This window comes from Aquicella lusitana (assembly GCF_902459475.1).
Lineage (GTDB): Bacteria > Pseudomonadota > Gammaproteobacteria > DSM-16500 > DSM-16500 > Aquicella > Aquicella lusitana.
The window spans coordinates 517,514-632,856 of record NZ_LR699114.1; the positions used below are offsets into that span (position 1 = coordinate 517,514).

105 protein-coding genes and 3 tRNA genes (2 of these 108 running past the window's edge) are annotated in these 115,343 nt (G+C 42.8%); 54 read left to right on the forward strand and 54 right to left on the reverse strand.

Features of this window, described 5'->3' with window-relative positions; all coding sequences use genetic code 11:
* Positions 1 to 658, forward strand: partial view of a glycosyltransferase family 4 protein gene (locus AQUSIP_RS02400; RefSeq protein WP_267896352.1) — the 3' portion only. Its footprint begins 254 nt before the window's first position; only the last 658 of its 912 coding nucleotides appear in the window; its start codon lies off the left edge, out of view; the stop codon is at positions 656 to 658.
* Positions 659 to 680: 22 nt separating this feature from the next.
* Here AQUSIP_RS02400 and AQUSIP_RS02405 read toward each other — a convergent pair whose 3' ends face one another.
* The 4 genes from AQUSIP_RS02405 to AQUSIP_RS02420 form a co-directional block, all read right to left on the reverse strand.
* Positions 681 to 1,583 (reverse strand): polyprenyl synthetase family protein, encoded by a 903-nt coding sequence (locus tag AQUSIP_RS02405; RefSeq protein WP_170131772.1) that lies wholly within the window; start codon positions 1,581 to 1,583, stop codon positions 681 to 683.
* Positions 1,567 to 1,845 (reverse strand): exodeoxyribonuclease VII small subunit, encoded by a 279-nt coding sequence (locus AQUSIP_RS02410; RefSeq protein WP_114834034.1) that lies wholly within the window; start codon positions 1,843 to 1,845, stop codon positions 1,567 to 1,569. Before AQUSIP_RS02410 ends, AQUSIP_RS02405 begins: the two co-directional genes overlap by 17 nt.
* Before the next feature lie 80 nt (positions 1,846 to 1,925).
* Positions 1,926 to 3,389, reverse strand: coding sequence for an NADP-dependent isocitrate dehydrogenase (locus tag AQUSIP_RS02415; protein ID WP_114834033.1), 1,464 nt, complete (start codon positions 3,387 to 3,389; stop codon positions 1,926 to 1,928).
* Between the two features lie 115 nt (positions 3,390 to 3,504).
* Positions 3,505 to 4,851 (reverse strand): UDP-N-acetylmuramoyl-tripeptide--D-alanyl-D-alanine ligase, encoded by a 1,347-nt coding sequence (locus AQUSIP_RS02420; RefSeq protein WP_170131771.1) that lies wholly within the window; start codon positions 4,849 to 4,851, stop codon positions 3,505 to 3,507.
* Positions 4,852 to 5,002: 151 nt separating this feature from the next.
* Between AQUSIP_RS02420 and AQUSIP_RS02425 the strand changes: the two genes are divergently transcribed.
* Positions 5,003 to 5,923 (forward strand): P1 family peptidase, encoded by a 921-nt coding sequence (locus AQUSIP_RS02425; RefSeq protein WP_114834031.1) that lies wholly within the window; start codon positions 5,003 to 5,005, stop codon positions 5,921 to 5,923.
* Positions 5,920 to 6,840 (forward strand): histone deacetylase family protein, encoded by a 921-nt coding sequence (locus AQUSIP_RS02430; RefSeq protein WP_114834030.1) that lies wholly within the window; start codon positions 5,920 to 5,922, stop codon positions 6,838 to 6,840. Before AQUSIP_RS02425 ends, AQUSIP_RS02430 begins: the two co-directional genes overlap by 4 nt.
* On the opposite strand, the gene AQUSIP_RS02435 is transcribed toward AQUSIP_RS02430, so the two are convergent.
* Together AQUSIP_RS02435 and AQUSIP_RS02440 are read right to left on the reverse strand one after the other, a co-directional pair.
* A complete protein-coding gene (locus AQUSIP_RS02435) occupies positions 6,837 to 7,364 on the reverse strand; it encodes a DUF6622 family protein (protein WP_114834029.1) in 528 nt (175 codons plus the stop codon). The two genes, AQUSIP_RS02430 and AQUSIP_RS02435, sit on opposite strands and share 4 nt — an antisense overlap.
* Before the next feature lie 23 nt (positions 7,365 to 7,387).
* Positions 7,388 to 7,459 (reverse strand) — tRNA-Val (locus tag AQUSIP_RS02440).
* A gap of 294 nt (positions 7,460 to 7,753) precedes the next feature.
* Between AQUSIP_RS02440 and AQUSIP_RS02445 the strand changes: the two genes are divergently transcribed.
* Complete coding sequence (locus tag AQUSIP_RS02445) at positions 7,754 to 8,563, forward strand: multinuclear nonheme iron-dependent oxidase (protein ID WP_114834028.1); 810 nt, start codon at positions 7,754 to 7,756, stop codon at positions 8,561 to 8,563.
* On the forward strand, positions 8,563 to 9,060 hold the full coding sequence (locus AQUSIP_RS02450) for a hypothetical protein (RefSeq protein ID WP_114834027.1): 498 nt from the start codon (positions 8,563 to 8,565) through the stop codon (positions 9,058 to 9,060). Before AQUSIP_RS02445 ends, AQUSIP_RS02450 begins: the two co-directional genes overlap by 1 nt.
* 39 nt (positions 9,061 to 9,099) lie before the next feature.
* Here AQUSIP_RS02450 and AQUSIP_RS02455 read toward each other — a convergent pair whose 3' ends face one another.
* Positions 9,100 to 10,107: an AI-2E family transporter gene (locus AQUSIP_RS02455; RefSeq protein ID WP_114834026.1), complete on the reverse strand. Its 1,008-nt coding sequence runs from the start codon at positions 10,105 to 10,107 to the stop codon at positions 9,100 to 9,102.
* 87 nt (positions 10,108 to 10,194) lie between these two features.
* On the opposite strand from AQUSIP_RS02455, the gene gltX reads away from it, so the two are divergent.
* The 4 genes from gltX to AQUSIP_RS02475 all read left to right on the forward strand — a co-directional run bounded on the left by gltX (position 10,195) and on the right by AQUSIP_RS02475 (position 12,547).
* The gene (gene gltX, locus AQUSIP_RS02460; protein WP_197737814.1) at positions 10,195 to 11,565 is read left to right on the forward strand and encodes a glutamate--tRNA ligase; all 1,371 of its coding nucleotides are present in this window, start codon (positions 10,195 to 10,197) and stop codon (positions 11,563 to 11,565) included.
* A 158-nt stretch (positions 11,566 to 11,723) separates the two neighbouring features.
* Positions 11,724 to 11,796, forward strand: a tRNA-Ala gene (locus tag AQUSIP_RS02465).
* Positions 11,797 to 11,811: 15 nt separating this feature from the next.
* A tRNA-Glu gene (locus AQUSIP_RS02470) sits at positions 11,812 to 11,884 on the forward strand.
* 186 nt (positions 11,885 to 12,070) lie between these two features.
* Complete coding sequence (locus AQUSIP_RS02475; RefSeq protein ID WP_114834024.1) at positions 12,071 to 12,547, forward strand: hypothetical protein; 477 nt, start codon at positions 12,071 to 12,073, stop codon at positions 12,545 to 12,547.
* 35 nt (positions 12,548 to 12,582) lie between these two features.
* Here AQUSIP_RS02475 and AQUSIP_RS02480 read toward each other — a convergent pair whose 3' ends face one another.
* Together AQUSIP_RS02480 and AQUSIP_RS02485 are read right to left on the reverse strand one after the other, a co-directional pair.
* The gene (locus tag AQUSIP_RS02480) at positions 12,583 to 13,356 is read right to left on the reverse strand and encodes an alpha/beta fold hydrolase (protein ID WP_114834091.1); all 774 of its coding nucleotides are present in this window, start codon (positions 13,354 to 13,356) and stop codon (positions 12,583 to 12,585) included.
* Between the two features lie 285 nt (positions 13,357 to 13,641).
* A complete protein-coding gene (locus AQUSIP_RS02485) occupies positions 13,642 to 14,847 on the reverse strand; it encodes a hypothetical protein (protein WP_147277471.1) in 1,206 nt (401 codons plus the stop codon).
* Positions 14,848 to 15,072: 225 nt separating this feature from the next.
* On the opposite strand from AQUSIP_RS02485, the gene AQUSIP_RS02490 reads away from it, so the two are divergent.
* Positions 15,073 to 15,927, forward strand: a complete 855-nt coding sequence (locus AQUSIP_RS02490) for an MBL fold metallo-hydrolase (protein WP_114834022.1) — start codon at positions 15,073 to 15,075, stop codon at positions 15,925 to 15,927.
* 56 nt (positions 15,928 to 15,983) lie between these two features.
* On the opposite strand, the gene AQUSIP_RS02495 is transcribed toward AQUSIP_RS02490, so the two are convergent.
* Positions 15,984 to 17,270 (reverse strand): phospholipase, encoded by a 1,287-nt coding sequence (locus AQUSIP_RS02495; protein ID WP_114834021.1) that lies wholly within the window; start codon positions 17,268 to 17,270, stop codon positions 15,984 to 15,986.
* Between AQUSIP_RS02495 and AQUSIP_RS02500 the strand changes: the two genes are divergently transcribed.
* Positions 17,269 to 17,451 carry a hypothetical protein gene (locus tag AQUSIP_RS02500; protein ID WP_147277470.1) on the forward strand — a complete coding sequence of 61 codons (183 nt, stop codon included), beginning with the start codon at positions 17,269 to 17,271 and terminating at the stop codon, positions 17,449 to 17,451. The two genes, AQUSIP_RS02495 and AQUSIP_RS02500, sit on opposite strands and share 2 nt — an antisense overlap.
* A 116-nt stretch (positions 17,452 to 17,567) precedes the next feature.
* Here AQUSIP_RS02500 and AQUSIP_RS02505 read toward each other — a convergent pair whose 3' ends face one another.
* On the reverse strand, positions 17,568 to 17,780 hold the full coding sequence (locus AQUSIP_RS02505; RefSeq protein ID WP_114834020.1) for a hypothetical protein: 213 nt from the start codon (positions 17,778 to 17,780) through the stop codon (positions 17,568 to 17,570).
* 153 nt (positions 17,781 to 17,933) lie between these two features.
* Between AQUSIP_RS02505 and AQUSIP_RS02510 the strand changes: the two genes are divergently transcribed.
* Entirely contained in the window at positions 17,934 to 18,401 is a 468-nt protein-coding gene (locus AQUSIP_RS02510) for a hypothetical protein (RefSeq protein WP_114834019.1), read from the forward strand.
* A gap of 5 nt (positions 18,402 to 18,406) precedes the next feature.
* Complete coding sequence (locus AQUSIP_RS02515) at positions 18,407 to 19,288, forward strand: alpha/beta hydrolase (RefSeq protein WP_114834018.1); 882 nt, start codon at positions 18,407 to 18,409, stop codon at positions 19,286 to 19,288.
* Here the strand turns inward: AQUSIP_RS02515 and sohB are convergent.
* The 6 genes from sohB to AQUSIP_RS02545 all read right to left on the reverse strand — a co-directional run bounded on the left by sohB (position 19,283) and on the right by AQUSIP_RS02545 (position 25,526).
* On the reverse strand, positions 19,283 to 20,275 hold the full coding sequence (gene sohB, locus AQUSIP_RS02520; protein ID WP_114834017.1) for a protease SohB: 993 nt from the start codon (positions 20,273 to 20,275) through the stop codon (positions 19,283 to 19,285). The two genes, AQUSIP_RS02515 and sohB, sit on opposite strands and share 6 nt — an antisense overlap.
* A gap of 9 nt (positions 20,276 to 20,284) precedes the next feature.
* A complete protein-coding gene (locus tag AQUSIP_RS02525) occupies positions 20,285 to 22,303 on the reverse strand; it encodes a bifunctional DedA family/phosphatase PAP2 family protein (protein WP_114834016.1) in 2,019 nt (672 codons plus the stop codon).
* Entirely contained in the window at positions 22,303 to 23,253 is a 951-nt protein-coding gene (lipA, locus tag AQUSIP_RS02530) for a lipoyl synthase (RefSeq protein WP_114834015.1), read from the reverse strand. Before lipA ends, AQUSIP_RS02525 begins: the two co-directional genes overlap by 1 nt.
* Positions 23,254 to 23,372: 119 nt before the next feature.
* A complete protein-coding gene (lipB, locus tag AQUSIP_RS02535) occupies positions 23,373 to 24,011 on the reverse strand; it encodes a lipoyl(octanoyl) transferase LipB (protein WP_114834014.1) in 639 nt (212 codons plus the stop codon).
* The gene (locus tag AQUSIP_RS02540; RefSeq protein ID WP_170131770.1) at positions 24,008 to 24,283 is read right to left on the reverse strand and encodes an HP0495 family protein; all 276 of its coding nucleotides are present in this window, start codon (positions 24,281 to 24,283) and stop codon (positions 24,008 to 24,010) included. The genes lipB and AQUSIP_RS02540 overlap by 4 nt, the downstream gene beginning before the upstream one ends.
* 10 nt (positions 24,284 to 24,293) lie before the next feature.
* Positions 24,294 to 25,526 (reverse strand): D-alanyl-D-alanine carboxypeptidase family protein, encoded by a 1,233-nt coding sequence (locus tag AQUSIP_RS02545; RefSeq protein ID WP_232058620.1) that lies wholly within the window; start codon positions 25,524 to 25,526, stop codon positions 24,294 to 24,296.
* Positions 25,527 to 25,910: 384 nt separating this feature from the next.
* Between AQUSIP_RS02545 and AQUSIP_RS02550 the strand changes: the two genes are divergently transcribed.
* Positions 25,911 to 26,294, forward strand: coding sequence for a ComEA family DNA-binding protein (locus tag AQUSIP_RS02550; RefSeq protein ID WP_114834012.1), 384 nt, complete (start codon positions 25,911 to 25,913; stop codon positions 26,292 to 26,294).
* Between the two features lie 57 nt (positions 26,295 to 26,351).
* Here AQUSIP_RS02550 and AQUSIP_RS02555 read toward each other — a convergent pair whose 3' ends face one another.
* Positions 26,352 to 27,398 carry a DUF6863 domain-containing protein gene (locus AQUSIP_RS02555; protein ID WP_114834011.1) on the reverse strand — a complete coding sequence of 349 codons (1,047 nt, stop codon included), beginning with the start codon at positions 27,396 to 27,398 and terminating at the stop codon, positions 26,352 to 26,354.
* Positions 27,399 to 27,623: 225 nt separating this feature from the next.
* The gene (locus AQUSIP_RS02560; RefSeq protein WP_114834010.1) at positions 27,624 to 28,802 is read right to left on the reverse strand and encodes a glycosyltransferase family 4 protein; all 1,179 of its coding nucleotides are present in this window, start codon (positions 28,800 to 28,802) and stop codon (positions 27,624 to 27,626) included.
* A 91-nt stretch (positions 28,803 to 28,893) separates the two neighbouring features.
* Between AQUSIP_RS02560 and AQUSIP_RS02565 the strand changes: the two genes are divergently transcribed.
* The 10 genes from AQUSIP_RS02565 to AQUSIP_RS02605 all read left to right on the forward strand — a co-directional run bounded on the left by AQUSIP_RS02565 (position 28,894) and on the right by AQUSIP_RS02605 (position 41,532).
* Positions 28,894 to 29,508: a D-sedoheptulose 7-phosphate isomerase gene (locus AQUSIP_RS02565; protein ID WP_114834009.1), complete on the forward strand. Its 615-nt coding sequence runs from the start codon at positions 28,894 to 28,896 to the stop codon at positions 29,506 to 29,508.
* A gap of 410 nt (positions 29,509 to 29,918) precedes the next feature.
* The gene (gene metH / locus AQUSIP_RS02570) at positions 29,919 to 33,596 is read left to right on the forward strand and encodes a methionine synthase (RefSeq protein ID WP_114834008.1); all 3,678 of its coding nucleotides are present in this window, start codon (positions 29,919 to 29,921) and stop codon (positions 33,594 to 33,596) included.
* A gap of 26 nt (positions 33,597 to 33,622) precedes the next feature.
* Positions 33,623 to 34,516 carry a methylenetetrahydrofolate reductase [NAD(P)H] gene (gene metF, locus AQUSIP_RS02575; RefSeq protein ID WP_114834007.1) on the forward strand — a complete coding sequence of 298 codons (894 nt, stop codon included), beginning with the start codon at positions 33,623 to 33,625 and terminating at the stop codon, positions 34,514 to 34,516.
* 21 nt (positions 34,517 to 34,537) lie between these two features.
* Positions 34,538 to 35,743 (forward strand): L-2-hydroxyglutarate oxidase, encoded by a 1,206-nt coding sequence (gene lhgO, locus AQUSIP_RS02580; protein WP_114834006.1) that lies wholly within the window; start codon positions 34,538 to 34,540, stop codon positions 35,741 to 35,743.
* A 180-nt stretch (positions 35,744 to 35,923) separates the two neighbouring features.
* The gene (locus tag AQUSIP_RS02585) at positions 35,924 to 37,543 is read left to right on the forward strand and encodes a PfkB family carbohydrate kinase (protein WP_170131769.1); all 1,620 of its coding nucleotides are present in this window, start codon (positions 35,924 to 35,926) and stop codon (positions 37,541 to 37,543) included.
* 214 nt (positions 37,544 to 37,757) lie between these two features.
* Complete coding sequence (locus AQUSIP_RS02590) at positions 37,758 to 38,528, forward strand: NAD-dependent epimerase/dehydratase family protein (protein WP_232058622.1); 771 nt, start codon at positions 37,758 to 37,760, stop codon at positions 38,526 to 38,528.
* Complete coding sequence (locus AQUSIP_RS12460; protein ID WP_232058623.1) at positions 38,497 to 38,772, forward strand: hypothetical protein; 276 nt, start codon at positions 38,497 to 38,499, stop codon at positions 38,770 to 38,772. Before AQUSIP_RS02590 ends, AQUSIP_RS12460 begins: the two co-directional genes overlap by 32 nt.
* 51 nt (positions 38,773 to 38,823) lie before the next feature.
* The gene (locus AQUSIP_RS02595; protein ID WP_114834004.1) at positions 38,824 to 39,441 is read left to right on the forward strand and encodes a D-sedoheptulose-7-phosphate isomerase; all 618 of its coding nucleotides are present in this window, start codon (positions 38,824 to 38,826) and stop codon (positions 39,439 to 39,441) included.
* Positions 39,442 to 39,635: 194 nt separating this feature from the next.
* Entirely contained in the window at positions 39,636 to 40,565 is a 930-nt protein-coding gene (locus tag AQUSIP_RS02600) for a glycosyltransferase family 2 protein (RefSeq protein WP_267896350.1), read from the forward strand.
* Positions 40,566 to 40,656: 91 nt separating this feature from the next.
* On the forward strand, positions 40,657 to 41,532 hold the full coding sequence (locus AQUSIP_RS02605; protein ID WP_114834002.1) for a class I SAM-dependent methyltransferase: 876 nt from the start codon (positions 40,657 to 40,659) through the stop codon (positions 41,530 to 41,532).
* A 214-nt stretch (positions 41,533 to 41,746) separates the two neighbouring features.
* Here the strand turns inward: AQUSIP_RS02605 and AQUSIP_RS02610 are convergent, their stop codons facing one another.
* The 4 genes from AQUSIP_RS02610 to AQUSIP_RS02625 all read right to left on the reverse strand — a co-directional run bounded on the left by AQUSIP_RS02610 (position 41,747) and on the right by AQUSIP_RS02625 (position 45,752).
* Entirely contained in the window at positions 41,747 to 43,717 is a 1,971-nt protein-coding gene (locus AQUSIP_RS02610; RefSeq protein WP_114834001.1) for a hypothetical protein, read from the reverse strand.
* Between the two features lie 79 nt (positions 43,718 to 43,796).
* Positions 43,797 to 44,114: a hypothetical protein gene (locus tag AQUSIP_RS02615; protein ID WP_148326082.1), complete on the reverse strand. Its 318-nt coding sequence runs from the start codon at positions 44,112 to 44,114 to the stop codon at positions 43,797 to 43,799.
* The gene (locus tag AQUSIP_RS02620) at positions 44,111 to 44,479 is read right to left on the reverse strand and encodes a hypothetical protein (protein WP_114833999.1); all 369 of its coding nucleotides are present in this window, start codon (positions 44,477 to 44,479) and stop codon (positions 44,111 to 44,113) included. Before AQUSIP_RS02620 ends, AQUSIP_RS02615 begins: the two co-directional genes overlap by 4 nt.
* Positions 44,480 to 44,705: 226 nt before the next feature.
* Positions 44,706 to 45,752: an IS481 family transposase gene (locus AQUSIP_RS02625; RefSeq protein ID WP_114835537.1), complete on the reverse strand. Its 1,047-nt coding sequence runs from the start codon at positions 45,750 to 45,752 to the stop codon at positions 44,706 to 44,708.
* A gap of 100 nt (positions 45,753 to 45,852) precedes the next feature.
* On the opposite strand from AQUSIP_RS02625, the gene AQUSIP_RS02630 reads away from it, so the two are divergent.
* Complete coding sequence (locus AQUSIP_RS02630) at positions 45,853 to 46,710, forward strand: sulfotransferase domain-containing protein (RefSeq protein WP_114835528.1); 858 nt, start codon at positions 45,853 to 45,855, stop codon at positions 46,708 to 46,710.
* Positions 46,711 to 46,759: 49 nt separating this feature from the next.
* On the opposite strand, the gene rffA is transcribed toward AQUSIP_RS02630, so the two are convergent.
* Both rffA and AQUSIP_RS02640 read right to left on the reverse strand, forming a co-directional pair.
* Positions 46,760 to 47,977, reverse strand: coding sequence for a dTDP-4-amino-4,6-dideoxygalactose transaminase (rffA, locus tag AQUSIP_RS02635; protein ID WP_211310104.1), 1,218 nt, complete (start codon positions 47,975 to 47,977; stop codon positions 46,760 to 46,762).
* Between the two features lie 84 nt (positions 47,978 to 48,061).
* Complete coding sequence (locus AQUSIP_RS02640) at positions 48,062 to 48,829, reverse strand: WbqC family protein (protein WP_114835527.1); 768 nt, start codon at positions 48,827 to 48,829, stop codon at positions 48,062 to 48,064.
* Between the two features lie 174 nt (positions 48,830 to 49,003).
* On the opposite strand from AQUSIP_RS02640, the gene istA reads away from it, so the two are divergent.
* Positions 49,004 to 50,521 (forward strand): IS21 family transposase, encoded by a 1,518-nt coding sequence (istA, locus tag AQUSIP_RS02645; RefSeq protein ID WP_170131899.1) that lies wholly within the window; start codon positions 49,004 to 49,006, stop codon positions 50,519 to 50,521.
* 16 nt (positions 50,522 to 50,537) lie between these two features.
* Entirely contained in the window at positions 50,538 to 51,284 is a 747-nt protein-coding gene (gene istB, locus AQUSIP_RS02650; RefSeq protein WP_114835531.1) for an IS21-like element helper ATPase IstB, read from the forward strand.
* A gap of 221 nt (positions 51,285 to 51,505) precedes the next feature.
* Here istB and AQUSIP_RS02655 read toward each other — a convergent pair whose 3' ends face one another.
* The 3 genes from AQUSIP_RS02655 to AQUSIP_RS02665 form a co-directional block, all read right to left on the reverse strand.
* Entirely contained in the window at positions 51,506 to 52,507 is a 1,002-nt protein-coding gene (locus AQUSIP_RS02655; protein ID WP_114833645.1) for a class I SAM-dependent methyltransferase, read from the reverse strand.
* A 134-nt stretch (positions 52,508 to 52,641) separates the two neighbouring features.
* Complete coding sequence (locus AQUSIP_RS02660) at positions 52,642 to 53,304, reverse strand: acetyltransferase (protein WP_114833644.1); 663 nt, start codon at positions 53,302 to 53,304, stop codon at positions 52,642 to 52,644.
* The gene (locus AQUSIP_RS02665; protein ID WP_172621965.1) at positions 53,301 to 53,930 is read right to left on the reverse strand and encodes a class I SAM-dependent methyltransferase; all 630 of its coding nucleotides are present in this window, start codon (positions 53,928 to 53,930) and stop codon (positions 53,301 to 53,303) included. The genes AQUSIP_RS02660 and AQUSIP_RS02665 overlap by 4 nt, the downstream gene beginning before the upstream one ends.
* A 297-nt stretch (positions 53,931 to 54,227) precedes the next feature.
* Between AQUSIP_RS02665 and AQUSIP_RS02670 the strand changes: the two genes are divergently transcribed.
* Genes AQUSIP_RS02670 through AQUSIP_RS02680 form a run of 3 tightly spaced genes read left to right on the forward strand, consistent with a single transcriptional unit; the run spans position 54,228 to position 56,905 of the window.
* Positions 54,228 to 55,127, forward strand: a complete 900-nt coding sequence (locus tag AQUSIP_RS02670) for a glycoside hydrolase family protein (protein ID WP_114833643.1) — start codon at positions 54,228 to 54,230, stop codon at positions 55,125 to 55,127.
* A gap of 28 nt (positions 55,128 to 55,155) precedes the next feature.
* On the forward strand, positions 55,156 to 56,100 hold the full coding sequence (locus tag AQUSIP_RS02675; protein WP_114833642.1) for a glycosyltransferase family 2 protein: 945 nt from the start codon (positions 55,156 to 55,158) through the stop codon (positions 56,098 to 56,100).
* A complete protein-coding gene (locus AQUSIP_RS02680) occupies positions 56,093 to 56,905 on the forward strand; it encodes a phytanoyl-CoA dioxygenase family protein (RefSeq protein ID WP_170131743.1) in 813 nt (270 codons plus the stop codon). Before AQUSIP_RS02675 ends, AQUSIP_RS02680 begins: the two co-directional genes overlap by 8 nt.
* Before the next feature lie 209 nt (positions 56,906 to 57,114).
* Here the strand turns inward: AQUSIP_RS02680 and AQUSIP_RS02685 are convergent, their stop codons facing one another.
* The 3 genes from AQUSIP_RS02685 to AQUSIP_RS02695 all read right to left on the reverse strand — a co-directional run bounded on the left by AQUSIP_RS02685 (position 57,115) and on the right by AQUSIP_RS02695 (position 60,616).
* Entirely contained in the window at positions 57,115 to 58,020 is a 906-nt protein-coding gene (locus AQUSIP_RS02685) for a dTDP-4-dehydrorhamnose reductase family protein (RefSeq protein WP_114833640.1), read from the reverse strand.
* Entirely contained in the window at positions 58,017 to 59,102 is a 1,086-nt protein-coding gene (locus AQUSIP_RS02690) for a Gfo/Idh/MocA family protein (RefSeq protein WP_114833639.1), read from the reverse strand. Before AQUSIP_RS02690 ends, AQUSIP_RS02685 begins: the two co-directional genes overlap by 4 nt.
* 251 nt (positions 59,103 to 59,353) lie before the next feature.
* Complete coding sequence (locus AQUSIP_RS02695) at positions 59,354 to 60,616, reverse strand: class I SAM-dependent methyltransferase (RefSeq protein WP_114833638.1); 1,263 nt, start codon at positions 60,614 to 60,616, stop codon at positions 59,354 to 59,356.
* A gap of 363 nt (positions 60,617 to 60,979) precedes the next feature.
* Between AQUSIP_RS02695 and AQUSIP_RS02700 the strand changes: the two genes are divergently transcribed.
* The 8 genes from AQUSIP_RS02700 (at position 60,980) to AQUSIP_RS02735 (ending at position 68,572) form a co-directional block, all read left to right on the forward strand.
* Positions 60,980 to 62,176 carry a class I SAM-dependent methyltransferase gene (locus AQUSIP_RS02700; protein ID WP_170131742.1) on the forward strand — a complete coding sequence of 399 codons (1,197 nt, stop codon included), beginning with the start codon at positions 60,980 to 60,982 and terminating at the stop codon, positions 62,174 to 62,176.
* Between the two features lie 140 nt (positions 62,177 to 62,316).
* Positions 62,317 to 63,267, forward strand: coding sequence for an NAD-dependent epimerase/dehydratase family protein (locus AQUSIP_RS02705; RefSeq protein WP_114833636.1), 951 nt, complete (start codon positions 62,317 to 62,319; stop codon positions 63,265 to 63,267).
* A gap of 95 nt (positions 63,268 to 63,362) precedes the next feature.
* Complete coding sequence (locus AQUSIP_RS02710; protein ID WP_197737817.1) at positions 63,363 to 64,232, forward strand: transketolase; 870 nt, start codon at positions 63,363 to 63,365, stop codon at positions 64,230 to 64,232.
* Complete coding sequence (locus tag AQUSIP_RS02715; protein WP_114833635.1) at positions 64,229 to 65,149, forward strand: transketolase family protein; 921 nt, start codon at positions 64,229 to 64,231, stop codon at positions 65,147 to 65,149. Before AQUSIP_RS02710 ends, AQUSIP_RS02715 begins: the two co-directional genes overlap by 4 nt.
* Before the next feature lie 29 nt (positions 65,150 to 65,178).
* Entirely contained in the window at positions 65,179 to 65,784 is a 606-nt protein-coding gene (locus AQUSIP_RS02720; protein ID WP_114833634.1) for a haloacid dehalogenase-like hydrolase, read from the forward strand.
* Complete coding sequence (locus tag AQUSIP_RS02725) at positions 65,781 to 66,836, forward strand: phosphotransferase (protein ID WP_114833633.1); 1,056 nt, start codon at positions 65,781 to 65,783, stop codon at positions 66,834 to 66,836. Before AQUSIP_RS02720 ends, AQUSIP_RS02725 begins: the two co-directional genes overlap by 4 nt.
* Positions 66,823 to 67,494 (forward strand): class I SAM-dependent methyltransferase, encoded by a 672-nt coding sequence (locus AQUSIP_RS02730; protein WP_114833632.1) that lies wholly within the window; start codon positions 66,823 to 66,825, stop codon positions 67,492 to 67,494. Before AQUSIP_RS02725 ends, AQUSIP_RS02730 begins: the two co-directional genes overlap by 14 nt.
* 25 nt (positions 67,495 to 67,519) lie before the next feature.
* Entirely contained in the window at positions 67,520 to 68,572 is a 1,053-nt protein-coding gene (locus tag AQUSIP_RS02735) for a zinc-binding dehydrogenase (RefSeq protein ID WP_232058624.1), read from the forward strand.
* A 48-nt stretch (positions 68,573 to 68,620) separates the two neighbouring features.
* Here AQUSIP_RS02735 and AQUSIP_RS02740 read toward each other — a convergent pair whose 3' ends face one another.
* From AQUSIP_RS02740 to AQUSIP_RS02785, 10 genes are all read right to left on the reverse strand, one after another.
* The gene (locus AQUSIP_RS02740) at positions 68,621 to 69,397 is read right to left on the reverse strand and encodes a cephalosporin hydroxylase family protein (protein WP_114833631.1); all 777 of its coding nucleotides are present in this window, start codon (positions 69,395 to 69,397) and stop codon (positions 68,621 to 68,623) included.
* 3 nt (positions 69,398 to 69,400) lie between these two features.
* Positions 69,401 to 70,330, reverse strand: a complete 930-nt coding sequence (locus AQUSIP_RS02745) for an NAD-dependent epimerase/dehydratase family protein (protein ID WP_114833630.1) — start codon at positions 70,328 to 70,330, stop codon at positions 69,401 to 69,403.
* A gap of 10 nt (positions 70,331 to 70,340) precedes the next feature.
* Positions 70,341 to 71,567 carry a class I SAM-dependent methyltransferase gene (locus AQUSIP_RS02750; protein ID WP_114833629.1) on the reverse strand — a complete coding sequence of 409 codons (1,227 nt, stop codon included), beginning with the start codon at positions 71,565 to 71,567 and terminating at the stop codon, positions 70,341 to 70,343.
* Entirely contained in the window at positions 71,557 to 72,126 is a 570-nt protein-coding gene (locus AQUSIP_RS02755; RefSeq protein ID WP_114833628.1) for a dTDP-4-dehydrorhamnose 3,5-epimerase family protein, read from the reverse strand. The genes AQUSIP_RS02750 and AQUSIP_RS02755 overlap by 11 nt, the downstream gene beginning before the upstream one ends.
* On the reverse strand, positions 72,119 to 73,189 hold the full coding sequence (rfbG, locus tag AQUSIP_RS02760; RefSeq protein ID WP_114833627.1) for a CDP-glucose 4,6-dehydratase: 1,071 nt from the start codon (positions 73,187 to 73,189) through the stop codon (positions 72,119 to 72,121). Before rfbG ends, AQUSIP_RS02755 begins: the two co-directional genes overlap by 8 nt.
* On the reverse strand, positions 73,186 to 74,001 hold the full coding sequence (rfbF, locus tag AQUSIP_RS02765; protein ID WP_114833626.1) for a glucose-1-phosphate cytidylyltransferase: 816 nt from the start codon (positions 73,999 to 74,001) through the stop codon (positions 73,186 to 73,188). The genes rfbG and rfbF overlap by 4 nt, the downstream gene beginning before the upstream one ends.
* Before the next feature lie 27 nt (positions 74,002 to 74,028).
* Positions 74,029 to 75,252: a TIGR00180 family glycosyltransferase gene (locus tag AQUSIP_RS02770; protein ID WP_114833625.1), complete on the reverse strand. Its 1,224-nt coding sequence runs from the start codon at positions 75,250 to 75,252 to the stop codon at positions 74,029 to 74,031.
* A 2-nt stretch (positions 75,253 to 75,254) separates the two neighbouring features.
* The gene (locus AQUSIP_RS02775; RefSeq protein ID WP_114833624.1) at positions 75,255 to 76,700 is read right to left on the reverse strand and encodes an ABC transporter ATP-binding protein; all 1,446 of its coding nucleotides are present in this window, start codon (positions 76,698 to 76,700) and stop codon (positions 75,255 to 75,257) included.
* Complete coding sequence (locus tag AQUSIP_RS02780) at positions 76,700 to 77,947, reverse strand: hypothetical protein (protein WP_114833623.1); 1,248 nt, start codon at positions 77,945 to 77,947, stop codon at positions 76,700 to 76,702. Before AQUSIP_RS02780 ends, AQUSIP_RS02775 begins: the two co-directional genes overlap by 1 nt.
* A gap of 359 nt (positions 77,948 to 78,306) precedes the next feature.
* A complete protein-coding gene (locus AQUSIP_RS02785) occupies positions 78,307 to 79,101 on the reverse strand; it encodes a class I SAM-dependent methyltransferase (protein ID WP_114833622.1) in 795 nt (264 codons plus the stop codon).
* A gap of 169 nt (positions 79,102 to 79,270) precedes the next feature.
* Between AQUSIP_RS02785 and AQUSIP_RS02790 the strand changes: the two genes are divergently transcribed.
* From AQUSIP_RS02790 to AQUSIP_RS02810, 5 genes are read left to right on the forward strand one after another with little or no spacing between them, the layout of a single operon-like run.
* Positions 79,271 to 80,254, forward strand: coding sequence for a class I SAM-dependent methyltransferase (locus AQUSIP_RS02790; RefSeq protein WP_170131741.1), 984 nt, complete (start codon positions 79,271 to 79,273; stop codon positions 80,252 to 80,254).
* Positions 80,251 to 80,781, forward strand: coding sequence for a hypothetical protein (locus AQUSIP_RS02795; protein WP_147277458.1), 531 nt, complete (start codon positions 80,251 to 80,253; stop codon positions 80,779 to 80,781). Before AQUSIP_RS02790 ends, AQUSIP_RS02795 begins: the two co-directional genes overlap by 4 nt.
* Positions 80,781 to 81,269 (forward strand): hypothetical protein, encoded by a 489-nt coding sequence (locus AQUSIP_RS02800; protein ID WP_114833619.1) that lies wholly within the window; start codon positions 80,781 to 80,783, stop codon positions 81,267 to 81,269. The genes AQUSIP_RS02795 and AQUSIP_RS02800 overlap by 1 nt, the downstream gene beginning before the upstream one ends.
* 17 nt (positions 81,270 to 81,286) lie before the next feature.
* Positions 81,287 to 82,303 carry a lysylphosphatidylglycerol synthase transmembrane domain-containing protein gene (locus AQUSIP_RS02805; RefSeq protein WP_170131740.1) on the forward strand — a complete coding sequence of 339 codons (1,017 nt, stop codon included), beginning with the start codon at positions 81,287 to 81,289 and terminating at the stop codon, positions 82,301 to 82,303.
* A complete protein-coding gene (locus tag AQUSIP_RS02810; RefSeq protein WP_114833617.1) occupies positions 82,300 to 83,004 on the forward strand; it encodes a glycosyltransferase family 2 protein in 705 nt (234 codons plus the stop codon). The genes AQUSIP_RS02805 and AQUSIP_RS02810 overlap by 4 nt, the downstream gene beginning before the upstream one ends.
* Before the next feature lie 40 nt (positions 83,005 to 83,044).
* On the opposite strand, the gene AQUSIP_RS02815 is transcribed toward AQUSIP_RS02810, so the two are convergent.
* Complete coding sequence (locus AQUSIP_RS02815) at positions 83,045 to 85,372, reverse strand: hypothetical protein (protein WP_114833616.1); 2,328 nt, start codon at positions 85,370 to 85,372, stop codon at positions 83,045 to 83,047.
* Positions 85,373 to 86,020: 648 nt separating this feature from the next.
* Here AQUSIP_RS02815 and AQUSIP_RS02820 point away from each other — a divergent pair.
* From AQUSIP_RS02820 to AQUSIP_RS02830, 3 genes are read left to right on the forward strand one after another with little or no spacing between them, the layout of a single operon-like run.
* The gene (locus tag AQUSIP_RS02820; protein ID WP_114833615.1) at positions 86,021 to 86,287 is read left to right on the forward strand and encodes a glycosyltransferase family 2 protein; all 267 of its coding nucleotides are present in this window, start codon (positions 86,021 to 86,023) and stop codon (positions 86,285 to 86,287) included.
* Positions 86,271 to 86,480: a hypothetical protein gene (locus tag AQUSIP_RS02825; RefSeq protein WP_114833614.1), complete on the forward strand. Its 210-nt coding sequence runs from the start codon at positions 86,271 to 86,273 to the stop codon at positions 86,478 to 86,480. The genes AQUSIP_RS02820 and AQUSIP_RS02825 overlap by 17 nt, the downstream gene beginning before the upstream one ends.
* A 56-nt stretch (positions 86,481 to 86,536) precedes the next feature.
* On the forward strand, positions 86,537 to 89,113 hold the full coding sequence (locus tag AQUSIP_RS02830; RefSeq protein WP_114833613.1) for a hypothetical protein: 2,577 nt from the start codon (positions 86,537 to 86,539) through the stop codon (positions 89,111 to 89,113).
* Positions 89,114 to 89,122: 9 nt separating this feature from the next.
* Here AQUSIP_RS02830 and AQUSIP_RS02835 read toward each other — a convergent pair whose 3' ends face one another.
* The 6 genes from AQUSIP_RS02835 to AQUSIP_RS02860 all read right to left on the reverse strand — a co-directional run bounded on the left by AQUSIP_RS02835 (position 89,123) and on the right by AQUSIP_RS02860 (position 97,380).
* Positions 89,123 to 89,962: a sterol desaturase family protein gene (locus tag AQUSIP_RS02835; protein ID WP_114833612.1), complete on the reverse strand. Its 840-nt coding sequence runs from the start codon at positions 89,960 to 89,962 to the stop codon at positions 89,123 to 89,125.
* Between the two features lie 113 nt (positions 89,963 to 90,075).
* Positions 90,076 to 92,331: a hypothetical protein gene (locus tag AQUSIP_RS02840; RefSeq protein WP_114833611.1), complete on the reverse strand. Its 2,256-nt coding sequence runs from the start codon at positions 92,329 to 92,331 to the stop codon at positions 90,076 to 90,078.
* Between the two features lie 135 nt (positions 92,332 to 92,466).
* Entirely contained in the window at positions 92,467 to 93,957 is a 1,491-nt protein-coding gene (locus AQUSIP_RS02845) for an ABC transporter ATP-binding protein (protein WP_114833610.1), read from the reverse strand.
* Between the two features lie 11 nt (positions 93,958 to 93,968).
* On the reverse strand, positions 93,969 to 94,826 hold the full coding sequence (locus AQUSIP_RS02850; protein ID WP_114833609.1) for an ABC transporter permease: 858 nt from the start codon (positions 94,824 to 94,826) through the stop codon (positions 93,969 to 93,971).
* Entirely contained in the window at positions 94,823 to 96,289 is a 1,467-nt protein-coding gene (locus tag AQUSIP_RS02855) for a hypothetical protein (protein WP_114833608.1), read from the reverse strand. The genes AQUSIP_RS02850 and AQUSIP_RS02855 overlap by 4 nt, the downstream gene beginning before the upstream one ends.
* The gene (locus AQUSIP_RS02860) at positions 96,286 to 97,380 is read right to left on the reverse strand and encodes a putative sugar O-methyltransferase (protein WP_170131739.1); all 1,095 of its coding nucleotides are present in this window, start codon (positions 97,378 to 97,380) and stop codon (positions 96,286 to 96,288) included. Before AQUSIP_RS02860 ends, AQUSIP_RS02855 begins: the two co-directional genes overlap by 4 nt.
* Positions 97,381 to 98,015: 635 nt before the next feature.
* On the opposite strand from AQUSIP_RS02860, the gene AQUSIP_RS02865 reads away from it, so the two are divergent.
* The 3 genes from AQUSIP_RS02865 to AQUSIP_RS02875 all read left to right on the forward strand — a co-directional run bounded on the left by AQUSIP_RS02865 (position 98,016) and on the right by AQUSIP_RS02875 (position 102,740).
* Positions 98,016 to 99,065, forward strand: coding sequence for a sulfotransferase domain-containing protein (locus AQUSIP_RS02865; RefSeq protein WP_114833606.1), 1,050 nt, complete (start codon positions 98,016 to 98,018; stop codon positions 99,063 to 99,065).
* A gap of 97 nt (positions 99,066 to 99,162) precedes the next feature.
* On the forward strand, positions 99,163 to 100,743 hold the full coding sequence (locus tag AQUSIP_RS02870) for an MBOAT family O-acyltransferase (RefSeq protein ID WP_114833605.1): 1,581 nt from the start codon (positions 99,163 to 99,165) through the stop codon (positions 100,741 to 100,743).
* A gap of 23 nt (positions 100,744 to 100,766) precedes the next feature.
* Complete coding sequence (locus AQUSIP_RS02875; RefSeq protein ID WP_114833604.1) at positions 100,767 to 102,740, forward strand: hypothetical protein; 1,974 nt, start codon at positions 100,767 to 100,769, stop codon at positions 102,738 to 102,740.
* A 213-nt stretch (positions 102,741 to 102,953) separates the two neighbouring features.
* Here the strand turns inward: AQUSIP_RS02875 and AQUSIP_RS02880 are convergent, their stop codons facing one another.
* The 6 genes from AQUSIP_RS02880 to AQUSIP_RS02905 form a co-directional block, all read right to left on the reverse strand.
* Complete coding sequence (locus AQUSIP_RS02880; RefSeq protein ID WP_114833603.1) at positions 102,954 to 103,940, reverse strand: GDP-mannose 4,6-dehydratase; 987 nt, start codon at positions 103,938 to 103,940, stop codon at positions 102,954 to 102,956.
* 209 nt (positions 103,941 to 104,149) lie between these two features.
* A complete protein-coding gene (metK, locus tag AQUSIP_RS02885; RefSeq protein ID WP_114833602.1) occupies positions 104,150 to 105,334 on the reverse strand; it encodes a methionine adenosyltransferase in 1,185 nt (394 codons plus the stop codon).
* Positions 105,335 to 105,399: 65 nt separating this feature from the next.
* Positions 105,400 to 106,155: an ABC transporter ATP-binding protein gene (locus AQUSIP_RS02890; protein ID WP_114833648.1), complete on the reverse strand. Its 756-nt coding sequence runs from the start codon at positions 106,153 to 106,155 to the stop codon at positions 105,400 to 105,402.
* A 7-nt stretch (positions 106,156 to 106,162) separates the two neighbouring features.
* Positions 106,163 to 107,053: an ABC transporter permease gene (locus AQUSIP_RS02895; RefSeq protein ID WP_114833601.1), complete on the reverse strand. Its 891-nt coding sequence runs from the start codon at positions 107,051 to 107,053 to the stop codon at positions 106,163 to 106,165.
* 72 nt (positions 107,054 to 107,125) lie between these two features.
* Positions 107,126 to 108,262, reverse strand: coding sequence for a glycosyltransferase family 4 protein (locus tag AQUSIP_RS02900; RefSeq protein ID WP_114833600.1), 1,137 nt, complete (start codon positions 108,260 to 108,262; stop codon positions 107,126 to 107,128).
* Positions 108,259 to 109,713 (reverse strand): mannose-1-phosphate guanylyltransferase/mannose-6-phosphate isomerase, encoded by a 1,455-nt coding sequence (locus tag AQUSIP_RS02905; protein ID WP_114833599.1) that lies wholly within the window; start codon positions 109,711 to 109,713, stop codon positions 108,259 to 108,261. The genes AQUSIP_RS02900 and AQUSIP_RS02905 overlap by 4 nt, the downstream gene beginning before the upstream one ends.
* 96 nt (positions 109,714 to 109,809) lie before the next feature.
* On the opposite strand from AQUSIP_RS02905, the gene AQUSIP_RS02910 reads away from it, so the two are divergent.
* The 5 genes from AQUSIP_RS02910 to AQUSIP_RS02930 all read left to right on the forward strand — a co-directional run.
* On the forward strand, positions 109,810 to 111,219 hold the full coding sequence (locus AQUSIP_RS02910; RefSeq protein ID WP_114833598.1) for an undecaprenyl-phosphate glucose phosphotransferase: 1,410 nt from the start codon (positions 109,810 to 109,812) through the stop codon (positions 111,217 to 111,219).
* On the forward strand, positions 111,209 to 112,195 hold the full coding sequence (gene galE, locus AQUSIP_RS02915; protein WP_114833597.1) for a UDP-glucose 4-epimerase GalE: 987 nt from the start codon (positions 111,209 to 111,211) through the stop codon (positions 112,193 to 112,195). Before AQUSIP_RS02910 ends, galE begins: the two co-directional genes overlap by 11 nt.
* Before the next feature lie 126 nt (positions 112,196 to 112,321).
* A complete protein-coding gene (locus AQUSIP_RS02920) occupies positions 112,322 to 114,205 on the forward strand; it encodes a hypothetical protein (RefSeq protein ID WP_114833596.1) in 1,884 nt (627 codons plus the stop codon).
* A gap of 167 nt (positions 114,206 to 114,372) precedes the next feature.
* Positions 114,373 to 114,810 (forward strand): hypothetical protein, encoded by a 438-nt coding sequence (locus AQUSIP_RS02925; protein ID WP_114833595.1) that lies wholly within the window; start codon positions 114,373 to 114,375, stop codon positions 114,808 to 114,810.
* Positions 114,811 to 114,921: 111 nt separating this feature from the next.
* Positions 114,922 to 115,343: the start of a hypothetical protein gene (locus tag AQUSIP_RS02930; protein WP_114833594.1), read on the forward strand. 967 nt of this gene lie beyond the right edge of the window; 422 of the gene's 1,389 nt are visible here — the first part of the coding sequence; its start codon is at positions 114,922 to 114,924; the stop codon falls past the right edge of the window.

Genomic DNA, 115,343 nt, shown 5'->3' on the forward strand with positions numbered 1-115,343 from the left:
CATTCCGAACGGCATTGAACCTGCCCGCTGGCAGGCGTTTCATGACAAAGGAGATGGATATTATCTTCTGGCGATAGGGCGCCTGGTTCGCGAAAAGGGCTTTGATGTGGTTCTGGAGGCCTATGCTTCGCTGGTTAAATACAAGGGGGTCACGTTGCCTCTTGTGATCGCAGGCAAGGGAGAGATGCAGGCGTCGCTCATGCGACAGGCGGAAGGGCATGGGTTACCGGTTTTCTCGTCACTGCCAGACATAAACACGTCACTGCGTCCTTCCGTCTATTTTCCCGGCTTTTTGTCAGATGAAAAAAAATATAAGTTATATGCTAACGCCCGGCTGGTTTTATTTCCCACGCAGCCCCATCTGGTTGAAGAAGCGTTTGGCCTTATCATCCTGGAAAGCATGGCAGCCGCGAAGCCCCTTATCATGAGCCGATTGGCTGTCACAGCCGATTTTTTGCGTTATGGGATGCAGGTGGAGGTTGTCAATGAACCCGCGAATCCTGCAGGTTGGATTGAAAAAATGAAATATTTACTCGACAACTTATCCCTTTGCCGGCAGTACGGCGAGCACAATTACCGTCTCACCGCTTTGTTTGAGTGGAAGCAGATTGCAAAGCAATACCTGCAAGTTTATCAGCGAGTGATAGCAGTTGCGTGACAGAGCTAGATAAACGTTCTCGTTATTTTTGCCGCTGCAACATATAGCCTGTTAATTCACGCAGTAGTTGCGCATCATCGCCCAGGTAATTAATTGCTTCCAATGCTTCCTGGTATAGCTGTTGCACTTTGTCTTTTGCGTGCTGCATGCCGTGCAATCTGGGGTAGGTGATTTTATTGTTTTTGACATCGATGCCTTGAGGTTTGCCCAGTGACTCGGTGGAAGTAATGATATCAAGAATGTCATCCTGAATCTGAAATGCGAACCCAATGCAGTCGCCAAACTGCTGAAGCGCTTGCTGATTAAACTCATCGTCATCAGCGGAGGCAAGCCGACCCAGTTCAATGCAGGCGGTGAATAGTGCGCCGGTTTTTAATTTATAAATATCATCCAGCAAATCCGCAGAAATGTCTCCATCATTCATCACGGTAATATCAAACGTCTGGCCTGCCGCCATGCCAAAGGGTCCGCACGCTTTACTTAATACTTCCATCATCTGCAGACGTCTGTCCGTTTTGAGTGAGGCAGGGTGGCTGGAAATAATCTGCATGGCGAGTGTGTGCAGCGCATCGCCGGTCAATACAGCGATGCCTTCACCAAACGCTTTATGGCAGGTAGGTTTGCCGCGCCGCAAGTCAGCATTATCCATGCAGGGTAAATCATCGTGAATCAGAGAATACGTGTGAATAATTTCAACGGAGCTTGCCGGAATGTCCAGATTTTCGAGTGGGGCTTTAAAAATCAAGCCAGTTGCATAAATCAAAAGGGGGCGAATGTGTTTGCCGCCGTTGAATAAAGCATATTCCATGGCTGACTTAAGTTCCAGTGAAGGAATATCCTGGAGGTAGAATGAAAAAATATTCTTAAGTCGGCTTGAACAAACCTGAAACAGTTCATCCAGACTGGATTCATTGGTGATGGTCATTCGCTCCGGCATCCTCATCATTATTTTTTTCACCGTATGCAGCGAGCTCATCCTGATTATTATTCTGGATGAGGATTTGAACTTTCTGCTCGGCTTTTTCAAGCACTTTCTGACAATGTTTAATCAACGTGATACCGCGTTCAAAATGATGAAGGGATTGTTCCAGAGTCAGCTCGCCATGCTCCATCTTATCGATGAGCTGGGAAATTTCCGTGAGCGATTCTTCAAGGCTTGGCAAGTTATTAGGTGTTTTGTTTGTCAACGCATGGCCCTCTTTTTTGCTTGGGAAAAAATAACGTATATTTGTGCCAGATGCAAATAGGAAGTTAAGGCTGGCGGGACTTATTGTCCCTGTGCCAGCGTAAATCCTAATTGACCATCAAAGGTATATAAATTTTCAGTTTTAATGACATCAAGCCCCAATTCATTGAATCCAGAAAGTAACTTGAGGATGTCGGTATGATGAATTGTTTTCAATTGTTTGCTGTCTTTCGATGACTGGAAGCGGCAGCAGCAATGGCGCAAATAAGGGAAATCAATGGTGCTGTCTGGCCAGATTTTTAAACCGCGGCTGCTGATGACAATCAGTTCCAATGGGCCACCAAGTTGTTTCAGTTTAGCGGCCAATTGGGCAGCCGGTATTTCAGCTGAGTTATCAATAAAAATATCGACACCTACTAATTCTTTTTTGCTATGTGTCTGATATTGATCACCATAGCATTCAATTTTTGCGTAAGCGCCCGGACGGTAATTGGCAGGCTTAAAATGAGAAGGTGTTTGTCCCAATCGCTCAATAACAGCGGCCGCGAATGCCTGTGTGCCTACTTTTTGCTTGCTGTAAGTGGAAGAATAGATATCCCCCGTATGAACGCCATCTTCCAGCGTTTTGAGCCAGGCATTTTCAACCAGCGTTGCTGTTTCCGGCTGGTTAATATGCACCAGCATTTGCACCGCAGCATTGAGGAGGCCGGAAGGATTCGCAATATTTTTGCCGGCGATATCCGGTGCGGAACCGTGAATCGCTTCGAACATGGCCATGCGGTTGCCAATATTTGCTGAGCCCGCAAGGCCTACTGAGCCTACAATCTGAGCGGCGACGTCCGAAATGATATCGCCATATAAATTCAACGTGACAACCACATCAAAACGCTCAGGCTGGCTAGCAATTAATGCTGTGCCAATATCAATAATCAGATGATCATGTTCAATATCCGGATATTGAGCCGCAATTTCATTGAAAATACGGTGGAACAAGCCATCCGTCATTTTCATGATGTTATCCTTGCTAAGGCAGGTAACTTTTTTGCGGTTAAACTTTTGCGCATACTCAAAAGCATAGCGGATGATTTGTTCGCAGCCCGGCCGGCTGATGATTTTCAGGCACTGATATACTTCATCTGTCTGGCGATGCTCAATGCCCGCATATAAATCTTCTTCGTTCTCGCGGATGATGACGAGATCAATATGAGGAAATTGGGTGGGAACATAAGGCGCGTAGGAAACACAAGGTCGTACATTGGCGAAGAGACCCAGGGTTTTGCGTAATGTCACATTCAGGCTTTTATAACCGCCGCCTTGCGGGGTAGTAATAGGGCCTTTCAGTAATACCTTTGTACGCTTGAGCGATTCCCATGCCTGGTCCGGAATGCCGGAAGTGTAGCCTTGCAGATACACTTTTTCTCCCACTTCAATTACTTCGGGCTTAATCTGGGCGTCTGCTGCTTGCAGAATATCAAGCGTGGCCTGCATGATTTCAGGTCCGATACCATCTCCATAGGCTACTGTAATGGGAGTTTTGATACTCATTTTTTTATACCCCTCTTTATTAATAGTGTTTTATTCTGGACTTTGGCTGATTCTACAGAGTGGCTGTCATCCTGAGCGGGCCGAAGGATGACACACATAAGAGCAGGCTCGTAGGCTACTGCACCAATTCCGCTACCACTTTTTCCATTTGCATGGAGCGTGATCCTTTCACCAGAATGGTTGTCTGATTATATAAAAATGGTTTGAGCGCATTCACCAGCTTTTCTTGTTCGCTAAAATGATAAGCACCTTCACCAAAACCATGTGCTGTATTGGCGCTGAGTTCGCCGTAAGTGAAAAGATAATCGATGCCCGCTGCGCGGATTTTTTCGCCCGCGGTATGGTGCAGTGATTTCGCTTCAATGCCTAATTCTTTCATATCGCCCAGCACCAGAATTTTTTTACCGGTGAAAGAAGAGAGTGTTTCCACCGCGGCCTGCAGGGAAAAGGGATTGGCATTGTAAGTATCATCAATAATCTTGACCCCATTGCTCAATGTGTGTAATTGCAAACGGCCGGGTGCCGGCTGGATGGTTTCCAGTCCTTTTTTAACGGCAACAAGATCAATGCCGATAGCAAGTGCAGCGGCGGTTGCGGCGAGTGCATTAACCACATTGTGCCGTCCGAGGAGCGGCAGCTGAATGTCAATCTGGCCTTTTGGTGTACGCAATGTCAGCTGTTGATCGGATTCGATAAGTGTCGCGCTGACGTCCGCATCCGGATGAAAACCAAAGGTTAAATAAGGACGTTGTCCAATTTGTTCGTGCCATAAGGTAAAAAAAGCATCGTCACGATTAAGAATAGCTGTGCCATTTGGCGGCAGACCGAGAAAGATTTCTGCTTTGGCGCGCGCAACACCTTCTATACTGCCTACCCCTTCAAGATGCGCCGCAGCCGCGTTGGTGATAACAGCAACGCTGGGGCGAGTCATTTTTGTCAGGTATTCAATTTCGCCAAAATGATTCATGCCCATTTCAATGACAGCATAACGATGATTTTTATTCAGCCGGATAAGGGTGAGCGGCAAACCCAGATGATTATTCAATGTGCCTTGCGTTGCGAGCACTTGGGTTGAATCGCCGTCGCAGGCGGCTGTTAAAATCGAGGCCACCATGTTTTTTAGCGTCGTTTTACCGTTGCTTCCCGTGACTGCGATAAAAGGAATGGTGAACTGATTGCGCCAAGCAGTACCCAGTTTACCGAGTGCATCGGTGGTATCTTCCACCTGCAGTTGCGGCAAGGCCGATTCAACGTGGTGGGTGACCAGCGCCGCTGCAGCGCCTTTTTGACTGGCTTCGGCAATATAATCATGTCCATCTACGCGTGATCCCTTGAGCGCGACGAAGAGATTGCCAGGCTGTGTTGTTCGGGTATCAATGCTTATCCCATTAAATTCGATAGCAGCGAAAGGGCACTTCACACCCAGGATGTCAGCCGCCTGTGCCAGTGTCATACGTATCATGTTCAGCATCCATTTACAAAATTGATAGACAAAAAACCTGCAGCAGTCTGCAGGCTCCATACCAATGCGGTCATGAGCACAAACCCTGGCCGCTACTTGGAGCGGAGTGTTTTATTCGGTCGTATGATATCATTTTTAGACAGAATCAGATATGGATTATGGATCAATGCAGGGATTGAAAATAGGCCATGTGAGCAGCCAGGAAAAGGGGACAGGTGTTTCGGTTTTCCTATTTGACCCGGGCTCGGCAGGGGCTTGCTGGGTTTGTGGTTCCGCACCGGCTACGCACGAGTTGGCCGTGCTGGATCCGGAAAATAGCGTTCCTCACCTGGATGGGTTGGTTCTGTCCGGCGGCAGCGCTTATGGGCTGTACGCGGCTAAAGGTGTCATGACTTATTTAACCGAGCAGGGAAGAGGCTGCCCCACGCCACATGGCGTTGTACCCATTGTGCCTGCAGCGGCACTTTATGATCTAGACTATAAAAAAGCCATTGCCCCCACCGAAGAAGAGGCTTATCAAGCCTGTCGCGAGGCATCCGAGGATAATATGGCTTCAGGGCGAATCGGCGCGGGGACAGGCGCGACAATAGGCAAGTTGGTACCCGATGCGAAACACATGAGCGGTGGTTTGGGTCGGGCCGAAATGACGCTGCCCGACGGCGTTCAAGTTGTTGCTTACGCGGCGGTCAACTGCGTCGGTGATGTGCGTGACAAGGCTGGCAGGATTGTCGCGGGCGCACGTTTAACGCAAGATGAATTTGCTGATTGTGAAAAATATTTATTGTCAGGCGAGGGTGAGCGTGATCTTTTTCAACATTCAAATACCACACTGGTTGCTGTATTTACCAATGCGAAATTTGATAAAAGCGAATTAAAACGCATCGCGAAAATGGCGACAGCAGGTATTGCCCGCGCGATTGCTCCAATATTTACGCGTTTTGACGGCGATATTTTGTTTTGTATTTCAGTGGGCGAGCGTATGGCATCAGATCTTACCATTGGCACGCTGGCGGCAGAAATCGTGCGCCTTGCGATTGTGGATGCCGTCAAACATTCGGAGACAGTGACATGACGCTGAACATTATTTCGCATCCGGATTGTATGTTGCATGAAGCCGGTGAACAGCATCCGGAACGCCCTGCGCGAGTCGAAATCATTCAGAAAGCGCTGGCCCGCTATCCTTTTAAAGTGCCAGCCACTTTTCTTGAAGCGCCGCTTGCCACGCGGGAACAATTGTTGGGAGCGCATGAAAAAACATACGTAGACTGGATTTTTTCAATCGCGCCCAAAGAAGGCTATATCGCTATTGATGCCGATACGTGGATGAATCCTTATACTTTGAATGCAGCTTTGCGGGCCGCTGGTAGTGTTGTTTTTGCTGTTGATCGTGTGATGCAAAATCAGGCACAAGCTGTGTTTTGTAATGTACGGCCGCCGGGCCATCATGCAGAAAAAGACACTGCTATGGGATTTTGTTTTTTTAATAATGTGGCAGTGGGTGTGATCCATGCGATGAAACATCATCATCTTAAACGCGTAGCGATCATTGACTTTGATGTACACCATGGCAATGGAACGCAGAATATTTTTCAACAAAATGAGCATGTCCTGTATTGCTCCAGCTTCGAGCATCCTTTTTATCCAGGTTATGATGAAGAAATGGATAATCCCCACCTGCTGGCCGTGCCCTTGTCTGCAGGTACGTCAGGCGATGTTTTCAGGGAAAAAGTACAGACGGCGTGGTTTGATAAACTGGCGGCGTTTAAACCGCAGCTCATTTTTTTCTCCGCCGGTTTCGATGCGCATACTAATGATCCTCTGGCAGACTTACATCTTACCGAAGCGGATTATGTATGGCTAACTAAACGTATCGCGGACATGGCAAAAAACCATTGTCAGGGACGCATGATTTCCGTGCTGGAAGGTGGTTATAATCTTGAAGTGCTCGCGCAATGCGTGCCCGCGCATGTGAATGCGATGATTGTCTAGCGTTGAGCTTCTTCTGTAGAAAGGAAAGGGCCTGTCTTCAAGCAGCGCAAGGCATAGGCCACTCTGCCAATAAAAAGTCCGGTAAAAAGCCCATATAAAAGAGCAAACCATACATTAATATGTGGATTGATTATCTGCCCCGGATTGACCGCCGACTCATAGCTATAGTAATACTTTACGGCAAAGACGATCAGGATAATGATTAAAATACTCCAGGTGCCTGGTACATACAGCTTGCTTTGGTTTTTGATGGCTTTGATATTGATGAAACGGAATTGGAGCCATCCTCCTGCTGCGCCAAGTAGGAGAGCACCTGCCCACAAGCCAAAGAGAGAAAGCGATAAGTGCATCTGATAAAGGCTGGCAAAAGAAAGTGGAATAAAAACAGCCGGAAGCAGAAGCAGTTGCCTGAACGGAATAATGCGGGGTTTGCTGGCCAGGATGCCAAAGCGTACTAACAGCACGAACAGGACATAAACCCACCAGGGGGTGCCAGCGATGATTTCCCAAATAGAATTATTCATGCGGTTCTCGTTCTGCTTAGTCCTGGGCGATAGTGGTTTCGAACCACTGACCCCTACCGTGTGAAGGTAGTGCTCTCCCGCTGAGCTAATCGCCCATCTGTTTTGAACCGGCAATTTTAGGAGGGGTTGAGTCAAAGGTCAATGCATATCTCAATTCGTTAAAAACAGTAGAATCCCCCTTCATTAAAAAATACAATGCCTTCGTTTGGAAAAAAGGAGAAGATCATGATAAATGAAAATCAAGAAAGGGTAGGGATTGAAGAAAATACTCCGGCTGAAATAGAGGAAGTGGAACTCAAGGCAGATGTTTACAATAACTGCTGCAAGTTCATGAGCTTATAAAAACAAGATGCAGGAAAGGTTGGCCGAAATTTTCCTGGATACGTCATATGCTGATGGGTGTTAACGGGTTATCGCCTCTGACGCTACCACTGGTTCGTCAGCTTATTGAAGAAGGTCTTGCTGATTTCTGTGAGGTAATGGCCGATAATTTCATCCATCTTCCACCGGAAAAGATCAGAAGCGCACTGCCTGATGTGCCCCTTGCTTTACATATCGTTGCCTCGCGTTTTTTGGAAAAATCATTCGCAGAATTGAAACAGCTGGCGGCTTATTTGCGTCCCTGGATTCATGCCTTGAAGCCGATATATGTTTCGGATCATTTGGTGCGTTTCACCGAGCACGGCAGCTATTTGCCTTTTATTGCCGAATTGGATTATGACCGGGAGGGAGAGCATATAAAAAAACGGGTCAGGGAATGGAAAAACTTGCTCGATGTGTCGTTGCTGTTTGAAAATCATGCTTCGGTCACGCCAAGAGGAAAACAGCAGGCCGTGTTTTTTGAAAGACTGTTACAGGAAACCCATTCAGATTTGTTATTTGATTTTTCCAATGCCTACATTGCTGAATACAATCAGATAGCCCCCGTCACACAGTGGCAACCCCTCATGCGGCACGCTCGGCATTTTCATGTCGCAGGTTTTAAAATTGAACCGGTTTCGAAGCTTGCCATTGACACGCATGATGCGCCGGTCGAAAAAATAGTGCTGGATAGGATGTCAGCTTATTTTCAAGCTGTTCCCTCGCAAGCAATTCGCACGCTCGTGGTAGAGACGGATGCCAATGTACAGCTAGATCACTGGCGTCAGGAATTGCGGCGAATCAGAAAAGTTCTGGGAATAAGTAAAGGAGCTGCCTGATGATGGGACAGGGTCCACATGAAGAGATAATGGCAGGTCTTGCAAAACAGAGCATGCGCCATAAATTGTTTCACTCTACACCTCAATTAGACGCGCTGCTCCAGACGGCGCAAAGCAGCATCCCAGATGCATTTTTGGCTTATGCGGCTAATCAGCGCCTGACGATGAACTGGACAACGCATATCCATTTGTTGAACTGGTTATGTCGTGAGCCAGTTTGGCAGCCACGCATGACGTCCGGCATGATCCGGGAGTTGTTAATGGCTGCCGTCATACGCTGGTCATTGACGGGACTCGATCACGTGACGGTAAAAGGCATCATGGTGGTGTCCCGGCATTTGCCGAGTGAGGCAGTGGGGCTTTGGAAAAGCATGGAAGCGGACAAAGGCAGCAAAGTCGTTTTTTTACGCCTGCCTGAAGCTTGCAACGAAGATAAATATGCCTTGTCTTATACGGACAACTGTTGGAAGGATGTTATCTGGCAACCTTTGCTGTAAGACATCGCTTGTGTCATTACGGGTGAAGATTGGTTTACATCAAAAGTGATATTGGTGCCGTATAAACCGAAATAGCACTTTGATGAGTGCTGCTGCTGGTAGTGCTACTAATACCCCAAAGAAATCAAATAATGTACCGCCTGCCATTACAGAAAAAATAACTGCCACGGGATGTAACCCAATGCGTTCCCCTACCAGATAGGGTGTGAGGAAATAACTTTCTATTGTTTGGCCTACAGCAAAGACGGCGAGCACCCAAAGCACAGCGTGCCAGTCGCCATATTGTACAAGTGCAGCAATTGAAGCGGTGATAACGACAAAAAAGGAACCGAGATAAGGCACAATGCTGAGTAGGCCGCCGACGATACCAATAATCAGGCCTACCTGCAATCCAATCAGCGTCAGTCCAATGCCATAGATGAAGCATAAAGACAGCATAACAAGCAATTGTCCGCGGAAGAATGCGCCTAATACCTCATCGCATTCCGCTGCTAGCGTGACAATAGTGGGCCTGATTTGTTTGGGTAAGGTTTCTTTTATGTTTTGCCGCACCAGGTCCCAGTCGCGTAACAGATAAAAAGTGACGATAGGCGTGAGCACAATATTGACTGCCCACTCAACCAGCGTGAAACCGGATTTGATTACTGTGTCAAAGATCCAGCCTGCTTTGGGCAGGGAAGAAGACAGGGTGGCTTTAAAGCTGCCAGTATAGACAAGCTGCCTTGCGATGGGCATGAGTGTCGTTTCAACCCAGTTCATGATTTGGGGCAGGGCAGCAATAAATTCATTAATTTGCTGTTGAATCAGGGGCGTGAGCATTAAAATCATCAGCAAAATGGCCAGAATCAGCAAGCCAAAAATAATGACAACGCTGGCTAGATGCGGTACACCATACTTTTCCAGTCGTTTCACTAACGGATCGGTTAAATAGGCTAATAATGCGCCAAGTAAAAAGGGCGAGAGAATGGGCGCAAGCAGGTAGACGACAAGAATAAGAAGTGCGGTAATGAAAATGTAAAATGCCTGGTTGGAAATAATACGATGCATATTCGATTTTCCATGACTAATGTATTTGACGACAGGCCCCAGTAAAAAACTATAATACCACCCATTAAAAATGAAGGCATTGCAATTATGGTTCGTACACGATTCGCACCCAGCCCAACCGGCTATCTGCACATTGGCGGCGCGCGCACCGCTTTATATTGTTGGTTATACGCTCGCAAGACGCAAGGCACATTTATTTTGCGCATCGAAGATACGGATCTTGAAAGGTCCACGCCTGAATCTGTGCAAGCCATTCTGGACGGCATGGCCTGGCTTAATCTGGATTATGACGAAGGTCCGTTTTATCAGACACACCGTTTTGACCGCTATCATGAGGTCATTCAGCAACTCCTTGTGGAAGACAAAGCTTATCGCTGTTATTGCTCTAAAGAGCGGCTGGAAAAGCTGCGTGAAGAACAGATGGCCAGAAAGGAAAAGCCACGTTACGACGGTCATTGCCGGAATAGAACGGAAGAAGCGGAAGGCAGTTTTTGCGTGCGGTTTAAAAATCCGCTGGAGGGGGTGGTTGAGTTTGATGACCTGATCCGCGGTAAACTGGTCTTTGCCAATACTGAGCTGGATGACCTCATTATTGCACGCAGCGATGGTTCGCCTACCTATAATTTTACTGTCGTGGTCGATGACTGGGACATGAAGATTACGCATGTGATTCGCGGTGATGACCATATCAATAACACCCCAAGACAGATCAATATCTTGCGCGCACTGGGCGCCACGTTGCCTTTGTATGCGCATGTGCCCATGATCTTAGGCAGTGATGGCAAACGTCTGTCCAAGCGCCACGGTGCGGTGAGTGTATTGCAATATCGTGAAGAGGGATTTTTACCAGAAGCGCTGCTGAATTATCTTGCGCGCCTTGGTTGGTCACACGGCGACCAGGAAATTTTTTCCATTGAGGAATTAATTAAACTTTTTGATATTAAAGATATCAACAGGGCGCCTGCTGCATTTAATCAGGAAAAACTGCTCTGGCTGAATCAGCATTATATTAAAACCAGCGATCCTGCGCATGTGGCGAAAGAATTCGCCTGGCACATGCAAAAGCTGGGAATTGATACCAGCAATGGTCCCGCCTTGGTGGATGTGATCCGGGCGCAGTGCGAGCGCACTAAGACCTTGCGTGAGATGGCTGAGCGCAGCCGTTATTTTTATGAAGACGTTCTGATTGCAGATGACATGAAAACACATTTTCCCGCCGATATCCTGCCTGCCTTGCAAACGGTACGCGATCAGCTATCTGCATTGCCTGAATGGACAAAGGAAGAAATTCACGGTGTGCTTACTCGCACCGCCGAAGCCAATAGTCTTAAACTGGGCAAACTTGCGCCCTCTGTTCGTGTCGCCATGACTGGCGGCACAGTTTCACCGCCCATTGATACCACCATCCTGCTTATTGGCAGAGAGAGGGCAATAGCAAGGTTGGATCAAGTTCTTTAACGAGCAGAAGGCGCCTGATTGGGATCATTATTGAGGAGGTGGTGATACCTAAGAAGGCGTTTAATTGATGTTATCAAAAAAGATATCACTTTTTCTTACACTTGCGATTGACAAACAGGCCAGACCTTCCTAGAATCGCCACTCTCTCAGAAGTTAACGGGGCTATAGCTCAGCTGGGAGAGCGCTTGCATGGCATGCAAGAGGTCGCCGGTTCGATCCCGGCTAGCTCCATTGTGACGTCCATACGTCCCCATCGTCTAGAGGCCTAGGACATCGCCCTTTCACGGCGGTAACCGGGGTTCGAATCCCCGTGGGGACGCTAGGTTTTATCAAGCTAAGAATCGGGTCTCTCCCCCTCTTTATAACTCATTCAACTACTTATTCCATTTCTAATCACATTAAAACAATCATGTCATCTTGAAAAAATTGTGTTCAATTTATTTAAGGATCTCTTAAACTGGGAAGTGGTATTATTGTATAAATTTTATTCATACAAAAAGCCACCATGAAAAATTATTATCATGCTACTGCAAAATTGAATTTGAGAAGTATCCGTAAGTTTGGGTTGTTAACTTCCCAGCGACAGAAGAATCGTTATGGTTTGGATTACGCGTTGGATTATGAAGAAACCTATGGCTCTGTTGAGGAAGGGGAACGATACAAGAAGCCATTATCCATTCATATCACCGATAGCCTTAAAATGGCAAAAGAGTATCAGCAAATGATTTCTGAGTTTTATGGCGTGGAAGCTGTCATTTTGAGAATACGCTTAAAATCTGACTCGGCTATTGAAATTTTTCAGGACCCGGAAGAACCTCGGCATTCTTATTATTGCGAAGAAGTTATTCCTCCAACAAATATTTCACTATACTTGCCGGATCATGAAGCCAGTTTATTTTCTACTAAGAAGCGGCATGCACACGATGTAGATAAAACAAGCCAGGATAAATCGTCTTTGGATTTTTCAATTAATCTTTCGTAATAAGACATGCGGCACATGACACCTTGAATGGTTTTTCATTTAAACATGGCTGTTACCGCCTTATTCCATTGCTCTGGCTGCTCTAGACTAGACAGGTGTCCCGCTGGAGACAGCGTGACTAATTGACTGTTCTTTGCCAGTTTGTGCATCGTCTCGCTTTGTTGCGGCGATATCAGTGTGTCTTGGTCACCCGTGATAATCAGTATGGGTAATACGGTGTTTGCAATCACATCGGATGTATCATCACGTAACGCCATTCCGCGCAATGCCGAAGCGACCGCTTCAGGCTTTTGGGTTTCTAAAATTTGTTGTAAAAATAACTTCGCTTTTTCTGGCGCAGCTGGAGAGAGCGCTTTAGGCATAAATCCGCTGATGAGACTGCCCGTACCGTGTTCAAGCACATCGAGCGCGGTTGTTTCGCGTTTCGCCTTTGTCTCCATGCTATCCGGAATGGATTGTGTATCGGATAATACCAATCCCTTCACGCTGCCAGGATATTTTTTAAGAAAGGCAAGCGCAACATAGCCGCCCATAGATTCGCCGCCAATAATAGCCTGCTGAATATGCAGCTGATCAAGCACCTGTTTCACTTCATCGGCATATTCTGTCATGGTTACCGCTTGTCCATCTGTGGCAGAGGATTGTCCAAATCCCAACAAGTCAATGGTAATAAGTCGAAAGTGCTTTTTAAGTTCTTTCTGCTGGGGCTTCCATAAGCGCTGATCTGTTGGAAAAGCATGAATGAGTACAAGGGGGCTACCTTTGCCCGTGTCGCGATAGAAAATCACTTTATTGTTGGCGGTATTCATTGGGGCAGCGTATGCTGAAGTTATGAAACCGGGAAAATAAAAAAATGCCGACAACAGGAGCGCTATTTTTGTAAGGGAAAAGGCGTTAATCATTTTGTTTCTCCTTGGTGTAAGCGACAAATAACATACAATTACTTTAATTGATAATTAATTATTTCTATCGCACAAATAAATAAAATTGATTGGTTGATTAATGACGATTAAGTTTGATGGTGCTCGACCATTAAAGGAATGGTGATGATTGAAAGGGCTGTTGGCATTTCACCCGATTCTGACAGATCTGCCCTATTGAAATCGGGATCGGTTTTTGACGATATCATACAGCTTCTGTATGATTTCTTCGTCAGTTTCCTCTTCAGCTTTTTTAGCCTGTTGTGTTTTTTCCTCTATTTCTTTTTCAGGATGGTGCTCAAACATCGTACCAATAAATGATCGGCGTCTACGATGGCATTTTGGATTTTTATCTTGAGGATTTTTATAAGCTTCCTGAATGGAGGTGGTATGAATCGCTTTGGATTCGGCATCGAGAAGAGTTGCGTCCGGATGTTCCATTAATTTGTTCCATACTTTTTCATTTTGCACTTTTAATTCAGTTAAATCGCTAATGATAGTTTTCTGTAAGGTTTCATCAAGCGTGCAATTGGGGTTGATGACAATGTCGCCCAGAATAAATTTTGGAGATTCAAGTAGAAGATTGTGCGTGGGTTCGCGAGATACTTTAATGGCTGCAACAATTCTGCTATTTTCAACTTTATCCGTGATCGCTTCATAACCATGTAACCGATTTTGAATATAATTATATTTCATTTCATTTGATCGCAGCATAGCGGGTAAAAAAGTTTTAGCATGCTTGTGCACATCATAGATTGATTCGGGTACGACTACATATACCCAGGATTCTGGATATTTTTCAATATCATTGGGAAATCCAGCGGCTGTGCGAAATTTTTTACTGCAGCAAATAAAATTTTCTTCACTGCTTACAACAGGGGAATCTAATACTTCACCGCCACTTGCTCTGGGAATAAAACCGGGGCTATGTATTTTATTTTGATTAATGCCAAAAACATCCTCGGGTTCTCTTGTGTCGCCTCGGTATAAGACTTTATTTTCCTTATTCGGCTGCATATTTTCTTGAAAATGCGCCATGTCTTTTGTTAAGGATGCAGGGGGATGGTATGGCAGTGTCATATCCAGCATTTTGGAAAGTGTGATAACCAACTTATCTTCAGGGGATTGCCCTTTAAATATATTGTGGCCTTTTTCAAGCGCTTCTTCTATTGCCATAAATACAAATTGATACAAGTAGATCATTTCTTTCTGATCGGTGTTATCAGGATTGCCATCATACAGCACATAATCATCAGGCTCTTCGATGATATCAACGAACTCATTTGCTGCTAAATAAATTTCGCTTGATTTTTCTGTCGACGACGCCTGTTCGTAATCACGTAATATTTTTTTTAGTTCACCAAGAGTAAATTTGGGCATAAAAATCATCCATTTTTTCTCTTTACCTTTTATATTATAGCCAATCTTCCTGAATCGCGCGGGAGGGTTGCTTGATTAATAATCATTATTTGACGGATGTTTTAACCTATATTCCCTTAACCGCATGTTAAGTTTGATTTTTTTTCAAGAATGCTGAAAAGGCTGTATTGAGTTAACTTTTTTATTAGCATAGAGTATTCACTATTTAAAAACCGGAAGCTCATCATGCATCAGTTGATTTCACTCAAAGGCAACTCACAAAAGCTGGATGGTGGCGCAATGTTTGGCCATGTACCCAAGGCGCTTTGGAGCCAATGGATAACGCCCGATGATAAAAACCGAATTTCTCTCGCTTGTCGTGCACTGCTGATTCGGGAGCCTCATAAAAATGTCCTGCTTGAAGCCGGGGTCGGTGCTTTTTTTGAGCCTGCGCTGCGGGAGCGTTACGGTGTCGAAGAGCCACATCATGTGCTGCTTGATTCGCTGCAACAAGCAGGGCTTTCGCATACGGATATTGATATCGTGGTACTTTCTCATCTCCATTTTGACCATGCAGGGGGTCTGCTCTCCGCGTGGCAGGAAGGGAAAGCGCCTTCGCTTTTGTTTCCCAATGCCCGTTATCTGGTGAGTAAAGCTGGCTGGGAACGCGCCTGTCATCCTCATATGCGTGACCGTGCTTCTTTTGTTCCAGCTTTAAATGTGCTTTTAAATGCATCGCAGCGATTGGTCATCGTAGATGATGAGAAATGTGATTTGCTGGGCGATGATTATCGTTTTTCTTTTACAAATGGCCATACGCCTGGATTGATGCACACCATCGTGAATGTACCGGACGAAGACCCGGTTATCTTTGCTTCGGATTTAATTCCCGGGTCGTTCTGGGTACATCTGCCTGTCGCTATGGGCTACGACCGATCGGCGGAATTACTCATCGATGAAAAAAAAGCGATGCTGGAATTTGCTGTCAGGCAGCAAGCCCGGCTTTTTTATACGCATGACCCGGCGATAGCGCTGTCATCAATTAAGGAAGAGAAAGGCAAGTATCTGCCGGTAAATGGCGTGGCGCATCTGCCTGCATAACTTGTGAAAAGGAATGTGCTCACCCTGCCAAACCTGCAAGGTGAGCACGTCAATTACTATTTTGCTTTAGCTTTTTTCACATAATTGACGATGTCTTTGTCCGTCAACAATCCAGCCTGCAGTGCTTCCTCTCCATATCCTGCCTGAACGAGCGCCGCTTGTGCACGGGTGGGCAGGCCACGGTCTTGACTGAGGAGGGCGAGCGTGCTCCAGCCCCACCAGTTGTCTGTCCAATGCCGGTCATAGAGATTCGAAACATCCTCTCTACGCATCAGCTTTTGGGTTTTGCTGTTCCAATAAAAGAGGGGAGAAAGATCCTGATTGCTGGCGTTGCCGGTTTCGTCCGCCTCAGGAATCAGGTCGAAGAGATGTTCATCATTTTGAGCTTCACCCTGTTGGTAAGCGATAAAAACCTGATCGGCTGACAATTGCACGGTTTCCTGAATGTGTGCGCGGTGCATCTTATTTTTCTGATTAAAATAAGACCCGTCTCCGTAAGCAATCCAGTGATCACCACGGCGATTGTGTACGTGAAGGCTATTGATATTTTCCTCATTGTGCATGTAATTGGATAGCAGCGAACCTACGGTCGCGGGTGTTACCTTATCTGCCAGTTCTTTTCGCGGTGTTCGCATATGTCCGGCGGAAAAGCGGTCAGAAAGAAAATGCGTGGCAAAAGCATTCATGGCGTAAGCCAGTTCCAGTTTTGCAGGATCCTGGGTTTGACGTGCTAGGATTGCTTGCTCAAGTGCCAGCTGATGACCCGTTTGATAGGCGATCCATGCGTAATCGCCAAAATGATCATAATTGCTGCTTGCAAGATTAAGATAGCGTCCCGGCTGTGTCCACCAGGTAGAAGGGGAGCATCCTCCGCCAGTGATACAGTTATATTGGCGGTTGTTGTCCTTCCCCATTTTTTGATAAACGTCTTCCGGATTTTCTCCGCGACTGACGGCGTCTTCTACGGCTTTTTTCTCATTGTGGATCACAGCGAGTATCTGCTTTGCTTCGGAAACAGCGGAGGGGGATTGAGCAAAAGAATGAAAGGCTGTCAGAAAACGGGATCGGCGCTCTGCTTCGTTTTTCCCAAAGGCGATGGGCTTGTCCACAATTTCATAGAAGTCACCCATCGCAACGAGGTCGCCGTAACTGACATCCAGTCCGTTGGGAAGATGAAAGATATGGCCAACTTGACCCGAATCATTAGCCGAAAGACGAATCTGCACGTTGTCACCCAGCGTGACGTGTTCGGATGGTGCAAACGTTTCCTGGTCTTTTGCGAAAGCACTTGAGGCGCAGGATAACAGGAAAAAAAATAAAAGGGATTGTCGTAACCGTGACATGAGAACGTTTCCTTATACTGAATTTGGCAAGGGACAGATTCTAGCAAATAATATTCGCAACTTCACGAACAAGAAGACGTGGCGCAATTGTTATGCCATTACGTCCCAGCGCGCTCGTTCCGCGACGGATGTACTGAATGGCTGTATGGAAGTAATGCATTATTTGTCGGACAATGGGTAATTTAAAAAATCGCCTGTTTTTTGCAAGGGTTTTTTATTGCGCATATAAAAAAACAATCGTAAAAAACGATTGTTTTTAAATTTCATCCCTGAATTTTTTTTATTGTTATTAGCGTATTAACGCATTTTCCTTTTAGAACTACTACGACCAGTGGTCGTTTTTGATTTGGAGCGGATGCCCAATTCGCGCATTTTTTTAAGCGTTGCGCCTTCCGATCGGCCAAGTTGAGAAGCGATTGATCGAGGCGGCAAATTTTTCTGGGTTAATGATTTGATTTTTTGGGATTCTGTTCTTGTCCATGGTTTACCACTATTGATGGAACGTCGCATGATGCACCCCTCCTTCTGTAATCTTTGTGTTTTTAATCTAACATTAATGCTAAATGAAATGTATTGGGACGTACCCTAATTCCAAGCGATGGCGCGTACAGATTGAGCCAGATAATGCTAAGATAAAGTAAGTCGTGCGCTGCGGAGCGAGCCATGAAAAAAACTTACCTTATTGTATTTTTTGTGTTATTTCCGCTGGCCTGTTTCGCGGAGAAAAAAACAGTTATCTGTGACCCACCGCAAGGAACCCGTGTTGATTATTTTTCATTTAACAACATTAACCTGCAAAATAATACTTTCCTGATGGGAAAAGACCGCGTATCTGGCATGCGTCCGCAAATCCACTTGTATGATGATAATAAACAAGTTTCATTTGTCATTGGCGATGCAGAAGCGTCTTCGCAGTCTAAATCCGGCAATATGCAGGTGCTTTTGTACAACGAAGACCAAATCAGTTTCGCAGGCGTCATTAATCACGCGCCCATTCTTGCCACTTATTATCCGAAGATGGCGGTTTTAATTTATAGCCAGCAATCCATCTGGCCGGGCCCGGATTACCAGGGCGCGCGTGCCGTCATTTTTTATTCGAAGTGTGCACTCGAAAAAAATAGTTCGAATTGAATCGAATGAAAACGCATCTCAAAAATACGTTTTATATTGTTCTTCTGCTTCTATTTTTTTTCATGCTGGTTTCACTGTGGGGATTTTTTTCAGCCATTTATCCCGTCAAATTAATATCTGCTTATACGCCCAAGCATTTTGGCGTGGCTTATGAGGAAGTATCTTTCCGCACAGAGGATAATGTGCTTTTGCGTGGCTGGTTCATTTCAAGCCCGCATCCACAGGCCAAGACAATTATTTTGCTCCATGGTTACGGCGCTGACAAAGGGAATATCCTGCCCAGCCGGCTTTTTCTTTATCCCGAATACAATCTACTGTTTTTTGATTTTCGCTATTTTGGCGAGAGTAAGGGCGATTACAGCACGGCGGGTTTAGACGAAGTAAAGGATTTGCGGGCGGCCATTCAGTATTTGCATTCACGGGGCATACACGAAGTCGGCGTGTGGGGCATTTCAATGGGCGGTGCAGTTGCCTTGATGGCCGCCGTGCAAATGCAAGAAATAAAAGCGGTAATTGCAGAATCCAGTTATGCAAGACTTGATCTGGTTGCCAATCAGTATTATCAAATTCCTCTGTTACGCTATCCAATCGGCATGCTGATGCGCTTCTGGGCTTACGTCATTTTAGGCCAGGACGCCAAATCCGTTTCACCGATGGATGACGCAGCTCAGCTGACGATTCCCGTCTTATTGATTCATTCAAGAAACGATTATTTGATCCCGTTCAAGCATGCGGAATTGTTACAGGAGGCGCTGAAAAATAATCCGCATGCGGAATTTTTGCATTTTGAAACGTCTCCGCATGGCGGCAGGGAAGAGGGATACGAAACCCGGATAAAACAGTTTTTAAAAAAGTCCTTGGGGCAGACCGGACCTAAAGCATTATAGTCCAAGCCATTTTCCCAGCGCCATACGCGACGTTGCAGTCAGCTTGCTAAAGAGCGATTTTCGGGTTTCATAGCTTATTTCATAAAGGTTAGCTTCTTTGCTGCGCTCCAGCAGATAATCATCACTGGTTTGGATTTCATCAACCAATTTAAGTCCCAACGCCTGTTGACCCAGCCAATGCTCGCCTGTCGCGACTTTTTGTATGTCAATCTGCTGACGGTAATCCATGATTAAATTTTTAAAAAGTTGATGGATATCTTCAATTTCGTGCTGTAATTTTTCCCGCCCTGACTCGGTATTTTCACCAAAAACACTGATCGTGCGTTTATATTCGCCCGCCGTGATTTGTTCAAAATCAATGTGTTTTTCCTTAAGTGCACGATGGAAGTTGGGCAGTTGCACAATAACGCCAATCGAGCCGATGATTGCAAAAGGCGCAGCCAGAATTTTGTTGGCCACACAGGCCATCATATAACCGCCGCTCGCTGCGACTTTATCAATGGCAATGGTAAGCGGAATCTGTTTTGCACGCAAACGCATCAATTGTGCTGCAGCAAGGCCATATCCATGCACAATACCACCCATGCTTTCAAGGCGCAGCAGGACTTCATCTCCCGGTTCGGCGACATTGAGTATGGCCGTGACTTCTTCGCGCAGAGCGGCAACAGCGGTGGCTTTAATGTCGCCCTGGAAATCCAGCACATACACTTTCTTGGGCTTTTCTGCCTTTTTTTGTTTGATTTTTTCTTCAATTTTTCGCTGTTTCAAGAATCGCTTAAATAATTTTTTAGGCAAGGTCTCCTGCAGAACAGTTTCCATGGTTTCAGCGTATTTTTGATTGAGATTTTTAACAGACAACTTGCCTTTGAGCTTGCCTCTGCTTTTGGCGATTAACCCAAAAAAAGTAACCAGTAACAGCAGAATGAATAAAAAAACGATAAATATTTTTGCCGTAAACAAGCCTAATTGCATCAGCGCATCAAACATACGATTGTCCTATTTTTCCCGGATTAGTAATATCTTTTGATCAATGGTTTTTGTCATGGTCATCTGCAGAGGTAAAACAATCACTTTGGCTTCCCAGTGCTGCCAGGCGGCCTGGTTTGGAAAGATGACTGCGGGTGTGATTTCAATACCACGGTGTTTGCGGTACAACCAGCTATAAGAGCGAGGTACGATACCCACGGTTCCCACCCATAGCGGGCGTTTGGTTTCCCTGATGGTGCGGTTGGATGCCCACAGGCGCAAGACAAGCAGTTTTTTCTTGCCATTTGCGCGACGTGACAGGATGAGCGCAGGTTTTTTATCCAAATATTGCGGGGACACAAGCGGCAGAAATTCACTGCTCTTGATATCGGTAATGCGATGCAATGTGCTTATCCAGTCACGCGCAGGTGGTATCTCCCAGCCTTCTTTCAGCAGGGTACTTCGAATGGTCTTAAGATCGCCTGCCCACTGAATATTGATCGTTTCGGAGGGAATGCCGAAAAGACTGACACGAAATTCGGGGATGGATTCATCTTTTTTCCACCACTCACTCAAAGTGATTTCAGCTGTCGGCCAATTGATCTGTGCGTAATTAATGCGCAGCTGATTGATATGGTAGTGATAATAAAAAGCATAACAAATCATCAGCGAGGAGATACAAACGAGCGAAATGCCCGGCAAGCTGATGGGTTTTTCCCGCTGGCGATGAAAAGAAAGAATGACCAGCATCAATAGCGCCGCGCTCAACAACCATGCGGCAAGTACATCCGTAAACCAGTGAGCACCCAGATAAACCCGGGAGAGGCCTACTGCAAATGTCACGAGCGCAGCTGGCATATAAATCATCCAGCGATGTTTTTGCGGCATGGGTGAAGCGATGATAAAGGCAATGCCCATGTACACGGTGGTCGCGAGCGTTGTATGACCGCTTGGCATGGAAAAACTTTCTGGGCTGAAAAAGATGCCCCAGGGACGGGGAATTTGAGCGATATGCTTTACTACCCAAACAGATCCCGCTGCCAGCACGCCCAGGGCAAGCGCATGAAAGGCAGCGCGCATGCGTTTGGTCACGAGCAGCCAGATAAAGAGGACCAGCACAACGGGCAGAATAATCTGCTTTTGGCCAAGCAGGGTAATATCAATCATGACATTGTCCATGCCAGGGGTGCGTATGCCGCGGAACAGGTGAAACAAAGCATTATTCACAAAAATATGCTCAGGCCCGATCCACTTTGTGTAAAAGACCAGACACAGAAACAGCGTGCTGGTCAGTAAAAAATAAAAAGCCAGTGTTAACTGACCATGATGCTCGCGGGGATCATAGTGTTTTAATACTACCGTAGCGATGTGAAAGTAGCGTGACTTTTTAAGGGTATTCCAGATACCGACAAGCATTTGTTCAGTCTGCTTGCTAATCAACTGGAGGATTTTAAAAATAAGCCAAAGGCAGAGCATGATAAAAAGCGTAATTAGCATCAGAACTAGGATGGCATGCATGGCGATATCGGGAGGTAGCTCCAGGGAAGCTGCGCCCAGTAATATGCCGGGGAGCATATAAGCGGGTGCCCAGCCTATTGCTGAAGTGACGTTAGCAATGGTGAATTGCAGGGGCTTCATGCCAAGCATGCCTGCCACCAGTGGTACCAGTGCGCGTACCGGGCCTACAAAACGGCCGATAAAAACACTCATGACACCATATTTGTGGACGAATACTTCTCCTTTCAGGAGAACGCCCGGATTGTCCTTGAAGGGCCACATGCGGCGAAGCCGGTCTTTAAAATAATGTCCCATCCAGTAACTGACGCCATCTCCCGCTACTGCGCCCAGGATGGCCCAGAGGATAGTTTCCCATAGGGGAATGATACCCGCGCCAGCCAGTGTGCCAATGGCTGTCATGGTGATGGAACCGGGAACAATGGTGCCGATGATAGCGATCGATTCAGCGGCCGAGATGATAAATGTGGCTATGCCTGCCCATTGCGGATTTGCATTTAGCCATTGTAATAGAGGACTCACAATGTCCGACATCAAGTTACCTCTTCGCCAGCAGCCTGTTTATCAGCATGATAGGAAGACCTGACGAGGGGGCCGCTTGCGACATTCTTAAAGCCAAGCTCCCTGGCAAGATCACCCAACTGTTTAAATTCCTCAGGGTTTACAAAACGCGCAACCGGCAAGTGATAACGGCTCGGTTGCAGATATTGTCCTAAGGTTACCATGTCTACATCATGAGCACGAAGATCTTTCAGCGTCTCAACAATTTCATCGTTGGTTTCACCTAATCCCAGCATGATGCCAGATTTGGTGGGAACCTCGGGATAACGTTTCTTGAATTCCTGCAATAAGCGCAAAGAGTGAGCATAATCAGAGCCTGGACGGGCTTGCTTGTAAAGACGTGGCACGGTTTCAATATTGTGATTAAAAACATCCGGCAACGCTTTGCCGGTTTCATCGAGTGCAATTTCCATGCGGCCACGATAATCAGGCACCAGAATCTCGATTTGGATGCGCGGGCTTTTTTCACGTATTGCGGTGATGCAGGCGGTGAAGTGGCTTGCTCCGCCGTCACGCAAATCATCGCGATCTACAGAAGTAATGACGACGTATCGTAAGCCCATTTGTGCAATGGTATGGGCAAGATGCAGCGGTTCATTTGGGTCAAGCGGATCGGGACGACCATGTGCCACGTCGCAAAAACTGCAGCGCCGTGTGCATTTGTCTCCCATGATCATGAAGGTGGCGGTGCCGTGAGTAAAGCATTCTGGCAGATTGGGGCAGGATGCTTCTTCACAAACCGTCACCAGATTATTCTCGCGCAGCAGCTTTTTGAGATTGCTCACCGCAGGGGAAGCGGGAATACGCACGCGGATCCAGTCGGGTTTGCGCAGCGGATTAACGGTGGGTTCAATTTTGACTGGAATGCGGGATAACTTCTCAGCGCCGCGTTGTTTTGTATGTGTATTAGTTGGTTTTTCCATCTGCCCGTTCCGAATGTTGATTTGCCAGTTGTTATTTAATCTGAATTGCCTCACGGTTCCATTTCTGTAGAATCAGCATCATCTGCCAAAAATGGTCAAAGTCCAGTTATCATGAGACATCAATCCGCATAATGCGCGGTAGTATACCTTAAATTTTTCATTAAATAATTTACTAAATGATGGCCGGTTTCTAAAGTCCCTTTTACCTCTATAAACTCGCATAATTGCGTCATTTTAAGTTGGGAAAAGCCGCAAGGATGAATGCGATTAAAAGGCCCCAGATCCATGGCTATATTAAAGGCGATACCATGATAGGAGCAGCCTTTGCGGATGCGTAGACCGATTGAGCATATTTTGTTCTGCTTCACATAGACGCCGGGCGCTTCGCGTTTGGCCTCAGCTATAATCCCGTATTCAGCTAGCAGGTCAATGACAGACTGTTCAAGACATGTCACTAGTTCGCGTATGTTTAGCTTTTTGCGTTTGAGATCGATCAGCGTATAGACCATCAGCTGTCCGGGTCCATGATAAGTGACCTGCCCCCCGCGGTCTGTCTGGATAACAGGAATGGTTCCGGGGTCAAGTACATGCTCCTGCTTTCCATTTTGTCCTTGGGTGAAAACCGGATGATGTTCGAGCAGCCAGATTTCATCCCGGGTTGCTTCATTCCGTTGCTGAGTGAATTGTTGCATGGCTTGCCAGGTGGCTAAATAATCCTGCTGCCCCAGCCAGCGTATGGTAAGCATATCGGCTGTCATAAGGCCATGATGACCTGTTTTGCCGCGGAAAGATCCTGATAAATCCGGTCGAGCTGTTCCTTGGAATTCACATGCACGGTGATGGTCAAGGCGCAATACTTGCCGTGTTCGCTTTGACGGGATTGGATGGCCCGATCCGACAGATTAGGTGCATGCTGATGGATGATGGTGAGCACTGTCGCTTCAAACTCATCCGAAGCGATGCCAAATACTTTTATAGTGAAATCGCAAGGAAACTTGAGCAGCGATTCCTTCTGTTCTTTCTTAGCCATGCTACTGTTTCTAGCCTGTATTGACCTTTTCATCGGTGCGTGTGAAGTATTTGTGAATGGTATATTTCACTGAATCAGTCAGCCGTCGCAGTAAGCCACCTTGCGGGTTGCTGTCCAGCGCAACCAATGGTTTGGAAGCGACAACCTGGTTATTCAACATGATATTAACCGTTCCATATGCATGGCCTTTGACGATCGGCGCCTTGATGGGGTTGTTGAGCGCAAGTGTGGCTTGCAGCCGTTTGTACTGACCGGTTGGGACAGTTACATACAGGTCTTCTGTCAGACCAAGCGGAGTTTCGGTTTTCTCTCCCTTCCAAACGCGGGCCTTAACAAGCGGCGTGCTCGCATTATAAAGCTTATGGGTTTCGAAGAACCGGAAACCATAAGTCATGAGGCGGATGGAATCTTCGGTACGGGCCTGATCGTTCGGGGCACCCATGACAACGCTGATCAAACGCATGCCGTCCTTTTTGGCGGAAGCGACAAGGCAATAACCCGCTTCGCTGGTATGGCCTGTTTTGAGGCCATCGGCATATTGATAGCGCCACAGCAGGCGATTGCGGTTAGGCTGGCGTATGCCGTTATAAGTAAACCATTTTTCAGAATAAAAACCATAATCTTCAGGAAAATTCTTGATATAAGCCTGTGTCAAAATAGCAAGATCATGGGGCGTAGAATAATGATCCTGATTGGGGAGGCCTGTGCTATCAGTGAAGTGGCTATTATTCATACCCAGCAGTTTTGCCTGCTGATTCATCATATTGGTGAAAGTTTCCTCAGTACCGGCAATGTGCTCGGCCAGGGCAACGGTAGCATCGTTGCCGGAAGCAACAATGATACCTTGTATCAGGTCTTTAAGCGGGACTTCGTCGCCCACTTTGACAAACATGCGCGATCCTTCCGTTTTCCAGGCTTTGGTGCTGATCCTGACTTTGTCTTCCATGTGGATCTGGCCATTTTTCAGGGCGCTTGAAATGATATAGAGCGACATCAGTTTGGTGAGGCTCGCAGGCGGCATACGTGTGTCCGCTTCTTTTTGTGCGAGGATCTTACCGCTGTTTGCGTCAATCAGGATATAGCCTGTGGCATCAATCTTGGGGGTGCCCGGCGTAAAGGTGGGCTGTTGTGGCTGCGTAGGAATAGGAATAACAGGGTTGGCGAAGGCTGGAACACAAGCGATTATTGCTATCAACAACGCGATAAGCGACTGTTTCATTTTCATAACCCAATTTGGACTCATGGAGGTTTATTCCTGTTTTTAAACTGACATTAGTGAAAAATGCCGCTGGGGCACGGTCTATTGAATGATGAGCAAAGTTTAACAAAAATATTTATCAACCGGCTATAGTTTGCTATAGATTTTTTTATTGCAAGAAAGTAACATTTTACCTCGACGGACTCGTTATCAATAATATTTGCCGCCGGTGCATACTGTCATACAGCATGCCTGACAGCGAATAGAAATGGTCACCCGTGAAATAGTCCCTGTCCTTGGGATTATAAAAATCAAGTCGAAACTCAATGCTTTTGTATCGCACGACGGTGTAGTGTGACGCATCCGCATGAGATTGAGACATATAAATTTGTTACCGGAAAAAAGTAATTTAATAATAAGGAGAAAACCATGTCGTTTTATCGTACCCTCGTTGCTGCTGTTGCTGCGATTGCACTGAGCACACCTGTATTTGCTGATGATGCTGCCAATGCGGCGCAGACCCCAGCAGATAACAACCAGGCTGTTCAACTGGCTGAAGGCTCTCAGCAAATGGATTCAACTGAAGGACAAAGCACCTCAACAGAACAAACCAAGGTGAATCTGAACAATGCCACAGTTAAAGAACTGATGAAGGTCAAAGGTATCAATGCTGCTAAAGCAAGAGCCATTGTGGCATATCGCAAGAAGAACGGCGGATTCAAATCTGTTGATGATTTAGCGAAAGTCAAAGGTTTCAAAAAAATGAAGCCCGAAACCATGAAAGAAATCCAGGATCAAGTTACTGTTGAGTAAGTCTTTTTAACGGTGTGAGTTGTTGGGAAAAAAGGGTGCCGATCAGGCACCCTTTTTTTATTTTTTTCCCTGCTTGGCGTGCTTAATTTCATCATCCTGATTTTCGTTCATTTCTCTATAGCGTTTTTTATCATTGTTTTTTGTGGGAAATAATTTCAGAGAGGAATAGCTTTTAAACGGTGTTTTATTCTGTTTCTCGGTTTTGTGGTGGTCAGATAACACTGCTTGTTCACGCGGGCTCGGTTTTTCCCAGGCATAATAAGCATAGGGACCCCTGTCCTGCTCAGGATGATATGCGCTATATACGCCTGCGCAAGCAGCCCAATGAATTCGCCTGCCAGGGAAGCGATAAAGGATTTCACTTAAATAAATGGAATCCGTCTCATGAAGGATGGCGCCTGTCTTGGTTTCAATAATGCGCGCTTTCATCCCAGGTTTGGAAAAAAGATGGAAATTGGGTAAAGGCTCTGCAGAGAAAATAGTATAAGTTCTGGGAGCAATCTCATTGTTAAAAGGGTAGATTTGCCCGGAAATTTGATCTTTAATACAGACTGAATGGGGCTCGAATTGCTCATTTTCAATATCGATGCCGATACTGCTTGCTATATCTGCGCCTAACCCAGTGTAAAGTGTAAACGAAGACAGGGCCGAAGGTAAAAAAGTATAGCCTTTTTCTAATTCCCAAGCGCCATGGCCGGAACACACCAGGTCCGGCAAAGTATAGCCTTCTTCAATGTCCATCAAGAGAGGTGACAGAAGCGCGCTCATTTCGAGTTCACCGCGCAACGTGTGCAGCTTATCTTTGAAAGGCAACAGGCTACGATCCTGAGAAGCAATAGCTGCGTTCAGAATGCGATAAGTCTGTCTGATCTGCCACGCCAGAAGGGTTTCCTCCTCATCGGATATGCGGCTGGGGTTAAATAAGATATTGGCTAAACTCATTATATAATGTTCGGTAAAACTGTCTTGAATGACCATTACTTCATTTAGCCTGTGAGAAAAGCGCTTGTTTTTTTTCTTTCTTTCTATAAATTGCTCCATGCGGAAAGAGATATCTGGCGCAAAAATTTCAAGTGCTTTTGCAGGTGCTTCATTAATTTTCATAAGTGAGTCTCTTTTAAGCTATTGTATTTTTGTACGTGTTTTTAACTCACAATGTATTAACCTGGGCTTTGGCCATTTTACAAAATGCTTGATAATGCTGTCATCCTGAGAGCGTTTTTTGCTCGAAGGATCTCCCGATGTTCAAAAGGAGATCCTTCGCTACGCTCAGGATGACAGCATTGTGAACGCTTTTCGAAAATGGCCAACGTCCAGTTAACGGCATTGTTAACAAATATTTTGATATACCATTAAAAGTTGATGCAGTATCGCTTCATTGTCGAATTCGCTCTGCAGTTTCTCATGCCCCTGTTTGCCCAGCTGTTTTGCAAGTTCACTGTTCTGAGCCAACATCAGGATTTTTTCAGCCAAATCGCCTTTTTTAACAGGATTGAAGAGCAAACCTGTCCGATTGTTATCTACTAACCAAGGAACCGTGCCCCGGTTAACGCCAATGACAGCCCTGCCATGGCTCATACTCTCAGTGATGACAAGACCAAATGATTCCAGACCCACGCTGGGAAAAATGACAGCGGTACAGGTTTTATAATAGGTACTGAGATCGGCTTGCCAGCCTAGAAAAGTCACCTGACGCTCGATGCCAAGCGCGTGTAATTTTTTCCGCATCCTGTTTTCATCGGGCCCCGTACCTGCAATCATGAGTTGCAGTTGCGGATGGTGTTGACAGGCGCGCGCGAATTCTTCGAGCAGCAGCGTGATGCCTTTATGCGCTCCCAAATTGCCGGCGAAGAGGAAAAGATGTGGATTGACCTTCTCAAAAGAGAGCGGTTTTTTTTCCGGCATAAAAGGCGGTATATAAATTGAGTCTTGAAATTGATTTCTTTTCAGATAGTCAACGAGCAACGGCGACGGGGCAATAAACTGTTTTACGATTTTTTTCAGCCGATGCCTGAAGAGATAGAGTGTTAACGTCAGTATGAGATAGGTCAGGCGGCGATATTTAACTCGATGTTGCCAGAAGCACTTTAAACTGAAACCGCTGGGGCAGGGAGTAAGATCCCGGTGGATATTCTGTCCCGTGGGGCAGAGAAGGCTGTAGTCATGCACCGTGTGGATCACGGGATAGGGCTTAATTGCCCTGAGCAGGGACACTGAATAATGTTTAATATTATGAATATGAATGACATCGGGGCGGATTTTTTTTATTTTATGGCGTAATCTGAGGTAGATCAGCGGATGGAAAAGAAGGCGCCAGAGGAGCTTTGACAGGTTTGAACCGGACGCTTTGAGTACAAAAAAGTCTTCCCCTTCCTCTGCGGCGGGGCCAAAACCCAGGGAGTAGACTTCCATCGACGGTACCTTTTTGAGTCTTTTTTTTAGGTCAAAAAAGTAATTTTCTGCACCGCCTGAAGGCGAGTGGGTATGAGTGATTAACAGTATGCGCATGAGAAAAGATAAATTGTTATTATATTGACATTATTTTGCATTAATATACAGTAATTGACCAACCAGAGCTAGTTTATTGTTGAGGTAAGTTATGCATCACCTGATTCAGGATGAGATCCAGAAGTTGTCCTCGATTTTAATAAAGATCCAGCAGGACGCTGTTTTACTTAAGAAAATAGAAACCATTGCTGACGTTTGCATAGAGGCTTTCCAGCGGGGAAAAAAAGTTCTCTTTGCGGGTAACGGCGGCAGCGCGGCGGATGCGCAACACTTGGCGGCGGAATTAGTTGTGCGTTTGCGCTATCATCGCCCCGGTCTTGCGGCCATTGCCTTGACGACCGATACGTCTGCGCTCACTGCCATTAGCAATGACTATGCTTTTGAAAATGTTTTCTCTCGTCAGGTGGAATCCTTGGGACAGGCTGGGGATATATTGGTTGGCATCTCAACCTCAGGCAAATCACCAAATATTTTGCGCGCACTGGAGATCGCGCGCACCCGTGAAATGATCACGATTGGATTCACCGGCAAACAGGCGCCCATGATGGATGAGTGCTGCGATCATGTATTAAATGTGCCATCCGATGAAACCCCAAAAATTCAGGAATGCCATATCATGGTTGGCCATATTGTCTGCGCTATCATTGAAGACAAGCTGTTTGGCGCCCAATACGATCCCTTGCAGCAGACGGCAAAAGTTAGCTAGCTAGTTCAACGTTGTATGATAGCGGGGTTTCGAGTCTGCCGTCATTCTGAGCGAAGCGCACTACTGTCCAGTGAGTTTCCGCCCGCCGTCGTCCCGCTGCTTGTCAGCGGGATCCAGACGCCGCGAAGCTGCATTCATAAAGCCCTTTTAATGTTTGATGGATCCCGCGAACAAGTCGCTGGACGACGAGAACAGAAGTTTACCTGACAGTAATAGAGCGTAGCGAAGGATGACAGTTTTGTGAACGCTTCCAAGCAGTGGTGTCTGATTAATTTGTATAATTCGATGGGCCAGCATTTTAAGAAAGTATTTTTTCAATATACAAAAATATATTACAATCGGGTTCTTTGCCAAAACAGAACTTGATGTCTAAAAGGCTTTAGAAAGCCATAAAGGAATGGTTGTGAAACATGGGTTGTGAAGAAGGGATAAAGTATTTAACGCAAGCACTTCAGCAGCGTATTCTCCTACTAGATGGCGGCATGGGAACGATGATTCAATCGTACCAGCTGGGAGAAGCAGACTACCGCGGTGATCGTTTTCGGGATTTTCCGCATGCGCTGAAGGGAAATAACGACCTCCTCAGTATCACTCAGCCGGATATAATTCGTGAAGTGCATCTCGCCTATCTGCAGGCCGGTGCTGATTTTATTGAAACCAACAGTTTTAACTCAACGGCTATTTCACTCGCTGATTATCACATGAGTGATCTTGCGTATGAGTTTAATCTGGCCGCAGCGCGTCTTGCGCGTGAAGCTGTAGATGAAATGACTCGCCGCACGCCTGATCGTCCGCGTTTTGCTGTGGGTATTTTAGGGCCCACGAACCGCACGGCTTCCCTATCGCCGGATGTCAATGACCCTGGTTTTCGCAATATTAACTTCGATGAACTCGTTAACTCGTACATGGAAGCGGCGAAAGGACTGGTGGATGGCGGCGTTGACCTGCTCATGATAGAAACAATTTTCGACACGCTAAATTGCAAAGCCGCTATTTTTGCGATTGAAAAGTTTTTTATCGAAAACAAAATCCGTCTGCCCCTGATGATTTCCGGCACCATTACTGATGCAAGTGGCAGAACACTATCCGGTCAAACCACGCAGGCTTTCTGGCATTCCGTGCGCCATGCAAAACCCTTTTCAATAGGCTTGAATTGCGCATTAGGCCCAGCAGCACTGCGTCCCTATGTGCAGGAATTATCTAAAATAGCGGACACCTATGTGAGTGTGCATCCCAATGCAGGCTTACCTAATGCTTTTGGTGAGTATGATGAAACGCCCGAGCAGATGGCAGAAGTGATTCATGAGTTTGCAAAAGAAGGTTTCATCAATATTGTTGGTGGTTGTTGCGGAACAACGCCCGCACATATTAAAGCAATTGCAGAAGCAGTCCAAAAAACCACTCCCCGCAAAATCCCCGTGATATCGCCAGCCTGCCGGTTAAGCGGTCTGGAACCGCTTGTAATTGACGATGATTCTCTCTTTGTAAACGTGGGAGAGCGCACTAACGTCACCGGTTCCCTGCGCTTTGCTGAATTGATTCGCAATGAAGATTATACAACCGCGCTTGAAGTGGCCCGTGATCAAGTGCTGAATGGCGCGCAAATCATTGATATCAACATGGACGAAGGCATGCTGGATGCGCAGGCGGCGATGGTCAGGTTTTTAAACCTCATTGCGTCCGAACCGGATATCGCCCGTGTGCCGATCATGATTGATTCATCCAAATGGGCAGTCATTGAAGCAGGACTGAAATGCATACAGGGAAAAGGCATTGTTAATTCAATCAGCATGAAAGATGGCGAGGCAGCTTTTATCGAGAAAGCAAAATTGGCGCGTCAATATGGCGCGGCAGTTGTCGTCATGGCCTTTGATGAAAATGGTCAGGCTGATACGGAAGACCGTAAATTTGAAATCTGCAAGCGCTCCTACGAACTATTAGTGAACCAGGCAGGTTTTCCCCCGGAAGATATCATTTTTGATCCGAATATTTTTGCAATTGCAACCGGTATTGAAGAACATAACGGCTATGGACTGGATTTTATTAACGCCACACGCCGCATCAAGCAGCACCTTCCGCATGCACTGGTGAGCGGCGGCGTCAGTAATGTTTCGTTTTCTTTTCGCGGTAACAATCCTATTCGGGAAGCCATTCATGCAGTTTTTCTTTATCACGCCATTCGGGCGGGCATGGACATGGGGATTGTAAATGCGGGTAATCTCGCCATCTATGCCGATATTCCAAAAGATTTATTAGTCCTCATCGAAGATGTGATATTGAATCGCAATCCCAACGCGACAGAACGATTACTTGAGGTAGCAAATACCGTCAAAGGCCAGGCCAAATCCAAAATCGAAGATTTAAGCTGGCGTGAGAAAAGTGTCTCCGAGCGTCTATCGCATGCCCTAGTCAATGGTCTTAACCAGTTTATTATCGAAGATACGGAAGAAGCCCGCGTTGAATTGGGTCATCCGCTCAGAGTGATTGAAGGGCCGCTCATGGACGGCATGAACATTGTCGGCGATTTATTCGGCGCTGGCAAAATGTTCCTGCCGCAAGTAGTCAAAAGTGCGCGCGTGATGAAGCAGGCAGTTGCGTATCTGGAGCCTTTTCTTGAAGCAGACAAGGCAACGGCGCAGTCCAAAGGCAAAATTCTGCTCGCGACAGTAAAAGGCGACGTCCATGACATTGGCAAAAATATCGTCGGCGTTGTGCTACGCTGCAATAGCTATGAAATTATTGACTTGGGCGTGATGGTTTCTTGCGAAAAAATTCTGGAGACGGCACGCAAAGAGAATGTAGATATTATTGGTTTAAGCGGTTTAATTACGCCTTCATTAGAAGAAATGATTCATGTGGCAAAGGAAATGGAGCGCCTGCAATTTTCGCTTCCCCTGCTCATTGGCGGAGCAACGACGTCCCGCGCTCATACGGCTTTGAAAATCGAACCTAATTACACGGGGGCGACCATTCATGTTGTAGATGCCTCCCGTGCAGTGGGGGTGGCGAGCCAGTTATTGAGTAAAACAGCGATGGATGAATTCGTAGATAAGACTCGAAAAGAATATGCATCGCTGCGCGATTTGCATAAAAATAAAAAATCCGAAAGCGAATTGATTACGCTGAATGAGGCGCGCAACAACCGATTCAAAATTGACTGGGAAAGTACGCCCATTGTGAAACCTGCATTTTTAGGCGTCCAATCTTTTACGGATTATCCCCTGGAAAAACTGGTCGACACGATTGATTGGACGCCGTTCTTTCAGACCTGGGAGTTGAGCGGGCGCTATCCCAAAATTCTCGACGATGAAGTGGTGGGCGAAAGCGCACGAAGCCTGTTTGCTGATGCGCAAAAAATGCTGAAAAGAATTATTCAGGAGAAATGGCTGCAGGCCAACGCAGTCATTGGTTTCTTTCCTGCCAACAGCGTAGGCGATGACATTGAAATTTATACGGATGAAACTCGCCAGCAAGTTCTCATGACTTTTCGCATGCTAAGGCAGCAAAACCGTAAATCCAACGGAAAGGCAAATATGTGCCTCGCCGATTTTGTCGCGCCCAAAGCTTCCGGACTTGCGGATTATATAGGTGCGTTTGCAGTGACAGCAGGGATCGGCATTGAAAATCAACTGGCTGTCTTTGAAAAAAATAATGACGATTATAATGCTATTTTATTGAAAGCGCTGGCAGACCGCCTGGCAGAGAGTTTTGCAGAACATATGCATGCACGCGTACGCAAGGAATTCTGGCGTTATGCGGCGGAAGAAAATTTAACAAACGAGGAATTAATCGCGGAAAAGTATCTTGGCATACGGCCTGCGCCAGGCTATCCCGCTTGTCCGGATCACACTGAAAAGCCAGCTTTGTTCGAGCTGCTAAACGCAGTTGAACTTGCCCAGATTTACCTGACTGAAAATTTTGCCATGCTGCCGGCTTCCTCTGTCAGCGGCTTTTATTTTTCGCATCCTTCGTCGCAGTACTTCGGCATTGGCAAGATTGCAGAGGATCAAGTAACCGACTATGCAACGCGGAAAGACATGGATATTGCGTTGATAAAACGCTGGTTATCAACCCATTTAACAAGTTGAATCATCACATGGAAGAGAGTCAGACAATGAATGTTATTTCCTCACAAAATATCAGTTTTGAATTTTTTCCTCCCAAAACAGACGAAGGTGAAAGCCAGTTGCAGGATACGGCAATAAGGCTTGCAGAATATCATCCGCATTTTTTTTCCATGACATTTGGCGCCGGGGGTTCGACGCGGGCCGGCACGATTGAAATGGTGAAAATGCTGCAGGGAAAAACATCCGTGCCTGTCGCGCCACATCTTGCCTGTATTGGATCAAGCCGTGAGGAGATGGTCGGTGTTATCAGGCAGTATCAGGATTTGAAAGTGAGACGTATTGTGGCGCTGCGCGGGGATTTGCCTTCTGGAATGGTGCAGCCGGGCGAGTTCAGATATGCGAGTGAATTGGTTGCGTTGATTCGTGAAACAGCCGGAGATTTTTTTCATATTGAAGTAGCAGCTTATCCGGAAATTCATCCGCAGGCGAAGAGCGTTGAGGATGACATTCTCAATCTGAAGCGAAAATATGAAGCGGGAGCGAGCAGTGCCATCACCCAATATTTCTTCAATCCCGATGCGTATTTTTATTATCTGGACGAATGCGCAAAACACAGTATTTATATGCCTATTGTGCCGGGAATCATGCCCATTACGCAATTCAGCCGGTTAGTGCGGTTTTCTGAAATGTGCGGCGCTGAAATTCCCTGCTGGATCCGTAAACGGCTTGAATCTTATGGCGATGATATGGAATCCATCAAGGCGTTTGGCTTTGAAGTTGTTTTTCATCTTTGCCAAACATTGATTGCAGGTGGGGCGCCGGGATTGCATTTTTATACACTGAATAAATCAGAAGCGACGCTGAAGATTTTGGAAAATCTCAATATCAGTATTCACCGTCCTAATTTGCCGCGTTATGTAGCTTCGCAAAAAATTGGATAGTGAGTGAATAAGGAATCTATCGTGCACGAATCGGAGTTTCTGATTGTAGGCGCAGGCATCGTTGGCTTGGCGCTTGCCAGGGAGTTAATCGAGCAAGGCGCAGAGCGCATTATTATTCTCGAAAAGGAATCTGGCCTTGGTTTTCATGCTTCCGGACGTAACAGCGGCGTGCTCCATGCTGGCATTTATTATCCCCCGAACACATTGAAGGCCCAGCTTTGCCTGAAAGGCAATCTGCTGTTGCAGGATTATTGCCAGCAAAAAGGGTTGCCGTTGGTAAAGGCGGGAAAGGTGATCGTTGCGCGTGATGAATCTGAATTACCAACGTTGTTACAGCTCCATGACCGTGCCAAGGAAAATGGTGCCTGGGTAGAAATGGTGGATGAAAAACAACTGGCATCCATTGAACCGAATGCCAAAACAGTCAAACAGGCGCTTTATTCACACTATACGGCGCTCATTGATAACAAAGCCATTCTTAATTCCCTGCAGCAAGATTTAATGCAGTCCCGCCGTGTAAAGTTTTTATTCAGCGCTGCGTTTAAATCCCTTAAGGATGAATTTACCGCGACAACAACAAAAGGAAATATTCGTTTTAAACAATTTATCAATACGGCCGGCGCACATGCAGACAGAGTTGCGCATCATTTTGGTGTAGGGAAGGATTATTATTTTATTCCCTTCAAGGGAATTTATCATAAGCTAAAGCCGGAAAAAGCGCATCTGGTCAATGGTAATATCTATCCTGTGCCCCATCTCGGGAATCCGTTTTTAGGTGTGCATTTTACAAAGAATATTAATGGGGACGTGTATGTAGGGCCGACTGCCATCCCCGCTTTTGGACGTGAAAATTATGGAATTTTACAGGGCATTGATCGTGAAATGCTGAAAATTGTATTGAATGAAATCATGCTCTATTGCGTCAATCCAGAGTTTAGGAAAGTTGCACTGGAAGAGCCTAAAAAATATTTGCCTGCCTACTTTTACCGCGATGCTAAAAAATTGGTAAAAGAATTAGAGCCGGGATGGCTCGCGCGAGCGCCTAAAGTAGGGATACGACCGCAATTAATCAGTCTGCGCGACAAGAAACTGCTAATGGATTTTCTGGTGGTGAAAGAGCGGCATTCACTGCATATATTAAATGCCATATCGCCTGCTTTTACCAGCTCGATGGCTTTTGCCAAATATATTGTGCGGGAATATTTCAAGGGGTTTAATGCGAACTAAAAATTTGATTTTCTCTTTATTCACGGTGCATAATCTCTGCGTTTAGCTGAGTCATTCGTACCTTGTAATTAAGGAATGAAGTGTTGAAGAGAGGAAATACAGTCTATTGCTAGACTGGCTGAATAGAACAATGGATAACCTTATTATGGGCAAGCACAATTATTATCAGGGAATATGATTATGAAAAATATTACTGCCGTAAATGAGAGAGAAACGGAAGCATCTGATTTTGTAACGCCACTCGCTATATTGCCTAACGATGCTAACCTTGAGAATCTTAGGGTCGCTAAAAAAATTGTTCCGCTTGAAAAAATCGGCCATGAACTTTCTGCTCTCAGACTTAATAAAAAAGTAGTTCAGTGTCATGGTGTGTTTGATTTGCTGCATATTGGCCACATAAAACATTTGCATCAAGCCAAAAATTTTGGCGATATTCTAGTGGTTACCATTACCGCAGACAAATTCGTCAATAAAGGTCCCGGCAGGCCTTATTTTTCCGAATATTTACGTGCTGAAGCATTAGCTTCATTAAGTTGCGTAGATTATGTCGTTATCAATCACCATCCAACAGCTATAGAAGCCATTAAGGTTATTCGGCCGGACCTTTATGTGAAAGGTATCGAATATCAAGAAGTTGAAAAAGACATTACGGGTAAAATTTCTGAAGAGGAAGAAGCGGTTAAATCCATTGGCGGGCAGCTGAATTTTACCAAGGATATCGTATTTAGTTCTTCGGCTTTATTAAACCGATTTTTCTCTCCGTTTTCACAGGAAGTTATTGCTTATCTGGATCAGTTTAAAGGCAAATATCATGTCAATGATATTTTAAAATATTTTGAAGGCGCTAAAAATTTAAAAGTGTTACTCATTGGCGAGGCTATTGTTGATATCTATCATTATGGCGAGGCCATTGGAAAGTCCGGCAAAGAACCCATTTTAGTCACCAAATATCATCGAGAAGAAATTTATATAGGCGGCGTGCTGGCTATTGCCAATCACCTTAGCAGTTTCTGTTCAGAAGTCACGTGCGTGACCATGTTGGGCGAAAAGGGTGAATACGAGTCATTTATCAGAGAAAATCTCAAAGAGAATGTCAATATCGTCTTTCATTACAAAAAAGAATCGCCCACGATTGTTAAGCGGCGCTATATTGAAGAATATTCTTCACAAAAGCTGTTTGAAATTTACGAAATAGATGATTGCTATTTTAATGATGAACAAAAACAATTTTTTACAGACAGCATCGAAGACCAACTGGCTAAACATGATGTAGTGATTGTAGCCGACTATGGCCATGGTTTGCTGGATAGTGGCTCCATTGCAAAAATTGAAGAAAAAGCCAAATTCTTAGCGGTCAATACCCAGGCTAATGCAAGCAATCATGGATTTAATTGTATTTCCAAATACAACAAGGCTGATTATGTCTGCATTGCCAATCGTGAGCTTCAGCTTAATTTCCGTCAGAAACATATTTCCAGCATCGACCAGATCAAGCAGTTAATGAGCGAACATGACTACAAGAATGTAGTCGTCACAAGTGGAGTCAGTGGATCGTTTTCCTGCAAACAGGGCGAAGATATTTATATCACACCCGCTTTTGCTACCTCCATCAAAGATCGTGTGGGCGCTGGAGATGCCGTATTGGCTGTAACAAGCCTGTTTGTAGCCCAACAAGCACCAGCAGATATGGTAGGTTTCATAGGCAATGTAGTTGGATCAGAAGCTGTCAATATCATGGGAAATAAAAGCTTTATTGAAAAGGTCCCCTTAATGAAGCATATCGTACATTTGATGAAATAATGGGCGTTAGATGGTTTAGCCAAAAGTAGCAGGCTGCCATGATCTTTGATACAGTGGGATGCAATGGCGTGGATAAAAAAAACTTGTCCGCCCGTTTACAACACTGGATTGTTCAAGCAAAATCGCTTTTTGTGACGAGAGCCACCTTGGTTTTCGGATTTGGAGCAAGGTGTTTTGGTATTAGCTGAATTTATTAAGGAAGAATAAACGAATTATGAGTCAGCGATCAGTGGACGTTGTCACAGGAGGAGCCGGTTTTATAGGCAGCCATTTGGTAGACAGTTTATTGATGGAAGGACGACGTGTCAGGGTAATTGATAACCTTATTTCTGGCCTTCCCCGAAATCTCGAGCATCATCGTGACGATCCCAACTTGGAACTGGTTATTGGCGACGTTGCCGATTTGGATTTGATGAAGAATGCCTGCCAGAACGCCGAACGGATTTTCCATCTGGCTGCACGAGCAGATATTGTACCTTCTATCCAAAATCCATTGGAATATTACCGTTCCAATGTGGATGGAACATTTTCTGCTCTGGAAGCTGCTCGCTTGTACGGAGTAAAACGTTTTGTCTATGTTGCTTGTTCTAGCTGCTATGGGTTTCCGGAAATTCTTCCTACGCCTGAAACAGCAAAAATTTCGCCGCTTTATCCCTGTGCATTAACCAAACACCTTGGCGAAGAACTGGCCTTGCACTGGCATAAAGTTTATAAACTTCCGGTTGTTTCGCTTCGGTTTTTTAATGTGTATGGGCCACGGGCTTCTACTTTGGGAAGTTATAGTGCCGTATTTGGTGTTTTTCTGGCGCAGCTATTGGCGGATACCCCCTTGACCATCATGGGTGACGGAAGTCAGTCACGTGATTTTACTTATGTAAGCGATGCAGTAGATGCCATTTTACGAGCGGCTGATAGTCACATTGTCGGAGAAGTTTTTAACGTTGGGAGTGGTCATGATCCTTGTTTCGGTGAATCGGTTGGTTGAGTTACTTGGAGCCAAAAAAACAGTTCATATCCCCAAACGCCCCGGCGAACCCGATATCACCATGGCAGATGTGAGCAAGATTCGGTCCGCATTAGATTGGCGCGCAAAAGTCTCGATTGAAGATGGTGTAAAAATCATGCTTAATAACATTGATTACTGGCAAGAAGCGCCTGTCTGGACACCTGAATCAATAGCCGATGCGGCTAGTGTCTGGTTTAAATGTCTGGCTTACGAAAGTGCCTAGTATTGTAATCTTTAATGAAGAAAGCTCTAACAAAGCTATAAAAGGAGTTGTATGCTTGATTGGATAAAAAATCATTTCAACACACTGCATAACCTGCAATTAAACACTATTATTACCGATCAAGAGGGTAAGCAGCTCTCGCTTGACGAAGGATTTAGACGATATATCCGGAGCGTAAAAGCGGTGCGCCAGCTGAATAGTAAATTAATTTTTATCGGTAATGGCGGAAGTGCCGGTATTGCTAGCCATCTAGCTATTGATTATTCAAAAAATGGCCGGATGCCTGCCATGGCCTTTTCAGATGCTTCTGCGATTACTTGCTTGAGCAACGATTATGGTTATGAGCATGTATTTGCAAAGCAAATTGAGTTTCATGGCCGCCAGGGGGATATTGTCATTGCAATTAGCAGTTCGGGCAAATCTATTAATATACTGAATGCTGTTGCAGCCGCCAGATCGTTAGGATGTCAAGTCATCACCTTTTCTGGTTTTACTGCAAATAATCCATTAAGCCACTTAGGTGATCTGAATTTTTATGTTGACTCCAACGAATATGGTTTTGTTGAGGTTGCGCATATTGGTTTGGGTCATGCGATGCTGGATTATATTATCGAGGAGCAGTCTTCAGGCATGGAAACTCGGAATACGCTTTTAGCCGCAGTAGAATAGCATTCTGCTGTGCGTGATTCGTATAAGCTATTATAATTTTGGAAAGCGGAATAGGTGAGCAAGGGTGTCCATTAGTGACATCTTGTTTTTTGAGTGCTTAGGCTGGGCATCTATCCTGAGATTTTTTAAATCAGAGAATTGATTAGTTGATGAACGCAGATAACACATACAAAGGGAAAGCTGATAATCCCAGAATGACCGCCATTATGCCGAATTATAATTCGGCCGAATTTTTTCCCAAGTCTATTCAGGCTCTACTTGATCAAACAGAAGCTTTCGATGAGATAATTATTGTTGATGATGGTTCAACGGATAACAGCGTAGCATTGCTCGAGGCCATTATCAAAGAGCATCCTCAGATTCGCTTGATAAGGCATGAAAAAAACCAAGGTGTCAATGCGGCTGTCAATACCGGCTTGAAGCATGCAACAGGTGAATTTATTATCTTTTGCGCAGCCGATGACTGGTTCAGTCCTCATATTGTTGCCTTGGCAAAGCAGGCCGCAAGCAAATTTCCTACTGTGGGCTTGATTTGTGGTGATGCGATCGTACAGCGCTTTGATCTTAAACAGCCCTTTTATCGTATGCTTCCCTATCCACCAGATACTTTTCTTACACCGGATGAGTTTAAAGCAATAACGCGAAAAAGCTATGTGGGATTTAATAGCGCAGGCGGTATGTTTATGAACCGGCAAGCTCTTTTAAATGCCGGTATTTTTTATTCTGAAACACGCTGGCATGCTGATTGGCTAATGTATTTTGTTGTTGCATTAAGGCAGGGCATCTACTACTTCAACGAAGTGTTTATTCATATTAATGTACGCAAGCTAAGTTATTCAGAGGGAAAGGGGAATACAAAGATACAGAATCAAGTCATGCTGGATACAGTTCATCTTATTGCTGAGAAATACCCTGATCTGTGGGATGATTTCAAGAAAGCGGCGCTGGTACCGCACCATGCCATAAGATACATCGCATTATTTCTAATGGATCCGCTAGCTCGGCGGTTTATTACTAAACGCTTTGTATGGAAGATGATGATAAATAATCATATGATTTACCGTATAGGAAGGTTATTTCCATACCGGTTTATTTTGCGTGCCAGAAGGCTTTTAAGGGCATGAGTTTCGGGGTGTTAAAGAGCCCGTTAATGCTGTTTTCTCAGAGCGAGTTATCAAATCGTTTACTTATTACCTAATAGGCGAAAAGCAAGTAATGAAATTATGCCTAGCTTGTGAAAGGGAATTTAACCAAGAAAGTTGGGTGTGTCCGTTTTGTAGCTGGATGCCATCTTTAATTGAAGGTTTTCCAGCTTTCTCGCCTGAGTTAGCCAATGAAAATGATGGCTTTTCTCATGATGCGCACCATTTTTTAGATAAGATGCAGGAGAATTCATTTTGGTTTCGAGTACGTAATCGGATCATCCAGGATGCGATTAGAAAATATTTTCCTCTGCAAAAAAATGTACTGGAGATTGGGTGCGGTAGTGGGTATGTTTTAGGTGGGATTCGCGAAGTTTTACCGAGTGCAAAAATAACAGCTACCGAGATATATTCACATTGTTTGCATTATGCTACCAAAAGAGTTAGACCACCAGCAGAATTTTTGCAAGTCGATGCCCGTAAACTTCCTTTTAAAAATGAATTCGATCTCGTGGGTGCTTTTGATGTACTTGAGCACATTGAGGAGCATGAGGTTGTAATAAACAATATACATCAATCTTTGAAGCCGAGTGGTGGGTTAATACTGACGGTTCCTCAGCATCCTTGGTTATGGAGCAAAGTAGATGATATTTCCTATCATAAGCGCCGTTATACCCGTAACCAACTGGCATCAATATTGCGTCAACATGGATTTAACATTAAGATGAATACCTCGTTTGTATTTTTTTTACTACCGTTAATGCTGGCGCAGCGTTTGATCAGAAATAAAAACGTATCTCAAGAAACATCACGCATACTTTCGCTCCCAAAAATATTAGATAAAGCTTTTGAAAGCATACTGGAATTAGAACGCAAAGCAATTCATCGTCGCGTTAATTTCCCGATAGGGGGCAGTCGGTTCGTGGTCGCTATGAAACCGCCCGAATAATTTTTTTTAAGTCATTCCTATCTTCTAATCGGCAATTAGCATGTTGCATTAAGCCGTAACGGTAAATGATGTTTACATCAATGCTGTTATTGAAAATTATTAATGTTTCAGCCACATTAGCTCGTTGCACACTAAATGTTTCAGGTTTTTTGTTATTGAATATGAAATGCAAGCAATGGCTATAGAGAATTGGCAATAAAATAGAAGATACGCCCTAGGCATTTGCAATTAGACGAACGCCATTTCTAATTTGATATAATTTGGCATTTTGCAACTTGGCAATTTTATGTGGTATATGCGATGTTACATAGGCAACACTATTAAAATCAATTCGTTGTCGATCGATTTGATCCAGAAATATATTAAGATTTTTTAATATCCTAAATTTTTTCGGTGAATAATTTGCAATATTAGTATGCAATATTTCATAAAGATAAAATGATCCATGTTCGCTATTTATCGCTTCAGTTACAACAAGTCTAGTGTTGGGAAATTTGATTTCTTCATTTGTTATTATGTGGTGCACACCTAGTGCTTGTAGTAATGGTATATTGATTTTAGTAAAAAGAAAGATGTTCCTTATATTATGGTCAATAGGTCTGGATAGCGTATTCTGTATTAAAGAAAAAAGTGCTGGGGATATGATGGGGCTATATTTGTTTATAGTGGGAATGTTGAAGAACCAAAGCCCAACCATGCGATATGGGTAACCAACCTTTGACACCAATATTTGCGAATCAAAACCCATTTGTCTATACCAATCAGAGGGTTGTTGCGGCTTAACTTTAGGATAAAAACTCTCTGTATAACCTTTGAAAAGTCCGCTTTGATCTATTGCTGAATTTTTTATGAGATGTTGAATAATTGGCGGTGGATTTGTTTGAGGGTAAGAAAAAATTTCTTTCGGTTCATTGCTAGCACAAGCAATGTTGATTATTACTATTGTGGCAGTAAATATAAAAACAAAGTATGGTGTTTTATTAGGGCGTGTCAGGCTTCGGTTATTTTTTTGATGGAACTGATGGGGTTGTTGATGTGTAAAAAATTTTAAAGCTGACTGGATGACCCATTTCAATAAGTTAAGACTATATTGCAACAGCATGACAGCGAAAGCCATGTAGAGTGGCCAGAGCATATATTCAAAATATAGCGGATTGGGTCCGTGATACCAGCCAGGAAAAATGACAACGCTTGAACCAAAAAAAATAAAAATCAATACATAACTAAAGATAAGAATCGTAAATTTCTTTAACTCTCCATGACCAAAAAACAAAGTTGCTGCCATGCCGGCTAATCCTAATCCTGCAATGTATATGCCAGCTGGATAAAATGTATTTAATAATATGGAAATATCTGATAGCGTGAAATGAGTCGCTAATTTTTCAGGGAAGAAAAATGGAACAGAATATAAGAGTAGGCCAAATAAAAATTGGAAATAGTTTAAAAAAAACAGTGCGGCAATGGTAACTATTGAAAAAGTGATTTTAGAGAAAAATTCGAATTTGGATTTGGCAGTCAAAATGAATGCGCAACAAAAGAATGAAAAAAATGGAACCACAATGAAAAAACCAACAGCGTTAACCAATAGAAGGTAAAGTGTTATAGCAAAAGCAGCACAACTTAATAAAATTGTAGGAACCAGTCTCGTACAGCCGATATAAAAAAAACAATAAACGAGTAAACAGCAAAAAAAAAGAAAATTGATTAAATAGGGCGATATTGGTGTTATCTGATAGAAAGGTTGCCAACCATTATGGGTTGGCAATAAAGGAAGCACAAAAAGTGTTATTAGCCAACTAGTTGATAGCGAAATATTTTTTGAAAATTGAAAAACACGGCAAAGTAAGAAAGCTGCAAAAAAATATTGCAAGGAAAGTGCAGTATACGTAACTATTGAATAAGGCAATCCGGGTTGCAGAAACAGATCAAACCATGATGAGGGAATTAAATTGATTAATAAAGGGAAAGACATATCACCTAATCCTTCGAGGATATTCATCCCGTAGGTGAAATAATTCATTCCTTGGTGTTGCTGTATGGTGAGATAGCGCATAAAAGAACCGTCTAGCCAGCTAAACATTCGATCTGCATGTAACGGTAAAACCATCACGCAGAGGACAATCAGGGCGAAAAAATGGAGTAATAATAACAAAAAAGAATCCCAGTTTTTACTTGTAAGTCTCACAATGATCTCCGTATCCCAGTAAGTTGGCTTAAAATACCTAATCGCCACAAGATAAATAAACCAACTTCGTTATTTATGACTACAAATTAAACAAAATACATCCCAGAACCACAACAAGACAGGCTAATAATGTTTGCTGAGAGATTTTTTCTTTCAGGAGGATGTTAGCAAATAAAATAGTGGTAGGATAACTAAAGCTTATGATGATTGAAAAATATTTTAATGGTAAGGATCTCATCAGCAGCATCGATAACAAGATAACAATGATAAATGTGCTATAGCCTAGCAAGACATATTTATTTAATAAAAGCCGTTTATTAAGCTGCGCTCCTTTTTTTAGAAGTACTTGTCCAATCGCAGTTAATAGCACGATGAAAATGCTTAAATAGATAGTCATCGTTTTACTGTGCTCCTGATAAAGAGGGCTAATCCTGCCAAGATAATTAAAGAACCGAGAGCATTGAAAAGCGTGATTTGCTCATCAAAAAGGAAGTAACCTGCGAGTAATAGCAACGAAGGGATGATGGCATTTGGTAAATAACTTGAAGCTAAGTTATTCACTTTTAGAATATGCTGCCAGATAAAAGCCCTTAAAAAGGAGGCGCTAAAAGCTAGTAGGGTAATGTAGTTAATTAATTTAATCGTTGAATGTTGTGCATATACCCAAGAGAATTTCATTAAGCAAAAAGTGGTTATTTGTAAAGCAATATTTAAGCAGATTAATAAAAGAATATGAAATTTAAATTGCAGATTCGCTTGCATTTTAAGTCCCTTAAACCGGTCTTGCATGAGATTGCAATATGGCATTAGTTGTGGCAGTATACGGCATAAATTTACATAACTATTTATTTTTTATCTAGTAATATTTATAAAAAGCGCGCTTGTTTAGGAAGCATTTGCAAATGGAAAATAATAAACGGGATATTATTATTTGTAAAAGTTCCGACTTGATCTGACAGTTACCCGTTTTTCAGTTACGGTTTTACTGTCAGTTCAAGTTGAGATTATCAACTTTTTCCTTCCAGATTCTTTTACCATCAATCAATGTCGCCATCGGAGTTCGGCCACAACACATTTTACCCTGATGTGTGCGTTCATTGTTGTAATAACCGAGCCAATCATCCAGATCTTTTTGCAACTCGTCAATAGTTGTGTAAACTTTCTTTCGGAAAGCAACCTGATAAAACTCATTCAGAATCGTCCTATGAAAGCGTTCACAGATGCCATTGGTCTGGGGTGATTGAGCTTTCGTTTTGGTGTGCTCAATATCATTGAGCGCCAAATACAACTCGTAATCGTGTTGCTCTACCTTGCCGCAAAACTCAGTGCCACGATCCGTTAATACGCGCAGCAAGCCCAAGCCTTGTTCTTCAAAGAATGGCAACACACGATCATTTAACAGGTCAGCAGATGTAATCGGTGTTTTTGTGGTATATAGCTTGCAATGAGCCACTTTGGAGTAGGTATCAACAAATGTTTGCTGATAAATGCGCCCAACACCCTTGAGATTGCCAACATAAAAGGTATCTTGTGAACCAAGATAGCCAGGATGTGCTGTTTCAATTTCACCGCAGGCCATATCATCGTCTTTTTTGCGTTCTAGCGCGGCCAGTTGTGCTTCAGTTAGAATTAAGTTCTCCTCGGCAGATTTCTTTTCCAGTGCGGTTAGACGCTGTTTAAATGATGCCAAATCATGCCTTAGCCAGATGCAACGAACACCGCTAGGAGAAACAAAAACACCTCTTTTCCTAAGCTCATTACTGACTCTTAATTGACCATGCGCGGGGTACTCAATGGCATAGTCCAATACAGCATTCTCTGTAGCTTCATCGGTGCGGTTCTTGATGTTTGGCTGCCGTCTGCTCTTGTCGAACAAGGTCTCAATGCCTCCTTGCTCAACTGCTGATTTATAACGATAAAACGTATCTCTGGAGAAGCCCATTACCTTGCAGGCTCTTGATACATTCCCTAGCTCTTCTGCCAAATTTAACAGACCGACCTTGTTTTTAATGATTTTTTGCGTACACTCGTACATAAGGTTACCTCTTTAATGTTTTGATTTTTACTCGACATAACTATCAAAACGGGTAACCTTACTTTTTTCAAGTAGCAAGTGTCAGATTAGATCGGAACTAATGCATATTATTGCTGCAGGGATGCCAAGGGCTGGATCGAGTTGGCTTTATCGGAATCTATCTTTACATCCTCACGCTGGTGTTTCAAAACTAAAAGAAATAAATTTTTTTAGCATCAATCATGATAGAGGCTATGGTTGGTTTGATTCATTATATAACGATAAATCTTGTTTTGCTCGATTTGATGTGAGCCCATTTTATTTTTTAGATCCTGCCTTCCATCATCATGTTAAAAATTCAAACCTTAATACTAAGATTGTCATTATATTGCGCGAGCCAAATTATTGGATAAGATCTTTATATTATCAAATTAAGAGTTTTACATTTAACATGCCGCCATTCTCTGATTTTATTAAGGAACATGTGATTAAATTTGACAATCGTTCTCTGGTTGTTCGGCTGTGTGAATTTGATTTTTTAGGTAGAGTGAATGAGCTGGCTTCTGCCTTCAAAGGCAATTTATTATTGGTAAATTTTGATTTGATAAAAAATAACCCTGTCAGATTGCTGAATGAGATCGAGAAATTTACCAATTTACCTCCATTTTTCAATCAAGCAAATGTTATTAGATCGCAAGTTAATGCTTCACAGTCTGGCTTTAGTTGGCTTTATTACATTAGCACCAACCGTTTTTTGCGATCTCTCTCTAGCCAGTTACCTTTGTCTGGATTGATTAAATTTATACAGCGTAAATTGTACAAAGAGGGTCAAGCTGATTTAATAGGTATTTCTGCAGATAAAAATATTTTAGATAGAAATAAATATGAAATTCTAGAAAATGAACAAGACATTGATAAGAAATTTCCGCCAGTATTTAAAGAAGCCTTTTTTAAAGAAAGTGATATCATCTACTTATAGTGGATTCAGCCTGTGTTAGGAAGTTGAAGAGAAAGGCAAAGCGTTTTCATTAACCAACTTTTTTATCGTGGATAGTAATCGTAGAACTCATATATTTTTTTTGTGCAATACTTAAAAGAAAACTATTGGTTAAGCTGATGACGCGCTCTTGTTGCATCGGAGTCATATCAGGGAAGAGCGGGAGGCGTATTAGACAGTGCCCAGCTTTTTCAGTATGAGGCAATGGAAATGGCGTACGGCCAAAGCGTTTTCCTGCTGGACTATCATGTAGCGGTACATAATGAAACGCAGCGCTTATGCCATTCGCTTTTAAATAGCCAAGCAATTCAGTCCGGGTTTCACCATCATTCAAAATAAGATAAAAAATATGGCCATTATGTTTGCAATTAGCAGGAATATACGGCCGTCCACACACATTAAGCGCTTCTGCTTCAGCAAAACTCTCGTAATAATGATTCCAAAGATGGAGCCTAGCATTGTTAATCTGCTCTACCCGCTCTAATTGACCTAACAAAAATGCAGCCGCAATCTCACTGGCTAGAAACGATGATCCTATGTCAACCCAAGTGTATTTATCCACTTCACCGCGTATAAATTTGCTACGGTTGGTCCCTTTTTCCCATAATATTTCGGCTCGTTCAATAAAATCTTCATCGTTTATCAACAAAGCGCCACCTTCGCCGCAAGAAATATTTTTGGAGTCATGGAAGCTAAACGCTCCAAGTTCGCCGAATGCTCCCAAGGCTTTACCGTTTCTCGTTGCTCCAATGGCTTGAGCTGCATCTTCGATAATTGCAAGCGAATTTTGTTTAGCTAGATCACCTAATGCTTCCATATCACATCCTACGCCTGCATAGTGTACTGGCAAGATAGCCCGCGTACGAGGAGTAATAAGTTCCCGGACAGAGTTGGGATCGAGGCATTGCGTGAGTGGGTCAATGTCTGCAAAAACAGGAACAGCTCCTTGTAGTGCCACTGCATTTGCTGTTGAGGAAAATGTAAAAGAAGGAAGAATAACTTCGTCGTCTTTTTGTATATTCATTAATAACATTGCAAGCTCTAATGCACCTGTACATGAGTGAGTAAGAAGGATTTTACTTACACCGGTTATATTTCTTAGTGCTGCAACTGAACGAACCGTAAAAGGGCCAGCTCCATGCCGATGCCGACTGTTCATTGCTTCAAGCACGTAATTAACTTCAACCAAGTCTCGTGAAGGAAGGCTGAAGGGAACCAAAAATTCGTTATAAACCTCTTTTTTATCCACGTTGAACTTCCTCTTTATTCAGCGCCTCTTTCATATCCATTTAATATCATTGTCATGATCGATAATTTCACGCTAAAACGCTATTTATCCAGCTCTAATGAAATTTTCTCCCACAGCATTCTTGTTTATTGCGCCTTTAGGCGAGCTTTTTAAATACAAATGTGCCTCTGATCCCATATTCAGGATTAAATCAAGAATGGATACCCCATGCTCAAACTTGCCAAATAGCTGAGAATAAGGAAGGTAGCCTGAATAATCTGCATAAGAGATCTCAATACCCGCCGCTTCGAATAGGTTCGCTTGAATATAAGCTTGAGCCGATGGGCCAGAAAGATAATGTGTTGCCTTCGTTTTCTGGCATAAATCAATTAAACGTTCAGTTTTCTTCAATCTCTCATCTATTAAATAATCAGACGACCAGCTAATCCTGGTATTAATATTTAAAAACGCGCAAATACCCTGTAAAAATTTAAAATTCACCCGGCTTAAATAATCCTCATTGACACAATTCAAATATAATTCTTCAAAATACCCACTATGTTGCTTAAAATAGCTCGCCTTTGAATAATTGTGCGTTATTGTTTTCCAATGCCTTTTTGTCCACGTTTTGTCTGAAATTTTGGTTTCATTAATCTTTTGAGAGTATTTTCCCTTAACCTCAACTGGTATGGTTAGCCACTGCAGTCCGTTTACCGTTTTTATAATATTGCGATTGCGCCAGTCGCGTTTTGTATATTGCATGTCATCATAGAGAATGAATTCATCTACCATGTTAATGAGATCAAAATATCCTTTCCAAGGAATGTGTATTCCGACCTTATTAGACCACCTATTCCGGTAACATTGGGCCATCCATTCTGATTTTTCTGGGCCACTGGTTCTGGCCGTATTGGATCATCTGTTACGGGACATTGGGCCAGTGATTACGGCGTCATTGGGCTACTTACCAGCTCACGATAGTTTATTTTTTATACAATATCCTCTTGTTTTCAAAGCGAGGGGGTAGTAATCGTGAGATATATAAGTATGCGTAAAATCAGTGAAGTTTTAAGGCAATACCATGAGTTAAAATGCAGCCATCGAGTTATTGCAAGAAGTTTAAATATTGGAAAGACAACCGTTACAAGATACTTAGAACGGGCGAAAGCAGCAGGAATTAATTGGCCTTTGCCGCAATCGATGACAGAAGAAGATTTATACAATCGTCTTTTTCCATCTGCTGTAAAGGTCTCAAGACAGAAGGCATTTCCTGATTGGGAACGGGTCTATAAAGAGCTACGCAAAAAGGGCGTGACCTTACAACTACTCTGGCGAGAATATCGCGATGTTCAGCCGGAGGGCCTGGGTTATTCCCAATTTTGTACCCACTATCGAGCTTATCTCAAGGCGACATCACCCATCATGCGGCAAGTACACAAAGGTGGTGAAAAAACATTTGTAGACTATGCGGGCATGACAGTACCTTGGATTGATCCAGGGACAGGCGAAATTCATGAAGCACAAATTTTTGTAGGCTGTTTAGGCGCATCACAATTTACTTTTGCTGAAGCAACTGCCACGCAGCAAATACCTGATTGGATTCAATCACACGTCAGAATGTGGGAATATTTTGGCGGGGTCAGTGAAATCGTTGTACCAGACAATTTAAAAGCGGGTGTAAAAAAATCTCACCGCTATGATCCCGACATCAATGCAAACTATCAGCATGTGGGCGAGCATTATGGTTTTGCCATTGTTCCTGCGCGTGTTTATGAAGCAAAAGACAAAGCAAAAGTTGAAAATGCGGTTGGTATAGTTGAAAGACAAATTCTTGCGCCAATGCGGCATATCACTTTTACGAGTATTGCTGAAATTAACGCAGCCATCAAACCTCGTCTTGCTGTCCTTAACAATCAATCCTTTCAAAAAATGAAAACATCAAGACGGGCATTATTTGAAGAAATAGATAAATCAGCGCTAAAGCCACTGCCACCCGAAAAATACCAATACGCCGAATGGCAACACGCAAAAGTTCATATCGATTATCATTTTGTATTTGACGATCATTATTACAGCGTGCCGTATAAATATATTCATCATGAAGTTGAGATCCGTGCTACAGCTAACACGGTGGAGTGTTTTTATGAGAGAAAACGTATTGCTTCACATCCACGCAGTTATCATCGGTATAAACACAGCACCATCAAGGAACACATGCCGCCTGCACATCGTGCACATGCGGAATGGTCGCCAGACCGCATGAAGCGATGGGCAAATAAAATTGGCCCGCATACGATGAAGTTTATTGATCGCTTAATCGCCTCGCGCGCGTTTCCAGAACAAGCTTATCGCGCTTGCCTTGGTGTGCTTCGCCTAGGCTCAAGATATGGCGAAAACCGTCTTGAAAAAGCCTGCGCTATCGCCAATGAATCTGGTGCAACACGTTACAGCCAAGTCGAAGCAATATTAAAAAACAAACTTGATACTGTTCCCAATTCTCATTCGACGAATACGCCTGTTATTTCGTCGCATGGAAATATCCGTGGTTCTGACTATTACAAATAAAACTGGAGATAAAAAGATGTTAACTCAACCAACGTTAGAAAAACTAAGAGCGCTAAAATTATCTGGAATGGCAGAAGCTTTTTGTGAACAATTACAAAAACCCATGCCTGATCTGGATTTTGAAGCTCGCTTAGGGTTGTTGATCGATCGTGAATGGTATTTGAGAGAAAACCGCCGCTTAAACAGACGGCTTGCACAAGCAAAACTTAAAGCTCAGGCTTGCATCGAGGACATTGATTTTAAACATACCCGCAATTTAAACAAAACTGTCGTACAAGAACTTGCCCGAGGGCAATGGATTCAACAACACTTGAACTTACTGATTACTGGGCCAACGGGTTGCGGCAAAACTTATATTGCCTGCGCGCTTGCACATAAGACTTGCTTGATTGGCATGTCTGCGCGTTATTATCGACTCCCACGTCTTTGGCATGAATTAAAAATCGCAAAAGCAAATGGTAGCTATGCTAATTGGCTCGCACAACTAGCAAAAATTGATGTTCTTATCTTAGATGATTGGGGATTAGCAACTCCTGACGATGACCAACGCCGCGATCTGTTAGAAATACTTGATGATCGCTACCAACGAAAATCAACTATCATCACCAGTCAGTTACCAATCACACATTGGCATGAACATTTGAATGATGCCACTCTTGCAGACGCTATCCTTGATAGATTAATTCACAACTCAATCAGATTGGAATTAGATGGCGATTCACTTAGAAAAAAACAAAAATCTTTACAGACCGATGAAGTTTAACAGATAATGCCGTCGTGACTGGTAAAGTTGTCCCAATAAACCGGAATCATTGTCCCCTTACGGACTGGAATTAATGGTCCTTTCGATCGGAATACACACAAGGAATGTAGCAGGATTGAACAATAGCTATTTTTTTCTTCATCTATGTCTTCCCTGTTCCCAGATACATCGATCAGTGTAAAATCGCTTATATTGCAAATTGCCACTTTATCCCTGCATCTCTATAGCGATAACATTTTTTTGATAGATTCTTCAAGTAAAGCGTGAATGGAAGTATTTCTATTTTTAGCCTCCTGGATGAGTGCTTGTTTAGTCTCTAATGTAAGCCCCTCCACCTGCCCAAAGTACCTTGTTCGAGCAGTTCCCCCTCTTAAACCCTTGTGCAAAATGTCGATATTCATTGCTGGCAGCCCATCAGAAGGAGAAAATTGAATAATATAGAAGCAATTTCCCAAGATGTAGCTTAGTTCAATTTTCGATGCGTTGTAGGGCAGTAATTCCATTGGGGGTTGGGAAGCCCAGAGTTTATTATTTGAAATAGCTATTTCAGCATACTGAGTATCTCTTAAATGAGATGCAATCCCTTCGTCGCCGAATAGTATTGTGCCATTCACTTTGCAGACACGTTCCATTTCAGCAATAGCCTTTTTTATATTTCCAAAAAGATTAATTCCTCCAAAATGAAATACAGCATCAAAATACCTTGACTTATATGGAAGCGCAGTAGCTGTTGATACAGAAAATCTTACATTGGATTGTTTAAATTTATTGCTGGCAGATAATACCATGGACTTACTTAAATCCTGAGCATGGATTTCACCGCTATTACCCACCATGTCATAAATGATCCCAATATCATCTCCAAAGCCACAACCCGTGATTAAAACTTTTTGACCTGCCGACAACCGAAGTTTTTTAATTAGGTTTTGTCTAAATGACATCTCATCTTCGTTAAAAGTCGCGAACAACCAATCTAGAAAATTTCTATATACTTCAGCAGACGCCGGTGCATCATATATTTTGCTATTTGCTTTATCAAATTCGGTGAAATTTTTGGTATTAACGAAGTCAATAACTCTATAATCAGGATCTATAAATTTATAGAGCTCTCCTGCTTTATTTAAGAAGCCAACCTTGGGCTTTAATTCAAGGGAGGTAAGTTGATCAGGACAACAAAATGCGCGGTATAAATTTGAATCATCCTGCAAGGGCTTCCCTTTCATATGCGTGTTACCTGTTATGATCAGTCGTATGATCTCTTGGAGCTTGGGCGGTGATTTTAAGGCATGTTAATTGAGGCCGTCAAGTCAACTAATAAAAAATATAGCCATAAGTTTGTCTTATTAGGTTAAATGTACTACAAAAGCCCCCTGGCTTGTCTATTTCTAGTTTTGCTCGGTTGAGGAATACAAACACTGTTAGCGGGTATGGTTTTGTTAACCCATGCAGCGGCACCTACTATACTCGATGCACCAATAGTAATTCCATCACGAATAGTTGAGTTCACTCCCAAAAAGCATTTTTCTTCTATATGTACATTTCCACAAATAACTACATGGGATGAGATGAAACAGTGGTCATCAATAATTGAGTGGTGTCCAACGTGATTTCCGCTCCAAAGGGTTACATTATTCCCTATTTTGGTGAAAGGCTGGATGGTATTGTCTTCAAGAATAAAGCAATTTTCACCAATATTGGAAGGATCAATTAAAACTGTTGCACGCGAGCTTATATAACGGCTAAGTGTATAGCCTCTTTGCTTGGCTTCATTTACTTTTTTCATGCGTGTCAAGTTTAAGCTTGAATATGCGAGAGCAACAAAGCAGTCAAACTCGCTCGGGGGATAAACATCGACGACATCTTCAAATGCAATAACAGGCAATTCTAATAAAGAAGTGTCTTTAATGTATTCTTTGTCTATAGTAAAAGCGGCAACTTTCTTATCAGAATCATTTGTAAAATAATAGTGAGCCAGTTCTGCAATTTGACCGGCGCCAAATATAATGATGGGTTTACTCATGATTTTTTTCTCACAATAATGGTGAATTCATAAAGATTATAATCATGTAATAGCGCTACATTTTTTGAAAATTTTTTTTTGCAGTAGTCAAAAGTCTCGAGCGGGTCTGCATAATAAAGATTATCCTTCATGTGCTCTTTATCGGAGTATATAGTTAGGCAATTAAAAGAAAAAGCTTGTATTGTGTTCGAGTTTAACGCGTTGAGGGTATTATAGTAGTATTCTTCCCAAGCAATTTTGCTATGGTCTAGCATCACATTAAAGATGCCGCTGGCAATACTAAAGTCTACTTTGTCGGGTATGCCTGATGCACATATGAAGAGCGCATTCCGAGTTAAGGAATGCTTTGTTTTTGCAGCCTCGATCATTTCATGGGAAATATCTACTCCGATGTAGCTAAAATCCTTGTAATTTTTGCTAAGATATTCAAAGTAGGCCCCATAGCCGCACCCAAGGTCAAGAATGGAAAAGTTATTTTTTTGCGTAATAGCTTTAGAAAGTTGTTGGAACCGTAAAAGTTGAGATGCTTCGGAGGACCAATCTACGCCTAAATTAGTAGTGCCAAATGTTTTAAGTTTATGAGCATAATATTTAGCCACATCGGATTTGATTGAATTAAATGTCATAGCTTGACTTCTCTAAAGCTTTTTAAAAATAAATAAGCATATTTACTAACGTTTAATAGAAAGTCAAGGAGGTGAAAGCTATTATCATAGCCAATATTGTAGTAAATAGGTTACTGAATTAAAAATGAATTGATTGCGTTGAAGCAAGCGCTATTCAGGGGTATGATGCGGGGCTTACTCATACTTTTCGTAAACAGTAAAATGGCAAGTCAGGCGTAAAAAATACTCAACCTGGCTTATTCTGCCTAGATATTTTAACGTCAGATTTAGTTATTACCGATTGAATTATTAACTATTATGAAGTTGGAAAAAATTGCCCATATTGAACTTCCGCATAACCGCCCGAAATGGATGAAGTCCCACTTGGCGAATCCTGTTGTACAAGTTCTCGATTCGTCCCACGTTAGGGTGTACTGCAATATTAGAAATCAGCTTAATCAAACGCATATAACTTATATAGATGTGGATTTTAGCCAAAATTACAAAGTAACGTATTTCCATGAAGAACCTCTGTTATCTTTAGGTCCCGTAGGTGCTTTCGATGATAATGGCCAGTCTTTAGGATGTATTATTTCTCACGAGAGTAGAGATTATCTCTATTTTTTAGGCTGGAACTTAGCTGATAATGTACCGTTTAGAAATAGCATTGGATTGGCCTCTAGTCCTAGAGGAAGGAATCGATTTGAGAAAATCAGCTTAGGACCTATTATGGATAGGCATATTTTCGATCCATTTTGCCTATCTTATCCCTTTGTGCTTTGGCATAATGGAATTTATAAAATGTGGTATGGAAGCCATAAAATTTCTGGCGCTCAAGTCAGCGATGTCCGCCACTGCATAAAATATGCAGAGTCAGAAGATTTAATTTACTGGGATCGCAAAAATATCATTTGCTTAGATGTGACCAGTGTAGATATCGCCTTTACCCGTCCATTTGTGATGTTTGAAGATGGTATATTCAAAATGTGGTACTCATATTTGAGGCAGAATTATCGCATTGGGTATGCCGAATCTAAAGATGGCTTGAACTGGATGCGCATGGATGAAAGGGTGGGCATCGATGTTTCTATTGATGGGTGGGATTCTGATATGATTGAATATCCTTATGTTTTTGATTATCAAAGTGACAGATACCTTGCTTATTGCGGAAATCAGTTCGGCAAGACAGGTTTTGGTTTGGCAAAATTTGTGAAATAACCCTTTATATGGATATGAGGCGTGGAAAATGGAACTATCTATTGTAACCACTTTGTATAATTCATCCGAATATATCCAAGAATTTTATAAAAGAATCGTCACTTGTGCTGAAAAAATTTCAAACAACTACGAAATAGTTTTTGTCAATGATGCCTCTCCAGATGACTCGCTGAGAAAAGTTCTAGAGCTTTATGCTTCAAATAACAATATTCAGGTTGTTGATTTGGCTATAAACGCTGGTCATCATCAAGCTTTAATGTCAGGTCTTCAATATGCGAAAGGGGATTTAATTTTTCTGATTGATGTAGATTTAGAAGAGCCACCGGAGCTGCTTGCAACATTTTGGTCTGAATATCATGCAAGTAAGGGTATTGACATGATATATGGGGTACAAGACCAGAGAAAGGGGGGGTGGTTTGAGAAAATTTCAGGGAAACTGTTTTATAAGGCTTTTAATTTTTTAAGTAAAGTTAAAATACCAGAAAATTTTTTAACTGTAAGACTAATGAGTCGTCGATATGTTAATCAGCTATTGCGTTTTAAAGAAAGTGATTTAATGTTTTCTTTGGCAGTAGAGTTGACTGGCTTTGATAGAAGGGCCATTCCTGTATGTAAGGGAAGCAGAGAGACAACCTCCTATAATTTTCTTAAAAAAACATATATCGCATTAAATGCAATCGTATCAGCAACCACCAAACCATTATGGATGGCATTTTTCCTTGGCTTGACTGTGGCTACGCTTTCATGCATCTATATCATCAAGATTATTATATTTGCGTTGATGTACTCTTCGATACCTAAAGGCTGGCCAGCGCTTATTGTTTCAGTATGGTTTTTCAGTGGCCTTATTATTATGTTTTTGGGACTCATAGGGCTTTATTTGGCTAAAATGTTTAACGAGGTTAAGAGAAGACCTGTTTCTATTCTTAGACAACACTATGTCTCGGAAAAAGGGAATACGAACTGTGACTAATTTGTCTTATGGGTTAACTGAAGCTTCCGAGTGCTCATCTGATCTGGATATCTATTTAGAAGAAATAAGTTTGCAAGGATATACCGTCATAAAATCCGTGTTTAGCATTCAAAAATTGCCAGTGATACGAGAAAAAATCTATACAATTTACCGGCAGCAAGAATTAAAGATTGGTAGAGAAGCCTTGATGAAAATTGGGGATGAGAATATCTGTCGTTGCCCTATGGCCTATGATCGTGATTTTGTTGAATATGCCACCAACAATATATTCATGACAATTTCTGAATATTTTTTAGGAAATTATTTTATTCTCAGTGTTCAGAATGCCAATATAAGCAAACCCAATCTAAAACATGTCCAAGCAGCATGGCATAGGGACTTGCCTTACCAAAATTTCACAACATCCAAGCCGCTAGCTATAAATTTCCTTGTAGCCATCGATGATTTTACTGTTGATAATGGAGGGGTGGTTGTTCTTCCATTTAGCCATAAAATGGAAGCCATGCCATCAAAAGAGTACATCGAGAGACATGCTAAAATAATCACGGCTAAGGCAGGAGATGTTATTTCTTTTGATTCTATGTTGATCCATAGAGCAGGCGTTAACCGATCTGCCAGTGACCGGTGCTCATTTAATCATATGTATACTCGCCCCTTCATTAAACAACAGTATGACTATGCCAGGTTGATGAAAGAGATGGGAACTTTAGATCAAAGTGCTTATCAACTTTCTGGCGCTTCTTCACGCACAGCGCATGATGATGTTGATTGGCGGGAAGTTCGAAAAGAAAAGATGGGGTTGTGAATAAAATCCTTGGGTCAATCGCTGATTATCGATCCATGTTTGCCGCAGTATTTTTTAGGTAACGCAACTTGCGAGATAAAAACGCCTGTTGCCGCATGCTTCCTGATTGTACTTAAAGCTGGATTGAATTAAACCCAATAGCAGTTCATCTTCAATCTCGCGGGCTTACAGGCGATTTTGTCATACATACATCTGTACATTTGCAATGATTATCTGGCTTCGGCGAAGCATGCGACAGGTTCCTGGCTCCAATTTAATGCGGTGCATTTTATTGCATCATCCATAGACATGAGTGATGGCTGCAATTTTTGAAGCGATGGAGAGCATATAAGACTTGTGTTCAATGGACGATGCTCCATTCCGGGAATAGAGTGCAAAGGTATGCTCTCCAAAAGCGAAGGCGAAACCTTTAATGCATCCGCAAGCTTCATGGCAATTTGATGCCTCGAATAGGAATTTGAGTTACAAAGATTAACGAGGCCCCTGATACCCTGTTCCTGAATATAAAGTGTCATGGATACGACATCATCAACATGAGTAGGACTAAAGAATTGATCTGTTGCAACTTTTTGTTTTTGGCCTTTTAGTAGATCAGCAGCAAGCGCATCAATCAATGTACCATCTTTCCATGTTGTCCCATATATTTTACTTAGACGCAGGATTGTGTAGTTATCTGTAATATTCGCAATTTCCCGTTCTACCTCAGCTTTTTGTTTTCCATACTCAGTGATGGGATTGGTTTGCGCCTTATCGGAATAACTCCCCGTTTCGCCATTAAAAACATAATCGGAAGAGAAAAACAAAACATGGATAGACCGCCTCGCTAATTGTTTTACCAATTTTAAGGTGCCCAGCACATTCAATTCATAAGATTCTTTGGGGTGAGATTCACACCAGCCAACATTTGGTTTGGCAGAGGCGATGAGGACAGCTTGGTGTCCTGTTTCTTCTAATTTTAAACTATCACTGTCGGGATTGCGCAAGTCAAAAGGAGTTAGACCTTGTTTTACCTGTGAAAATCCCGTCCCAATACAATCTGGAAAAGTTTCGCGGTATTTGCGCCATAAATGATTGCCAATATAACCGCTTGCCCCAATGACTGCTGTTTTAATCATATCGCCACCTCCATTAGTTTATTTAGACTTCCAATTCGCTGCATTTCTGCTTCCCAAATAGCTTCTGTTAAAAGTACTTCCTTAAAGCCTTCCTCCGCTGAGTTGCGCATGGGTTTTTGTTCCAGAATATCGGTTACAAAGGCTTCAGCCTGACGGCGAAATGCCCAGCTCCAATTAATGTAGGGACGGATTTGCTCCTGAATTTTTCCTGCACGGTAAATTTCAACGGAAGCAGGAACGTTTCTCAGTAAAGCAGGCGGCAAAAAGAGTGTAATCTCACCATCGGTAAAAGTAATCCTCACTTCCTCGCTCCAGCCTCTGTGCGACATTTTTCCGGTTTGCAGCGTTGCGAGAAAGTTTTTGAATCCTAGCACAACCAGCTGACCTGTATGGTTTGTCAGATTTACAAATTCGATGGAGGGGGTATGGTCAAACAGATATCTGAGCAGGTTGGTAACATGACTGTAAGTGTTTAAATAAGCGCCGAAACGTTGATGATATTCTTCGGGTAACCATTTGGGTGCAATACTCCACCCAACAGAAGGATATTCTGCTGACTCTTGGGTAACAACATGGCCATAGGGATTGCAATAGGAATTGCCCATGTAGCATGTGGCATGGACTGAAAGAATATCGCCCAGGCTGCCTGTCTGTAACGCTTCGTCAAGCGCATTTTTGGCTGCTTCGACGCCTTCGTCAAAGCGTTTCATATAACCGACAGCATATTTGACATTGTTTGCATTAGCTGCATCTAGTAAGCGTTTTCCTTGCTCTGAGCATCCCACCATGGGTTTTTCTGATAACACATGTTTCCTTGCGTTCAAGCAGTCTAATACAGTCGGCCCGGTAAATGGGCGGGGTGTCACCACCACAACCGCATCTATTTCGTCATCCTGAAGAAGATCCAGATGAGAAGCGTATGTTTTTGGAATGCCAAAACGTGCGGCTACTTTATTTCGCAGCTCCGGTTTGAATTCGGCGAGTGCCTGGACTTTACAGTCAGGAATTTCTATAAAATTCATAAGATGTGCAAGCTGACCAATAAATCCAGCTCCAATCATTCCAATATTCAGTTTGCTCATAAGTCTGCTCCTTATTTCTTTCCTAGTGTTATCGGCATGGTTGAGAATGGTTCTTTGGATGTCATCCCCTGCCACAGGAATATGTTCAGTATTACGAGATTTAGGGATGTTGTTTCAGCGCATCTGTTTTTTTTATTTGTAAAACAAATGGGCATTCGAGGCATTAAGACTTTTTACCTTAATTGCGTACCGCGCAAGAAGCGCGGTACGATGGTAGAGTCAATTCAAGCAGCAAAATCCCTTTTTGCTGCTTAAGTTAAAGGATGGTCTTTATCAATCACGCGAACATCCGGTGTGCATATAACAAACTTTCCACCCGCATTTAAATATTCCTGGCTCTTCTCGATAATTGCACGCGCATGAATCCATGCAAGAATGATAACGATGTCAGGTTTTTTGTTCATTAATTCGGAAGTGGGTAGAACAGGCACCCCGTTTCCAGGCGAGAATCGGTTAACTTTTTGAGGATGGTCATCAAAAATAAACTGAATGGCTTTATCAAACTCAAACTGGGCCATCAGGGTTGGACCGCTTCTTGCTGCGCCATAACCTGCTACTGTCAATCCGAGTTGTTCCCAATTTTTAACAAGTTCGCGAGCGATTCGCCTGTTTTGCTCAATTCGTTCATTGAATTGTTCCATCACTGCTAGCTGATCAAGTTTACGTTCTTCTTCCAATTTAACTAGCTCTGTCACCGAGGAGGAAATCTTGCGAGGACCGCCTTTAGGCTGTGCAATGCCGATAATGGATCCTTTCTGAATTGAAACTCTTTCTACATCGATGAGCTCAAGTTGATGCGCTTCGAGAAAACGTATCATGGGTTTTAATGAGTGATGTGACATATGTTCATGGAAAATTGTGCCGATCAATACCTTATCTACAATATCCATCAAATACTGAACTTCAAAAACAAATATTCCGTCATCGGAAAGAAGTGATCGTATTGCATCCGTCATATCACCTAAATTGTCCGCATGCGCATATACGTTAAAAGCGGTGACGACTGATGCGGTGCCATGCTTTTCTCGGATATTTTTGGCCACTTCCTTCGTGATAATTGAAGGAGTTGTTTCAATGCCTGATGCAGTCGCTTTTGCTGCGATTTCTTTGGCAGGATCTATGCCATGTACTCTGTAGCCAGCGTTTTTGAAAAAGCGAAGCAGTGTGCCATCGTTGCTGCCTACATCAATCACCAGGCTGCCTGCGGTGGGTGCGTACATTGAAATGATTTTTTCAGATACTTCCTGGAAATGATTGACTATCCCTTGAGTTTGGCCCGAGTGATAGGTATAGTCTGACCATAAATCTTTGGAATTAATGACATCCAGCAGTTGCACATGACTGCAATCGCGGCACATGTAAAGATCAATAGGATATTTTGGGGCTTGTCGCGCTTCCTCAGGTGACAGGGTGTACTTTTCAGCAAGTGGAACCGGGTTAAGATTAACAACCAGCTTCACAGCCTCACTATTACACAATCTACACGTATCTCTGCGCGCTACTGCAACACTCATGTAATACTCCTTGTGTTATTCGAAAAGAAAATGATAATAGGGTTGATGCTGAGGTTGTGTCAATTAATATAAGATAAAATTGCCCTTTCCTTTGTCTGAGATGGCACTGTACCACCTTCCCAAACTTTTCTTGCCGCCAAGCGCTTCCGGTAAGCCTGCGAGTGGAGAGAGACATACAATGCATGGCTTTTGAACAACGTGACATTCTCGCCGGTTTTAGCCGCGATTCGATAGATTAAAATGCATCTTTAAAGTGAAAACCAGCGGAGCATTATCCTCGTCTTAGATTAGATTGCAATGCAGATACACTATGATACGATATGCAAAATCAAATTGTTTAAATTAAACAGGGTTGTGCTATTAATGGATTCAAATTTAATAAACTCGGATGTCACTTGTCATATTTGTTATGCGAAACAACTTAATCTGCTTCCCAGTTATCCAAGTTTACCACGCGTTGCTTCTGATTGTGTTCCCTGGCGTTCGGGTGGCAAATTAGCTGTATGCCCAGCTTGCTCATGCGTACAAAATCCCGTTGATAAACATTGGCACACTGAAACTGCCGAAATTTACAGTCGATATAAAATTTATCGTCAAAGCGCGGGAAGCGAGCAAGGCGTTTTATGTGAAAACAAACAACTTATGCCCAGATCGGCGAAAATTTTTAAACAGGCAGCTCCTTTTTTTGACCTCAAAAAGACAGGGCGCTTGCTGGATATTGGATGTGCGAACGGCGAATTGCTGCGTTGCTTTGCGGCACTTGCGCCGCACTGGAAAATGGTAGGATTCGAAATAGATGATAAGTGTCGCCAGGAAGTAGAAAGTATTCCGGGCGTTGAAGCGTTTGCTTCCGGCTCACTTGATAAATTAGATAAGCCTTTCGATCTCATTACCTTGATGCATGTGTTGGAACATTTGCCTGATCCAAAACAATGGTTGAAGGATTTGCATCGATTGCTTAATCCGGATGGATTGGTTCTTATCCAAGTACCTGATCCGAAAAAAAATCCTTACAATCTGCTCGTGGCAGACCATTGCTCACATTTTATTATGTCTGATCTTGTCAGTATTGCGCAGCAAGCAGGTTATGAGGTTGTGGCGCAGTCCGAAAGTTGGGTGTTGCGTGAGTTTACACTTTTAATTAGACCGCTTCCGTCACGTGGTACTGAGAGCAGTTCATCTGAAAACCAAGCCGGTGCTTTAAAGCAACTAGCTGACGACAAAGTGGCTACCTATCCAGCCAATGCCGTTCAGTGGCTCCATGATATCGTGCGTTTGGTTAAATCATTTCCCAACGACAAACCACGAGGCATTTGGGGAACGGCTATTGCGGCTACCTGGCTTTACTCCCTAATGGATCACGAGGTCGATTTTTTTGTTGACGAGGATGCTAGTCGAATAGGTCAACAGCATCTGGGCAAACCCATTTATCACCCGGACACGGCGCCCAAAAATAGTAATGTTTTCATCGCGTTAACACCTGAAATTGCGGCAAATATTGTTAGCCGCTGGTCGCATTTGAATGTAACGCTGCACTCGCCCCCGAACCTGATTTATTAGGGGATCATGGAATTAATTTCGCTGTATTTTTTCGCTGTGGATGGAATAAAATGCGAGGTTGTTGGTAGATTTGTATCACCTGAATAGATCGAATCTGTAGGAAAAGCAAAAGTAAAACCCAAGAGAAAAGGAAACCAACTATGAAAGTGTTAGTAACTGGCGGCTGCGGGTATAAGGGACACGTTCTCATTCCAAAATTGCTGGATAGGGGACATGAAGTAATAGCGTTTGATACACAATGGTTTGGTAACTATCTTCAGTCTCATCCCAAACTGTCTATTGTAAAAGGCGATGTGTGCAAGGCTGATGACGTTCCGCTGGATGGCGTAGACTGTATTATTCACCTTTCCTCGATTGCAAACGATCCCTGTGGTGATTTGAATCCCAAATTGACATGGGAAGTGAGTGCGCTTGCTACCATGCAACTAGCTGATAAGGCAAAGAAACTGGGTATCAAACGATTCATTTACGCTTCTTCCGGCAGTGTCTATGGCGTGAAAGAAGAACCTCAGGTGACGGAAGACCTGGAATTAAACCCTATTTCCGAATACAACAAGACTAAAATGGTCGCGGAGCGCGTACTATTAAGTTACAAAGATGACATGGTTGTGCAAATTGTTCGCCCCGCGACGGTTTGTGGCTATTCTCCCCGTATGCGTTTGGATGTCTCTGTAAACATGTTAACCATGCAAGCCCTCTCAAAAGGCAAAATTACGGTATTCGGTGGGAAACAAGTGAGACCCAATATTCATATTGATGATATTACTGATCTTTATCTATTTTTGATGGATCACCCCGAGATAACGGGTGTCTATAACGCTGGATTTGAAAACATTTCTATCCTCGATATTGCTAATATGGTTACTAAATATATCCCGGTTCCTGTTGAAGTAACCGAGTCAAATGATCCGCGCTCCTACCGTGTCAATTCCGATAAATTATTGGCAACCGGGTTTAAGCCAAAGAAAAAAGTGGAAGATGCGATTCGGGAAATTATTGAAGCCTTCAAAAAAGGGACAATTAAAGACGAAGACCGTTTTTATAATTTGAAATGGATGCAGCAAACCGTATTCCAAGGATCACCCGCTTAGACTCTGCGGATATGGATATTTCTTGTGATTATCTGTATGTCATTTCCAAACCTTTAGGTGTGCCGCTACTTTGTATTTGAACGCAGGGGCTGAATATGAATCGTCCTAATTACGCGCTAGTTGAAACAAACAATCAAGCCATGCTTGAAGATCTCAAAAAACGGGCAAAGCTATTGCGTTGGCGGATTATTGAAACCTCGCATAAAGCGGGCGTTCCTCATCTTGGCTCCTGTCTTTCCTGTATTGATATTCTAACGGCGCTTTATTTTTCCGAACTGAGAATCGATCCTAAAAATCCACTCTGGCCAGGGCGCGATCGTTTTATCCTTAGTAAAGGCCATGGCGCCCCCGCATTGTTTCAAGTTTTGGCGATGCGTGGCTATTATCCTGAAAGTATGCTTGAAAATTATGGCGAGGATGGCGGTCTATTCGCAGAGCATCCGCCCGCACCACGTGAATTACCGGGGATTGAGGCGGCAACTGGTTCCCTAGGCCACGGGTTACCGATTGGTCTCGGAATGGCTTTAGCAGCACGTATGCACAAGCAGGATTATCGTGTTTATGCATTGTTAGGTGATGGGGAATGCAACGAAGGTACGGTATGGGAAGCGGCCATGCTTGCAGCAGCGCAGAAATTAAATAATATCTGCGTCATTATTGATTTTAATAAATGGCAGGCAACAGATAGAAGCCAGGAAGTGATGGCGCTAGATCCCTTGGCAGATAAATGGCGAGCTTTTGGCTGGAATGCCTTCGAGATGGATGGTCATGATATGGAAAATATTTTAGATACCTTAAAGCATTTCCCTTCTGAAAATAGACCGACTGCTATCATTGCCCATACAGTGAAAGGAAGTGGAATATCTTTTATGGAAGACAACAATAATTGGCATTATCGCATTCCTTCTCCTGAAGACCTTATAAAAGCCAAAGCCGAGTTAAAGTTGGAGGTGGAACCGGTATGAGAAATGCATTTGCTGATGAAATTACCCAACTCGCACGGTTAGATAAGCGAGTTGTGTTATTGTCCGGAGACATCGGAAATAAACTCTTTGACGATTTTAAACAAGTTGATCCTCAGCGTTTTTATAACTGCGGTATAGCGGAAGCTAATATGATGGGTGTGGCCGCAGGGATGGCGCTATCCGGTTTTCGTCCCATTATTTATACTATCACGCCTTTTACAACAACCCGATGTTTTGAGCAAATTCGAGTCGATGTTTGTTATCATGAAGCGCCAGTTATCATTGTAGGTACCGGTTCAGGTTTATCTTATACAGAACTCGGCCCTACCCATCACTCCCTCGAAGACATGGCTATTTTAAGAACCTTGCCAGGCATGTGTGTGATGGCGCCAGGTGATGCGACGGAGTTACGGTTGGCGCTCAGGGCAGCTTTACAACAGAACCACCCTGTCTATATTCGTATCGGCAAAAAAGGCGAGCCTGATATACATGCGCATAGGACGCAGTTGAATATCGGCAAAGTGTTTATAGTGCGTGAAGGTACCGAAATTGGAATATTAAGTGCGGGAACGATAATTACTGAAGTCATCAAGGCAGCTGATTTATTAAAAGAAAAGGGTATTTCAGCTGAAGTAGTAAGTTCCCACACGATTAAACCGCTGGATGATGCGTATTTGAAATCAGCCGCTAAACGCTTTAAATTGCTGGTTACCGTAGAAGAGCATGGCTTGATTGGCGGATTGGGCGGTGCTGTTGCAGAATGGAGCGCAAGGGAAAACACAAAGGTGCCGCATCTTAGCATTGGTACGCCGGATGAATTTATGCACGAAACCGGCAGTCAGGCATATGCACGCAAAAAATATGGTTTAGTCGCCGATGCTATCGCTGAACGTGTGATTTCGTATTTAAACAATTAGCCAAACGCCACCCTAAACAGGCAACTATTATGCGGATTGGGTTTGATTTTGATAATACCATCGTCAGTTACGACGCGCTCTTCCATAAAGTAGCTATGGAGCAGGGCGCGATTGATCAAACCATTCCAGTTAACAAGCTTGCTGTGCGAGACCATTTGCGCGCTACTGACCGTGAACCCATTTGGACCGAAATGCAGGGCTATGTGTATGGTGCCCGCATGGATGAAGCACAAAGCTATCCTGACGCATTAAAAGTGATGCGGCGCCTGAAACAGGTGGGGCATACCCTGGTTATTGTGAGTCATAAAACAAAATATCCCTATCTGGGCAAGCAGTATGACTTACATGAAGCCGCCCGCAGTTGGATTGAAAAGCACCTTCGTGATGAAGCAGGCAGGTTAATTCCAGCTGATCATGTTTTCTTTGAAATTACTAAAGAGGATAAATTGTCTCGTATAGACCAATTGGATTGTGATGTATTCATAGATGATTTACCAGAAATTCTGTTAGCTTCGCTTTTTCCTGGAAAAACCAGGCGTTACTTATTTGATCCCGAGCAGTATCATATGAATGCGCATTTGCCTGATATTAAAGTTGTTTCATCCTGGCCTGTATTTGAAAGTTATTTGTTATGAGTCAATCAGACGATTATTTACCACAAATTAAATCATTGCTGCAAAAAGCCCGGCTTTCGACTGATATTTTGCAATTTAAAAATTGTGCGCACGGCGGAAATAACCGTACTTACAGGCTAGAGACTGCGGATGGTGTGTTTGCTGTTAAAAAATATTTTCGCGGGCCAAACGATAAGCGAGACCGTTTGACATCAGAATTCTCATTTTTGGAATATGCAAAAAGAGCCGCGCCTGATTTTGTTCCATTTGCCTATGCAAGCGATGCTGAATACGGATTGGCGCTTTATGAATTTATTGAGGGATCCTCTCTGAAGCCGGGAGAGATTACAGAACATGAATTATCCCAAGCGATCGCGTTTTTTTGCTTACTTAATGACCCGAAGATGAAAGCATCTGCTCTGCATTTACCGCTTGCCTCCGAAGCGGGTTTCAGCATCCAGGATCATTTATATTCCGTTAATACCCGGATTCGCGAGCTCCAACAGGCTGTTTCAAGTGATAATGAAATAAATAGTCAGGATGCACGGGAATTGATTGAGACGTTAAGCGAGCGTTGGTGCTTGTTGGTGAATGAATGTAAAAAAATAGCAACCATGCAGCAGATTGACATTGATGCTAAACTTGATGTGTCTCAGCGGTGTATTTCACCTTCGGATTTTGGGTTTCATAACGCCCTGCGGGCAGGTGCGAATAATAATATTCGCTTCATCGATTTTGAGTATGCAGGCTGGGATGATCCCGGTCGCATGGTCAATGATTTTTTTTCGCAATTGGCTGTGCCCATTCCTCCTGTTTACTATGAAAGATTTGTACAGGAAGTGATGACGCCCTTCCCGCAAGCAGACCAGTTAGTTCAGCGTGCCCGGTTATTAAAAGCGGTTTATCGCATTAAATGGTGCTGTATTGCTTTAAATATCTTTATTCCTGTCCATATGGCAAGACGGCAGTTTGCTAATCCCAATCTTAACGTGGTTGATTTACGAAAAACACAGCTTGCAAAAGCTGAATTACTTTTAAAAACCGTGGAGGTTTCTAACTATGCCTCATATTGATTTCATGTCCGTTCTACATAAAAGCACGCAGCGCGATTATTTGGCTCGCGTGAATGACGCAGATTATCCTAAAGCAAAGGCTTCGGAATTAGCCAAAAAATGGGATTTTGATTATTGGGATGGCGACAGACGTATTTGTTACGGCGGTTATCGTTATATGGAAGGCCGTTGGGAAAAAGTAGCACGAGCGTTAGCGGAACATTATAACATCAAGCCGGGTGATAAAATTCTGGATGTAGGGTGTGGCAAGGGATTTCTTTTATATGACTTTACTAAAGTTGTTCCTGGGGTAGAAGTCTATGGCCTTGATATCTCCGGTTACGCAATTGCCAATTCAAAAGAAGAAATACGCGATCGCTTACAAGTCGGTAGTGCGACTTCTTTGCCATTTGCAGATAATTATTTTGATCTTGTTATTTCAATCAACACATTGCATAACTTGCATAATTACGAACTGGAACTCGCCCTGCGTGAAATCGAGCGAGTGGGAAAAGAAAACAAATATATTTGCGTAGAATCTTATCGCAACGAAGCGGAAAAGGCTAATTTACTCTATTGGCAAGTCACCTGCGAATCCTTTTGTACACCTAGGGAATGGCAATGGTGGTTCGAATTGACTGGATATACAGGTGATTATTCTTTTATTTATTTCGAATAATAAACGAGTTTAAAAGGGAACAACCATGCAATCGTTACCCAAAAAAATGAAAGCCGCGATATTAACGGAGCTCAAAAAGCCCCTCACGGTTGCCGAAATTGAATTACCGGAAACACTTGCTGTTGGCCAGGTTCTGGTGAAAATTCATTTTAGCGGTATCTGTGGGTCGCAATTAGGCGAAATTGACGGTGCCAAAGGGGAAGATAAATATTTGCCGCATTTGCTGGGCCATGAAGCATCAGGTACGGTCTTAGCTGTTGGGCCGGGTGTGCGTCATGTCAAGCCGGGGAATAAAGTAGTTTTGCATTGGCGAAAGGGCGTCGGAATTGATGCAGAAACCCCGACGTATTACTGGGATGGGCGCAAGGTGAATGCCGGATGGGTGACGACATTGAGCGAATATGCCATTGTTTCAGAAAATCGTGTAACGGCCATTCCTGATGAGAGTGATCTGGAAGTTGCGGCGCTCTTTGGTTGTGCGGTAACGACAGGCTTCGGCATTATTGAAAACAATGCTAAAGTCCGGATTGGCGAATCCGTTGTTGTTTTTGGCGCAGGCGGAATTGGACTTAACATTATTCAGGCTGCGGCCTTAGTGTCAGCGTATCCCATCATCGCAGTTGATTTATATGAGAGTAAATTGAAATTAGCGAAAGAAATGGGCGCGACACATGTGATAAATAGCCGGGATAAAGATCCACGTACTGAGATTCTTTCAATTTTAAGCGCCAGGAAGTTAGATGTTTTTATTGATAACACAGGATTACCTAATGTTATTGAACTGGGGTACAGCTTAACTCATGCACAGGGTAAAGTTATTCTGGTAGGGGTGCCACGTAATGGCAGTAACATCAACATTTATTCCCTGCCATTACACTTTGGAAAACAAATCACTGGATCACATGGGGGTGAAGCTATTCCTCAGCACGATATCTCACGTTATCACCATTTATATCAGGCAGGAAGAATCAAATTACGTGAACTGATTACAGATTATTTTTCACTCGACGATATTAATGATGCAATTCAAAACATGCGTAATGGTGAAGTACATGGCAGGTGTTTAGTAAAAATGTAATTCGTCTGTTGAAGGGGTGGGCGTGTTTGGCCCACCTTGCTCCATTTATTATCCTGTTACCGGAACACGCTTTAACCAGGCACTGGGCCAGTGGGTAATGTTTTTATTTAATGCGCTTTCATTAAACGGCCAGGAAGGCTGTTCGAGGATAAACTCCGGATGTTTGGCTGCAAACTCACGGGCAGCGGCTGCCGGGTTGTCCGAATCCCAGTTTGCCGCGCCACGAGGAACATCATTCAGAAATTCCATACTGCCGTCAGTGGCAACAATGTACGAACCCGATGTCACAAAAGGCGAATAAGCTTCAAGTTCAGCAGCCACATGGCTCTTAGTATGGTTTGAGTCTAAAATGACTAAAACAGTTTGCCCTGGCACCACCTGGTTTGCTACTTCAGCGACTATTTGTGGGTCAACCGAATTGCCCTCAATCAGGGTAATGTACGAGCTTAATTCATGGGCTTCTATTGCCTGACGGTTATGCTTGCGAATTTCAATATCAACCCCTATAACGCGTCCTTTCCCCATGGCTTTGCACAAGCTTGCGTAGAGAATTAAGGAACCGCCATGTGCTACGCCAGTTTCAATAATCAGATCTGGTTTAATGCGATAAATTACTTCCTGAATTCGCATCACATCTTCTGGTAGTTGAATAAGCGGACGGCCCATCCATGAAAAAGTGTAAGGATATTTTTCATTCCATCCCACTTTAAGCCAAAGATGAGATAAAGCTTCAAATGCTTCCCGAGAATATAAAGGATATTCACGCTGCTGGCCTTTTTCATTGATGCAAATAGTGGCATCAATCGTATTGATTTCCATTTTCATTTCTTACTCTCCGCGTATTAAATTCATCATTTCCAGATTGCGCCACCAGCTTATAGTACTTGATAAGCCTTCATCAAGTGGCAGTGTTGGCGTCCAGCCAACTTCATTTTTTAATTTATCAATATTGGCCAAAATCTTAGCCGGTGAGTGAGGTGGTTCAGGGATGCTGCCAAATTTAACCAATGTTTCGCCATCCAGCTTTTGTGCAATTCTTGTCACTATCTCTCGAATTTTTACGGGTGAACCAGAGCCAATATTGATTGCTCCTGTCACCTCCGAATCCAACACTGCTGCAAGCGCATGTCCCATGTCACTGACATGCAGAAAATCACGGATTTGATTGCCATGGGTACAGTTAGCGTGATTCCCTTGTAAAAGATTTGCGATAACATAAGGAATAAGTCGGTTTTTAGCTTCGCCGGGGCCATAGGGAAAAAAGATTCTTGCCCATGCCAGGTTACGGGACTTCGATTGGGCAAGTGCATTTAAACATTCATAAGCAGATTTTTTAACTTTTCCATACAGGCTTGACGGGTTTTCAGCGGTTTTTCCTTCAACACACACACCTTCATTCCAGTCATATTCAGCGCATGTTCCCAAACCCAATATTCGTTGGCCCCCTTCAGTGTAAAAGGCTTCAGCCAAGGAAATTGAGGCTTTGAGCCAGTAAACATTCTCGACTGCATCCCAGAATTTGCCATTTTCAGTGTACCAGGCAGTGTGTAACAGGTGAGTCGGGCGAATCTGTTTCATTAAAGCTAGATGCTTGTTGCAGTCAAGCAAATCGATAGAATGGACCGTGATCTTTTCTTGTGAGGAAGCGTGTGATTGTAATGTAGTAACATGCACATCGTAACCACGCTCGATTAAAGGTGCGAGTGTATGCTGGCCTATAAAGCCGAAGCCTCCTGTGACGAGCACTCTTTTTAGCATGATAGCCCCATTAAAAAATCGCCAGAGAAGGAATAGCGGTTACAAATTTTGCACCCCAATCCCGAACATAGGCAAGCTGTGCGGCAATTTCATCACGCAGATTCCAGGGCAATATGACAATCCAATGGGGCTTATCCAGTGACAGCTGGTTTTCTGCAACGATAGGGATGCGGCTGCCAGGTAAATATTTATGCTGTTTGGCAGGATTGCGGTCAACGACATATGCCAGCAAGTCTGGCCGCACGCCTGAAAAATTTAACAGTGTGTTGCCTTTTGCTGCCGCGCCATAACCAACGACTTTTTCCTGTTTGGATTGCGCTTCAAGCAGGAATTTTAAAAATTGCTGCTTGATATCAGTGATGCGATTTTGAAATCCGGCATAAAAAGATAAGTTTGCCATGCCAGCGTTGCTTTCAAGATTGAGCAATTCTGCGACACGTTGGCTGATCGGTTGTTTACCCGTGTCTATCCGCTGCGCAAAAACCCGCAGGCTGCCGCCATGGGTAGGTAGTTCTTCAACATCGAACACGCTCAAGCCATTCTTTTCAAAAATACGTTTTACTGCAGAAAGCGAAAGATAGGAAAAATGCTCGTGATAAATCGTGTCAAATTGTGATTCAGTCATCAGCCGGTATAAATGGGGGAATTCAAACGTAGCGACTCCCTCGGGATTCAGCAGGAGGGAAAATCCTGAAACGAAGTCATTAATATTGGGAACGTGCGCCAGGACATTATTGGCAATGAGCAAGTCAGCCCCATAATTATTTTTTACCAATTTTTTGGCAAAGTCGACTCCGAAGAATTCCATAAAAACGGTTAAATTTTTATTAATTGCGACAGTTGCGGTGCTTTCGGTCGGTTCAACGCCATAGCAGGGAATGCCTTTTTCCTGAAAGAATTGCAGGAGATAGCCATCGTTGGAAGCAATTTCTCCGACCATGCTATTCGGTCCTAATTTAAAGCGCTCAATCATAGCCAGTGCATATTTTTTGCTGTGTTCCAGCCAAGTGGAGGAATAAGAGCTGAAATAAGCGTATTCCGAAGAAAATAATTCTTCCCGGCCCGTGTAGTCCTCTGTTTGAGCTAGCCAGCAATTTGAACAGATCGAAACTTTCAAGGGATACCATTTCTCAGGTGCGCTCAGGCTCTGGCGAGTCAGATAGGCGTTCGAGGGGGGGGCACTGCCCAGATTGGCCAGGGGAATTTCTAGTTCAGCAAAACAATGTCTACATTTCATTCATGAGTCCCTTGAATTCGGCTGTTAAGAGGGGATGGTTCCTGTCGCGATCAGACATCTGCGTGATAGCTAATGGCCAGCTAATTTTAAGCATGGGATCCATGGGAGACAAGCCGCCTTCGGATGGCTGATGATATGGTGCCGTGTGAAAATAAAGGAGTTCGCAATCACCACTTAAAGTTTGAAATCCGTGGGCAAATCCTTTTGGGATGAGGAGGCTGTTACAAAGCTCGGGGGAGAGTATCTCGCCATGCCATTGCAGAAAGGTGGGCGAATTTTCACGCAAATCAACAGCAACATCAAATACACGCCCGCGCAAACAAGTCACTATTTTAGTTTCTGCGTAGGGAGCGCGCTGGAAATGCATACCCCTCACGGATCCGCAGGCTTGCGTGAGAGTTAAGTTTATTTGAGCAATGGATTCAGATAAACCGAATCCGGATAATATTTCCTGGCAGTACATACGCTGTAAAAAACCACGACTATCCCCAATGGGATTCCGCTTAATGAGCGCCAATCCTGGGAGAGGTAAATCCTGTAAACTGATTCGATTATCCATTCGCAGCTTCTTGATAGCGTTTGATTTGTGATTGGCTAAATTGCAACATATCATTGCCTTCCAGCCAATGACGATACCATTCTACTGTTTCAGTGATCGTTTTTTGCAATTGCCAACGAGGCGTCCATTTCAGGTATTCTTTTGCTTTGGTGGAATCTAACAGCAAAAGCGAGGCTTCGTGTCTTTCATGCGCTTGTGCTGGCATATGATAGGGTACATTAAGTAAATGACAAACCCGGTTTGCTATTTCGCCTACCGGCCGCATGTCTTCAACGCGAGGCCCAAAATTCCAGGCTTCAGCAAAGCGCGAGCCGTTTTCACCGAGAAGATGCTCAGCGAGCAAGATATACCCATGAATGGATTCCAGCACATGCTGCCAGGGCCGCACTGCCTGGGGATAACGGAGTGTAACGGAGCCGGATGAAGAAAATGCTCTGACACAATCAGGGATTAGGCGGTTATCAGCCCAATCGCCTCCGCCTATGACATTTCCGGCTCGTGCTGTAGCCAAATGCATATTGCGGCTGGAAGAAAAAAAACTGGCACGATAGGCGGCGCTGACTAATTCGGCGCAGGCTTTGCTGTTACTGTAGGGATCGATACCGCCCAGTCTGTCAGGTTCGCGATAGGGGTAAATCCATTCCCTGTTCTCATAACATTTATCGGTAGTCACAATAACAGCAGCACGCACGGCATCGCAGCATCGTATGGCTTCGAGCACATTTGCTGTTCCCATTACATTAACGGCATACGTTTCGATGGGGGCATCATAGGAATATTGCACTAGGGATTGAGCGGCGAGATGAAACACGACCTCAGGTTTGACCGTGTTTATTAATTTTTTTAATTCAGTGAGATTGCAAATATCCAGATATGTATCCGATGCCAGCAGAGTGGGAATACGGGCAGTATTGTAAAGGTTAGGTTGTGTTGCAGGTGGAAGCGCCACACCATGAACTTCTGCTCCGAGGTCTGCCAGCCATAAGCTTAGCCAGCTGCCTTTAAATCCTGTATGGCCGGTCAATAAAATCCGTTTGTTTTTCCAAAGCATATCATCTTTCATCCGGAGATCGCCTTCAGTTTTTTCACCTGATCCTGATTGTTCGATAAAACCCAGGGGGCTTTTCCGCGCGACCAGAGATCTTCCAGATAATTTTTATCACGCAAGGTATCCATTGCGTGCCAAAAACCATTATGCCGGTAAGCCATCAATTGCCCCGATGTGGCAAGGGAAGTCAAGGGTTCTGCTTCCCAGACGCTTTGGTCATCAGCGATGTAGTTAATTACTTTGGGTGACAGGACAAAAAAACCGCCATTGATCCAACCGCCTTCGCCTTTGGGTTTTTCTACAAATCCATTCACAATGTCATTATCGCCCAGATCCAATGCGCCATAACGTCCTGGTGGTTGTATGGTTGTGACGGTAGCGAGTTTACCATGAGCACGATGGAAATCGATTTGCTCCTGGATATTGATGTCACCCAAGCCATCGCCATAGGTAAAACAAAACATTTCTTCATCTGCAATATAGGATGCAACCCGCTTTAAGCGGCCGCCGGTGAGGGTATGTTCACCCGTATCCAGCAAAGTCACACGCCAAGGTTCAGCATAGTGCTGATGCACTTCCATTCTGTTATCACGCATATGAAAGGTAACATCGGACATATGAAGAAAATAATTGGCAAAATATTCTTTAATTACATAGCCGCGATAACCGCAACAGATAATAAAATCATTGATGCCGTAAGCTGAATAAATCTTCATGATATGCCATAGAATAGGCCGCCCACCGATCTCTATCATTGGTTTGGGCTTGAGTGAGGTTTCTTCACTGATACGGGTTCCTAAACCACCTGCCAATATAACCGCCTTCATGCAGAATGATCTCCTTCTAATTTTCTCTCATTGAGGTTGACCCAAATATAAACAAAGTTCCTGATAAGCATGGCCAAAGCTGTCGACACCGGCTAACCATTTTAATTCCCTGGCCAGCGCACATTTCCAATTCGCCTTGGTGTATCGTTGAATCTTTTTATTCAACTTTCTCATATCCCATAAGGAATAATAAGACAATAATATTTTAGGCATCCATTTAATGATGTTTTCAATCGACGCTTCCAGCCAGACTCTGCGTGTGCTTTTCAAATGATTACAAACGTTTTCTGAAAACAGATTTGATTTTTGATAAACATCTGCTGGCCATTTATTCTGAAGTACAGAATGGAAATATTCAGGCGGGCATCCCACTCCAAAATACATAGCATGCGCAATGTCCATGATTTGGAAAAAGGTTTCCTTGGAATATTTTTGCTCAGCCACATGATTTTGATAAAAATTCCATAGTTCTTCACGATAAAGAAGATAATGTTCCATAAATTCTTTAGGATTTTCAGCAAACCAATAGTAGGTTTGCCATTTATCCCGGTTCATATCGGCGGGATCGCAGTGCTGCCGGGCTGCATAAAATATAGGTAAACGATGGCTTTTTCCGATCAGTAAGGCAGAGGTTGCCTGGAAAAGCTCCTGGTAATGAAGACTCGGGTTCTTGCTCACGCCGGAAAAAATATCTAAAGCATTTTTTGTCCGGAAAACACCATAGAATAATGATTCATATTTTTGATAGAGCTTAAAAACGCGTGCTCCAGGATCTTCGGCGCCAATCCCTTTGGTGGCATATTCAATCCTCAGATGGACGTTATTTTGAACTTGATTAAAATTCAGATAAATTCCATCCACACAAACGTAATCCGGATTGCTTTGAAGGGTTGTCAAGGCTTGCAGCAAGCCATCTATAAATACTAAATCATCATCTGCGCAAAAAGCGCAATACGGCGTTTCAACCAGCTTCAGGCCTTCGAAAAGTTTTGCGGCAACGGGTATGGTTGAGGGAAAATTAACATAGCGAGCTTTGTCGCCTAGTGCGGCAACGGCTTGTTCATTCGATGTTTTTGATTGTGTATCGCTTGAATCGAGAATAAGGAAACGGATGGGCGTTTGCTTTGATGCGTAATAGTTCAGTAAACGAGTAAGATAGTGAGGTCTATTATAGGTTGGAATAATCAGGGTAACGTTCTGTAGGTTATTCCATTGTTTTTCTTTTTTATTTACCTGTTTTTTGTTAGGCATTTTTATTCACCATTCGCAACGCTTTGACATTTAAGTTTAATTGAATGCATCGGGATACCTACCAGTCCATGTCTTGCACCGGATGTCACCGAATGAATGGCTAAAGCATTCGGAACAGTATGCAATATTTCAGCTTCGCCTTCCTGGTTAACAAGGGCTGCTAAAATCCTGAAGACATAGTTGCCGGGTGGAAGCAGTGGTAACTGAAAAATGAACTTGACTGAAAATGTGTCTCCCTGATCAACCTCAAAAGGTTGATTACGTGTAATCAGATAAGAATTATCTGAAAAGAGGATCTGGCCGAGCCGATCCAATACCTGGAAGCTAACAACAGGCGAGTTGAGTCTGGATTCAGCCTTCACCTGAACAGTTAGTTTTACTGTCTCACCGCCTATCATTTGAGAAAAGGGTTCTTCTTTTTCATTGGTGAGGGTAACGCTCAAGATGGTTGCTCCCCCTTTATCTTGACTGGCAATGGCGTCAAAAACAGGGATCTTGAGAGTGCTATCCGATATGAGACGGGTTGGATTCGCTGATCTGGCATCCTTGAGATGCTGCGTTTGAGATTGGCTTAATGCCGGTTGCCCAAGGACAATCACGGGCTTTTCATTTTCATTCGAGCCTGCTTGCAAAGATTCATTTTCATTTGAAGAGACGTTTTTTGTGTGGCTAGTATGATCTTTATCCAGATACGCTTTTGCCACTTTGAGTGCTGGGCCAACCGCTTTAATAGTACCTTGCTCAAGCCATACGGCGTTTTGACAAAGGGACAAGACGTCATTTATAGAATGCGAAACGAATAGAAATGTTCCTTTTTTAAGAAAAGCACGGATGAAATTCATACACTTCTGGATGAAAAAAACATCGCCAACGGCTAAAGCTTCATCTGTGATAATAATATCTGCATCCACATGTGCCATGATTGCAAAGCCAAGTCTTGAGATCATGCCGCTGGAATAGGTTTTAACGGGTTGATTAATAAATTCCCCCAGTTCAGCGAATTCAACGATAGACTGATAGCGCTCGTGGATTTTTTTTCTTGTTAAACCTAATAAGGTGGCTTTAATGTAAATATTTTCCTTGCCGGTAAACTCGCCGTTGAAGCCGCTGCCATAATCGAGGATAGCGACTTTGCCATCAATCTCTACATGTCCCGTGGAAGGACGTAAATTACCAGAGATAATTTTAAGCAAAGTGGATTTACCGCTTCCATTTACGCCAACAAAACCCCAGCTTTCTCCTTTGCGAATATCAAGCGAAATGTTGTTTAATGCGTAAAAGTCGCGGTAATTTGGTGATTCCTGTTTTTCATTCCATTCAGATTTGGAAGGCAAAAGAGTTGTTAATAATCCCCTTACGGTAGTAACAAGCCGATCTCGTGGGGAATTCCAGAGCCGGTAGATTTTGGAAACACCATTGACGCGAACAGCAAAATCATCCGAGACCATTAAAAACCCCAATTGCCTATTCTAGCCAAACTTCTAGGTATCATTCTGGTTAACCGCTTAAGGATAGAGGAATGATCCGCGCTGATTTGGCGGGTTTGCATTGTTTCAAGGTAAAAATTCGCAAGCCGGTGGGCATTATTTAAAATGGACAAAGTGGATTTTGCCGCTGCAACTTTTGTTTTTATCGGTGTGGTTTTCAATACATTTTGCAATTCTGCTTTAAATCCGGATTTTTCGACGCCTTTTAAATCGATAGCAACGCCATATCTTTTTAAAAGCCAATAATCAAAAACAACTTCTTCGTTAATTAATACGGGCAAATGTGCATCCAGATAATCGGCAATCCTGCCAGAATAACAGGATTTGACGTATTCCGGCTTAAAATGACTATATCTTTGTCCAAATCCTTCATATCCTCCGGAGATAATTCCAAAATCATATTGAGGAAGTTCATGAATCAGCTGTTCCGCCGGCAAACTGTCATGAATGTGTAAATAGGGGTTATTGCGCTCAAGCTCTAAAAACTGTGCATAATCCCGTTCAAAATTGACGTTTGGATCGAGATGATGATCTTTTCGATAAGACCATGGCGGATAAATATGAAAGTGAATATGCTGGTTTAAGATGAGTTTAACGAGTTCTAAATAGCAGCAATCATACATACCATATGTTTCCAGGCTGATTGTTCCTACAGAAACAATATGGATCTCGTCGCTGGACGTTTTAGGAGTTAAGACCGGACGGTCATTCCAGCAATATTCAGGGAAGAAAATGATTTGGGGTGGAATCTTGAGATGGTCCAATCGTTCTGCGCATTTGACTTGTAAATCTCGCGCGCAGAACCCATCCGCCAATGCTAAAGCCTCTTTGGTAGTGCTATAGCGTTCTGGACAATAATCCATTAACGAGGGGGAAAAGACGTCATTGAGATCAATGACAACGGGTGCAACTTTGTCATGGCAAAATAGCAGAACATAATCGTCAATTGCACCTGAAAATACATGAACAAGCCGCGGAGCCAGCATTTTGGCGTATTTATGGGCTTTTTTGGCAGATTTAACTTCCAAAAAAAAGTCAAAATGGCCATCGGGTTTAAATGGGGTTGAATTATAATAGAGTAAGCCTACCACCCAGCCAAGTGATTTTAAAGCATGAGCCATTTTAATTTCTCTTTGCCGTAGTTGAGAAGTGACAAAGAGTATTGATTTATTAGTTCGCAATTGTTTAGCGGCAGCAAAAAAATCCATTTTATTTCCTGACATAAATGATCATTGTGACATCCAATTCAAACTAACCCCTTTAATTGCACATTCCCTGGAGTATAAAGGATTCATCTCTTAAAATAACGAGACAGCAAGTTGATAACAGTAATGCTTATGTATTACCCCTTGTAAAAATTTGTGTAATAAAATTGCGCTTATAATAAAGTTAACGCTTTGTTTGTGTCAATTAGAATAAGTAGTTTGCCGTATTAAATTAACTAGGTTTACTGCCTGTTTTTTTCTTTACATTTGCAAATTAATTAATGGAGGTTGGACGAACTCTAGATGGTATTCATTTGTCACTTCATGGCGTTTCGATAAAATTATGGTCATTTTAAAGTGAGTTAAAAAACCGGGCGATCGCCTTGCCAGGAAGCTTTAGCCAAAACCGTCCATCCGAAACGAGTATTCAATAAATTAAATTTGAATAACCAATCAAAACAATTCATGACGAATGAGACAAAACTACTGTTGCCTTGTTCTTGTTGTTTTGCATCGTTAAGGATGGACTCGCCTCTTAAAATAAAAGCTAATCGATATAAATTATGAAAAGGAAAGCCAGCACATGCAGTTTTTTCAACTTTATAACCCGCTTGTGTCAACTCATTTTCCAACATCTTGGCAGTGTAGTGTTTTCTATGGCCTACTTGATGGTCAAAGCTAGACATGGGTCCACCTGGTACACTAACCACAAGCGTGGCATTGTTTTGTAAAAATTTACCGGCATTATTTAAAAAGATGACTGGTTCATCCAGGTGTTCAAGTACTTCAGAACAGATAGCGTGCGTAGCCCATTCCCGATGGGGAGCGGGAGGCTCGTATTGCTGAGTGCACAAATCAGCTTGAAAAAAAATCCCTTGAGGCAGGCTTTGTTTAGCAATTTCTAATCCAACAAAGCTATTGTCTGTTCCCTTGAGCTGGATATTGCTATAGCAGTTTGAAAAATACTTTAACAACCTTCCTGTTCCGCAGCCGATATCTATTAGTTTGGCAGGAGACGAGGTTTGATGATTGAGGCCAATTAATCGCTCAAGGCATTTCCAGCGATATCTGACTGCTGGCGTATTGAAATAGATATCTTTGGACAATTCTTGCCAATGACTATCCCAATTATCAGCTTTTGGAGAATTTTCCAGCATATATCGCTCATCCTTAAGTTTAAAACCAAAAATTATAGAAGAATCAGGATGCAATGTATATTTGTTTTGGTTTATTTCAGGTACGAGGATGTTTTGTGGAGGGATACTGGTGAAGAGTCAATTTGTCTGATAATATTTCCACGCAATAAGGACAATGGCAGGCGATAATATGGAAATTGCAGATAATTTGGATATAAGACCAGCCGATTTAACTTTGGTATTTTCTTACCTTAAGCGGCAAGCATGCCCTGGCTGTTTTGCAGCTTCTAGAGAGGGCACTTTAGAAGTGCAATCTGCTCCCGCCGCGGAGGAACTTCCCATCAACCAGCATGGAAAATTCCTTTCTGGTTATACAAACCAACGGGTTTTCTTTTCTTACTTTCGTTGTTCTGCGTGTGAATTACTTTATTGCCCAATTTATTTTACCCAAGAACAGCTGGATAGTTTATACAAAAGCCAGTTAGAAAATATGGCAGAAGTTCCATTACCTGCTCGAGAGCGCACTCAAAAAGCCTATTATCAACTGCTTGAAAAATATCATACGCCCACAGGAGGATATCTTGAAATCGGTGCCGATATTGGCCTTTTTGCCAAATTTGTTTCGATAAGCCCGAAGGTAGATAAATTATTTTTATATGAGCCTAATTGTGAAGTACATGAAATCCTGGCGCATCAGATAGGAAACAAGCCTCACAAAATAATAACTAAAAATTACAGTGCTGCAGATATTGAGCCAGAAACGATCAGCACAGCTGTCATTATTCACGCGCTGGATCACATTTTGGAGCCTCGGCAATTAATGCGGGATATTTACCTTAACTTAAAGCCGGGCGGCGTTGTATTTATCGTCACGCATGACGAATCATCCTTATTGGCACGCCTTTTAGGGAAAAAATGGCCACCATTTACTTTGCAGCATCCCCAACTCTTTAAACCCACGACCATTCAAGCTTTATTAAAAGCCGAAGGATTTGATATTTTAGCTAGTGAAAAAACAGCAAATTATTTTCCACTGACGCATTTTATTAAAGGTGGATTGACTGCAATAGGATTAGATAAAATTCCTGTACCGGCCTTGCCCAAGTTCATTCTCCCTATAAAGCTAGGTAATATAGCTACTATTGCACAAAAGCCGTTGGACGCAATGTCATGATAAATGGAATAGATTTTTCAATGGATTATTCTATTCAAATTACCCTTGTAGCTTGTCTTTTTTTTCCTTTCTTATTAATGATTCTGGCAAGAATACCAAAATTTACTGGAAGAAACGCCGCGCAATTTTTTCTGAGTTTTATTATGACAACATTAGGTTGGATAATCGCATTAGGGTTGCTCATTACGAAAAATAGCAGTGGATTTGGTTGGGCAAGCTTTTTTTTATACGGCGCGTTAATGCTCATATACCTTGAAATTTGGGGGCTGCTATCCCGTGGTTATACTATAGGATTATTACTGACTTTCTATAAGGCAAAAAAATCACTTACCGCGGAAGAATTAGCTAATTTATATCGGGGTGGTCATGGCCTGGATTGGTTGATAAAGCATCGGCTTGCGGGATTAATATCCACAAAATTGATTAAATTACATGACAATAAAGTGACCCTTACCATCAGAGGAAGGATAGTTGCGTTTTTATATAAGTTATCTGTGTTATTTTTAGGTTTGAGGTATTCAGGATAATGGAATTAAATTTAAGTTTAAGCTTAATATGCTTCGGAATTTATTTAATTCTTACACCGCTATTACTTCGTCTAACGAGAAATATTTCACCTTCTATGCTAGTTTGCGGTCATGCCTTGTTGATCTATATTTTCGCGTTGGGCTTGATAGCCATCAAGGGATTATCTATCAATTTTTTTTCCTTTTCTTCCTTTTATTGGTTTTTAACGCTAAGTTTCTTGATGATTTTTGGAGCAATATATAAGTCAATTTCGTTGCGTATGATGTTACATCTGCTTAAAAAACCAGATTACACGGATGAATATAATGAAATTTTAAAGAATTACATAAGAAACCAAAGCTATCAAAACCGTATTGATATCTTAATTGAGAAAGAGTGGATTGAGAAATATGATGATGTTTCTTTTAAATTGACTAAAAATGGCCAGAGATTTGCGCGAAAATTATTAATGATGCAACAACTATTTTACATCAAGGAAAGTGGCTAATCATTAGGAGAAGCAGTTTGAAAATACTAAAATTGCTCATCTGTTTTACTGTCAGTGGCGTTTGCCTACTTCTCATTTTTAGGAAAGTTGACGTAAATGAAGTGTCGCATTTGTTGTCAAATATAAGTTATATATGGTTATTGATAGGTACCATTATTGGTGTATTGAAAATGTGGATGACTGGATTCCGTTGGCGTTATTTGGTTCCACTTCGCAACAGATTGACTGCTATGCATAGCTTTTATTTTTATTCTATTGGCACCATGATTAATATGGTATTACCCTTCAGAATTGGCGATATTTTAAGGGCTAGGCTAATAGCGGAAACTTTAAAAATTCCTAACACAAATGTGCTAGGAACGATTGCCCGAGAACACATTATGGATTTGGTGTTACTCTGTAGTTTATTGTTAGGTTGCTTAACCATCTATTCTTATCGTTTACCTAGTCAGGTCATCTCTACCGTAAATACTTTTCTCACTATTGTCGCTGTTGTATTCGGGGCCGCTTTTTTGCTTAAAAAAAATAATTTTCTAATGGCGAAGTTAAAAAAGTTAAATAGTTTAACGCTGCCTAAGCCACTATTATTTTTTTCCGGAATGCTCACCAATTTTTATTCTGGTTTTTTTCAGCTAGGCGATTTAAAAAATATTACCAAAATGTTCGGCATGTCCGTTTGTATTTGGATTGCGCAAGGATTTTGGATATACACATTGCTTTGTTCATTGGGAATCGCTGGAAGCTACCAATTAGGAGTCGAAGCAACTGTTGCTCTGATGATCATGATGGGGATTGCTGTGATGATTCCAGCTTCGCCAGGGTACATAGGCACTTTTCATTTAATGGTTATTTTAGGTTTGACCCAAATGGGTGTGCCAAAATCCGTATCACTATCGTATGCCATCCTTGCCCATGCTCACGCAGTAGGTGTGGCTGTCTTAATGGGAATATATAGTCTTTGGAAAGGAAATATTAAATTATCATTTTATTTTAATTTAACGGATAAATCTGCGGCAATACAAGAGGTCCTATGACAGATATCAGTTTTATCGTAACTTGCTACAATGAAGAAAAGCATGTTATTGGAGCGATTGAAACAGTTCATAAAGTGGCGACTTTTTTAGGGTTAACACATGAAATTCTTGTTTTTGACGATGCTTCAAAGGATGGCACGTCAGCCGTGGTGAAAGCATATATGCAACAATTTCCTCATGTCCCTGTCCAACTATACCAGAATAAAACAAATAAAGGCGTTGCTTATAATTTTGTTGAGGGTGCTTTTCAAGGTAAAGGCAAATATTGTCGTCTTATATGCGGTGATAATATTGAATCGATTGAGACGCATACAACGATTCTTAAAGCCATAGGTCAAGCGGATATGGTAATACCTTTTTACAGGGTAATAGAAGGACGTACTTTATTGAGGCATCTGATTTCTAAAGGTTTTACTCGGGTAGTTAATTTAATTAGCGGTTTTTCAATTAAATATTATAATGGATGCCCAGTTTTTAAACGCACTGATATTATGCGTTGGCATGTTGAGGCGACCGGGCTTGGTTATCAGGCCGAATTGATTATTCGGTTGTTGAGACAGGGCAAAAGTTATATTGAAGTGGCTGTAGACGGTTTTGATCGTGAAGGATCTGTTTCATTTCGCTTAAGAAATGTTTTATCGGTTTGCCATTCAATAGTTAAAATTTCTCTATCAAGGCTTCGGGTGGCTGTATTGAAATAAACAGTATTGGTTTAAAAATTTGATGCGTCCTATTTTTTAATTACAAACCTATATTGTTCATATCTATGACATCTTGTTGGCGACACTTGCTGTGTCTCCAACGAAATGACCACTCCAAATTGATATCGAGGTTGCCTTTAAAAATAAGCAAAGTGTGAATTAAATTTGCACGCATTATTTTACTATTTTCACTGGAGGGTCCTTTGAGCTTGTAGCAATGTGAAAACTGAATTGGGAGTAAAAGAGTAGAAGTTGCTTTGCTTTTGGCCGTTATATGGATACTTCCTTTTTTAAAGATCATTTTAACTTCACGAGCAGGTATGAAATCAATTTTATCAGGCAACTCAACGTAGGCTGTGGTTTCAAGAAGTTCCGGATCAGCTTTTATTTTTTGATAAAATTCTTCCACATTATGTAAGGGCAAGAGCCGAGTTGGTGAATAATTACCTAGATTAGGTTTGGATAATTCATACAAATAAAGCGTTGCATGTTTACCTGCTTTAAGTTTGTGGCGCAACCTTACGTTTGTATTGGAAACCGGCGCGTCGATGATGATGAAGCGTACTCCCATAGCACGTAAGATATTTATATTTGCTGCGTGTGGAAAGGCGAAGTGCGTTTCGGCAGCATCTCCTGGATTGCTAAGAAATTTTATTATGTAAAATGTTAAGGGACGAGACAGTCCTTGTCCATATTCTGAAAGAGTAGGAATATTCCAAGTCCAAAGGTCTAACAGATCATGACTACTGCCAGTTTCTTTAGCGGCTGCTGTAAGAAATTCCTCAAATTGTCCTGCTTCAACAGCAGTAGTTTTTCTTACCCCTGCTACTTGCCTTAGGCTTCCATTTTTATTTCCATATAGGGTAGCAACTATACCCTTAAAGGACTTACCAGGGTGCAAAGCGGCCTCTTGTTGTAATATGTTAATAATGGGCGTTAATTTATGGCGATTCTCAAGCATAATAGAAGTTTGGGGAATTTTTGCCTCAGTTTTAATTGCTTTTATGGTTTCTCCAGGGTTGGTGTAAAGCACAATCCCAACGAAAGTAATTATGCCAAGGGTGAATAGAAAATAGATTGATAATAAAATTGAGCTGAAAGGGCGTTTTAATCGATAGGTGATTATATTAATTGGCAGAAACAAAATATATAAACTATAGAGTGCGAATAGCGAATACATCATTAAAAAATAACAGACGGGCGCAACAAGAGAAGAAAGAATGCTAAGGCTCATTAGCACAAACATGACCAACAGAGCTGTCCAACAAGCCGCGATGAGAATTCCTACGCGAGCAACTGATAAAGGCATTGTCAGCCACGCGGTGATACCGCCAGCGATTATTGCAATGTTTAACCAAAGAGCACTGACTGAAATTGGCCAGTTGGGGAAGGGCGGACAGTATACTCCCCAAATACAAAGCGTGTTCCACACACCAGCAATATTTTCTTTGTTAAGTGCATTGAAAAAATTATGAAAGTTTATGGATAAAATAGGTTGGTGTACCAAAAATCGCGCTGAATAAGCCTTTGCGCTGGCATAAAATTCCGGTAACCCTAATATAAGCAAGGTACCAATAACTACCAATCCACCGAAACATCGCCAAAGAAATTGTTCTCTTGTTTGCGAAGAGATAACTATGCAACTCAACAAAAGCACTGTTCCTATCATCACACCAGCATTATAAAAAGGCGCAACTACCAAAATCATAGTAATGAGTAATGTCAAAAGCCCTACTAGAAGGAGATTTTTCCAAAACCTTTTTAACTTAGGTAGATTAGATTTGTTTCCGATGTTTAAGCATGTTATTAGGCAGGTATTAGACAATGCTAACGTGTGGCCAAACATAGGCGCTACAGTGAACCATCCCGCAAGGCCAAAATAAAAGTTAAAAGGTGGAAATAGGAGAAGACACGCCCAAATTGAAGCTGCAAAGGAGTGTAGAGGTTTGAAATGAAGCGTAAGCCCCAGTGCAAAAGTTGATAGGATTACCTCTAAAGCGTAAATTGTATAAGATGCAAGTATTTTTATACTCTGAGGCATTCCTGAGAAAAAAACCCACTGTCCCGGATCAAAATACGGATTAATCGTGACTAGCATACTAGTCATCCCTTGTAGGGGATTCATTGAAGTCAAATCGTAAAGGCCAGACCATTCAGCAGTTTTAAGGCTAATCCACAAATTATATTCGCCATCACGATACATATATAAAAGCTGAGGGAAGCGCATCCAACCTGGGATTAGAACTACTAATATAATAATAAATGCAAGCCCAAGTAAAAAAGTGTTTAAAAAAAACCTCCAAGTTATGCCTTCGCTAGATAGGATACGCTTTTTTGCGATTGGCAAATTTATTTTATCTAAATTCATCCATGAAGTCCGTAGTCTGTTGAGTGCAGTGATCAGCTTTATACCATTTTTTTTAGACCCAAAAAAGGCATAAATTTTTATCAAGCTTGTTGAAAGGATTTAAAATTGCTCTAAGATAATTTTAAGAAAAGAGATTCCCATCTGTTTACGCTATCAAGACTGATTTCAGTATCATCCGAGGTTGTGTATGTGAATAGAGATTATTGATATCGATTGTCAATTATTTTTTCAAATATAATATTTTGGTGAATTTTATATCAGCCAGCTTAACTTTAAATGCAAATCCCAAAATCAGAGGAACTTCAAGTTACTAGATATTTATTTAATCTGGCCTAAGTTGGGATTTTTATGCCGTGTTTGATGCTGGTGAATAGCTAGTTAGTCTGATAATATTTCTTCGAAATCAGTGTAATGGCATAAAGGTACATACAGATCTAGCGAATGATTTTTGCTTTTTTTTAGGCGCGATTGCTAATTTTTTTATTCCGCTTTTTTAATTAGGAGATAAAGGCTATTTCAAAATAGTTGAGTACAACAGTCTGCATTAGATAGCGCTAGGATAAACATATTGGCTTGTTAAGAGGGATTGTAGAAAGATTATCAACCGGATAATTTAATGGATAAATCTACAGCGATACAAGAGGTTCTATGACAGATATCAGTTTTATCGCAACTTGCTACAATGAAGAAAAGCATGTCATTGGTGAGATTAAAACGCTTCAAAAAGTAGCGACTATTTTAGAGTTAACACATGAAATTCTTGTTTTTAACGACGCTTCAATGGATGGCACGTCATCCGTAGTTAAAGCATCTATGCAACAATTTTCTCATATTCCTGCCCATGTTTACCAGAATAAAGCAAACAAAGCGTTACCTATAATTTTGTTGAGGACGCTTTATGCGTTGGCATGTTGAAGCGACCGGACTTGATAAGCAGGCCGAGTTGATTATTCGGTTGTTGAGACAGGGCAAAAGTTATATTGAAGTGGCTGTAGACGGTTTTGATCGTGAAGAATCTGTTTTATTTAGCTTAAGAAATGTTTTATCGATTTGCCATTCAATAGTTAAAATTTCGCTATCAAGGCTTCTGGTGGTTGTATTGAAATAAACAGTATAGGATTTAAAAAATTCTATTAGCATAATTAGTCTTATCAGGAAGATATTATGGAGTTAAAAATGATAAAGGTTGTTTCCAAGGGAAATTTGATTATTGCGGCTTCTATATTTTGTTTTTTTCTCATTTTTCTTTTTAGTTGGCTTGTTAATGGAGGTGCATGGGTATGGGGCTTATATTCAGAGGTTGATGGTCAACTTGCCGCATGGCTTTCAAAATTCTTGATTGGGTGGGGAAAGCCCTTTGATATGAGTACCATTAACCCTTTTCAGGGCATGGGATCTATATTTATGCCCATGAACCCATGGTGGAATCCTGGCGCCTTAGTTTTGGGATTTTCCAGCAATACATTAATTAATTTTACTATTTCCTATTCGATTTATTGGGTGGAAATTTTTCTTGCTACCTTTTTTTTGGCAAAGACAATAGGTTTAAATAAAATAGAATCGATTCTTGCCGCAGAGATATATGTTTTATTTTTTTTTCCTCCATTTTCTGCTTATTTTCAAGCCATCCCTTTTTTTTCGCTCGCCCCAATGTATGCGCATTGGATGGCAATTATAAGCGTAATGACAATTGCTTATATCAAATTGGGCGAATATGGAACGTTTTATAATATTTTGCTGGTTTTTTTTCTCGTGGTTGCGAGTTTCTTATTGGCTCTGACAGCGGGGGCTTATTTTATTCCTTATGTTCCTGTATATGCGTTATTGGTTTTTGGATTTTTCCTTTACAAAATCAATCGCCAGCACCTGTTTTGGAAGATAGGAGCAATTTCCTTAGTAGCGTGTCTTTTTTTAATTATGCATGGTTATCATTACTATACAGACACATTTAAATATATCTCCGCTGCTGCTGATATGCCCAATAATAAAATATCATTTTCCATGCCTAAGGCATGGAATAATCACGCACATGTTTTATTTGCCCCGCCAATCTTTTTTATCTATTTTCATGTTGTTGCACTTCTAGGTGGATTGGTTGGGTTATTTTCCCAACATGGTAAATATAGATGGATTGCCGTTAGTTTTCTTTTAATTGCTTTAATCCCGGATGGCGTAGCGTTTGTACTCGAGAATGGTATAGTTTCTGGTGGAAGCATTAGTCAAATCAATAACTATTATTATCTTTGGGCTGCCTATCCTATATACTGTGTTTTTGCAATTATATTCGTATCGTTTTTATGGCGCCAAGTTGTTAGATTGAAATGCGTACTAGTAAGAAATTTTTCAATTAATTTGGCCCAGCCTATTTTCATAAAGAGTTGGAATACTCTTTTTCCTTTTATAATATTATTGATACCACTTATTATACCAGTGTTAGCAATCAAAATTTGGCTTGATACTTTCGCGAATAATTCCGAGTCTCTTAAGGTTCCCAATAAAACACCTATTGTGGACTATCTCGAAAAGCAAACAGCGCTTAAACCAGGCGTGATTTTCAGAGGCACAACGGTTACCTATCTTGCCAGCCAAAATTCTCCATTGAGGCAGCTTTTTGAATCAAGTGATGCAGATCATCACTTTAATCCAAATAAATATATATTAGCACGAGAATTTTTAAATAAGCGATTTGGTAATAGACATATGTTTTCTGATTTGTGGAATTTTAATATTCCTACTCTCGAGGAATATGGGCACTTGATATCCTTACCCATCTATGTTTTTTTTAAAGCTATGTTAGCTGAAAAAGATGATGTTTATAATCGTCATTTTTTAAATGTCTATAAATTGAATTTAAAGGTTCTGAAAGCATTAGGTGTGAGATATATTATCTCTGATAAAGCTTTGCATGGTACCGACCTATCTTTGGTGATGATTCAAAGAATGCAAGGGTCTGCGGCAGCTGCTTACGTAGATTATAATGTCTCCATTTCTGCTAAAAGGGCTTTTGACGAATTACAAAAAAAATACAAGATTAATGATGTCATATCGAGCTCAGTATTCAGAGCAGAATTTAAAAACAAATTGAATAAAATTCACCCTCATATGCAGCAAGAGAATGAAAAAACTGCTACCTATTTAGAATCAGCAATAAATTCTGCATTAGGAGCAAATCAGCAGGCAAATTGGTCATACGCTGATTTGGAAAAAATTAAAAGCTATTTCAATATTGTCATGTTTACGTGGATGGCTAGTCCTCCTTTATATTTATACGAAATTAAAAATGCTAATCTTGGGACTTATAATCCAACCAATATAATTCGAGAAAATTCAGCCAAGGAAATATTTCTCCAGCTGTCAAGGCCAAACTTCTCGTTTGATAAGTCGGTTATTGTTCAAAATGTATTGCCCAAGAATATAGTTAATCAATTGGTTAAAGCAAAAAACTCAGAGATGCGATTTGGACGGAACGTTATACGAGTTAAGGCTGAGAGTGCTGGGTGGTCTTTATTGCTTTTACCTTTACAGTACTCCCATTGTTTCAGCGTTACTGAAGTACAACGTTCGCCCAGCACAGAACCCACCACCCGTTTGATTCGCGCTAATTTGATACATAGTGCCTTATTATTTAAAGGGAAATTGGATGCTAAATTAAATTTTAATTTCGGAATAGGTAGTAATGTTCACTGTAGGCAGCAGGATATCAACGATATGAAGGAGCTTGGAATAATTACAAGTGTTTAGCAATTTCTATTATAGAACTTCCTGAGCACTTCGAAACCAGGTTCGAACGTTTTTTATCCAGATTTGGATGGGTAGTAATGCTGCATGCCTGAGAGTGGATACCCTTTCACCAGCGATGCCTGTTGGTGGAAATTCTCCGCGCTGTGGATGATAGTAAGTCTTGAAAACAATATCCCATAGAGGAAAAAAAGCAGCGAAATTTCTGTCGAAATGCTTATCTAGGCGACTATGATGGATTCTATGTACCTGAGGTCCTCCAAAAAATCGGGTTAAAGGTCCAAGTTCAAAGCGTAGATTGGCATGTATGAAATAACCCCATGAAGTGAAAAGCATGCCAATGACGCCCGCCGGCATGGGATCGAGCTTAAATAACACAGCAAGCGGTATTGCAAGAAAAGGAATGCGAAAAAGCTCTTCTAGCCAATGATGACGACTTGCTGACGATGCATTGACATGCTCGTCTAAATGATGAATTTTATGCTGAGCCCAAAGCATAGGAATAATGTGTTGAAAGCGATGGAACCAGTAATAGAAGAAGTCAGCAATAATTACGCCTAATAACCCCGCTGCTACTTGCAAGCCAATGTTGCTACCGGAGGCAAAGCGCAAATCGATTAGCCCCATGCCCACTAATGCTCCTGCTTTGGTTACAGCGGCTGCACTTACTCCTCCCCAGTAACTGCTTGCAATAAGATAGAGGAGCGTGATGCGTATATTGAGAAAGTAAGCGTTCAACGGCTGTTCCAACTCAGCTGGCATCCAACGTTCCACTACAGCAAAGGCGACCAAATTAGCGATAGTTACTGGTAACCCTAAGCCAGAAATAAAAGTAACGAGCGTTTCCCACATTTTCACTCCCTGAATGTATCATAGATTAAGTCTATAATATTATAGACGAGCTCCCTCATTTTCTACCTGACGAAGATTTTAGCCATCTTTAAATTAAACTTTACATTTGATAATTAGCAGTGTCCGTTTTGATTTCGCTTTGCAACAAGCCATCCACCTATTAACTGAGGGTTGCAGTAGTCATTCTGTAATGTCGCAAGGAGCTTTTGATTAAATGAAGTTTCTGGTAATCGGGGCTGTATAAATGAATCAGCCGGATCATCAAAAAGTAAAAAGTCAATTTTTTTATCTTTGATTTTCTGTATGAGGTTATTGAAGTTGCTGTTTGTTAATGACAGGCCAAAAAGGTTGCCTGTCCAAAAAGGTCCAGGGGTATTAGCAGTTTGATCAGTAAGCACAGGTATTGAAGTTGACCATGCAATTGAACCTTGCGATGCGAGATTCCTCAGGGTTTTGGCACGTTCCTGTAAATGAGAGCAATAATCCGCTGGTAGTACTAGTCCGCCCGCACAACCTGGCTGAAATCCCGAACGCCACTGGTTGCTATATAGCGGATCAATTACAAAGTAGGGTAGATTTTTTGCTGCGATTGGAAGCAATATCAACGATCCAATAACGAATGGTACCATGCTTTGGTAGCCTTTTGTAAACATTGGAATGAGCAAAAGGCTATAAAGAGCAATAAAAGTCCATAAATTCCAATCATCAGGTCGATTTATGTAATAAGGGAACCAGACCAAAAGCATTGTTGCAATCGCACTCGTCATTGCATCGGGTGCAATGGATTTCCGATCAAATATACATTGCATAGATTGCATAAATTTGTAACTGGCGTGTGCCATGATGACGATTACTAGAGAACGCAAAGGTAACGCAAGCCCCCCAAAACCGCCGGTAAATAATAAAAAGAAAGACGCCAATGATTTTATATCGGTTGGAAAAGGCCATGCTTTAAAAAAATAGCGATAACTCAATGCAAGCATGAGGAAAACGGAGAACAAGGCCACCATGCCGCTTATAGCGGAAGTCACCCACGCTCGAAGAGGCTGATGACGTAATTGTACTAGCCATGCCATGCCTAAACCGGCAGTCGCAACTACACCAGTTTCGAAATTGGCAATAAGCGCAAATCCTGAAACTCCACCAGCAATGCCCCCTGCCCAGATTGTTGATGTTCGGTTGATTAGAAGCACAAAGCAAATTGCGACAGGTACCATTAAGAAACGTAATCCTGATTGATTGGGGTACCATACGGCAAAGCCATCAGTACTAAGCCAAGGCACAACGGCAACGGCGAGAAAAGTCATTGCTACAGCACGACTGCTTTGACAACGTATGCGAAGCCACCCAGCCAAAGCAAATGCAACAAGACAGAGTACTTGGCCTGCTTGAGTGATGCGGATTAACATTGCAAATGTTGGAATCTGTATCTCTTTCGCTATAATGCCAATCAAGGAAGACCAGAGCATGCTATAATAGGGCGGACTGTCAATAGAAAATAAATGCCCAGCAGCTAGCTGTCGTCCTCGATACATAACCATATCATAATGCTGGTCAAAGCCTTTCAATGCCGAAGCAACTGGTTCAGGCGTATGAAGCCATCCGGGTAGTAGTGCGCTGATGATTAGGATAGCTATAAAAGCCCACGCAATCCAGCGTAATCTTGCATAATAAGCTGTTAAGGCTACGATAATCGTGATTAACAGAACCATCCATGCTCTAACATCAAGGCTGGAAGTCCATACACTTACCACTGCGGAAATTAAAATCAAGATACCAAACATAGCTGACGAACTTTTTTTAATAACAAAGTGATCACTATTATTTTTGGAGAGTAGTCCGATAATGAAAGACGAACCTATAATAAAGCACAAAAAAACTTCATATGCGGCTCGCTGGGGAAACGAGTCGATGATACCGTATAAATCAACCTGCTCTGGCAAGAATATTTGTAATGTTTGGGGATTATAAGGAATCAGAAAATACGTTCCAGCAAATAAGATGAGGGCTATTCCTACAGATAAACATAATCGCTGATCCAAATGGCAAAAATGATTGCTGGTACTGTTGTTCCATTCAGTAATGCCATTCATAATAAAGGCAAAAAAAGCTTTGAGGGTAAATTTTTTATTTATATGTGTTGATGCTGAGGGGGGTGTTTTTTTATAGACAATGGCTAACCAAAGTGATGCGATTAACAATAGTTGTGTTGCTACAAGAGAAAATCTAATACCAATTGAATTGTTCCAATGAACAAGTAAATAAAAATAAATAAGTATTTGGCTGATCAATAAACAAAAAAGTAATCCGTGTAGAGCAAGATGCTTTGCAAATTTCATGCGGATTATTTCTACTGTATTTTTTATCATATACTTTTTCTCATCGTTAGCAATAAGTTTAAGCTAGCATGGTTTAAGCATGTTATGCCAAACATATAACATGCGCATGTCATATCTCGCTTCGTTTTTGCAAAGCAAACAAAAAAAATTACAATGGCTATTTCGTTAACCAACCGTCGCACTAGAGTGCCACTTGGTCAGCGCTGCCTGATTAAGCGGATTAGATCTAATTTCAGTAGACTGCATAGGTATACCAACAAGTCCTTGCATTGTATAAGCGTTTACAGATCGAAAAACCAGCGCTTTATTTATAGTTTGCAGTAATACGGCATTACCTTCTTCTTCGCCTACAGCTATCGCAACCCGAATGGTATATTCCCCTGTAGGAAGTAAAGGCATTTGATAAGTAAATTCAGCAACAAAAGTAGTTCCTGCTTTTATTGCCACACGTTGATTTTTAGTCACTAAATAGGAATTATCAGCAAAAAGTACTTGTCCAAAACTATCTAGTGCCTGAAAACCTATCATCGGGGATTGCAGCTCACACTTGGCTAGAATCTTAATGTTAAGTGTTACTATTTCTCCACCTCGGGTCGACAAAAGTGCTGTGCCTGCTTTATCACATAAAGTCACCTTTGTTATGCTAGCTTCGCCAGTTCCTATATTGTCTTCTAATTCACAAGGTAAAATTTCAATATCATTAAATAAATTGACATTATTTGTATGATTTAATTGGCCATCTATTAAATATTCAGAAATTTTATAATCCATCAGCTTGCTTAAAGCAGACTGTTCCAGTGCGATTTCTGATTTTATGATCTCAATTACATTAGATTTCTGTTGAAGCTCACTTTCCCCTTTGGATAAATTCTTAACATAATCCAAATGCTGCTGGTCCAGATAATTTTGCGTAACACTTGGGGCCGGTCCTATTGCCTTAATAACCCCATGCTCAAGCCACATGGCATTTTGACACAGCGATAAAACGTCATTGGTGGAATGCGAGACAAATAAAAAAGTGCCTTTTTTAAGAAATGACCGAATAAACTTCATGCACTTTTGAACAAAGAAAACATCTCCAACCGCTAATGCCTCATCTGTGATGATAATATCCGCATCCACATGAGCCATAATGGCAAATCCCAGCCGGGAAACCATGCCGCTAGAATAGGTTTTTACTGGCTGGTTGATGAAATCCCCGATTTCAGCAAATTCGATGATAGAATCAAGGCGTTCTTGAATCTGTTTTTTAGTTAATCCCAGTATGGTTCCTTTAATAAAAACATTTTCCCGCCCGGTAAAGTCGCCATTAAATCCGCTGCCGTAATCGAGAATGGCAACTTTGCCATCCACTTCCACACGGCCGGTAGATAAGCGTAAATTGCCTGAGATGATCTTGAGCAAGGTTGACTTGCCACTGCCATTGACACCGACAAAGCCCCAGCTTTCGCCTTTCTTGATTTCAAATGAAACGTTATTCAGAGCATAAAACTCACGATGACCATGAGAATGCTTTGCGTTTGTTTTTTTAAATCCCGGCCATAACCTGGCCAGGACGCTTTTTATCAAAAAAAACAGCTTATCTTCTGGCGTTCCTCGTAATTGGTATATCTTGGATACATTCTCAACCCGAACAGCCACTTCGTCCTTGCTCATTCAAATTCCTCTCACATTACATCAGCAAAGGCTGTTTTAGAACGCATGAACAAACAATATCCCATCACGGCAAAAATTAAGGAGAATAAAAATACATAAATGATAGAAGATAGACTGGGCCATACGCCGTAAAGCATGCAGGCTCTAACATTTTCAATCATAACAGCGATTGGGTTTACCTCAATGACCCATTTAATCCGCTTGGGCACCATACTGGCGGGATAAAAAATAGGGCACATAAACATGAGAATAATAGTTAGAGGGGATATAAACGCGCTGATGTCCCTGAAAAAGACGGCTAGTGTTGAAAGAATCCAGGAAACACCCAGCGTGGTCAGTAAAATACAGAGTAAATAAAAAATGGTGCAAATTGAACTGGCATGAATGTTTCCCTTGGCAAGCAAAAAAACAATCATGGTGATGCCAACATTAATCACTAAGGTGATAAATGAAGTAAGAACAGTCGTCACCGGCAGCACCTCAAGCGGAAAAGCCAGGGACTTCACATAGGCCATATTGGATAGAATCACCGAGGGGGCAGCGCCAATATTCTGCGCTAAAAAATTGAAAAAACCCAAGCCCACAAATAATGCCAATGCATAATCTAATCGGGACTCTGTCGCGATACTAGAAAATCTGCCGCCGAGAATAACGCCAAATACAAAGTAAAAAATTGACAACATAATGAGCGGCAAGACAACTTGCCAGGCGATACCAAGATAGCTTGCTTGATACGTTGAGCGAAAGTTCTGAATTGTCATGGAAGTAATTAATTCACGGTATCTTGACAGATCGGCCAAGATCGCAACCGGATTGATAAGCCTTGAGCTGAATCGTTCGGGTGTGCTGACGTAAATTACTTTGCTCATTCAAAAGCCTCTTCTGCTTTTTGCATAATTCTTTTTTCCAGTGATAAATATTCAGGCAGTCTATTGCAAAGATCGGAAAAGTTGTTTTTCAATTTAAGCAAGATAGCCTGGGCTGTTTCAGGTTCATTATTTTCAACCGCTTCGCGCGCTTTTTCCAAGTAGGGCAATAAAAGATAAGCCGTTTCTTCGTTGCGATATTTCTCATCCTTATAAAACCGGCTGGTTGTTCTTGATGAATGAAACGGGTTTGTATGCAGCTTCAGCCAATTCTCAATATTAATTTCTTGTGATATCGATGTATTCTCCGCAGAAGGAACGGTTTCTTTTAATTCCAGCCCGGCCTCGAGGAGAGTCATTAATAATTTAGACGTTTCTTTTTCATATACCAGTTTCTGGTTTTCGTTAGCAAAGGGCAATTTTTCTGCACCTTCTGGGATAGCATAAGCATGACAGGATCCAGGGTTCATTTTGGTGATAAAATAGGGGATCGCTGAGAAATTAGCCAGTGCTGCAAAGCCACTCGAGGTGCCAATGAAGAGATCGCTTTTTAGCATCAGCGTCAATTCATGACCTAACCCCATCCCATAGATTCTAAGGCTGGTCACGTTGGGCAAGCGAAGAATTTCAAGGGGTTTTTCCTGTAACCGGCCTAGCACAACAAACTGGACTTCGGGGTGTTTTGTTCCGGCCTCACGCAAGAAATCGTACCATTCAAGAAAGTCAGAATCCCGTGTATAAGTGTGGTCACCACCGTAACCGACATCGAGCCGGCGCAAACGCAAATGAAAGGGAACGATTTTCTTTCCTTTAAATTGCCGGGCAATGACTTCATCAATGTCAGGACCGCATCCCAGTGAGGGTTGTAAAAAAGGAATATAGCCTTTTTGCGCAGCAAACTGATTGATACTTTCGTGAGAGTAAACATATTTGATGAAGTAATCATTCAACCTTTTTTCATCTGAAAGACTATTGCCAACGGTTTTTTGAATTTGCTCAGGAACAACGCGTTGAATAATTTTTTTCATTAACGCATTACGGCGTATTTTCTGCTCAATGATATTGTAAGCTTTTCTTAACAGCCCATCGCTGACTTTATCTTTTAACATGGCTAAATAGTCATTAATGGCCTCTAAATTATGTTCGTCTGCTTTAGCAGCGATTTCTTCCAGTGTTTCAAGCATAGCGTCTCTTTGGCGAAAAATGTAAATATTCCCCAATCTGGGATTGGTACCAAAGGCGCCATAGAGTTCATTAAAGAAAAGTTCAAAATTATCCGGGTTAATCAGACCACGCTGATAAATGCTTGCGGGATGTTCCTTATCGAGGCAAATATAAACGTCAACACTACTTTTGCCCGTTTCTTCGCAACGCATAGCCGTACGCACATTCCATGTTAATACGTCACCTAGCGCATAAGGGAAAAACTCAAAATCGTAGATAGCAATTAGATTATTGGATTTCATGTGAGGTTCACTTGATATAATGTTTCAAAGAATTCATTTTGGACGGCACAGTTACGTGAATAGATTTCTTGCCAATTTTCAAGGCAGGGATAATCGTTTTTGTGTAACACCAAGCCATCGAAAGGATTTTTGGAGAGATCCCATTGTTTCATGTAAAAATAGGAGCCAAGCCGGTTGATTTGCTCAAAATACCATTGAATCTGGTCAAGATTCATTTCGCCAAATGAAGATATATTAATGCACAAGTCAAATTGCTTGTCTGGCAGCAAAGTAAGCTGGTGTGGAAGCAGAAAAACAATGGATGCTCGCTCTATTTCATCCCTTACTTCTTCGTAACTGTCAAAATTCCTGGCTCTGAATATATTACGATCATGAAATACAGATGAGAGATATCGCTGCGCAATATATAAAGCAGGCATAATATCAACTAATACTACTCTGGCTTTGGGGTTAAGCGTCAGAATAACATGCGCGTTCCGCCCGTAGCCGCTCCCGATCTCAAGCACCGTATTAATATTTTTAAACGAAATAGCATTATCTATTGAATAATATTCGATAAGGGAATTAGCTAAATCCTGAGACATGCTTTTTCCATTTGAAAATACCAGAAGGGGATTTCCTTCTCTTGGTTCTTCAAGCCGATCAAGATAACGCTTGGTATCTATTTTCTTTGCATATTCCCATAATAATAAGACGAAATAGTTATAACTGAATTGTTCATTGGCAGGGAAGGTCGGGTCATGCGGTATGGAAAGTGCTGTGTTGCGGCAGGATTCAATAATGTCTTCGGATAATAATGATTCAACAGCCTGAATTTGGGCGTCGCCTTTTTGAACAAGAAAATTAAAATAATTATGACCAATGGTTCGTTTGAAATTATTATATCCATGTTCCAATAATTGGTCGCAATTCTTGGCGGCGAGCAAGACCCAACAATTGGAAGACTTGCTCACGCTATTTTTTTCATTGGCATAGAGGTTAAAGAGCCGAATCAATTCATTGAATCCATTCATTCTTTTTACATCATCCAGCACTTCGGGCCAATTTAATAAGCCGGCAATCTCATCGATTGGGATAAGTATCTGTGCCATTTTTTGTTGATCTGTCACATTTGCGCTATTGTCCCTTAACAAAACAAAGGGCTCTTTGGGTCGGTTTTTTTTGGAGGGAACTTTAAATTTCTCTATTGTTTTCCAAGAAAAAATTGTCTGTGCTAAAGCCACGAATTTGTTTATATGAAGGAAACCATTAAAAAACCGGTAAATCGTCTTTAAACTCATGGTTTGAGATTTGTAATTATTTTCCATTAAATATTCCACCTTCCTATTTTACGCAATCCATAAATAGAACGACATCCTCATAGACATCTACTATAGGTTCGCCAACCTTATCATAAGTTTAAATAAAATACACAAATTTCAGAAAGCTTTTCTAATAGTAAGGCTTCATGAATATGAAGATAAGAATGGAGCTTGCCTAGCTTTCCTAGTACAGTCGTTTAGCTTGCTGCACTGATCCCAATATGGCTGGAACCGATAGCGAATACTGACGAACCTGTTGAATCAGCGTTTTCGATTATATATGATGCTGTCAATACTGGAAAGCCAAAAAATTAAGGCTAAAAAGGCTGTTCGTATTTGACTAAGATTGGCCAGCGCATTAATTTTTGTCTGCTTTCTTATCTTGTGGCTCATCCATTTTCGAGGGAGAGGATTTGTTAATTTCTATGGGGAAAAAATCAATATTTTTTGTTTCACTTCCAAAGAGTGGAACCGTCTATACGTGGAATGCGGTAAGCAGCGTGACAGGTCTTAAGATACCTAATTTTCAGAAACTTAAAGGATGGAAATTTTATAATCAGGGGCGAGATTTCTCCTGCCGGAAATTATATGCCTGTGGTGATTACAACACACAAATGCTGTTACCCGATAAATTAAAGCATTATTCACGAGGATATTTTTTTGGCAGCCACATGCAGGCTTCATACCATAACATGACCGTGCTGGAAGAATCCAGGATTGATCGTATCGTCGTACTCTTGCGTGATCCTCGGGATGCATTTGTCTCATGGGTGCACCATCTACGGAAATTGGGACCCTCAGCGAGAAACTATCATTCAAAAATTTACCATATCCCCCGTGCCTATTATGACTGGTCACTGGAAAAGCAATTCGACTTTCAGATTAGAAGCTTTTTCCCCAATATCGCTAATTGGATAGAAGGCTGGCTGGATTATTATGCTTCGCCTGATCGAAAAATTGATATTTTGTTTGTCTTATATGATGAACTTAAGCGTAATCCGGTTAATTATGTCAAAAAAATTGCCGAATTCAATCAGATTAAAGATGCAGATTATTCCAAAATACCTGTTCCTGAAAACGGAAAACTGCATTTTCGTAAGGGTGAACATGAGCAATGGAAGGTCGAGTTTTCCGAAGAGAATAAACGGCTAGTCGATAACCTTCTGGGGGATAGAATAGCCCAGAGCTTTGAATTGGCAGCCCAGTCGCATCGCGGCTTTCTTAAGGGCAAAGATGAATTTAAAAAAGGGAATATGGTCGCTGCAGCTAAATCCGCGTTAGAGGCGATAAAGCAGTTTCCAAACAGCATGAACTCCTATGAATTATTTTTCCAGGCGGTTAATGCTGCAGGATTAGCCGTTTCGCAGTACCACGATCAAATTAGAATGGAATTAAATGGATTAACAATAGGTGATTATTTCCGCTATCCTAATCAGCTTGTTGCTAGCTGCCAGCAGATAGCGGAGAAACTGTAGCTATCCAAGGGGGCTTTTTCTTAACCCAATCCTTTGATACCATCTGCGGGTTTTTGTGAAGGATTTTTACAAAGATTGATAAGGAAGTTTGCCAGTCATGCTGTTTAATTCCTATGTGTTTATTTTCATCTTTCTGCCTATTGTACTGCTCGGTTTTTTATTGCTCAGAAATAAAACGCCCCTCTTGCCAATAGGATGGGTTGCACTCGCATCACTTTTTTATTACAGCTGGTGGAAGCCGCAATTTCTACTGCTACTGCTAGGTTCCATTACGATTAATCTGATTTTTGGCAAGATTCTGATTGACGGCCGCCTTTCACGGACACTGTCACGGGTGGTACTGACGTTTGGCATCATCTTCAACCTTGGTGTTCTCGCTTATTTTAAATATGCTGGTTTCCTGGTTGCTAACGTCAATGAAATCTTTGGCACCGGTTTATCTATGCCGAACATCCTCTTGCCCATTGGTATTTCCTTTATCACATTCCAGAAGATTGCTTTCCTGGTAGATGCGCATCGCGGGCTGGCACGTAATTTTACCATTCTCAACTACATTTTCTTCGTAACTTTCTTTCCGCAGCTAATTGCTGGTCCTATTGTCCATCACTCGGAGATTATGCCTCAGTTAGAAGCTGCACTACGAAGAGATTTCAAGGCCGACTTTGCGGTCGGTATTAGTATTTTCATTGTCGGTTTGTTTAAGAAAGTTGTAATTGCAGACAGTCTGGCTATTTACGCCGATGCAGGTTATGCGATGGTGAAGGCAGGGCATCCCATTGACACTGCCTCAGCCTGGATCACCGTTATCGCCTATGCGCTTCAACTTTATTATGATTTTTCCGCTTATTCGGACATGGCGGTAGGGCTTGGACGGATATTCGGCTTTCGCTTGCCGCTCAATTTCTATTCCCCTTACAAGGCAAGTTCTATCATTGATTTCTGGCGCCGCTGGCATATTACCCTGTCGCGATTCTTGCGTGATTATCTCTATATTCCGCTAGGCGGCAATCGGCATAGCACCCTTCGCCGGTATTTTAATCTCGCTATCGTCATGCTGCTCGGCGGACTTTGGCATGGAGCAAATTGGACGTTTGCCGTATGGGGCGGCGTGCATGGATTATTACTGGGGCTGAATCATGCCTGGCGGCAGTTGCCTTTTACGCGGCATCGTTTCTATCATTCAGCGCCTGTGCGCATGATCGCAATCGTATTTACCTTTCTTCTGGTGACACTGGCCTGGATTCCTTTTCGTGCTGAGACGATTGGCGAGGCGCGCATCATGCTTGCCCATTTATTCCCTTTTAATGGCGGGCCTTTGGGTCTGGAATCCTTCACCCATTTCTGGAAAGCACAATTTACGCATCGGGGTTCCTTTGAAAATTGGTTCAAACCGCATGAATTATGGCCTGCTGTGCTTTCTCCTGATTATCTTTCAACAGTGGCACGACCGGTTGGCATCCTGTTAGCAGTTAACCTGCTTGTCATCTTCCTGATGCCAAATACTTCTCAAATCTTCGGGAATTTCAGGCCTGTACTCGGCACAGAAGCACATCGCCATACGTTACGCGGTGCGCTGCAGCGCCTGGATGCGCGGGCGGCTTTCGTGCTTGCGTTTCTATTTGTACTTTCCGTATTGGGGCTGTCGCATATCAGCCCATTTCTCTACTTCCAATTTTAAAGGATAATTTGAAAGGAATTCCAGTGGCAACCAATGAATTAGAAATCAACAAAACGGATGAAGCCGTAACTATTTTTGATTCCAGCAAAGAAAACGATGCGGTTATCTCGGATCGTTATTTGAGTAAGCTTTTTTGGTACATTGCACTTTGGTTTCTCCTTCTTCTCGCTTTTGTCTGGATAATCGATCCTTATGGTGTTTCACCCTTTCAAATCCACCTACCGGGAATTAATACAAATAAACCCTTGCGTCTGGATATTGATCGGTTGATCAAACCCTATGAAGTCTGGCGTTATCAACCCAAGACCGTGTTTCTTGGGACATCTCGAATACAGCAATCTATTGATCCTTCCCTGTTCGACGGGACTGACTTTGCACCTGCTTATAATGCCGCGATACCAGCCAGCACCCTTGCCGAAAATGCTGCTCATATCGAACAATATTTGAAACTGGACCCCAATATAAAAGATATTTTTATTGAACTGTTCCTCTATAATTTTACGACCAAACAATCTGAACCCGCTCCAAAAACCTGGAAAGAATTCTTCAGCAACTATCTCTCGTTGCAGCTTAGTACTGATGCGATCATCGATTCAATCAAAACCATTTCATCTAGTCATGGTGATGGTCCAACGCCCGCTCATATAGCCAAACTTGGGTACAGAGTGCCAAGCAGCGATTATGATCCAGCGTCTACATTTAGTGATACGCTGTACACCCGCACGGTGCTTGGGTGGGATCGCGCTGCCAAACTACATTTGGAACCTAGCGCAATGGAAGCTTTAGATCGGATAGTGGCGCTTGCCCGTCGTCATGGTGTGAAACTACATATGCTACTGACACCCAATTATCCCTGGGACGATTACAGGCTGATGTCGCTCGGCTACTGGCCGCTCCTGGAAGAGTGGATGCGCAAGATGGCTTCTTATTCGGATGTTGTCAGTTTTTCGCAATATAATAAATTCCTTGAAGAGCCTCCTACGCAGACGCCAAAAATGAAATGGTGGAATGACCCAACCCATTTCAGTTTGAATATGGGCAAAGCTATGATGAATACGTATTTAGGGCACCCCGATAAGGATACGCCAGCGAACCTCATGCGACCATTAAATCCGGATACGGTCGAATCCGTGATTGCAGAGCGTCGGGCAGGGGCCTTGCGGTGGGCAGCAGCTCATCCTGATTTTGTAATGGATTTTGAAGAAGCCAAAACAATCAGTGATACCGTGAGCGGTACACTCAATGCTTCGGATATGACATTGACGGTGAATGGGCGCAAGCACCCTATTGTGCTGGGTGTGGGCTCGGTATCGATTGCGGACAAGCAGGGCGGCTTTTTGAGTGCTAGTGGCTGGGCAGCGGATGAAACGGCAAGGCGGCGTGTCAGCCAGCTCGTTGCTACAATCGGCTCTTCCGTTATCGCGCAAGGATTCCCCACGGTGAAACGGCCTGATATTAATCTCGCGCTGGGTAAGAACACTGTCTCCAGCGGCTTTAACATACAAATACCACTTGAAAGTGGGAAGGAATCGGAACCCATTCGTGTTTTCGCCTTGATGCAGGATGGACGTGCAGTGCAGCTTACTTCCGAGATTTCGTTAATCGATGGAGCGCCTCTTAGATCACTTGGTAGGGTGAAAGCGGATAAACTGGTCATCAATAACCGAGCCTATCCTATCGCCAAGGGGACGGCCGGATTAATCGAGGGTATTATACCAACGCCTTATGGTTACAGTGTAAATGGCTGGGCAGCAGACGTTAAAGCACATAGGCCGGTTGTTGCAATTATAGCAGCGATTGGTTCCGAAATTGTGGCTAAAAGCCTGCCATCTATTACTCGCGATGACATTACTGCTGTTCCCAAAACGATTCCATCCGGGTTTCTCATCAATGTACCCCTCCGTGCTGATCAGGTTAATAACCACGAGCAGATGCGATTGTACGCTTTAATGGCGGATGGTGTGGTTTCACCGTTAGTGCCGAATACGAAAGGATGAGGTTCTGCTCAAGGATTAATATAAAAACCATTATCCTTCCCCTGCGCTGCTCGCGAAGAGCTTGCTATTTCAATAATTTTTTATGCTTTTGAGGTTATTACTTTTTGCCGTTATGGATCGGAAAAGATCCCGCTGCTTTCTGCGGGAAGATGATTGAATGGCTGAGGCAGGTTGACAAAACAGTGTGATGAACCTGCCTCTTCATTTTTAGAATTAAGGCTTATGAGAATAGTCAAATGGCTGAGCTTTTAACTCATCAAAATGGTTACGAGCCCAAGCAATACAATCATCCAGTCCCTGATCCAGGGAAATGTGGTCTTCCCAGTTGAGTTCTTTACGAAGTTTGGCGCTTTCGAGGTGATAAGCCGCATCCTTTCCTAATCGTTCGCCCACTACTTCCACATGGTCATTAAAATCAACGTTCAGTTTGTTGCAAATACGCTCAACAAGATCCCGAATAGAAATCACTTCATTGGTAGAAATATGATAAGTGTCACCATTATTGCCATTTAGCATAATCTGCCATGTAGCTTCCGATACATCTTTCATGTGAATAAATGAGCGTGTAGAGACGCCTCCACCATGCAACTGAAGTTTGCGGCCTAGCATAATGAATAAAATAGTGCGGGGAATAATGCGATAAAGCTGCTGGCCGGGGCCATAGACATTTGCTGCTCGGGTTGTCACAACCGGAAATTGGTAGGCATTATAAAAGGTACGTAAACTCATGTCAGCAGCCGCACGGGAAACGGCGTAAGGGGTACTGGGGTTAAAGGGATAATTCTCATTCACAAAACCCGAGCAACTACCATACACTTCCGGAGTTGAAACATGAACATACCGCTTAAGAAAATCACACTTGCGTAATTCATCATGTAATTTTACGGTTGAGACGGCATTTGTCATAAACCAGTCGCTAGGATATTTCCAGCTCTCCGCCACCATGCTCTGCGCGGCAAAGTTAACAATGTAATCGGGCTTGACTTGATGTATCAAATCCATTATTTCAGGCAAGTGGTGATTGAGATCGAGTTTATGAAAACTAAAGTTTTGATGATCACGCCATTTGTAGGGCAGCAATGCGTTGGCTGGCTCGGATGAGCGACTGGTACCAATAATTTTGACATTTTTATCGAGCGCATAATCAATAAAGCTTGCGCCCGAAAATGAATTGCTGCCAATAACCATAAGTTTATGCATAAGACATGGCCTCTTCTTTTTTTACTACGATTAAATGTGTTTGATTAGCGTAGAGCGATAGCATAGATACAATAAAGTGGGGGCTCAGCGTTGTCATTGCAAATTTCCTTCACTTCATATTCGCAAGGCGGGGATGACACAACAATCTGTTTAACCTATCCCTGCACGCCTTTAAAAAACGGAGAGTGCAGGGATGATGGAAGTGATTCCTAGTTATTCGCCACTTCACGCAGATTACTATGTGCATCACTGCGCAATAAATCTGCTTTGTCTGTTTTTTCCCAGCTCACATTCAAGTCTTCACGACCAAAATGCCCATACGCTGCAGTTTGACGATACATCGGTTTCAATAAATCCAGCATTTTGATGATGCCGTAAGGCCGTAAATCAAAATGTTCACGGATTAATTGAATGATTTTCTCATCAGCAATCTTGCCTGTGCCGAAGGTTTCAACATGAATTGAAATGGGTTCGGCAACGCCGATTGCATAAGAAAGTTGAATTTCACAACGGTCCGCAATGCCAGCTGCAACGATATTTTTGGCTACATAACGGCAAGCATAGGCTGCGGAACGATCTACTTTGGAAGGATCTTTGCCTGAGAAACAACCGCCGCCATGACGTGCCATACCGCCATAGGTATCAACAATAATTTTGCGGCCTGTCAATCCACAGTCACCTAACGGACCGCCAATGACAAAACGCCCAGTCGGATTGACGTAGTACTGCGTATCTTTTTTCAGCAAATTTTCCGGTAAAACAGGCTTGATAATTTTTTCAATGACTGCTTCGACCAGATCATGATGAGAAATGTCCGGTGCATGCTGAGTGGAAAGCACAACTGTTTTCACGCCGACGGGTTTGCCGTTCACATAATGAAAAGTTACCTGACTTTTTGCGTCAGGACGCATCCATGGCAATGTGCCATCTTTGCGTAATTGAGCTTGTCGCTGCATCAGTCGATGTGCATAGTAAATGGGGGCGGGCATTAATGTGTCTGTTTCGTTTGTCGCATAACCAAACATGATGCCTTGATCCCCTGCGCCTTGTTCTTCAGGCGCAACCCGATCGACCCCTTGTGCAATATCAGCGGATTGCTTGCCGATAGCAGATAAAACGGCACAGGATTCCCAGTCAAAACCCATATCAGAGCTATTGTAGCCAATATCCTTGACTACGCTGCGCGTCAGATTTTCTACGTCAACCCATGCGGAGGTGGTGATTTCACCGCCTACCATGACCATGCCGGTCTTGGCATAAACTTCGCAAGCAACACGGGCACGCGGATCTTGCGTTAGCAAGGCGTCCAGCACAGCATCGGAAATTTGATCGCAGATTTTATCGGGATGGCCTTCAGATACCGATTCTGAGGTGAAGAGGAATTCTTTTTGCATGATAAGCTCCTTATTTATTTTATCCTTTGTAGTGCACAGCGCTAACGAACGTATTCCCTCACTTTTTATTTTCCTTTTTGGTGATATAACGCTAATGCCTCATTAACATCACCAAAGTATTTTATACGTCCACCTTCTAATAACAAGGCTTTATTGCAAAATTCTTTAATAAGCACATCAGAATGCGTGGCCAGGACAACAATGCTGGATTGCTCGAGTAAGGAGACCATTTTTTGCCGGGCTCGTTTCATGAAATCGGCGTCACCCGCGCCAAACACTTCATCTATTAGCAGTATATCGGGCTTGATGCTAGTTGAAATAGCAAAGGCAAGCCGCACAAACATACCACTTGAGTAAGTTCGAATCGGCATGGAGAGATAATCTCCCAAACCGCTGAAATCAGCTATTTCTGTCACTCTCCCTCTGATTTGCTCAGGCGTTAAACCCAATATTGTGCCGCGGATACTGATATTTTCTTTTCCGGTAAACTCGCTTTCAATCCCATAGCTAATATTAAACAGAGGAGAAATTTTGCCTTCTATTTTAAGATTTCCTTCGGAGGGTTCATAAATTTTTGCGAGCAGGCGCAGCAAGGTGCTTTTGCCCGAACCGTTATGTCCGATGAGCCCAATCCGGTCGCCATCTTTTAACGAAAATGAAATACTTTTTAGGGCGTTGACTACAACATGGCTTCTTTCATTTGCGTCTTCAACGACAGAGCCGCCGGTTGCCAAACGCAAAAATTGTTTTTTAAACGAACGCGCATTGACGTTATAGACAGGAAATTCGACGGAAACATTTTTTAAGTCAATTTTTGCCATGGCAGTTTTATAACCAGTAAACAATGCGGGAACGGTAGGGAACAAACATCCATAAACAAATCAATATCCCGATCACGGTAACGAGAAATACGCTGCCCAGGTTAAAAAGAGCCGGCGCTTTTCCCAACAGAGGGGCGCGTACAAGTTCGATGAATGAATAAAAAGGGTTGATTTTGACGAAGATACGTTTGGATTCAGGCAAAATATTCATGTCCCACATCACGGGAGTGAGAAAAAATATTACTTGCACCAGGCTCTTGATGATTTGTGCCATGTCACGATACCGCGCGCAAACCAGCGCAAGAATGATCCCATAGATAATGGCATTAATATAAGTGAGAGCTAAACCCGGTACCAATAACAGCGTGTAAAAATTAACTTTTACGCTATCGTAAAAAATAATAAAAATGGGAATGATGACAAGAATATTATGAAAGAAAATAATAATATTCCGAGTCGCAATGCGATGAATGTATAAACTGTATGGGAGTTTAATCTGTTTGATAATGGCTTCGGAAAGAGTGAAGCCGTCCGTCATTTCAAGAATGATGGTAGAAATGAGCGACCAGGCTAACATGCTCGCTACCAGGAACGGAAAATATTTACTGAGTTCAGTATGGAAGAGGTGAGCGTACAGGAAGCCCATGGAATAAACGGTGATAGCCATACTGAGGGTGATCCAGAAGGGCCCCAGAATCGAACGGCGATAACGCAGTTTGATATCCTGGTAGGCAAGCATCAGCCAGATTCGCCACTTTTTACATCCATCCACTACATCTTCCCAGGCCAAACGGCGTTGGCTTATTTGAGGGAAAATAACATCATCCTGTTCAGTAATTTTTCCGACAGGAAGGGAGTGATCAATTGATGTGGCTGCTAATTCTGCTTCGTTAGACATTATTTTAAAGTAGTTTTTATTTAATAAAATAAGGAGCAGAAGAATAGCATGCGGAAGCTATTGAAACAACTCTCAGCCGCCCTTTTTGATTTGAGATTGATCCCATTTTTTTTGAACAAGCTCTTGAATTTTATAACGAAATTGTTCAGGAGAAAATTGACGGGCATTTTCAACGCAGTTCTCGATGTTAAACTGTAATCGGTTGTTTTCAAAAACACTAACAGCCTCGCAGACCGCACGAACCGTTTGCTCCGAAAAGAAAACCCCCGTAGGCTTTTCCTGCGCAATGCCGCGCACAGTTTCAAGTGCCCCGCCTTTGCCCAAGGCAATGACAGGTGTGCCGCAGGCTTGCGCCTCAAGCGGCACAATGCCGAAGTCTTCCTCCGCCGCAAAAACAAAAGCCTTGGCGCGCTGCATATGATCAATGAGCACTTCATTGGGCTGGTAACCGAGCAGTTCCACATTGCTGCCGGTTTTGGCCTTGATCTTGGCGAAATCGGGGCCGTCGCCAATCACTACCAGCTTTTTATCCGGCATGGCGCTAAAGCTTTCCACGATCAAATCAATCTTTTTATAAGGCACAAGACGGGAAGCCGTCAGATAAAAATCTTCTTTTTGATGGCCGGGCATAAAGCGTGCAATGTCCACAGGCGGATGAATGACAGTGGCATCCCGGCGGTAAGTTTTACGAATGCGATTGGCGATAAAATGGGAGTTGGCGATAAAATAATCGACGCCATTTGCGCTACGCAAGTCCCATAACCGAAGCTTATGCAGAAAATAGCGAGCCAGCAGCCCCTGGGGCTTTTTATCCAGCCCGGTTTCCCGAAGGTACTGATGCTGCAAATCCCACGCATAGCGCATCGGTGAATGGACATAGCTGATATGTAGCTGGTCAGGCCCGGTAATAACGCCTTTGGCGACGGCATGCGAACTCGAAATAATGAGTTCATAACTGGAAAGATCCAGCTGCTCGATAGCAAGCGGCATGAGCGGCAAATAACTGCGATATTTTTTCCTGGCAAAAGGCAGCTTTTGTATAAAGGTCGTCTTGGCTGTTTTATGACGCAAAAAATCCCGCTGGTGAGGCTCAAGAAAATCGACCACGGCAAAGAGGTCGGCATCGGGAAAACACTGAAACAGTTCGCCCAGTACTTTTTCGGCCCCGCCAAGGGTCACTAACCAATCGCAGACAATGGCTGTTTTCATGTGACACGTCCGTAAGTATCTTCAAATCGCACAATATCATCCTCACCCAGATATTGTCCCGTCTGAACTTCAATGATGACCAGATCCGTTTTGCCAGGATTGGAGAGGCGGTGCGGCGTACCCACTGGTACAAAAGTGGATTCGTTGGTATTGAGCAGAATGGTCTGTTCACCGTTTAATACTTGTGCGGTTCCTTCTACTACCACCCAGTGTTCACTCCGGTGATGGTGCATTTGTAATGAAAGCGAAGCTTCAGGTTTGACAACGATGCGCTTGATTTTAAAGCCGTGGCCTTCTTCCAGCACCGTATACGACCCCCAGGGGCGAATCACGGTGCGATGCATCAGATAACTTTGATGGGACTTCTCTTTTAAGGTTTGCACCACCTGTTTCACATCCTGCGTGCGGTCACGATGCGTAATCAGCAGGGCATCGGGTGTGTCGATGATAGCGAGATTCTGGACGCCGATGGAGGCCACCATTCTGCTTTCGCTATGGATAAAATTATTCTGCGAATCAATCAGAATGGCATCACCTAGCACCGTATTGCCGTTCGAATCAGCCGGATGCAGCTTTTTATAGGCTTCCCACGATCCAATATCCTGCCAGCCAAACTGACAGGCAATGACAGCGATTTCCTGTGATTTTTCCATAAGCGCATAATCGATAGAAATATCAGGCTGCTCAGCAAAGCTAACTGGATCGAATTCGAAGGTATAGGGGTCTGTAGGATGCGCTCGGGATTTTTCCCAGCATTGTCTTGCAGCCTGAAGTATTTGCGGTGCGTGGTGGTTGAGCTCATTTATCAAAACACCCGCTTTGAAGCAGAACATCCCGGCATTCCACAGGTATTGGCTGGATTGAAATAAAGTGTTCGCAAGAGCAGCATCGGGTTTTTCAACAAACCGCCGGACTTGATGGCAATCCGTATGAGCGGGATAAAGATCGCCAAATTCGATATAGCCAAATCCTGTTTCAGGCGCGGTGGGCATAATGCCAAAAGTCACCATTCGGTTGTCTTTGGCAAGCGTGATCGCTTTAGCGCACTGCTTGTCAAATGCGTCCGTGTTTTCGATGAGGTGGTCAGCCGGCAAGACCAACAGAATGGCTTCCGGCCCATAATTTGCCAGGGCTTTTAAGGCAGCGAGTGTGATAGCCGGCGCAGTATTGCGGCCAAATGGTTCTAGAAGAAAACTGGTGGTAATCGGCTCGGTTAAAACTGCTTTATAATCCGCCTTGCTTTTGAGGTAATATTCCCGGTTGGTAATCGTCATCACCTCGGGCGAGCGGGAAAACCGCATAGCGCGCAAGAAAGTCTTTTGTAGCAGGGTTTCGCCATCCGGCAGTCGCATAAAGGGCTTGGGGTGCGCTTCACGTGATACGGGCCATAATCGGCTGCCCGTACCGCCTGAAAGAATCACGGGAATAAGGGTATCTTCGGGGTGGGTCATGAATAAGCCATTCCCTCTCAGGATTATTATTCGGATTGTTGCAATATTATACAGTTCTTTTAATATGAGCAAGGAGTTGAAATAAAGAAGAAGTGTATGCTGCCTAAAGGGTTACTAAAAGAATATTCCCGAACGATTGCCATGATGGTCCGTATGATGGACATGGCGACAGTGTTTTTTGCTGGCTGGCTCGCTTATCTCTTTCGCTTTAATGACGTCCGGCTGCCTTCTTCCTATCTGGGTGCGCTCCTGCTCGCGGTCGCTATGACGCCCGTTGTCTTTTCCTTCTTTAATATTTATGTTTCGATACGCGGCGCGGGCTTCCTGCGGCATCTCATCAGCCTCATTCAGGCGATGTGTGTGCTCGGATTCGTGCTTGCGGGCCTTTCCTTTTTCACTAAATCGGGCGATACCTTTTCACGCCTTTGGTTTGTCACCTGGGTGCTATTTACCCTGTTCTTTTTGATTTTATGCCGCTGTTCGCTGCTCCTCCTACTTCGTTTTATGCGTTCTCGCGGATTAAATGAACGCCGTGTCGTGATACTGGGCGCAAGCGAACTGGGCATTAAACTTGCCGAAACCGTGCAGCAGGCCTTATGGACAGGTTTTCGCATTGTAACTTTTATAGACGATGAGGCAAGCAACAAACCTGCCTTGATACACCGCATCCCTGTCATTCAGACGCCGGTTAATTTAGGCCAGCATCTGGCAGCGGAAGGGATTGATGAAATCTGGCTGGCGTTGCCGCTGAGCGACGAAGCCCGCGTAAAAGAAATTTTATATGATCTACGACATCACACGATTAATATGCGTTTTGTATTGGATATTTTCGGCCTGGATTTATTGAATCATTCCATTACCGACCTTGCAGGATTTCCGGTACTCAATATTTCTTCAACGCCGATGATGGGAATGAACAGGCTGGTGAAAGCAGTGGAAGACCGCTTGCTTGCAGCCATTATTCTGGTCTTGATCGGTCCGCTTCTTCTACTTATTGCCATTGGCGTTAAACTCAGCTCAAAAGGTCCTGTCTTTTTCAAGCAATATCGGCACGGCTGGGACGGACGTATCATCAAAGTCTATAAATTCCGCACGATGATTGAGCATGAAGAAGAAGACGGCAAGGTCACCCAAGCAACGCTTAGCGACAACCGTGTGACGGCTTTTGGCCGTTTCCTGCGCCGTACCAGCCTGGATGAATTGCCGCAATTCATCAATGTGCTGCAGGGACGTATGTCCATTGTAGGCCCGCGCCCCCATGCGGTAGCACACAACGAATTTTACAAAGATTCCATCCACACCTACATGCAGCGCCATCGGGTGAAACCGGGTATTACAGGCTGGGCACAGGTCAACGGCTGGCGCGGTGAAACGGATACGCTTGAGAAAATGCAAAAACGCGTGGAGTATGATCTTTATTACATCAATAACTGGTCACTCAGTTTCGACATGAAAATTATTTTCTTAACTTTATTGCGAGGTTTTATCGGCCGAAATGCCTATTAATACAGGGACAGTGCTTGTCGTGGGTGGAGCAGGTTATATAGGCTCCCATATGGTGCTTATGCTAAAACGCGCGGGCTTTACGCCCATCGTGCTCGACAATTTAAGCCGGGGACACCGCGAGGCCCTATCTGGCGCCAAGTTGATAGCAGGAGAGATGGCTGACCGGGATTTATTGGCGCACCTCTTTACCACGCATTCTTTTTCCGCCGTTCTGCATTTTGCTTCTTATATTGAAGTGGCAGAGTCAATGAAAAATCCGGCGAAATATTATCAAAACAATGTGGCCGCCACTTTGACACTCCTCGATCTCATGATGGAGCATCAGGTTCGGCATTTTATTTTTTCCTCTACTGCTGCGGTTTATGGCGAGCCGCACTATACACCCCTCGATGAGTTACATCCGTTGCATCCTGTTAACCCTTATGGCCGCAGCAAGCGCATGGTGGAAGAAATTGTCATGGATTATGCGCGGTGTGGTCATTTGCACTATGCCATCTTGCGTTATTTTAATGCGGCAGGCGCCGATCCCGAAGGGCGTCTTGCCGAGCGGCACCATCCAGAGTCACATCTGATCCCATTGGTTTTACAGGCAGCCGCTGGTGAGCGCGACGCTATCATTGTGTATGGCAATGATTACGCTACGCCTGATGGAACGTGCATTCGTGATTATGTACACGTCACCGACCTTTGCGACGCGCACTTACTTTCGCTGCAACGATTGCTGGAAGGCGGCGAATCCCTGCTTTGCAATTTGGGGACAGGACGAGGTTATTCAGTGCAACAAGTGATTGACGCTGCACGGCTGGTGACCGGTTGCCGCATTCCTACTGTCCATGGCGATCGAAGACCAGGTGACCCGGCGATACTGGTGGCGAATGCTTCGCGTGCAATGCAGGAACTCCATTGGCAGCCTCGCTATTCAACGCTTGAAACACTGATCACACATGCGTGGCAAGCGATGCGTGTTACCGCATAGCGAAAATAATTTTTGTTTTATAAACATTGCCTTTCTTAAGCTTTCCTTAAGGTTTGAAGCGTTGCTGCCAAAACAGGAGCATGTTATATATCATTTGATACACACTTATCAGAATGGGAAAATCATATGGAGACCAGACATCAGGCAAGAGATGAAGTGAATGCCCTGCTCGGCAGCGCGGATAAAGAGTTGCAGAATAAATTGTACCATTATGTTTTTGTCCCATCTGAAACCTATATCACAGTGACCGTCGGTGTGAAAAGGGCGATTGATAAAATAGCCTATCTGGATACCGGTGTGTTGCTTGGCGAACTCATCCTTCTTCTCTCTGAAGTCCAAAAAACTGTTTCAGGATTACAAGCCAATTTAAAAGCAGCAGAATTCGCGAATTTTCAGGATAGCGCCGGTAAAATATCGGATAAATTGTCAACCTATAATAAAGAGAGCACCATCCGTGACCTGCAATCTGTTTTGCTGGAAAAAAATAAACTTTCTACGCATTGGTCAGCGCTAATTTATAATCTGCAAAAGATAATTGATAATCCGAAACGGCTTAAGCTCGACGAAAAGCAGCTGGCATTTTTTAAAGAGCTGAAAGTATGGCTTGATGGTTTTTATCTGCATTTTTGCATGCGAAGCAGACGAGAAGAATTGCAGCAAATGATTGTTAGTCCGGAAGCTGAAATGCAGAAGGAAGTGGATCACCCTGTTGTGGAAAGGAAGCTCAAAATTACAGCGGGGATGCAAAGGGCGCTGATTAAAATGGGCGATATGGATGGTAAAGAATCCTTACCGATGATTTTGTCGCTGCTTCATGATATTCGCAAGAAAGTAGTAAATGATCCGGAATTGGCAAAAACTACTGAGGCAATTGAATACAGCCTGAAAATTCTGGGTGAGGCGAATGAAACACTTTGTAAAGGCAGATTGGAACAATTAGACATATTAAAAGGATTGACGGATAAAATTGAGCCTGATTTGAAGGAGTTGGTTGAAAAAATCAAGCAAGCGCAAATAACAGAAGCTATTGCGCAGGAATGCAAAGAGTTGGCTTTTTTTCTGGAAGCACTTTATTTTCATTCCTATAAAGATAGAAACAAATTTTTTGACCCCGAAGATACAACTATCAAACAAGTCACCAGCAATAAACTGAGCAAAATGATGATCGCGGATTTTTATCACCAGGCCGCGCTTGCTATGGAAGATCTTTTGCAAACCCTGCAAAAACAGAAAGAGGTTAAGCATGACGAGGCGGAATTTAAGCAGGATGGCGAGTTATCCCCTCAGATGGAAAAGCCTGCACAGACTTTGGAACTGCATAAAGCTGAACAGGTTAGCGAGCGCAGTATCGGGTCAGACGTGAAAGTACGGCAAAATACGACTAAAGCGGATGAAATCAAAAGTGAAAAGCCAAATCCCACTTTTGATGAAGAGGCGTTTTGGACTATTCTGGATAAAGCCAGCGGAAGTGCTGATGAAATTAAAATTGAAAGTTTGCTAAATGCCATGTCGAAATATAAGCTTTCCGAAAATCAGAAAACGCACTTGCATCATTTGGAAACAAAGGTTCCCGAATTTTTTAATCAATATAAGAATAATAGATATCTTTGGCAAAAAGCGATAAGCAGTATTCCCCTGATTGGTGGCTATTTAGATCCTTACTTACAACGTTATAATGCAGATATCGCCAATCAGGCGCTTAATAACTCATCTTCCGGTGACCCAGAGACATTTCTTCAACGTTTGGCCATGGCGCGGTATCTTTTAGCTTCGCCTGAACGAAGCAGCAATGAACTCCTTAAGAAAACAAACGAGCTTCTACTTAACGCATACGTGCATCTCCATAACATCGGGCCAGGCAAGCGATTGGCAAAAGAAGAAGTACCGCCAGGTCTGTTGCTGACTTATGGAAAGTTTTCTCCAAGTACAACACACCGTGTCAAAGTCATACCGCTTGATGAGCTAGCATCCGATAACCAGGAATTAATGCGTAGAAAAATGACTCAATGAGATAGTTAGCAGGCCGGTTTCGAGCAGTTCAGCAACAACAGGGGACGGCCATTTTGCTGTAACTCTTTCATCGCACTTAATATTTATCACTCTATACCTTGTTAACCTTTTTAATCAAATTTGGGTTTATAATTTTATGACGGGTCGTCATAAAGGAGTGCGCATTGATGCGAAGTGAAAACCTGCTCACGACATTACAAAATCAATTAAATGCAATAGCAAAGGATGAGCTAAAAGGATGTACCCAGGAGTTGCAGCAAGCAAACAATGCAATTAAGGACACCTTAAAAGGCCTGCAGTTGGCAGATAAACGTAGCCATGCCTTCCTTGGAGATGATGTAGAAACACACTACCTGAAAAATTTTATAAAAAATATCATGGCACTTGTCACGCAAATTAATCAGGAAGAACAGCAGTTGGAACATGTCATGGGCCCGCAAAAGGATTTTTCATATCATCCTGACGAAATTAAAAATTTTATGGGTAAAGTTATCCTGCGTGAAATGCTTGTTAACACACTTGATAAGCTTGTGGCAGATGAGCCTGCCTTGCGGATTCAGGAAGACACCAGGCAGGCGGTCGCTGCCGAAATCCGGAAGCGATAGATCTTAATGCCTTTTTATTCAACCAGTTGTTATCTGACCATTCCCGATGTGATGCCCCTTCATGGCTATTGCTATAATTAAAATAATACAAAACGGGGTTGGAGCATATTTATGGCATTCGATAGGAGTGCGGAAGAGAAGAAAGAAAAAGTCATTGTCCATTCCTGGGATTTTGACGGTATGCTTGCTTCAGAGACTTATTACCAGGAAATGGAAAAGCTGCTGAAAAAAAAGGCCGAGTCGAACGGTCAGCTTACCGAGCAGGACTTTGAAGCGCTTGCGGAGATAATCATAAGGCACGAAGCCTATCAGGGTTTTTTTGATGACCGATTTAAGGATAAAGGCGATGCAGAGCACATATTATATGTTGGAAGTAATCGCCAGGGGCGAAAAAAAGATTTGGAAAACGGATTTAAAAAAAACGTTACGTCTTTAACCAGCTTTCCCTTTTATGCGGCGCTGGCAAAGAAACTGTCCGAGCACTATGGCTATGAAATTAAATTGGATAAATTATTGCTTGAAGATATAGCAGA

Excerpts from the sequence above, each read along its gene's own strand:
- AQUSIP_RS02405 (WP_170131772.1), bottom strand. The coding sequence starts at position 1,583 with ATGACCATCACCAATGAATCCAGTCTGGATGAACTGTTTCAGGTTTGT.
- AQUSIP_RS02415 (WP_114834033.1), bottom strand. The coding sequence starts at position 3,389 with ATGAGTATCAAAACTCCCATTACAGTAGCCTATGGAGATGGTATCGGA.
- AQUSIP_RS02420 (WP_170131771.1), bottom strand. The coding sequence starts at position 4,851 with ATGATACGTATGACACTGGCACAGGCGGCTGACATCCTGGGTGTGAAG.
- AQUSIP_RS02425 (WP_114834031.1), top strand. The coding sequence starts at position 5,003 with ATGGATTATGGATCAATGCAGGGATTGAAAATAGGCCATGTGAGCAGC.
- AQUSIP_RS02430 (WP_114834030.1), top strand. The coding sequence starts at position 5,920 with ATGACGCTGAACATTATTTCGCATCCGGATTGTATGTTGCATGAAGCC.
- AQUSIP_RS02435 (WP_114834029.1), bottom strand. The coding sequence starts at position 7,364 with ATGAATAATTCTATTTGGGAAATCATCGCTGGCACCCCCTGGTGGGTT.
- AQUSIP_RS02445 (WP_114834028.1), top strand. The coding sequence starts at position 7,754 with ATGCTGATGGGTGTTAACGGGTTATCGCCTCTGACGCTACCACTGGTT.
- AQUSIP_RS02450 (WP_114834027.1), top strand. The coding sequence starts at position 8,563 with ATGATGGGACAGGGTCCACATGAAGAGATAATGGCAGGTCTTGCAAAA.
- AQUSIP_RS02455 (WP_114834026.1), bottom strand. The coding sequence starts at position 10,107 with ATGCATCGTATTATTTCCAACCAGGCATTTTACATTTTCATTACCGCA.
- gltX (WP_197737814.1), top strand. The coding sequence starts at position 10,195 with ATGGTTCGTACACGATTCGCACCCAGCCCAACCGGCTATCTGCACATT.
- AQUSIP_RS02475 (WP_114834024.1), top strand. The coding sequence starts at position 12,071 with ATGAAAAATTATTATCATGCTACTGCAAAATTGAATTTGAGAAGTATC.
- AQUSIP_RS02480 (WP_114834091.1), bottom strand. The coding sequence starts at position 13,356 with ATGAATACCGCCAACAATAAAGTGATTTTCTATCGCGACACGGGCAAA.
- AQUSIP_RS02485 (WP_147277471.1), bottom strand. The coding sequence starts at position 14,847 with ATGCCCAAATTTACTCTTGGTGAACTAAAAAAAATATTACGTGATTAC.
- AQUSIP_RS02490 (WP_114834022.1), top strand. The coding sequence starts at position 15,073 with ATGCATCAGTTGATTTCACTCAAAGGCAACTCACAAAAGCTGGATGGT.
- AQUSIP_RS02500 (WP_147277470.1), top strand. The coding sequence starts at position 17,269 with ATGAGAACGTTTCCTTATACTGAATTTGGCAAGGGACAGATTCTAGCA.
- AQUSIP_RS02495 (WP_114834021.1), bottom strand. The coding sequence starts at position 17,270 with ATGTCACGGTTACGACAATCCCTTTTATTTTTTTTCCTGTTATCCTGC.
- AQUSIP_RS02505 (WP_114834020.1), bottom strand. The coding sequence starts at position 17,780 with ATGCGACGTTCCATCAATAGTGGTAAACCATGGACAAGAACAGAATCC.
- AQUSIP_RS02510 (WP_114834019.1), top strand. The coding sequence starts at position 17,934 with ATGAAAAAAACTTACCTTATTGTATTTTTTGTGTTATTTCCGCTGGCC.
- AQUSIP_RS02515 (WP_114834018.1), top strand. The coding sequence starts at position 18,407 with ATGAAAACGCATCTCAAAAATACGTTTTATATTGTTCTTCTGCTTCTA.
- sohB (WP_114834017.1), bottom strand. The coding sequence starts at position 20,275 with ATGTTTGATGCGCTGATGCAATTAGGCTTGTTTACGGCAAAAATATTT.
- AQUSIP_RS02525 (WP_114834016.1), bottom strand. The coding sequence starts at position 22,303 with ATGTCGGACATTGTGAGTCCTCTATTACAATGGCTAAATGCAAATCCG.
- lipA (WP_114834015.1), bottom strand. The coding sequence starts at position 23,253 with ATGGAAAAACCAACTAATACACATACAAAACAACGCGGCGCTGAGAAG.
- lipB (WP_114834014.1), bottom strand. The coding sequence starts at position 24,011 with ATGACAGCCGATATGCTTACCATACGCTGGCTGGGGCAGCAGGATTAT.
- AQUSIP_RS02540 (WP_170131770.1), bottom strand. The coding sequence starts at position 24,283 with ATGGCTAAGAAAGAACAGAAGGAATCGCTGCTCAAGTTTCCTTGCGAT.
- AQUSIP_RS02545 (WP_232058620.1), bottom strand. The coding sequence starts at position 25,526 with ATGAGTCCAAATTGGGTTATGAAAATGAAACAGTCGCTTATCGCGTTG.
- AQUSIP_RS02550 (WP_114834012.1), top strand. The coding sequence starts at position 25,911 with ATGTCGTTTTATCGTACCCTCGTTGCTGCTGTTGCTGCGATTGCACTG.
- AQUSIP_RS02555 (WP_114834011.1), bottom strand. The coding sequence starts at position 27,398 with ATGAAAATTAATGAAGCACCTGCAAAAGCACTTGAAATTTTTGCGCCA.
- AQUSIP_RS02560 (WP_114834010.1), bottom strand. The coding sequence starts at position 28,802 with ATGCGCATACTGTTAATCACTCATACCCACTCGCCTTCAGGCGGTGCA.
- AQUSIP_RS02565 (WP_114834009.1), top strand. The coding sequence starts at position 28,894 with ATGCATCACCTGATTCAGGATGAGATCCAGAAGTTGTCCTCGATTTTA.
- metH (WP_114834008.1), top strand. The coding sequence starts at position 29,919 with ATGGGTTGTGAAGAAGGGATAAAGTATTTAACGCAAGCACTTCAGCAG.
- metF (WP_114834007.1), top strand. The coding sequence starts at position 33,623 with ATGAATGTTATTTCCTCACAAAATATCAGTTTTGAATTTTTTCCTCCC.
- AQUSIP_RS02585 (WP_170131769.1), top strand. The coding sequence starts at position 35,924 with ATGAAAAATATTACTGCCGTAAATGAGAGAGAAACGGAAGCATCTGAT.
- AQUSIP_RS02590 (WP_232058622.1), top strand. The coding sequence starts at position 37,758 with ATGAGTCAGCGATCAGTGGACGTTGTCACAGGAGGAGCCGGTTTTATA.
- AQUSIP_RS12460 (WP_232058623.1), top strand. The coding sequence starts at position 38,497 with ATGATCCTTGTTTCGGTGAATCGGTTGGTTGAGTTACTTGGAGCCAAA.
- AQUSIP_RS02595 (WP_114834004.1), top strand. The coding sequence starts at position 38,824 with ATGCTTGATTGGATAAAAAATCATTTCAACACACTGCATAACCTGCAA.
- AQUSIP_RS02600 (WP_267896350.1), top strand. The coding sequence starts at position 39,636 with ATGACCGCCATTATGCCGAATTATAATTCGGCCGAATTTTTTCCCAAG.
- AQUSIP_RS02605 (WP_114834002.1), top strand. The coding sequence starts at position 40,657 with ATGAAATTATGCCTAGCTTGTGAAAGGGAATTTAACCAAGAAAGTTGG.
- AQUSIP_RS02615 (WP_148326082.1), bottom strand. The coding sequence starts at position 44,114 with ATGACTATCTATTTAAGCATTTTCATCGTGCTATTAACTGCGATTGGA.
- AQUSIP_RS02620 (WP_114833999.1), bottom strand. The coding sequence starts at position 44,479 with ATGCAAGCGAATCTGCAATTTAAATTTCATATTCTTTTATTAATCTGC.
- AQUSIP_RS02625 (WP_114835537.1), bottom strand. The coding sequence starts at position 45,752 with ATGTACGAGTGTACGCAAAAAATCATTAAAAACAAGGTCGGTCTGTTA.
- AQUSIP_RS02630 (WP_114835528.1), top strand. The coding sequence starts at position 45,853 with ATGCATATTATTGCTGCAGGGATGCCAAGGGCTGGATCGAGTTGGCTT.
- AQUSIP_RS02640 (WP_114835527.1), bottom strand. The coding sequence starts at position 48,829 with ATGGCCCAATGTTACCGGAATAGGTGGTCTAATAAGGTCGGAATACAC.
- istA (WP_170131899.1), top strand. The coding sequence starts at position 49,004 with ATGCGTAAAATCAGTGAAGTTTTAAGGCAATACCATGAGTTAAAATGC.
- istB (WP_114835531.1), top strand. The coding sequence starts at position 50,538 with ATGTTAACTCAACCAACGTTAGAAAAACTAAGAGCGCTAAAATTATCT.
- AQUSIP_RS02655 (WP_114833645.1), bottom strand. The coding sequence starts at position 52,507 with ATGAAAGGGAAGCCCTTGCAGGATGATTCAAATTTATACCGCGCATTT.
- AQUSIP_RS02660 (WP_114833644.1), bottom strand. The coding sequence starts at position 53,304 with ATGAGTAAACCCATCATTATATTTGGCGCCGGTCAAATTGCAGAACTG.
- AQUSIP_RS02665 (WP_172621965.1), bottom strand. The coding sequence starts at position 53,930 with ATGACATTTAATTCAATCAAATCCGATGTGGCTAAATATTATGCTCAT.
- AQUSIP_RS02670 (WP_114833643.1), top strand. The coding sequence starts at position 54,228 with ATGAAGTTGGAAAAAATTGCCCATATTGAACTTCCGCATAACCGCCCG.
- AQUSIP_RS02675 (WP_114833642.1), top strand. The coding sequence starts at position 55,156 with ATGGAACTATCTATTGTAACCACTTTGTATAATTCATCCGAATATATC.
- AQUSIP_RS02685 (WP_114833640.1), bottom strand. The coding sequence starts at position 58,020 with ATGATTAAAACAGCAGTCATTGGGGCAAGCGGTTATATTGGCAATCAT.
- AQUSIP_RS02690 (WP_114833639.1), bottom strand. The coding sequence starts at position 59,102 with ATGAGCAAACTGAATATTGGAATGATTGGAGCTGGATTTATTGGTCAG.
- AQUSIP_RS02695 (WP_114833638.1), bottom strand. The coding sequence starts at position 60,616 with ATGAGTGTTGCAGTAGCGCGCAGAGATACGTGTAGATTGTGTAATAGT.
- AQUSIP_RS02700 (WP_170131742.1), top strand. The coding sequence starts at position 60,980 with ATGGATTCAAATTTAATAAACTCGGATGTCACTTGTCATATTTGTTAT.
- AQUSIP_RS02705 (WP_114833636.1), top strand. The coding sequence starts at position 62,317 with ATGAAAGTGTTAGTAACTGGCGGCTGCGGGTATAAGGGACACGTTCTC.
- AQUSIP_RS02710 (WP_197737817.1), top strand. The coding sequence starts at position 63,363 with ATGAATCGTCCTAATTACGCGCTAGTTGAAACAAACAATCAAGCCATG.
- AQUSIP_RS02715 (WP_114833635.1), top strand. The coding sequence starts at position 64,229 with ATGAGAAATGCATTTGCTGATGAAATTACCCAACTCGCACGGTTAGAT.
- AQUSIP_RS02720 (WP_114833634.1), top strand. The coding sequence starts at position 65,179 with ATGCGGATTGGGTTTGATTTTGATAATACCATCGTCAGTTACGACGCG.
- AQUSIP_RS02725 (WP_114833633.1), top strand. The coding sequence starts at position 65,781 with ATGAGTCAATCAGACGATTATTTACCACAAATTAAATCATTGCTGCAA.
- AQUSIP_RS02730 (WP_114833632.1), top strand. The coding sequence starts at position 66,823 with ATGCCTCATATTGATTTCATGTCCGTTCTACATAAAAGCACGCAGCGC.
- AQUSIP_RS02735 (WP_232058624.1), top strand. The coding sequence starts at position 67,520 with ATGCAATCGTTACCCAAAAAAATGAAAGCCGCGATATTAACGGAGCTC.
- AQUSIP_RS02740 (WP_114833631.1), bottom strand. The coding sequence starts at position 69,397 with ATGAAAATGGAAATCAATACGATTGATGCCACTATTTGCATCAATGAA.
- AQUSIP_RS02745 (WP_114833630.1), bottom strand. The coding sequence starts at position 70,330 with ATGCTAAAAAGAGTGCTCGTCACAGGAGGCTTCGGCTTTATAGGCCAG.
- AQUSIP_RS02750 (WP_114833629.1), bottom strand. The coding sequence starts at position 71,567 with ATGAAATGTAGACATTGTTTTGCTGAACTAGAAATTCCCCTGGCCAAT.
- AQUSIP_RS02755 (WP_114833628.1), bottom strand. The coding sequence starts at position 72,126 with ATGGATAATCGAATCAGTTTACAGGATTTACCTCTCCCAGGATTGGCG.
- rfbG (WP_114833627.1), bottom strand. The coding sequence starts at position 73,189 with ATGAAAGATGATATGCTTTGGAAAAACAAACGGATTTTATTGACCGGC.
- rfbF (WP_114833626.1), bottom strand. The coding sequence starts at position 74,001 with ATGAAGGCGGTTATATTGGCAGGTGGTTTAGGAACCCGTATCAGTGAA.
- AQUSIP_RS02770 (WP_114833625.1), bottom strand. The coding sequence starts at position 75,252 with ATGCCTAACAAAAAACAGGTAAATAAAAAAGAAAAACAATGGAATAAC.
- AQUSIP_RS02775 (WP_114833624.1), bottom strand. The coding sequence starts at position 76,700 with ATGGTCTCGGATGATTTTGCTGTTCGCGTCAATGGTGTTTCCAAAATC.
- AQUSIP_RS02780 (WP_114833623.1), bottom strand. The coding sequence starts at position 77,947 with ATGGATTTTTTTGCTGCCGCTAAACAATTGCGAACTAATAAATCAATA.
- AQUSIP_RS02785 (WP_114833622.1), bottom strand. The coding sequence starts at position 79,101 with ATGCTGGAAAATTCTCCAAAAGCTGATAATTGGGATAGTCATTGGCAA.
- AQUSIP_RS02790 (WP_170131741.1), top strand. The coding sequence starts at position 79,271 with ATGGAAATTGCAGATAATTTGGATATAAGACCAGCCGATTTAACTTTG.
- AQUSIP_RS02795 (WP_147277458.1), top strand. The coding sequence starts at position 80,251 with ATGATAAATGGAATAGATTTTTCAATGGATTATTCTATTCAAATTACC.
- AQUSIP_RS02800 (WP_114833619.1), top strand. The coding sequence starts at position 80,781 with ATGGAATTAAATTTAAGTTTAAGCTTAATATGCTTCGGAATTTATTTA.
- AQUSIP_RS02810 (WP_114833617.1), top strand. The coding sequence starts at position 82,300 with ATGACAGATATCAGTTTTATCGTAACTTGCTACAATGAAGAAAAGCAT.
- AQUSIP_RS02815 (WP_114833616.1), bottom strand. The coding sequence starts at position 85,372 with ATGAATTTAGATAAAATAAATTTGCCAATCGCAAAAAAGCGTATCCTA.
- AQUSIP_RS02820 (WP_114833615.1), top strand. The coding sequence starts at position 86,021 with ATGACAGATATCAGTTTTATCGCAACTTGCTACAATGAAGAAAAGCAT.
- AQUSIP_RS02825 (WP_114833614.1), top strand. The coding sequence starts at position 86,271 with ATGCGTTGGCATGTTGAAGCGACCGGACTTGATAAGCAGGCCGAGTTG.
- AQUSIP_RS02830 (WP_114833613.1), top strand. The coding sequence starts at position 86,537 with ATGGAGTTAAAAATGATAAAGGTTGTTTCCAAGGGAAATTTGATTATT.
- AQUSIP_RS02835 (WP_114833612.1), bottom strand. The coding sequence starts at position 89,962 with ATGTGGGAAACGCTCGTTACTTTTATTTCTGGCTTAGGGTTACCAGTA.
- AQUSIP_RS02840 (WP_114833611.1), bottom strand. The coding sequence starts at position 92,331 with ATGATAAAAAATACAGTAGAAATAATCCGCATGAAATTTGCAAAGCAT.
- AQUSIP_RS02845 (WP_114833610.1), bottom strand. The coding sequence starts at position 93,957 with ATGAGCAAGGACGAAGTGGCTGTTCGGGTTGAGAATGTATCCAAGATA.
- AQUSIP_RS02850 (WP_114833609.1), bottom strand. The coding sequence starts at position 94,826 with ATGAGCAAAGTAATTTACGTCAGCACACCCGAACGATTCAGCTCAAGG.
- AQUSIP_RS02855 (WP_114833608.1), bottom strand. The coding sequence starts at position 96,289 with ATGAAATCCAATAATCTAATTGCTATCTACGATTTTGAGTTTTTCCCT.
- AQUSIP_RS02860 (WP_170131739.1), bottom strand. The coding sequence starts at position 97,380 with ATGGCACAGATACTTATCCCAATCGATGAGATTGCCGGCTTATTAAAT.
- AQUSIP_RS02865 (WP_114833606.1), top strand. The coding sequence starts at position 98,016 with ATGGGGAAAAAATCAATATTTTTTGTTTCACTTCCAAAGAGTGGAACC.
- AQUSIP_RS02870 (WP_114833605.1), top strand. The coding sequence starts at position 99,163 with ATGCTGTTTAATTCCTATGTGTTTATTTTCATCTTTCTGCCTATTGTA.
- AQUSIP_RS02880 (WP_114833603.1), bottom strand. The coding sequence starts at position 103,940 with ATGCATAAACTTATGGTTATTGGCAGCAATTCATTTTCGGGCGCAAGC.
- metK (WP_114833602.1), bottom strand. The coding sequence starts at position 105,334 with ATGCAAAAAGAATTCCTCTTCACCTCAGAATCGGTATCTGAAGGCCAT.
- AQUSIP_RS02890 (WP_114833648.1), bottom strand. The coding sequence starts at position 106,155 with ATGGCAAAAATTGACTTAAAAAATGTTTCCGTCGAATTTCCTGTCTAT.
- AQUSIP_RS02895 (WP_114833601.1), bottom strand. The coding sequence starts at position 107,053 with ATGTCTAACGAAGCAGAATTAGCAGCCACATCAATTGATCACTCCCTT.
- AQUSIP_RS02900 (WP_114833600.1), bottom strand. The coding sequence starts at position 108,262 with ATGAAAACAGCCATTGTCTGCGATTGGTTAGTGACCCTTGGCGGGGCC.
- AQUSIP_RS02905 (WP_114833599.1), bottom strand. The coding sequence starts at position 109,713 with ATGACCCACCCCGAAGATACCCTTATTCCCGTGATTCTTTCAGGCGGT.
- AQUSIP_RS02910 (WP_114833598.1), top strand. The coding sequence starts at position 109,810 with ATGCTGCCTAAAGGGTTACTAAAAGAATATTCCCGAACGATTGCCATG.
- galE (WP_114833597.1), top strand. The coding sequence starts at position 111,209 with ATGCCTATTAATACAGGGACAGTGCTTGTCGTGGGTGGAGCAGGTTAT.
- AQUSIP_RS02920 (WP_114833596.1), top strand. The coding sequence starts at position 112,322 with ATGGAGACCAGACATCAGGCAAGAGATGAAGTGAATGCCCTGCTCGGC.
- AQUSIP_RS02925 (WP_114833595.1), top strand. The coding sequence starts at position 114,373 with ATGCGAAGTGAAAACCTGCTCACGACATTACAAAATCAATTAAATGCA.